106 protein-coding genes, 2 tRNA genes and 3 pseudogenes (1 of these 111 running past the window's edge) are annotated in these 114,029 nt (G+C 60.9%); 54 read left to right on the plus strand and 57 right to left on the minus strand.

Translation table 11 applies throughout. From position 1 onward, the window contains the following. Positions 1 to 138: 138 nt before the first annotated feature. Genes JQ611_RS21115 through JQ611_RS41800 form a run of 3 tightly spaced genes read left to right on the plus strand, consistent with a single transcriptional unit; the run spans position 139 to position 1,679 of the window. Positions 139 to 966 (plus strand): FkbM family methyltransferase, encoded by an 828-nt coding sequence (locus JQ611_RS21115; RefSeq protein WP_212268678.1) that lies wholly within the window; start codon positions 139 to 141, stop codon positions 964 to 966. Between the two features lie 31 nt (positions 967 to 997). Further along, positions 998 to 1,384, plus strand: a complete 387-nt coding sequence (locus JQ611_RS21120) for a VOC family protein (RefSeq protein ID WP_212268677.1) — start codon at positions 998 to 1,000, stop codon at positions 1,382 to 1,384. 58 nt (positions 1,385 to 1,442) lie between these two features. Beyond that, entirely contained in the window at positions 1,443 to 1,679 is a 237-nt protein-coding gene (locus JQ611_RS41800) for a hypothetical protein (RefSeq protein WP_249133334.1), read from the plus strand. A gap of 302 nt (positions 1,680 to 1,981) precedes the next feature. Here JQ611_RS41800 and JQ611_RS43030 read toward each other — a convergent pair whose 3' ends face one another. Beyond that, on the minus strand, positions 1,982 to 2,371 hold the full coding sequence (locus JQ611_RS43030; protein ID WP_409411286.1) for a hypothetical protein: 390 nt from the start codon (positions 2,369 to 2,371) through the stop codon (positions 1,982 to 1,984). A 590-nt stretch (positions 2,372 to 2,961) separates the two neighbouring features. Between JQ611_RS43030 and JQ611_RS43035 the strand changes: the two genes are divergently transcribed. Then, entirely contained in the window at positions 2,962 to 3,942 is a 981-nt protein-coding gene (locus tag JQ611_RS43035; protein ID WP_409411287.1) for an OmpA family protein, read from the plus strand. A gap of 54 nt (positions 3,943 to 3,996) precedes the next feature. Here JQ611_RS43035 and JQ611_RS21130 read toward each other — a convergent pair whose 3' ends face one another. Next, a complete protein-coding gene (locus tag JQ611_RS21130) occupies positions 3,997 to 4,953 on the minus strand; it encodes a homocysteine S-methyltransferase family protein (protein WP_212466477.1) in 957 nt (318 codons plus the stop codon). A gap of 232 nt (positions 4,954 to 5,185) precedes the next feature. On the opposite strand from JQ611_RS21130, the gene JQ611_RS21135 reads away from it, so the two are divergent. Beyond that, positions 5,186 to 5,806 (plus strand): TetR/AcrR family transcriptional regulator, encoded by a 621-nt coding sequence (locus JQ611_RS21135; RefSeq protein WP_212466478.1) that lies wholly within the window; start codon positions 5,186 to 5,188, stop codon positions 5,804 to 5,806. Between the two features lie 16 nt (positions 5,807 to 5,822). Here JQ611_RS21135 and JQ611_RS21140 read toward each other — a convergent pair whose 3' ends face one another. The 7 genes from JQ611_RS21140 to JQ611_RS21170 form a co-directional block, all read right to left on the minus strand. Further along, positions 5,823 to 7,580 (minus strand): alkaline phosphatase, encoded by a 1,758-nt coding sequence (locus tag JQ611_RS21140; protein ID WP_212466479.1) that lies wholly within the window; start codon positions 7,578 to 7,580, stop codon positions 5,823 to 5,825. Positions 7,581 to 7,732: 152 nt separating this feature from the next. Then, positions 7,733 to 9,070, minus strand: a complete 1,338-nt coding sequence (gene argG / locus JQ611_RS21145; RefSeq protein WP_212466480.1) for an argininosuccinate synthase — start codon at positions 9,068 to 9,070, stop codon at positions 7,733 to 7,735. A gap of 118 nt (positions 9,071 to 9,188) precedes the next feature. Next, a complete protein-coding gene (locus JQ611_RS21150) occupies positions 9,189 to 9,944 on the minus strand; it encodes a phosphatase PAP2 family protein (RefSeq protein ID WP_212466481.1) in 756 nt (251 codons plus the stop codon). A 39-nt stretch (positions 9,945 to 9,983) separates the two neighbouring features. Then, a complete protein-coding gene (locus JQ611_RS21155) occupies positions 9,984 to 10,475 on the minus strand; it encodes a hypothetical protein (protein ID WP_212268670.1) in 492 nt (163 codons plus the stop codon). A 193-nt stretch (positions 10,476 to 10,668) separates the two neighbouring features. Then, a complete protein-coding gene (gene rlmN / locus JQ611_RS21160) occupies positions 10,669 to 11,883 on the minus strand; it encodes a 23S rRNA (adenine(2503)-C(2))-methyltransferase RlmN (RefSeq protein WP_212466559.1) in 1,215 nt (404 codons plus the stop codon). 84 nt (positions 11,884 to 11,967) lie between these two features. Continuing rightward, the gene (locus tag JQ611_RS21165; protein WP_312011010.1) at positions 11,968 to 12,606 is read right to left on the minus strand and encodes an invasion associated locus B family protein; all 639 of its coding nucleotides are present in this window, start codon (positions 12,604 to 12,606) and stop codon (positions 11,968 to 11,970) included. A gap of 162 nt (positions 12,607 to 12,768) precedes the next feature. Continuing rightward, entirely contained in the window at positions 12,769 to 13,608 is an 840-nt protein-coding gene (locus JQ611_RS21170) for an SDR family oxidoreductase (protein WP_212268668.1), read from the minus strand. Between the two features lie 214 nt (positions 13,609 to 13,822). On the opposite strand from JQ611_RS21170, the gene JQ611_RS21175 reads away from it, so the two are divergent. The 4 genes from JQ611_RS21175 (at position 13,823) to JQ611_RS21190 (ending at position 17,398) form a co-directional block, all read left to right on the plus strand. Further along, complete coding sequence (locus tag JQ611_RS21175; RefSeq protein ID WP_212268667.1) at positions 13,823 to 14,797, plus strand: NADPH:quinone oxidoreductase family protein; 975 nt, start codon at positions 13,823 to 13,825, stop codon at positions 14,795 to 14,797. Then, complete coding sequence (locus JQ611_RS21180; protein WP_212268666.1) at positions 14,794 to 15,084, plus strand: hypothetical protein; 291 nt, start codon at positions 14,794 to 14,796, stop codon at positions 15,082 to 15,084. The genes JQ611_RS21175 and JQ611_RS21180 overlap by 4 nt, the downstream gene beginning before the upstream one ends. Before the next feature lie 168 nt (positions 15,085 to 15,252). Then, positions 15,253 to 16,134 (plus strand): hypothetical protein, encoded by an 882-nt coding sequence (locus JQ611_RS21185; RefSeq protein WP_212466482.1) that lies wholly within the window; start codon positions 15,253 to 15,255, stop codon positions 16,132 to 16,134. 76 nt (positions 16,135 to 16,210) lie between these two features. Then, a complete protein-coding gene (locus JQ611_RS21190; RefSeq protein ID WP_212268664.1) occupies positions 16,211 to 17,398 on the plus strand; it encodes a TAXI family TRAP transporter solute-binding subunit in 1,188 nt (395 codons plus the stop codon). 62 nt (positions 17,399 to 17,460) lie between these two features. Here the strand turns inward: JQ611_RS21190 and JQ611_RS21195 are convergent, their stop codons facing one another. Next, positions 17,461 to 17,844: a YkvA family protein gene (locus JQ611_RS21195; RefSeq protein ID WP_212268663.1), complete on the minus strand. Its 384-nt coding sequence runs from the start codon at positions 17,842 to 17,844 to the stop codon at positions 17,461 to 17,463. Between the two features lie 298 nt (positions 17,845 to 18,142). Then, positions 18,143 to 18,457: pseudogene (locus JQ611_RS21200) on the minus strand (4a-hydroxytetrahydrobiopterin dehydratase); the annotation flags it as partial. A gap of 209 nt (positions 18,458 to 18,666) precedes the next feature. Here JQ611_RS21200 and JQ611_RS21205 point away from each other — a divergent pair. Both JQ611_RS21205 and JQ611_RS21210 read left to right on the plus strand, forming a co-directional pair. Next, the gene (locus JQ611_RS21205) at positions 18,667 to 20,094 is read left to right on the plus strand and encodes a TAXI family TRAP transporter solute-binding subunit (protein WP_212466483.1); all 1,428 of its coding nucleotides are present in this window, start codon (positions 18,667 to 18,669) and stop codon (positions 20,092 to 20,094) included. Between the two features lie 198 nt (positions 20,095 to 20,292). Then, positions 20,293 to 21,843 carry an alkaline phosphatase gene (locus JQ611_RS21210; protein ID WP_212466484.1) on the plus strand — a complete coding sequence of 517 codons (1,551 nt, stop codon included), beginning with the start codon at positions 20,293 to 20,295 and terminating at the stop codon, positions 21,841 to 21,843. Positions 21,844 to 22,056: 213 nt separating this feature from the next. Here the strand turns inward: JQ611_RS21210 and JQ611_RS21215 are convergent, their stop codons facing one another. Then, entirely contained in the window at positions 22,057 to 22,425 is a 369-nt protein-coding gene (locus JQ611_RS21215; protein ID WP_212437108.1) for a response regulator, read from the minus strand. Positions 22,426 to 22,625: 200 nt separating this feature from the next. On the opposite strand from JQ611_RS21215, the gene JQ611_RS21220 reads away from it, so the two are divergent. Continuing rightward, positions 22,626 to 23,381, plus strand: coding sequence for a Crp/Fnr family transcriptional regulator (locus JQ611_RS21220; protein WP_212466485.1), 756 nt, complete (start codon positions 22,626 to 22,628; stop codon positions 23,379 to 23,381). A gap of 23 nt (positions 23,382 to 23,404) precedes the next feature. Here the strand turns inward: JQ611_RS21220 and JQ611_RS21225 are convergent, their stop codons facing one another. Then, positions 23,405 to 23,629: a hypothetical protein gene (locus JQ611_RS21225; protein WP_192739380.1), complete on the minus strand. Its 225-nt coding sequence runs from the start codon at positions 23,627 to 23,629 to the stop codon at positions 23,405 to 23,407. Between JQ611_RS21225 and typA the strand changes: the two genes are divergently transcribed. Beyond that, on the plus strand, positions 23,628 to 25,454 hold the full coding sequence (gene typA / locus JQ611_RS21230; RefSeq protein ID WP_212466486.1) for a translational GTPase TypA: 1,827 nt from the start codon (positions 23,628 to 23,630) through the stop codon (positions 25,452 to 25,454). The two genes, JQ611_RS21225 and typA, sit on opposite strands and share 2 nt — an antisense overlap. 24 nt (positions 25,455 to 25,478) lie before the next feature. On the opposite strand, the gene JQ611_RS21235 is transcribed toward typA, so the two are convergent. After that, positions 25,479 to 27,374, minus strand: a complete 1,896-nt coding sequence (locus JQ611_RS21235; protein ID WP_212466487.1) for a hypothetical protein — start codon at positions 27,372 to 27,374, stop codon at positions 25,479 to 25,481. A gap of 226 nt (positions 27,375 to 27,600) precedes the next feature. Between JQ611_RS21235 and JQ611_RS21240 the strand changes: the two genes are divergently transcribed. After that, positions 27,601 to 28,860: an NAD(P)/FAD-dependent oxidoreductase gene (locus JQ611_RS21240; protein ID WP_212466488.1), complete on the plus strand. Its 1,260-nt coding sequence runs from the start codon at positions 27,601 to 27,603 to the stop codon at positions 28,858 to 28,860. 153 nt (positions 28,861 to 29,013) lie between these two features. On the opposite strand, the gene JQ611_RS21245 is transcribed toward JQ611_RS21240, so the two are convergent. The 5 genes from JQ611_RS21245 to JQ611_RS21265 are packed head-to-tail and all read right to left on the minus strand — an operon-like array spanning position 29,014 to position 33,294. Further along, complete coding sequence (locus JQ611_RS21245) at positions 29,014 to 30,168, minus strand: serine hydrolase (RefSeq protein ID WP_212466489.1); 1,155 nt, start codon at positions 30,166 to 30,168, stop codon at positions 29,014 to 29,016. A 6-nt stretch (positions 30,169 to 30,174) separates the two neighbouring features. Continuing rightward, positions 30,175 to 30,582, minus strand: coding sequence for a thiol-disulfide oxidoreductase DCC family protein (locus JQ611_RS21250; protein ID WP_212268654.1), 408 nt, complete (start codon positions 30,580 to 30,582; stop codon positions 30,175 to 30,177). Then, positions 30,579 to 31,910 carry an SDR family oxidoreductase gene (locus tag JQ611_RS21255; protein WP_212268653.1) on the minus strand — a complete coding sequence of 444 codons (1,332 nt, stop codon included), beginning with the start codon at positions 31,908 to 31,910 and terminating at the stop codon, positions 30,579 to 30,581. The genes JQ611_RS21250 and JQ611_RS21255 overlap by 4 nt, the downstream gene beginning before the upstream one ends. A gap of 9 nt (positions 31,911 to 31,919) precedes the next feature. Beyond that, positions 31,920 to 32,387: a DUF2269 domain-containing protein gene (locus JQ611_RS21260; protein WP_212268652.1), complete on the minus strand. Its 468-nt coding sequence runs from the start codon at positions 32,385 to 32,387 to the stop codon at positions 31,920 to 31,922. A 7-nt stretch (positions 32,388 to 32,394) separates the two neighbouring features. Then, a complete protein-coding gene (locus tag JQ611_RS21265) occupies positions 32,395 to 33,294 on the minus strand; it encodes a S9 family peptidase (protein WP_212268651.1) in 900 nt (299 codons plus the stop codon). Between the two features lie 288 nt (positions 33,295 to 33,582). Here JQ611_RS21265 and JQ611_RS21270 point away from each other — a divergent pair, with 288 nt between their 5' ends. The 3 genes from JQ611_RS21270 (at position 33,583) to JQ611_RS21280 (ending at position 36,503) form a co-directional block, all read left to right on the plus strand. Then, positions 33,583 to 34,092, plus strand: coding sequence for a GNAT family N-acetyltransferase (locus JQ611_RS21270; protein ID WP_192739389.1), 510 nt, complete (start codon positions 33,583 to 33,585; stop codon positions 34,090 to 34,092). 222 nt (positions 34,093 to 34,314) lie between these two features. Further along, entirely contained in the window at positions 34,315 to 34,848 is a 534-nt protein-coding gene (gene ppa, locus JQ611_RS21275; RefSeq protein ID WP_212466490.1) for an inorganic diphosphatase, read from the plus strand. 173 nt (positions 34,849 to 35,021) lie between these two features. Then, complete coding sequence (locus JQ611_RS21280) at positions 35,022 to 36,503, plus strand: M20 family peptidase (RefSeq protein ID WP_212466491.1); 1,482 nt, start codon at positions 35,022 to 35,024, stop codon at positions 36,501 to 36,503. A 145-nt stretch (positions 36,504 to 36,648) separates the two neighbouring features. Here JQ611_RS21280 and folD read toward each other — a convergent pair whose 3' ends face one another. Genes folD through JQ611_RS21295 form a run of 3 tightly spaced genes read right to left on the minus strand, consistent with a single transcriptional unit; the run spans position 36,649 to position 38,174 of the window. Beyond that, positions 36,649 to 37,533: a bifunctional methylenetetrahydrofolate dehydrogenase/methenyltetrahydrofolate cyclohydrolase FolD gene (gene folD, locus JQ611_RS21285; protein WP_212268648.1), complete on the minus strand. Its 885-nt coding sequence runs from the start codon at positions 37,531 to 37,533 to the stop codon at positions 36,649 to 36,651. 1 nt (position 37,534) lies between these two features. Further along, positions 37,535 to 37,864, minus strand: a complete 330-nt coding sequence (locus tag JQ611_RS21290) for a DUF167 domain-containing protein (protein WP_212268647.1) — start codon at positions 37,862 to 37,864, stop codon at positions 37,535 to 37,537. A 19-nt stretch (positions 37,865 to 37,883) separates the two neighbouring features. Then, positions 37,884 to 38,174 carry a YggT family protein gene (locus tag JQ611_RS21295; protein ID WP_212268646.1) on the minus strand — a complete coding sequence of 97 codons (291 nt, stop codon included), beginning with the start codon at positions 38,172 to 38,174 and terminating at the stop codon, positions 37,884 to 37,886. A 182-nt stretch (positions 38,175 to 38,356) separates the two neighbouring features. Between JQ611_RS21295 and JQ611_RS21300 the strand changes: the two genes are divergently transcribed. Next, positions 38,357 to 38,432 (plus strand) — tRNA-Ala (locus JQ611_RS21300). A 143-nt stretch (positions 38,433 to 38,575) separates the two neighbouring features. Here JQ611_RS21300 and JQ611_RS21305 read toward each other — a convergent pair. From JQ611_RS21305 to JQ611_RS21335, 7 genes are all read right to left on the minus strand, one after another. Next, entirely contained in the window at positions 38,576 to 39,385 is an 810-nt protein-coding gene (locus tag JQ611_RS21305; RefSeq protein ID WP_212389458.1) for an enoyl-CoA hydratase, read from the minus strand. 129 nt (positions 39,386 to 39,514) lie between these two features. Continuing rightward, the gene (locus JQ611_RS21310; RefSeq protein WP_212268644.1) at positions 39,515 to 40,321 is read right to left on the minus strand and encodes a glutamine amidotransferase; all 807 of its coding nucleotides are present in this window, start codon (positions 40,319 to 40,321) and stop codon (positions 39,515 to 39,517) included. A gap of 140 nt (positions 40,322 to 40,461) precedes the next feature. Further along, positions 40,462 to 41,241, minus strand: coding sequence for an SDR family oxidoreductase (locus tag JQ611_RS21315; protein WP_212466492.1), 780 nt, complete (start codon positions 41,239 to 41,241; stop codon positions 40,462 to 40,464). A gap of 216 nt (positions 41,242 to 41,457) precedes the next feature. After that, entirely contained in the window at positions 41,458 to 41,985 is a 528-nt protein-coding gene (locus JQ611_RS21320) for a TerB family tellurite resistance protein (protein ID WP_212268642.1), read from the minus strand. Positions 41,986 to 42,189: 204 nt separating this feature from the next. Continuing rightward, positions 42,190 to 43,602: an adenylate/guanylate cyclase domain-containing protein gene (locus tag JQ611_RS21325; RefSeq protein ID WP_212466493.1), complete on the minus strand. Its 1,413-nt coding sequence runs from the start codon at positions 43,600 to 43,602 to the stop codon at positions 42,190 to 42,192. Between the two features lie 57 nt (positions 43,603 to 43,659). Continuing rightward, a complete protein-coding gene (locus tag JQ611_RS21330; RefSeq protein ID WP_212268639.1) occupies positions 43,660 to 45,063 on the minus strand; it encodes a cytochrome P450 in 1,404 nt (467 codons plus the stop codon). 162 nt (positions 45,064 to 45,225) lie between these two features. Then, the gene (locus tag JQ611_RS21335) at positions 45,226 to 46,590 is read right to left on the minus strand and encodes a hydrolase (protein ID WP_212268637.1); all 1,365 of its coding nucleotides are present in this window, start codon (positions 46,588 to 46,590) and stop codon (positions 45,226 to 45,228) included. A 149-nt stretch (positions 46,591 to 46,739) separates the two neighbouring features. Between JQ611_RS21335 and JQ611_RS21340 the strand changes: the two genes are divergently transcribed. Beyond that, the gene (locus tag JQ611_RS21340; protein ID WP_212268635.1) at positions 46,740 to 48,428 is read left to right on the plus strand and encodes an MFS transporter; all 1,689 of its coding nucleotides are present in this window, start codon (positions 46,740 to 46,742) and stop codon (positions 48,426 to 48,428) included. Positions 48,429 to 48,490: 62 nt separating this feature from the next. Here the strand turns inward: JQ611_RS21340 and JQ611_RS21345 are convergent, their stop codons facing one another. Beyond that, positions 48,491 to 48,706: a hypothetical protein gene (locus JQ611_RS21345; RefSeq protein ID WP_212466494.1), complete on the minus strand. Its 216-nt coding sequence runs from the start codon at positions 48,704 to 48,706 to the stop codon at positions 48,491 to 48,493. A 182-nt stretch (positions 48,707 to 48,888) separates the two neighbouring features. Continuing rightward, positions 48,889 to 49,167 (minus strand): hypothetical protein, encoded by a 279-nt coding sequence (locus tag JQ611_RS21350; protein WP_212466495.1) that lies wholly within the window; start codon positions 49,165 to 49,167, stop codon positions 48,889 to 48,891. Positions 49,168 to 49,379: 212 nt separating this feature from the next. Here JQ611_RS21350 and JQ611_RS21355 point away from each other — a divergent pair, with 212 nt between their 5' ends. Next, positions 49,380 to 50,396, plus strand: a complete 1,017-nt coding sequence (locus tag JQ611_RS21355; RefSeq protein ID WP_212268629.1) for a polysaccharide deacetylase family protein — start codon at positions 49,380 to 49,382, stop codon at positions 50,394 to 50,396. 87 nt (positions 50,397 to 50,483) lie between these two features. On the opposite strand, the gene JQ611_RS21360 is transcribed toward JQ611_RS21355, so the two are convergent. Together JQ611_RS21360 and JQ611_RS21365 are read right to left on the minus strand one after the other, a co-directional pair. Then, complete coding sequence (locus JQ611_RS21360; protein ID WP_212466496.1) at positions 50,484 to 50,945, minus strand: hypothetical protein; 462 nt, start codon at positions 50,943 to 50,945, stop codon at positions 50,484 to 50,486. A gap of 126 nt (positions 50,946 to 51,071) precedes the next feature. After that, on the minus strand, positions 51,072 to 51,812 hold the full coding sequence (locus JQ611_RS21365; RefSeq protein WP_212466497.1) for a hypothetical protein: 741 nt from the start codon (positions 51,810 to 51,812) through the stop codon (positions 51,072 to 51,074). A 466-nt stretch (positions 51,813 to 52,278) separates the two neighbouring features. On the opposite strand from JQ611_RS21365, the gene JQ611_RS21370 reads away from it, so the two are divergent. The 3 genes from JQ611_RS21370 (at position 52,279) to JQ611_RS21380 (ending at position 54,708) form a co-directional block, all read left to right on the plus strand. Continuing rightward, complete coding sequence (locus JQ611_RS21370) at positions 52,279 to 52,446, plus strand: hypothetical protein (protein ID WP_212268623.1); 168 nt, start codon at positions 52,279 to 52,281, stop codon at positions 52,444 to 52,446. Positions 52,447 to 52,929: 483 nt separating this feature from the next. Next, positions 52,930 to 53,859, plus strand: coding sequence for a glycosyltransferase family 2 protein (locus JQ611_RS21375; RefSeq protein ID WP_212268621.1), 930 nt, complete (start codon positions 52,930 to 52,932; stop codon positions 53,857 to 53,859). Between the two features lie 60 nt (positions 53,860 to 53,919). After that, positions 53,920 to 54,708 carry a class I SAM-dependent methyltransferase gene (locus tag JQ611_RS21380; RefSeq protein ID WP_212466498.1) on the plus strand — a complete coding sequence of 263 codons (789 nt, stop codon included), beginning with the start codon at positions 53,920 to 53,922 and terminating at the stop codon, positions 54,706 to 54,708. 6 nt (positions 54,709 to 54,714) lie between these two features. Here JQ611_RS21380 and JQ611_RS21385 read toward each other — a convergent pair whose 3' ends face one another. Next, a complete protein-coding gene (locus JQ611_RS21385) occupies positions 54,715 to 55,644 on the minus strand; it encodes a GNAT family N-acetyltransferase (protein ID WP_212466499.1) in 930 nt (309 codons plus the stop codon). Positions 55,645 to 55,683: 39 nt separating this feature from the next. Here JQ611_RS21385 and galE point away from each other — a divergent pair, with 39 nt between their 5' ends. From galE to JQ611_RS21445, 12 genes are all read left to right on the plus strand, one after another. Next, on the plus strand, positions 55,684 to 56,670 hold the full coding sequence (gene galE, locus JQ611_RS21390) for a UDP-glucose 4-epimerase GalE (RefSeq protein ID WP_212466500.1): 987 nt from the start codon (positions 55,684 to 55,686) through the stop codon (positions 56,668 to 56,670). A 340-nt stretch (positions 56,671 to 57,010) separates the two neighbouring features. Beyond that, complete coding sequence (locus JQ611_RS21395; protein WP_212466501.1) at positions 57,011 to 59,092, plus strand: hypothetical protein; 2,082 nt, start codon at positions 57,011 to 57,013, stop codon at positions 59,090 to 59,092. A gap of 404 nt (positions 59,093 to 59,496) precedes the next feature. Next, positions 59,497 to 60,786, plus strand: coding sequence for a site-specific integrase (locus JQ611_RS21400; RefSeq protein WP_212466502.1), 1,290 nt, complete (start codon positions 59,497 to 59,499; stop codon positions 60,784 to 60,786). Continuing rightward, positions 60,783 to 61,247: a hypothetical protein gene (locus JQ611_RS21405; protein WP_212466503.1), complete on the plus strand. Its 465-nt coding sequence runs from the start codon at positions 60,783 to 60,785 to the stop codon at positions 61,245 to 61,247. The genes JQ611_RS21400 and JQ611_RS21405 overlap by 4 nt, the downstream gene beginning before the upstream one ends. 29 nt (positions 61,248 to 61,276) lie before the next feature. Next, complete coding sequence (locus tag JQ611_RS21410) at positions 61,277 to 61,522, plus strand: hypothetical protein (protein WP_212466504.1); 246 nt, start codon at positions 61,277 to 61,279, stop codon at positions 61,520 to 61,522. Between the two features lie 149 nt (positions 61,523 to 61,671). Then, complete coding sequence (locus JQ611_RS21415) at positions 61,672 to 63,132, plus strand: DEAD/DEAH box helicase (RefSeq protein ID WP_212466505.1); 1,461 nt, start codon at positions 61,672 to 61,674, stop codon at positions 63,130 to 63,132. Positions 63,133 to 63,274: 142 nt separating this feature from the next. After that, positions 63,275 to 64,129: a hypothetical protein gene (locus JQ611_RS21420; protein WP_212466506.1), complete on the plus strand. Its 855-nt coding sequence runs from the start codon at positions 63,275 to 63,277 to the stop codon at positions 64,127 to 64,129. 1,201 nt (positions 64,130 to 65,330) lie between these two features. Continuing rightward, positions 65,331 to 65,693, plus strand: coding sequence for a PRC-barrel domain-containing protein (locus JQ611_RS21425; RefSeq protein WP_212466507.1), 363 nt, complete (start codon positions 65,331 to 65,333; stop codon positions 65,691 to 65,693). 283 nt (positions 65,694 to 65,976) lie between these two features. After that, positions 65,977 to 66,351, plus strand: coding sequence for an integration host factor subunit alpha (locus tag JQ611_RS21430; protein WP_212466508.1), 375 nt, complete (start codon positions 65,977 to 65,979; stop codon positions 66,349 to 66,351). Positions 66,352 to 66,479: 128 nt separating this feature from the next. Further along, positions 66,480 to 68,291: an adenylate/guanylate cyclase domain-containing protein gene (locus JQ611_RS21435; protein ID WP_249133335.1), complete on the plus strand. Its 1,812-nt coding sequence runs from the start codon at positions 66,480 to 66,482 to the stop codon at positions 68,289 to 68,291. A 324-nt stretch (positions 68,292 to 68,615) separates the two neighbouring features. Then, positions 68,616 to 69,587: an ABC transporter substrate-binding protein gene (locus tag JQ611_RS21440; protein ID WP_212466509.1), complete on the plus strand. Its 972-nt coding sequence runs from the start codon at positions 68,616 to 68,618 to the stop codon at positions 69,585 to 69,587. Between the two features lie 188 nt (positions 69,588 to 69,775). Next, positions 69,776 to 70,741 carry an ABC transporter substrate-binding protein gene (locus JQ611_RS21445; protein ID WP_212466510.1) on the plus strand — a complete coding sequence of 322 codons (966 nt, stop codon included), beginning with the start codon at positions 69,776 to 69,778 and terminating at the stop codon, positions 70,739 to 70,741. A 118-nt stretch (positions 70,742 to 70,859) separates the two neighbouring features. On the opposite strand, the gene JQ611_RS21450 is transcribed toward JQ611_RS21445, so the two are convergent. Next, on the minus strand, positions 70,860 to 71,486 hold the full coding sequence (locus JQ611_RS21450) for a phasin family protein (protein WP_212466511.1): 627 nt from the start codon (positions 71,484 to 71,486) through the stop codon (positions 70,860 to 70,862). A gap of 209 nt (positions 71,487 to 71,695) precedes the next feature. On the opposite strand from JQ611_RS21450, the gene JQ611_RS21455 reads away from it, so the two are divergent. Then, a complete protein-coding gene (locus JQ611_RS21455) occupies positions 71,696 to 72,703 on the plus strand; it encodes an alpha/beta fold hydrolase (protein ID WP_212466512.1) in 1,008 nt (335 codons plus the stop codon). A gap of 121 nt (positions 72,704 to 72,824) precedes the next feature. Here the strand turns inward: JQ611_RS21455 and JQ611_RS21460 are convergent, their stop codons facing one another. Together JQ611_RS21460 and JQ611_RS21465 are read right to left on the minus strand one after the other, a co-directional pair. After that, a complete protein-coding gene (locus tag JQ611_RS21460; RefSeq protein ID WP_212466513.1) occupies positions 72,825 to 73,199 on the minus strand; it encodes a response regulator in 375 nt (124 codons plus the stop codon). A 7-nt stretch (positions 73,200 to 73,206) separates the two neighbouring features. Then, entirely contained in the window at positions 73,207 to 73,569 is a 363-nt protein-coding gene (locus JQ611_RS21465) for a response regulator (RefSeq protein ID WP_312012102.1), read from the minus strand. 220 nt (positions 73,570 to 73,789) lie between these two features. Here JQ611_RS21465 and JQ611_RS21470 point away from each other — a divergent pair, with 220 nt between their 5' ends. After that, complete coding sequence (locus tag JQ611_RS21470; protein ID WP_212466515.1) at positions 73,790 to 74,152, plus strand: nuclear transport factor 2 family protein; 363 nt, start codon at positions 73,790 to 73,792, stop codon at positions 74,150 to 74,152. Here the strand turns inward: JQ611_RS21470 and JQ611_RS43040 are convergent. Then, on the minus strand, positions 74,134 to 74,442 hold the full coding sequence (locus tag JQ611_RS43040; protein WP_409411288.1) for a hypothetical protein: 309 nt from the start codon (positions 74,440 to 74,442) through the stop codon (positions 74,134 to 74,136). The two genes, JQ611_RS21470 and JQ611_RS43040, sit on opposite strands and share 19 nt — an antisense overlap. 74 nt (positions 74,443 to 74,516) lie before the next feature. Next, on the minus strand, positions 74,517 to 74,750 hold the full coding sequence (locus JQ611_RS43045; RefSeq protein ID WP_409411289.1) for a Crp/Fnr family transcriptional regulator: 234 nt from the start codon (positions 74,748 to 74,750) through the stop codon (positions 74,517 to 74,519). 743 nt (positions 74,751 to 75,493) lie between these two features. Here JQ611_RS43045 and JQ611_RS21480 point away from each other — a divergent pair. The 4 genes from JQ611_RS21480 to JQ611_RS21495 all read left to right on the plus strand — a co-directional run bounded on the left by JQ611_RS21480 (position 75,494) and on the right by JQ611_RS21495 (position 79,474). After that, a complete protein-coding gene (locus JQ611_RS21480; RefSeq protein ID WP_212466561.1) occupies positions 75,494 to 75,676 on the plus strand; it encodes a helix-turn-helix domain-containing protein in 183 nt (60 codons plus the stop codon). A gap of 1,099 nt (positions 75,677 to 76,775) precedes the next feature. Then, positions 76,776 to 77,375, plus strand: coding sequence for an NYN domain-containing protein (locus JQ611_RS21485; RefSeq protein WP_212466516.1), 600 nt, complete (start codon positions 76,776 to 76,778; stop codon positions 77,373 to 77,375). A gap of 274 nt (positions 77,376 to 77,649) precedes the next feature. Further along, a complete protein-coding gene (locus JQ611_RS21490; protein WP_212466517.1) occupies positions 77,650 to 77,829 on the plus strand; it encodes a hypothetical protein in 180 nt (59 codons plus the stop codon). 751 nt (positions 77,830 to 78,580) lie between these two features. Continuing rightward, the gene (locus tag JQ611_RS21495) at positions 78,581 to 79,474 is read left to right on the plus strand and encodes a LysR family transcriptional regulator (RefSeq protein ID WP_212466518.1); all 894 of its coding nucleotides are present in this window, start codon (positions 78,581 to 78,583) and stop codon (positions 79,472 to 79,474) included. Between the two features lie 19 nt (positions 79,475 to 79,493). Here the strand turns inward: JQ611_RS21495 and JQ611_RS21500 are convergent, their stop codons facing one another. The 5 genes from JQ611_RS21500 to JQ611_RS21520 all read right to left on the minus strand — a co-directional run bounded on the left by JQ611_RS21500 (position 79,494) and on the right by JQ611_RS21520 (position 82,861). Beyond that, positions 79,494 to 79,889, minus strand: a complete 396-nt coding sequence (locus JQ611_RS21500; protein WP_249133338.1) for a putative quinol monooxygenase — start codon at positions 79,887 to 79,889, stop codon at positions 79,494 to 79,496. A 25-nt stretch (positions 79,890 to 79,914) separates the two neighbouring features. Then, entirely contained in the window at positions 79,915 to 80,292 is a 378-nt protein-coding gene (locus JQ611_RS21505) for a cyclophilin-like fold protein (protein ID WP_212466519.1), read from the minus strand. Beyond that, positions 80,289 to 80,687: a DUF1330 domain-containing protein gene (locus JQ611_RS21510; protein WP_212466520.1), complete on the minus strand. Its 399-nt coding sequence runs from the start codon at positions 80,685 to 80,687 to the stop codon at positions 80,289 to 80,291. The genes JQ611_RS21505 and JQ611_RS21510 overlap by 4 nt, the downstream gene beginning before the upstream one ends. 20 nt (positions 80,688 to 80,707) lie before the next feature. Continuing rightward, positions 80,708 to 81,469, minus strand: a complete 762-nt coding sequence (locus tag JQ611_RS21515; RefSeq protein WP_212466521.1) for a carboxymuconolactone decarboxylase family protein — start codon at positions 81,467 to 81,469, stop codon at positions 80,708 to 80,710. Positions 81,470 to 81,796: 327 nt separating this feature from the next. After that, positions 81,797 to 82,861 (minus strand): ABC transporter substrate-binding protein, encoded by a 1,065-nt coding sequence (locus JQ611_RS21520; protein ID WP_212466522.1) that lies wholly within the window; start codon positions 82,859 to 82,861, stop codon positions 81,797 to 81,799. Positions 82,862 to 83,214: 353 nt separating this feature from the next. Here JQ611_RS21520 and JQ611_RS21525 point away from each other — a divergent pair, with 353 nt between their 5' ends. The 4 genes from JQ611_RS21525 (at position 83,215) to JQ611_RS21540 (ending at position 87,032) form a co-directional block, all read left to right on the plus strand. Further along, positions 83,215 to 84,120 carry a c-type cytochrome gene (locus JQ611_RS21525; RefSeq protein WP_249133339.1) on the plus strand — a complete coding sequence of 302 codons (906 nt, stop codon included), beginning with the start codon at positions 83,215 to 83,217 and terminating at the stop codon, positions 84,118 to 84,120. 1,125 nt (positions 84,121 to 85,245) lie between these two features. Continuing rightward, positions 85,246 to 85,500: a phasin family protein gene (locus JQ611_RS21530; RefSeq protein ID WP_212466523.1), complete on the plus strand. Its 255-nt coding sequence runs from the start codon at positions 85,246 to 85,248 to the stop codon at positions 85,498 to 85,500. A gap of 503 nt (positions 85,501 to 86,003) precedes the next feature. Then, positions 86,004 to 86,480 carry a hypothetical protein gene (locus JQ611_RS21535; protein WP_212466524.1) on the plus strand — a complete coding sequence of 159 codons (477 nt, stop codon included), beginning with the start codon at positions 86,004 to 86,006 and terminating at the stop codon, positions 86,478 to 86,480. Positions 86,481 to 86,699: 219 nt separating this feature from the next. Then, the gene (locus JQ611_RS21540; RefSeq protein WP_212466525.1) at positions 86,700 to 87,032 is read left to right on the plus strand and encodes a hypothetical protein; all 333 of its coding nucleotides are present in this window, start codon (positions 86,700 to 86,702) and stop codon (positions 87,030 to 87,032) included. A gap of 256 nt (positions 87,033 to 87,288) precedes the next feature. On the opposite strand, the pseudogene JQ611_RS21545 reads toward JQ611_RS21540, so the two are convergent. Both JQ611_RS21545 and JQ611_RS21550 read right to left on the minus strand, forming a co-directional pair. After that, positions 87,289 to 87,794 (minus strand): annotated as a pseudogene (locus JQ611_RS21545) (hypothetical protein). 320 nt (positions 87,795 to 88,114) lie between these two features. Then, positions 88,115 to 88,621 carry a hypothetical protein gene (locus JQ611_RS21550; protein WP_212466526.1) on the minus strand — a complete coding sequence of 169 codons (507 nt, stop codon included), beginning with the start codon at positions 88,619 to 88,621 and terminating at the stop codon, positions 88,115 to 88,117. A gap of 1,343 nt (positions 88,622 to 89,964) precedes the next feature. On the opposite strand from JQ611_RS21550, the gene JQ611_RS21555 reads away from it, so the two are divergent. Then, positions 89,965 to 91,005 (plus strand): alpha/beta hydrolase, encoded by a 1,041-nt coding sequence (locus tag JQ611_RS21555; RefSeq protein ID WP_212466527.1) that lies wholly within the window; start codon positions 89,965 to 89,967, stop codon positions 91,003 to 91,005. Positions 91,006 to 91,552: 547 nt separating this feature from the next. On the opposite strand, the gene JQ611_RS21560 is transcribed toward JQ611_RS21555, so the two are convergent. The 6 genes from JQ611_RS21560 to JQ611_RS21585 form a co-directional block, all read right to left on the minus strand. Further along, positions 91,553 to 93,259, minus strand: coding sequence for a hypothetical protein (locus tag JQ611_RS21560; protein WP_212466528.1), 1,707 nt, complete (start codon positions 93,257 to 93,259; stop codon positions 91,553 to 91,555). Then, entirely contained in the window at positions 93,256 to 94,377 is a 1,122-nt protein-coding gene (locus tag JQ611_RS21565) for a DUF4297 domain-containing protein (RefSeq protein WP_212466529.1), read from the minus strand. Before JQ611_RS21565 ends, JQ611_RS21560 begins: the two co-directional genes overlap by 4 nt. 428 nt (positions 94,378 to 94,805) lie before the next feature. After that, positions 94,806 to 94,881 (minus strand) — tRNA-Thr (locus JQ611_RS21570). A 95-nt stretch (positions 94,882 to 94,976) separates the two neighbouring features. After that, positions 94,977 to 96,746 carry a heme biosynthesis protein HemY gene (locus JQ611_RS21575; RefSeq protein ID WP_212466530.1) on the minus strand — a complete coding sequence of 590 codons (1,770 nt, stop codon included), beginning with the start codon at positions 96,744 to 96,746 and terminating at the stop codon, positions 94,977 to 94,979. An 8-nt stretch (positions 96,747 to 96,754) separates the two neighbouring features. Beyond that, complete coding sequence (locus JQ611_RS21580) at positions 96,755 to 98,029, minus strand: COG4223 family protein (protein WP_212466531.1); 1,275 nt, start codon at positions 98,027 to 98,029, stop codon at positions 96,755 to 96,757. Between the two features lie 53 nt (positions 98,030 to 98,082). Beyond that, on the minus strand, positions 98,083 to 98,829 hold the full coding sequence (locus JQ611_RS21585; protein WP_212268605.1) for a uroporphyrinogen-III synthase: 747 nt from the start codon (positions 98,827 to 98,829) through the stop codon (positions 98,083 to 98,085). Positions 98,830 to 99,033: 204 nt separating this feature from the next. Here JQ611_RS21585 and tsaD point away from each other — a divergent pair, with 204 nt between their 5' ends. From tsaD to JQ611_RS21605, 4 genes are all read left to right on the plus strand, one after another. Further along, entirely contained in the window at positions 99,034 to 100,107 is a 1,074-nt protein-coding gene (gene tsaD, locus JQ611_RS21590) for a tRNA (adenosine(37)-N6)-threonylcarbamoyltransferase complex transferase subunit TsaD (RefSeq protein ID WP_212268687.1), read from the plus strand. A gap of 2 nt (positions 100,108 to 100,109) precedes the next feature. Further along, positions 100,110 to 101,090 (plus strand): NAD(P)H-dependent glycerol-3-phosphate dehydrogenase, encoded by a 981-nt coding sequence (locus JQ611_RS21595; RefSeq protein ID WP_212389471.1) that lies wholly within the window; start codon positions 100,110 to 100,112, stop codon positions 101,088 to 101,090. Beyond that, positions 101,091 to 101,504, plus strand: coding sequence for an EVE domain-containing protein (locus JQ611_RS21600; RefSeq protein ID WP_212268601.1), 414 nt, complete (start codon positions 101,091 to 101,093; stop codon positions 101,502 to 101,504). Positions 101,505 to 101,750: 246 nt separating this feature from the next. Continuing rightward, positions 101,751 to 103,091: a diguanylate cyclase gene (locus tag JQ611_RS21605; RefSeq protein WP_212466532.1), complete on the plus strand. Its 1,341-nt coding sequence runs from the start codon at positions 101,751 to 101,753 to the stop codon at positions 103,089 to 103,091. A gap of 140 nt (positions 103,092 to 103,231) precedes the next feature. Here JQ611_RS21605 and JQ611_RS21610 read toward each other — a convergent pair whose 3' ends face one another. Further along, positions 103,232 to 104,413, minus strand: a complete 1,182-nt coding sequence (locus tag JQ611_RS21610) for a DNA topoisomerase IB (protein WP_212466533.1) — start codon at positions 104,411 to 104,413, stop codon at positions 103,232 to 103,234. 372 nt (positions 104,414 to 104,785) lie between these two features. Here JQ611_RS21610 and acs point away from each other — a divergent pair, with 372 nt between their 5' ends. After that, positions 104,786 to 106,738: an acetate--CoA ligase gene (acs, locus tag JQ611_RS21615; RefSeq protein ID WP_212466534.1), complete on the plus strand. Its 1,953-nt coding sequence runs from the start codon at positions 104,786 to 104,788 to the stop codon at positions 106,736 to 106,738. A 75-nt stretch (positions 106,739 to 106,813) separates the two neighbouring features. Here acs and JQ611_RS21620 read toward each other — a convergent pair whose 3' ends face one another. Both JQ611_RS21620 and JQ611_RS21625 read right to left on the minus strand, forming a co-directional pair. Then, a complete protein-coding gene (locus JQ611_RS21620) occupies positions 106,814 to 108,349 on the minus strand; it encodes a DUF6600 domain-containing protein (protein ID WP_212466535.1) in 1,536 nt (511 codons plus the stop codon). A gap of 13 nt (positions 108,350 to 108,362) precedes the next feature. Then, positions 108,363 to 109,196: a DUF6600 domain-containing protein gene (locus JQ611_RS21625; protein WP_212466536.1), complete on the minus strand. Its 834-nt coding sequence runs from the start codon at positions 109,194 to 109,196 to the stop codon at positions 108,363 to 108,365. Positions 109,197 to 109,617: 421 nt separating this feature from the next. On the opposite strand from JQ611_RS21625, the gene JQ611_RS21630 reads away from it, so the two are divergent. Then, positions 109,618 to 110,130: a L,D-transpeptidase gene (locus tag JQ611_RS21630; protein ID WP_212466537.1), complete on the plus strand. Its 513-nt coding sequence runs from the start codon at positions 109,618 to 109,620 to the stop codon at positions 110,128 to 110,130. A 54-nt stretch (positions 110,131 to 110,184) separates the two neighbouring features. Here JQ611_RS21630 and JQ611_RS21635 read toward each other — a convergent pair. Together JQ611_RS21635 and JQ611_RS21640 are read right to left on the minus strand one after the other, a co-directional pair. Further along, a pseudogene (locus tag JQ611_RS21635) lies at positions 110,185 to 110,771 on the minus strand (thermonuclease family protein). A gap of 44 nt (positions 110,772 to 110,815) precedes the next feature. Then, on the minus strand, positions 110,816 to 111,040 hold the full coding sequence (locus JQ611_RS21640) for a DUF1674 domain-containing protein (RefSeq protein ID WP_212466538.1): 225 nt from the start codon (positions 111,038 to 111,040) through the stop codon (positions 110,816 to 110,818). Between the two features lie 204 nt (positions 111,041 to 111,244). On the opposite strand from JQ611_RS21640, the gene JQ611_RS21645 reads away from it, so the two are divergent. Both JQ611_RS21645 and JQ611_RS21650 read left to right on the plus strand, forming a co-directional pair. After that, positions 111,245 to 112,591 carry an RsmB/NOP family class I SAM-dependent RNA methyltransferase gene (locus JQ611_RS21645; protein WP_212466539.1) on the plus strand — a complete coding sequence of 449 codons (1,347 nt, stop codon included), beginning with the start codon at positions 111,245 to 111,247 and terminating at the stop codon, positions 112,589 to 112,591. A gap of 116 nt (positions 112,592 to 112,707) precedes the next feature. Then, positions 112,708 to 114,029, plus strand: partial view of a heparinase II/III family protein gene (locus JQ611_RS21650; RefSeq protein WP_212268581.1) — the 5' portion only. It continues 433 nt past the right edge of the window; 1,322 of the gene's 1,755 nt are visible here — the first part of the coding sequence; its start codon is at positions 112,708 to 112,710; the stop codon falls past the right edge of the window.

Genomic DNA, 114,029 nt, shown 5'->3' on the forward strand with positions numbered 1-114,029 from the left:
CATTCGCAAAACTTCTCCCTGTGGTTATGGGTCCCCCGATGCGCAATTGCGCATCTGAGCTCAAGGCCGGGACGACGAGAGTTGGAGTCCTCGCTAAAAGTCGCTATGCATGCGCCGCTTTCCACCGAGGATATCAGTTTGAAGCCCGACAACGACCCCACGCCCGCGCCGTTCGGCGCGTTCGCACCGAATGCTGCGCAGGCCGCGATCATTGCGCTGGCGCACCGCTCGCGGCTGAAGCGCGGCGCGTTCCGGCCGATGCTGTCGCGGCTGGTCAATGTGCTGCGCGCAGGGCCGGTGGACGTGCGCTACCAGGGCGCATCGTTTCGTTTCTATCACCAGGCCAGCGCCACCGAGCGCGGCGCGCTGTTCAATCCGGACTACAACATCGAGGAGCTGGATTTCTTGCGCGCGCATACGCCCTCCGGCGGCGTGTTCGTCGATGTCGGCGCCAATGTCGGCACCTATGCGCTTGCGCTGGCGCGCCATGTCGGCGCAAGCGGCAGGGTGATCGCGATCGAGCCGCATCCGGTCACGCATGCCCGGCTCGCCTTCAACAACGCCGCCTCCGGCTTTGCCCACACCAGACTGGTCGCCGCCGCCGCCGGTCCCGCCGATGGCGAGTTGATGATCGAGACCGATGGCGACAATCTCGGCGCCAGTCATATCGTGTCGGGTCAAGCCTCGAGCAAGGCGATCAAGGTACCGTCGCTGCGGCTGCAGCGCATCCTCAATGAAGCCGGCGTCTCGCATGTCGATGCGCTGAAGATCGACGTCGAAGGCTTTGAAGACCGCGTGTTGACCGGCTTCTTCAAGGAGACACCGCAATCGCTATGGCCACGCGCGGTGGTGATCGAACATCTTTCATCGAATGAATGGCAGAATGACTGCATCGCCGACATGCGCGCCCGCGGCTATGCCGAAACCGGCAAGACCCGCAGCAATACGCTGCTGGTGCGCGACTGAACCGACCATCTTCTAACCACGGGAGAGTTCGATGATCGACCATATCGGTTTTCCGGTTTCGGATTATGAACGCGCCAAGGCGTTCTATGTGAAGGCGCTGGCGCCGCTCGACTATGTGCTGGTCATGGAAGTGACGCAGGAACAGACCGGCCATGATCCCGCCGCCGGCTTTGGCGCCAACGGCAAGCCGGATTTCTGGATCGGCGGCGAAGGCGGATTGAACAAGCCGCTGCATGTCGCGATCCTCGCCAAGGACCGCGCCACCGTCGATGCCTTCTACAACGCCGCCATGGCTGCCGGCGGGCGCGACAACGGCCCGCCTGGAATTCGCGCGCATTATCACCCGAACTATTACGGCGCCTTCGTGCTCGACCCTGATGGGCACAACATCGAGGCGGTCTGCCACACGCCGGGATAATCGGGTTTCCGTGCAGGTTTCTTTGGGGAACCTCCGGGCATTAGTTCCGTTGCCGTAGATGCCAATCGAACCTCCCGAAATCCCGCCGCCTACACCGGGAAAACCAACCGAGCCGCCGCGCGAAGATCCTCCGGGCAATCCCCGTCCGGAGGTTCCGCCACCGATGCGCGAGCCCGGCGCTCCGCCGCCGCCGCAGGAATTGCCGGGCAAGACGCCGGATGAACTGCCGGTGCGCGGACCGAACGGTCCCGCTACGCCCAATCCGGCCACAGATCGGCCACAGGGAGCAATTTGACTTTGATTTGAAAGCGTCGCCTGAATACGCAATGAATAATTGCGCATGTAACCTATTGCGTCCGCGAAATAAAAAGCATCCGCGCTCTCCAGCCCGCCACAATCCGGTCTAACGATTAGCCGTTGATCGACCCGCCCACGCAATCGGCAACAACGATTCCTTCGCTGCCAGAACCTTTCCAGGGACCCAGAACATCATGACAAACCTTCGCATCGTGCTGCTTGCCACGACCGCTCTGACGGTGACGCAGATCGCGACATCCGCCTCGCACGCGCAAAATGCGCCACTGGTCGTCGCACAGGCTAGGGAGGAGCTCGGTCCCGACGGAAAGCCCAAGGCGCCGCCAAAGGGTGCGCCGCCGCCGGCCGCGAAGCCACCGACACCGCCCGCGCCGCCACCCGCCGCGGCTCCGCCTCCACGCCCGGCACCTCCGCCGGCTCCGCCGCCTGCTGCGGCTCCTCCGCCGCGTCCCGCACCGCCGCCGGCACCACCCGCCGCCGCGCCGCCGCCGCGGCCGACACCTCCTCCCGCGCCGCCACCGGCGGCTGCGCCGAAGCCACCAGCTCCGCCCGCCGCTGCGCCGCCTCCGCGTCCAACGCCGCCGCCGGCTGCGGCTCCGCCCGCACGTCCGACACCAACGCCGCCGCCTGCCGCAGCTCCGCCCGCGCGTACGCCGCCTCCGCCAGCGGCAACCACCACGCCTGCGCCGACCGCATCGCCGCCCGCTGCAGGCAGCACAACGACGACACCTCCGGGTGCGCCACCGCGCCCGGGCACGGGCGCGCCTCCGGCTGGCACCAAGCGTGTGCCGGGAGCGCCGGGCGCAGCCCCCACGGCAACGCCAACCGCTACACCATCGCCGACCACGCCTCCGGCCGCTGCAACGCCTTCGACGCCTCCTGCCGGCGCAGCTCCGACGGCGCCCTCGCGTCCAGGCGCAACAACGCCGCCCGCTGCGGGCGGCGCGACGACGACACCTCCGGGTGGTCAGCCGCCACGCCCCGGTCAGCCACCCGGCGCACCGCCGGCCGCCGGAACGACGCCGCCTGCGGGCGCACCCCCGTCAGCCGGAGCGCCGACGCCCGGCCAGCAGGGACGCCCGGTCATTCCGCCCGCACCTCCCGCCGGCGCCCCGGCCCCAAGTACCGTCCCTGGATCGGCAGCCGCAACAGCACCGCCCGGCAGATCGCAAAACGCTCCGCCGACGGTTGCACCGGCCTTCCGGGCCGCACCCACGGTCACAACGCAACTGCCGTCAGCGCCACCGCCGCGGCGGGAAAACATGACGCCACTCGCGATCGGCGCAGGCGTTGTGGCCGGCGCCGTGGTAGGCGCGACCATCGCCAACATGCACAGCCAGCGGCGCGAAACCATCGAAGGCGGTCGCACCATCTACACCGAGCCGGACCGGATCATCATCCGCGACCCGAGCGGCCAGCAATACGTCCGCGGCAACGATCTCTATCGCTTCCGTTATGGTGCGCGTGACATCCAGACCGAGACCGTCGGCGGCGAAACCCGCACCGTCGTGATCCGGCCGGACGGCAGCCGGATCATCACCGTGGTCGGCAACGACGGGCGGCTGCTGCGCCGGATCCGCCGCGACGAACGGGGCCGCGAGGTCATCATCATCGACAACAGCTACCGCGATCCGCGCGCGGTCGGCGGCTTCTATGTCGATCTGCCGCCGCCAGTGGTCAACATGCCCTACGACCGCTACATCGTCAGCGCGGACGAAGCGACCCCCGAAGTGATCTACGACACCATGGTGGCGCCGCCGGTACAACGGATCGACCGGCGCTACTCGCTCGACGAAATCCGCTACAGCCCCAATGTCCGGATGCAGATGCCGAGCATCGACGTCAACTCGATCAACTTCGCAACCGGTTCGTGGGAGATCCCGCCGGACCAGGCGGCGAAGCTGCAGGCGATCGCCGACGGCCTCAACCGCGCGATCCAGGCCAACCCGCGCGAGGTGTTCCTGATCGAAGGGCACACCGACAGGGTGGGCTCCGACATCGACAATCTCTCGCTGTCGGACCGCCGCGCCGAATCCGCCGCAACGCTGCTGACGCAGCAGTTCGGCGTGCCAGCGGAGAACCTGACCTCGCAGGGTTACGGCGAGCAGTATCCGAAGGAGCAGACGGACGGACCGAGCGAGATCAACCGGCGCGTCACGGTCCGCCGCATCACCCCGCTGCTCAATGGCGGCCAGGCCTCGCTGCCGCCGCCCCCGCCCGGCACCGCGCCGCCGCGGCGTTGAGGTCGGTCGGCACAATATGAAAATGGCCGGGAGCAATCCCGGCCATTTTTTGTGTCAGGCGCTGAGCGCCCGCGGCGGCAGACAGGCGTCGCAGATCGCCGCCACGTGACGATGGTCGGTGCCGCAACAACCGCCCAGAATGCGCATCGCCGGAAACGAGCGCCTGAGATTCAGATAGCGCCGGCCGAGATCCTGCGGATCGCCCGCATCGAGCGTTGCAGACTCATCCAGTTCGGCATGGCTCTTGGTCGATGCATTGGCCCTGACGCCATGGATGCGCTTGACCCAGGCCTCGTCGGCCTTCAGCGCATGCTCGAAATGCGTCGGATGCGCGCAATTGACCAGGAAGTATTCGACCGAATCCTGCGCCGCGCGATCCACCGCCTCGATCGCTTCGCGCAACGTCCCGCCATTGACCAGACGGCCGTCGGTTTCCACCGTGAACGAGATCACCGCCGGAATCTGCTGCGCCCTGGCCGCACGCGCGATGCCGATCGCTTCATTGATGTTCGTGAGCGTATAAGCCGTCACCATGTCGGCGCCGCCTTCGACGAAGGCCGCAATCTGCGCGCCATGATAGGCCTCGGCTTCGGCCGCATCCATGTTGCCGGCCTTGTAACCGTCGCCGCGCGGGCCGATGGCGCCGCTGACGACGCAGGGCGTCATCGGCCTTTCCCATTCGGCGCGCAGCTCCTCGAGCAACCCGATCCCGCGAATGTTGATCGTCCTGAGCGCGGCCGCATCGTAACCAAGCATGGCGCCCCAATCGGGATTGGCCCGCCATGTCGGGCTGTCCAGCACAAAGCCAACGCCATGGTCGCGCGCGACCGCCATATAGGCCTGGTAGTATCGCTTCAGCGTGCCCCGGCCTACCTCGCTGTCGAGCAGCACGAAGGCGGCGAAATGGGGCAGATCAATCCCTTCATGGAAGATCAGCGTCGTTTCCATGCCACCATCGGTGAGGAAAATACCGCCGCGGCGCTGCGGCAGGTCGTATCGATATTTTGTCATTGCAATATCTCCGTGATCGGCAAAAGGCGCTGTTGGTAGGTCCAGCGCGGCGCGCCCTGGTCTGGTGGAACTGGTGCCGCATAGTGTCGCGGTTTCCTAGGCGGCTCGTGGTGCGGCTGAATTTCGGGCCGTAAAATGCTAGGAAATCAGATGGTTGCGCGGCGCGTGCAAAATCGCGGCGCCAGTGCACGAGTCAAAACCGTACCGCAAGTACAGTTTCTGGAGACACGCGATGGGAAAAGGCGAAGCGACGCGCGAGCGAATTCTCGAGATCGCGGAAGCGGCCGTGCTCGCGAAGGGATTTGGCGCCACGTCGATCGACGAAGTGATCGCGGAGGCCGGCCTCACCAAGAGCGGCTTCTTTTATCATTTCAAGGACAAGAATGCGCTCGCGCGCGAAATGCTGCGCCGCTACGTCAAGACCAACGACCAGCTGTTCGACGACGTCTTCGCACGCGGCCGGCAGCTCTCGGACGATCCGCTGCAGGCGTTCCTGATTTCGCTGAAGCTGCTCGCCGAAGTGATGGCCGATCTGCCGAACGGGCATCCCGGCTGCCTGATTGCCAGCGTCTGCTATCAGGAGCGGCTGTTCGACCGCGAGGTGCGCGAGCTCACCGCACAGTCGGTGCGCGACTGGAATGCGCGCTTCCGCCACATCCTCGACGGCATCGCCGCCGTCCATCCACTGCGGGAGCCGATCGATCTCGACGATCTCGCCGACATGATGTCGTGCATTGTCGATGGTGCGATCATCATGTCGAAAACGCTGAACGATCCGACCCGGCTGGAACGGCAGATCCTGATCTTTCGAAGCTGCGTGAAGCTGATGTTCTCAGCTCCATCGCTGTCCTGACGCAGGCTTCGACAGTTCATTTCGCAGCGGCAAGCCCCAGCGCGTCGACCATCACGCGGAAGACTTCCGTATTGTCCATCGAACCCTTGACCCGTTCGCTGCCGGGCCCGGTCGCGGTCAGGATGACGTCTTCGCCGGAATGCACGCTGGCGTTCATCATCGCCGGCAGATTGCCGGGCCGCAGCACGGCGCCGGGAACGCCCTTGTACTTTTCGTTGGCCTTGAAGGTTCCGTCATCGTCTCCCTTCATGGTCGGGTCGTTCGGGCCGTCGAGTTTGGGGCGGAAGGTCTCGTAATGGTCGGGCAGGCTGGCCGAGAAGATGGCGAGCCGCCGGCTGACGTCGACACGCGAGGGATAGCCGTCGGCATCGGGCGCCGGGTAATTCGGGAAGCCGGCCTTGTCGTAGACGCCGACGCGCTCGCGCATCGGCGCTTCCGATGTCGTGCTCATGTCGTGATTGATGGTGCCGACCAGTGCGTTGGGGTGGTTATGGTCCGGCGTCACCAGGATCAGGGTGTCGTCGCCGCGCTTGCTCGCCCAGTCGCGGGCGAGGCGCACCGCGTTGTCGAGCATGATGGTGTCGTAGACGGCGCGGTCGAAGTCGAGGGCATGCGCGTATTTGTCGATCAATCCGGATTCCACCATCAAGAAGAAGCCGGCCTCGTTTTTCGACAGCACGTTCAGCGCGGCCTGGAGCTGCTCGGTCAGGTCGGGCTGCTCGGGAAATTTCTTGACGCCGCCACCCTTGAGGAATTTGCGATCCAGCGCCCCGTCCATATTTCCCGTGGCGAACAGACCGAGCAACTGGCGCGTTTCGGGTTTGGCCGCCAACGCATTGAGTTCGCCTGCGGTCGTCGCCAGGGCATAACCGGCCTCGCGGAACCGGGCGATATAATCGATCTCGTCCTTGCGCTTGGATCCGGCCGCCGACTTCGGCAGGAAGTTCGCGCTGCCGCCGCCCAGCAACACGTCGGGCCTCGCCACGAAAAGCTGCTCGACGATCTCGTCATAGGCAGCCCGGCGGCGCGTATGCGCCACCATCGCCGCCGGCGTGGCGTCCTCGACTTCGGTGGTGGTCACGATACCGATGCTCATCTTGAGCCGGCGCTGGGCAAGGCTCGTGATGGTTTCGACCTTGGGATCGTCGAACGCGTCTCTGGTGCGGTCGGCATAGACGCCCATCGCGTTGACCGCGCTCTTGTGGCCGGTGGAATAGGCGCTGGCCGAGTTTGCCGAATCGGTGATGATCGAATCCGAGCCGGCGGTCGCCACCAGCGCCGTATGCGGCATGTCGTCCATCGCAAGCTTGCCGAGGCTCTTGCCCTCCGCAATGCCCTTGGAAAGCAGCCGCGCCCCGACGCGATGGGCGGGCGACATTCCGTCGCCGATGAACAGGATCACGTTCTTCGCCTTGCGCGGCCCGGTGTCGTAGACCATCCACGTCACCTTGCGGCTCTTCGTGCCGTCACTGACCTCGACGACGAACGGGCCGGGCTTTGCCAGCTCGACATCGCGAAGCATCAGCGCGGATTGGTCCTTGCCGTCCTCACGCTCGATAAACGTTGCGGACCGACCGAACACGGCGGCATGGTCCTCGCCGTTGACCGTTACCTTCAATTTCGACTGGTCGACCCGGTCAGGGAATTCGACCTTGAAGTCGAACCGCGCGCCGGAGAGAATTTCGGCACGGTCGATCGGATAAACTGTTTGGGCAACAACCGGCGATGCCGAGAACAGGACGGCGAGGGTGATGACGGTGACTGGCTTGATCAATCTCGGGCTCCGCGCGTGCTTGCCGGCGGGACAGCGACAGCCATTGCTCAGCAAGAAGTGAAGGTGACCAGTTCTATCCACCCCGGATGACAGCTATGTAACGGCGGGCCGCAGCGGTGCAGAGGCGCCAAACAAAGTCCGGCCTCGCAGGTTCAGTCCTTGTCGTTCCCGAGCTTGAAGATCTCGGAACCATCCCCGCTCGATAGCAGGCCCGTGTCCGAATAGAGCTTCAGCTTTGCGCGGGTGTCCGTGATGTCGAGGTTGCGCATGGTCAGCTGGCCGATACGGTCGGCCGGCGTGAACGCCGCGTCTTCCACCTTCTCCATGCTCAGCCGCTCCGGCTGATAGGTCAGGTTCGGGCTTTCGGTGTTGAGCAGCGAGTAGTCGTTGCCACGGCGCAGCTCGAGCGTGACCTCGCCGGTAATGGCGCGCGCCACCCAACGCTGGGCGGTCTCACGCAGCATCAGGGCCTGCGAATCGAACCATCGGCCCTGGTACAGCAACCGGCCGAGGCGCATGCCGCTGATCCGGTATTGCTCGATGGTGTCTTCGTTGTGAATGCCGGTGACCAGGCGCTCATAGGCGATGTGCAGCAGCGCCATGCCGGGCGCCTCATAGATGCCGCGGCTCTTGGCCTCGATGATCCGGTTCTCGATCTGGTCGCTCATGCCAAGACCGTGCCGGCCGCCGATGGCGTTGGCCTCGAGGAACAGCGCCAGCGGATCGGCGAAGGTCTGGCCGTTCAGCGCGACGGGCTGGCCCTCCGCAAAGCGCACGACAACCTTTTCGGCCTTGACGGCACAGTCGTCGCGCCAGAACGGCACGCCCATGATCGGGTTGACGATCTTGATGCCGCTGTCGAGGCTTTCGAGATCCTTGGCCTCGTGGGTCGCGCCCAGGATATTGCTATCGGTCGAGTAAGCCTTTTCGGCGCTCATCTTGTAGGCAAAGCCGTTGGCGGTCATGAACGCTGACATTTCCGCACGGCCGCCGAGCTCGTCGATGAACTGCTGGTCGAGCCAGGGCTTGTAGATCCGCAGGCTCGGATTGGTCAGAAGGCCGTAGCGATAGAACCGCTCGATGTCATTGCCTTTGTAGGTGGAGCCATCGCCCCAGATGTTGACGCCGTCCTCCTTCATGGCCGCGACCAGCATCGTGCCGGTCACCGCGCGACCAAGCGGCGTGGTGTTGAAATAAGTGTTGCCGCCGGTCGAGACGTGGAAGGCGCCGGACTGGATGGCGGCGATGCCTTCGTGCACCAATTGCGTGCGGCAATCCACCAGGCGGGCTTTTTCGGCGCCGAATTCGAGCGCCTTGCGCGGAATCTCCTCGTAGTCGGCCTCGTCAGGCTGGGCAAGGTTGGCGGTATAGGCAAAGACGCGGGCGCCCTTTTGCTTCATCCACACCAGCGCCGCTGACGTGTCGAGGCCGCCCGAAAAAGCGATGCCGACTTTTTCCCCTTTGGGCAGGCTCTTCAGGATCGTGCTCATCGTGCTTCCAATCGGTCGAAATGGTGGATGTCGTTTGCGGCTTTGGGTGCGCGAATATCAAACTTCGCGCTTGTCGGCACGCCTTTAATAGCACGAGGCAGCAGCTGGCCGGGATGGCTCAGCCCGGCTGGCGCGAGCCCTTGGTCAGACGGTTCCAGGGCCGGGCCAGGCGGGCCAATGCGGTCTCGACGGCCGAATCCGAGACCCGGGTCGACGGCCAGCGGTATAGCCAGCCATGGGCCAGCCAGATCACCAGAAAGCTCACCAGGCCGGCGGCCGCCACATCGGTGAAAAAATGCCCGCCAAACGCCATCCGCAGCACAGAGGTGGTGATCCCGAACAGGGTCGCCGCCACATAGGCCAAGGGCCGCCACGTCGGGGGCGTCAGCGCCGCGGGCGCGTAGGCCCAGAATGCGGTGGCGCCCTCGCCGGAGAAGAACGAGCAGTTGCGTCCGCAGGTGCCGCGCGGATCCCAATACGGCACGAACTCCTGCGGCCCATTGAACTGCGTCACCACCACCGGCCGCGGCCGGCCCCAATAGGTCTTGAAGGTGAGGTTGGTGAGAACGACGGCGGATAGCAGGATGGTGCTCAGCAGGAAAACCGCGGTACGCGCGCGAATGAACATCGGCAAATCCGGCCGCACCATCTTCACCACGATGGCCGCGAGCGACGGCAATGCGAGCGCCCACGCGATCCACATCGCGGCGTCGCGGGCGAAGGCGGCGAGCCAACTCTGCTTCAACGGAAACGAATGGGTCGCGGGATCGTAGAACAACGCCGCCAATTTCAGATCGAGTTCAGGGAAAATCCCGAACAGCAGTCCGATAATGAGCGCCAGCCCCAGCGCGATGAAAAGTCCGGTCCGGTTCATGGCGCGGTGTTTAACCGAGGGGATGGGTCTTGAAAAGGCTCACGGATGCGGCCGTGAGTGCGCCGGCAGCGGCGGTGGCGGCCGCAAAGGTCTTGGCGGTTCGCGCCATGCGCCGGCGGAGCGGCCCGCGATCACCCAGTAGACCAGGCCCGCGACGATGCCCGCTCCGGTCATGATTTCGAGATGGCGGCGGACGATGCCGTCAAAGCGCATCGTTTCGGGATCGAACGGGACCAGACCGAGATAGCAGGCGCAGCCTACGAGCGCGCCGCCGATCGCATAGGTCAGCACGCCCCGGACATAAAACGCCTCCGTGATCAGAACCACGATCAGCGCCGGCAACAGCGCAAAGCCCGAGATGAAAATGAAGCCGAACCCGAGCACGACATTGATCGCGCCCTGATCGATCGGCCCTGCGCCGAGATCGCTGAATTCGGGATACAGCACCGCGCCGACCACGATCATCCCCGCCGCCAGACAGGCGAACAGGAATCCGAACAGGATGACGAAGAAGCGGCCGATCAGCGCCATAGCATCAATCCGTCATTGCGTCGCTGCTCGGTCACGAACCTCTCCACCGTCATGCCCGGGCATAGCCGTCTGAAGGACGGCGTCGCTTCCGCTCGCCTATGCCCGGGCATCCACGTCTTGCTTCGCTGAGACCACGTTAAGACGTGGATGGCCGGGTCAAGCCCGGCCATGACGAATAGCTACGTTGATCAAGTCAATCCGTCATCGCCATCGCGCGGAGCGCCTGCCGCTCGCGCGCGGACAATTTTTCGGTTTCCGATTTCAACTGGCCGCAGGCGGCGAGGATGTCGCGGCCGCGCGGCGTGCGCACCGGCGAGGAATAGCCCGCGTTGAAAATATACTCGGAGAATTTTTCGATCTGGTCCCAGTCCGAGCATTCATATTTGGTGCCCGGCCACGGGTTGAACGGAATGAGATTGATCTTGGCCGGAATGCCCTTGAGCATTTTCACCAGCAATTTCGCGTCATCCATGGAATCGTTGACGCCCTTGAGCATCACATATTCGAAGGTGATGCGGCGCGCGTTGGACGAGCCCGGATAATCGCGGCAGGCCTGCAGTAATTCGGCGATCGGGTATTTGCGGTTGAGCGGCACCAATTCGTTGCGCAATTCGTCGCGCACCGCATGCAGCGAGATCGCCAGCATGACACCCATCTCGTCGCCGGCGCGGACGATGTTGGGCACCACGCCCGAGGTCGACAGCGTGATGCGGCGGCGCGAGATGCCGATGCCTTCATTGTCTGACACGATCAGCAGCGCATCGCGCACGGCGTCGAAATTGTACAAGGGCTCGCCCATGCCCATCATCACCACATTGGTGACGAGGCGGCTGCCGGTCGGGGTCTCGCGATCGGCCCAGTCGTTGAGGCGGTCGCGGGCCACCATGATCTGGCCGACGATCTCGCCCGCGGTGAGATTGCGCACCAGCCGCTGCGTGCCGGTGTGGCAGAACGAACAGGTCAGCGTGCAGCCGACCTGCGAGGAAACGCACAACGTGCCGCGATCGGTCTCGGGGATATAGACGCACTCGACTTCATGTGCCTTCTCGAGGGCATTGCCGCTCGGCAGCCGCAGCAGCCATTTGCGGGTGCCGTCGTTGGAGACCTGCTCGGCGACCACTTTGGGACGATCGACGGTAAAATGCTGCACCAGCTGCGCGCGCATTTCCTTGGAGATGCTGGTCATCGCATCAAAGTCTTTGGCGCCGCGGACATACATCCAGTGCCAGAGCTGCTGGGTGCGCATCTTGCGCTGCGCGGGCAGAACGCCGATCTCGCCGAGCCGGTCGGCGATTTCCGCGCGCGAGAGGCCGATCAGCGATGGTTTGGCTGGCGGCACATAGGTTTCGAGCGGAATCTTCTCCAAAGGAGCATTAGCCCCGGAAGTAGCCGCGGTCGCGCTGGTCATGGTGTCGGTCATGAGCCATCAAATAGGCCTTCCAGCGTCCGCTGGAAAGCCACGAAATGCGTTAGGTTCGGGCTAAAAGCTAGGTTAACGCCGGCAATCCTGCGCCAATTTGTCGAGCGCCTGCGACAGCCCCTTCAGCGAGAAGGTGTCGGTGGTCTCGGTGCCCTTGGCCGAGACACCCTTGACGGTGACGTCGGCGGCCTTGCGCATGGCATCGACCATCCGCTCTTCCTCGGCGGCGTTCTTGATCCAGAGGCCGTCGCCCTGCGTGTACATCGCATACGACGCGCCGCCGACCTCGAGCGAGGATTCCGAGCCCGGCTTCAGCGCGTAGCCGATCATGACCGAGACTTCGTTGATGACTTTTTCCGCCGGGCGCGTCGAGACGAAGGCATAGGCCGGATCGCGCGGACGGTTAGGCGGATTGGTCTTCGACGAGGATGGCTTGGCCAGCGCAAAGCACACCTTCTTGCCGTTCGGCGTCGCGGTGTAGGCGCCCCAGGTTCCGAACTGGCCGATCAGGGTCGGCTCCGCGCCACCGGCCGCGGCGGCTGCCGCCGACTCAGGCTTGGCGGCAGACTTAGCAGCGGCCGCGGGCTTTTCCGATGCCGCGGGCTTGGCAGCGTCTTTGGCGCCCTTCGGCGCAGCACTCTGCGCTTGCGCAAGGCTGGAAGCCCCGCACAGCAACGCACTCAGAACAAGGGATGTCAGTATCTGCCGCACGGACAACTGGTTCCCTCATCATTGTGACTGGAAGATGGCCCGGCGACGGGTCGGGCCGTCAACCATGGATAACCGGGAAATGCCTTTTTGGGAAGGCACTTACGAGCTGTCCAGCCGCTGTATCCACGGTCATGTTGGAGGTATCGCGCGCCTCTTGCGGAGTTAGCCTTTGGTACGGCCTTCGCGCTGCTTCTGCCACTGCGCGTCGGTCCATTGCAGCAGGTCCTCGGCGCCGGAACTACGCAAATGCGAGCCGCCATCCTGCACCACCATCTCGCCATTGATGTAGCCGGCATGGTCGGAAATCAGGAAGCTCGCCAAATTGGCGAGCTCGCCATGCTCGCCGGCGCGGCCGAGCGGATTGCGGTGCGCCCAGCTCTCGTCGCGGCCCTCGGGACGAAGCTGGCCCGACGCGCCCGGCGTCGGAAACGCACCGGGCGCGATCGCGACCGTGCGAACGCCCTTCGGCCCCCACTCCACCGCCAGACTCTTCGTCATCGCCAGTATGGCGGACTTCGCCATCGCCGATGGCACCGTGAAGGCGCGGCCGGTGATGGTCGAGGTCGAGAGGATGCTCAGCACCACGCCTCTATGACGGCCCTCGATCCAGCGCTTGCCGGCCGCGAGCGTGCAATACATCGTGCCGTGCAGCGTCGGCCCCAGGATCGCGTCTGCCGCGCGGAACGACAGATGTTCGGTCTGCGCGAGAAAGGTCGCGGCAGCATTGTTGACCAGCACGTCGATCGGCGCCTCGCGCCAGACCTGATCCATCATCGCATCGACCGCCGCGCCGTCGCGGATATCACAGCGCGCCACGGAAACCTTGCCGCCGAATTCACTGCGCATCTGGGTTGCCGTGGCCTCCAGCAATTCGAGCCGGCGGCCACAGATGATGAGTTCCGCCCCGAGCTCGATAAAGCGCCGCCCCATCGCGGCGCCAAGCCCGGAGCCGCCACCGGTGACCAGAATGCGCTTTCCCGCCAGCAGGCCTTTTTCAAACATTGTTTCACTCCCTATCCCCTCATCATTGCGAGGAGCAAAGCGACGAAGCAATCCATTCTTTCTTTTTTTGCGGAGCGATGGATTGCTTCGCTTCGCTCGCAATGACGGCAGATAGCTATGCGCGTCCTAAGCACCGAATCGGATTGTAGCCCGGCGTCAAATCCGGCAAGAAGCATTCAGCCTTTCCTTGTGCGTCCTAACATCAGGTGTGTCCATGAAAGCCATTCTCTGCTCGCAATATTGCCAGCCCGACGACCTCGTGCTGGCCGATGTGCCCGATCCCGTCGCCGGACCGGGCGAGGCTGTGATCGCGATCAAGTCCGCGGCGCTGAATTTCTTCGACATCCTGATGATCCAGGGCAAGTACCAGATCAAGCCGCCGTTCCCGTTCTCGCCGGCCGCCGAAGTCGCGGGCGTGATCGAAAGCGTAGGCAGTGGCGTCACCGATCTGAAGGTCGGCGACCGCGTGGCAGCCTCCTGCGGCCATAATGGCGCGCGCGAAAAGATCGCGCTGCCGGCCAACTCGATCGTGAAGATTCCCGACAATCTGGACTTCGATCGCGCCGCCGGAATTTTTATTATCTACGGCACTGCGCTGCATGCGCTGGAAGATCGCGCCAGCCTCAAGCCCGGCGAAACCATGGCCGTGCTCGGCGCAGCCGGCGGCACTGGCCTCGCCGCCTGCGAGCTCGGCAAACTGATGGGCCTGAAGGTGATCGCCTGCGCCTCCTCGGATGAAAAACTCGAATTTGCGAAACAGCACGGCGCCGAGCTTGGCCTGAACTACAGCAAGGAAGATCTCAAGGAGGGCTTGCGGCGCCTCACCGGCGGCAAGGGCGTCGACATCATCTTCGATCCGGTCGGCGGCACCTACGCCGAGGCCTCGCTGCGCTCGATCGCCTGGGAAGGCCGCTTCCTGGTGATCGGATTCGCCGCCGGCGACATTCCGAAAATGCCGCTCAATCTGGCGCTGCTCAAGGGCTGCGATATCCGCGGCGTGTTCTGGGGCGCCTGGGCCCGGCTCAACCCGGAGAAGAACCGCGCCAATCTGGAGAAGCTCGTGAAGTGGACCGCGGAAGGCAAGATCTCCTCGCATGTCGACCGCACCTTCCCGCTGGCCCAAACCGCCGAAGCGCTGAAAGTGCTCGCCGGCCGCAAGGCGATGGGCAAGGTGATTCTGCATCCATGATGCTGCGCGACAGCGGTCGCGCTTCATTCAACGTCTCTTCTATTTTGAACGATCATCGTTCGGCAAAACACGAACGGGCTGCGCTCAACGTGGCCCGTTTGGTAATTGGCGCGCCTGCGCCTTGCTCGGCGCGCGATGCTGAAAATGCCTTCATCCACGGCGATTGCGCGCTAACGATATACAATCTTAAATTTCTGGATTGCGTCAGCTCGCCGCAATCAGAACAAAATGTCTCCCGATTCGAGCGGGCATGCGTCGTTTTTTCAACCCATTCGGCATGCGAATAGACCGCCCAGTAAACGGGTTTCCGGACACCGATAACAACAAGAAAAAGATGCCGGCCTCCCGTTGTTGCGTTTTGGTAGCGGGGAAGCATCGCCATGGTGGAGAGTACAAGGCAGGTTCAATCAGGAGATCCGTTCGCAAGATTAGGCGAAGCGATCGGTGATCCCGGATTGTATGAGACGCATCAATTTCTGCGGTCAGAAGCACGCAAGCCCGACCCGCTGGTCCGACAAGATCATCTGGCAGACGACCCGGTGCCGCTTTTTCTCGCCAGCCAGCAGGATGCGCGCCACCGACAGGATGAGCGCTATCAACCGGAAGAGCGCTATCAGGATCTGCCCTTCTATCAAGAACCGCCCGAATACTCCTTCGCAGGCGGCAAGAAACGACGAGCGCGCGCATCGCGCATCGTGACCGGTGCGCTTGCGTTGTCCATCGCGGCTGCCGTTCTCGCGCTGCTATCCTTCGATTCGACACGCGCCGTCATCGTCAACGCCAAGGCTTCGTTGGCCAGCGCAGCGCCCGCCCCGTCAGGCGCCGCACAACAGGACGCCGCGCCGCCGACACCGCGCGTCGCGGCCCAGCCTGCGAATCCCGAGGCACCGCCGGCAACGCCGGATGCGGCGACCGCACAGCGTGTCCCGCTCGTTGCACTGGCATCCGCTTCACCGTCACGCGACGAAATCACCGCGGCCTACCAGAGCGCCATCAAGACCAAGGTTGTGGCGATCGAACCGGCGGCCCCCGAACCTGCACCAGCAGCGGCACGGCGCATCGATTCGGATGAACTGGCTGTCCTGTTGAAGCGGGCGAAGGGCCTGCTCGCGATCGGCGATATCACCTCCGCCCGGTTGCTGCTCGAGCGTGCGGCGGACGCGCAGGAGGCCGACGCCGCGCTGATGCTGGCGGGGACCTATGATCCGCAGGTGCTGGGCAAGCAGGACATGCGCAGCATCACGCCCGATCCGGCGATGGCGCGGCTTTGGTACCAGAAGGCCGCCCAGCTCGGCTCCTCCGACGCCAAGCGGCGCCTCAGCCTGATTCAAAACTAGGCATCTTCAGAACCGGATCACCGGCACGCATCGCTTACGACCGCGCATCACGCGACATCACGCAGGGGAACAACAAATGCGACGACTGTTTGGAATGGCCGTATTTGCCATCATGATGGCTTGCGGCCTGACGGCCGAGGCCCAAGCCCAGGCCCAGCAAACCGAATACGATCCGGCCAAGGTCAGCGAGAGTCTGAAGGCTATTTTCCAGTTCGGTTCTGTCGCCACCAAGCAAAGCCTGAACTCGAACACAGTGACGCTGATGTCGGGAACGATCGGCGGCACCTACGTGCAGTTCGGCGCCGACCTCGCTTCCGTGCTCGACGATGGCAACAAGTTGCGCGTACTGCCCATCGTCGGGCGCGGTTCCGTGCAGAGCGTGGCGGACATCCTGTTCCTACAGGGTGTCGATCTCGGCATCGTCCGCTCCGACACGCTCGATTATCTCGAACGCAAGGGCTTTGCGAAGGATATCAAGAAGCAGTTCACCTACGTGACCAAGCTCTACAATGAAGAGATGCACGTGATCGCGTCGAAATCGGTCCGCAGCCTAAGGGACCTCGAAGGCAAGACCGTCAGCGTCGACCTTCCCAATGGCGGCACGTTCGTGACTGCGCTGACCGTGTTCGAACGGCTTGGGATGAAGCCGAAGGTAGTCTATGTCGAGCAACGCATCGCGCTGGAGAAATTGAAGGCCGGCGAAATCGACGCCGTGATCGTTTGCGGCGGCAAACCGTACAAGTCCGTCAGCACGTTCAAGGACGACCGCTTCCATCTGGTGACGGTGAATTACGAGAAGCCGCTGCAGAAGGACTATCTGCCCGCCAGCCTGTCGTCGAAGGACTATCCCAACCTGATTTCGGGCGATGATCGCGTCGACACCATCGCGGTGCCGGCGGTGCTCGCGGCCTATAATTGGGCGCCGAACACCGAGCGCTATCGCAAGCTGTCGCAGTTCGTGGATGCGTTCTTCACCAAATTCCCGACCTTCCAGAATCCGCCCTTCCATCCGAAGTGGAGGGAAGTCTCGCTGTCGGCGCCACTGCCCGACTGGCAGCGGCTGCCGGTCGCCGAGCAATGGCTCAAGACCCACAACGTCGAAGCGGTCGCGCGTACCCGGTTCGATGAATTCCTGAAGCAGAGCCCGACTACCGCGGCGAACATCAAGACCGATGCCGACCGCGAGACGCTGTTCAAGCAGTTTCAGGCCTGGGAAACCGAACGGAACGCGCGCGCGCAAGTTCGCCCCGGATCGCAGAAGTAGGAAACCTCGGACGTCATCGGGATCGCCGCAGGCGATGCCCGGTGGCGGACGTCGATGCGGGACTATTCCGCGTCGTCCTTCCCGACGCCTCGCTTCAGCGCAGCGCGCGCGGCGTCGCGGTGCTCCGACGTGATATAATTGGCAACCAGGCGGATGGCGGTGGCCAGGACAGCGGCGTCGTCGGTGAAGCCGAGCACCGGCAGCACGTCGGAAACGAAATCGAACGGCAGAACGAAATAAGCGATGGCGCCGAGCAGCGCCGCCTGCACATGGCGCGGCGTCTGCTTGTCGAACGCGCAGTAATAGGCCGCGAGCAGGTCCTCGGCGAAGGGAAGCTTCGCCACCACCCGCTTCAGCTTGCTCCAGAAGCGCCGGCGCACGCTTTCGCGGTCCTGCGCCAGCCGATCGGCCGGTTCAAAACCCACGCTGTGTTCGGACGTTGCCATGACGGCGCTCCCTCAAGACAGGCGCGGCGGATCGACGCGGCTGGCTGTCCAAGAATTGGGGATGTCCAGCCGCCGCCGCAAGATCGCTGCTGCAAGATCACTTCAAGGCCGGCGCTCAGGAGACGCCGAAGACGGCGCTCAGGAGACGCCGAAGACGGCGCTCAGGAGACGCCGAAGACGGCGCTCAGGAGACGCCGAAGACGGCGCTCAGGAGACGCCGAAGACGGCGCTCAGGAGACGCCGAAGACGGCGCTCAGGAGACGCCGAAGACGGCGCTCAGGAGACGCCGAAGACAGCTTCAGGAGACGCCGAGCTGTTTGGCGATGGCGTTCATGGCGGCCGCAAGCTCGATGTCCAGCTTGGTGACGCCATTGGCGTCATGGGTGGCCAGCACCACCTCGACCGTTTTGTAGACGTTGCGCCATTCCGGGTGATGGTCGTTCTTTTCGGCCACCAAAGCCGCGCGGGACATGAACCCGAACGCCTCGTTGAAATCCTTAAAGGTAAAAGTTCGCGCGATCGCCTCGCGGCCGGGCGTCTCCGACCAGCCGGAAAGTTCCGCCAGCGCCGATTTCCGCGCTTCTGCCGACAGCCGTTCCGCCATGCTCGCCTCCCGCGTTTGACACCAGCTTTACCCTAACACCGATGGGCCCCCGCGGGATCCCCGCCCAAATTAAGACGGAAAGGCGCGTCCAATGGCCGCTCGGGTGCCGGTAACCATGACGGAGATGTAACCACGGGCCGGCGAGGAATTTGCTAGAATGCCCGGTGTAAGCACGTTGGCAACCGAAGATCGAACCGCAAACGATTGTTCAGGAATTGATGACCGACGGCCCTCATCCCGCCGAAGCAGCACTGCCTCCCCCCTCGCCCCGTTCGGCGCGACGTCGGCTGGCATTCGTGATGCTGGCCGGCGTTCTGGCGATCATCGGCGTGGCGGCGGCCGGCTATCACATTGCGACGCGGCCGGTGACGTTGCGGATCGCGGTCGGCCCGGCCAACAGCGACGACCTCAAGGTGGTTCAGGCACTGACGCAAGCCCTCAACAACCAGCCGCACGGTCCAATTCGGCTGCGTCCGACACAGACCGACAGCGCGCAGGCGAGCGCCAAGCTGCTCGGCGACGGCAAGGCCGATCTCGCCATTATCCGGGGCGACCTCGACGTGCCCAAAAACGCGCAGGCGGTGGCGACGCTGCGCAAGAATGTCGCGGTCCTCTGGGTGCCACCCGCCAGTAAAGCCAAGGCCAAGGGCAAGAAGGCCGCGCCCGCAATCACCAAAATCACGCAGCTCGGCGGACATCGCGTCGGCGTCGTCGGCCGCACCGAGGCCAACGTCAATTTGCTCAAGGTGATCCTGCAGCAATATGGCCTCGATCCGGCCAAGGTCGAGATCGTGCAGTTTCCGGTCACCGAAGCCGTCGAGGCCATCCGCAACCAGAAGGCGGATGTCTATCTCGCGGCGGGCCCGCTCAACAGCAAGATCACGTCCGATGCGATCGCGGCCTCGATGCGCGACGGCGGCACGCCGACCTTCCTGGCGATCGATTCGGCGGAAGCGATCGCGCAAAACCATCCGGCCTACGAGTCTTCCGAGATTCCCGCCGGGACCTTTGGCGGCGCGCCGGCCAAGCCGGAAGAGGAAGTCAAGACCATCAGCTTCTCGCATCACATCGTGGCGCGGAAGGGCGTATCCGACTCCACCATCGCGATCTTTACCCGGCAGCTGTTTGCGATAAGGCAAACGCTGAAGAACGAATTTCCGCTCGCCGCCAAGATCGAGACGCCGGACACCGACAAGGATGCCAATATCCCGGCGCATCCCGGCGCGGCAGCCTTTGTCGATGGCGAGGAAAAAACCTTCTTCGAACGCTACAGCGATTTCATCTGGTGGGGCCTGATGGGGCTCTCGGCGATGGGCTCTGCCGGCGCCTGGTTCGCGGGCTACCTGAAGAAGGACGAGCGTATTGCCAGCAATTCGCAGCGCGACCGGCTGCTCGATTTGCTCACCGCGGCACGCAACTGCGATTCAGGGGAAGAGCTTGATCAGATGCAGACGGAAGCCGACGGCATCCTGCGCCATATGCTGGAGTGTTTCGAACACGGCGCCGTCGAGGAGGGCGCGTTGACCACCTTCAACATCGCGCTCGAACAGTTCCACAACGCGGTCGCCGACCGCAAGGCGCTCTTGATGAGCATGCCGCAGAACCTGCAACGGGCCAGCGCGCAGTTCCGGGCCGCCGGCGCCTGAGCCGGCATTCCTGTAATTCGGCCGTCATGGAATTTTTCTAAAGCCAGCTCACGCGACGAGAGGATTCCGTCATTCCGGGGCGATGCGAAGCATCGACTCCAGATGCGCAGTTGCGCATCTGAGGTCTGGTGCCAGCGCACCATCCCGGAATGACGAAGTCTTCGACACGCGTGCTCTCAGACCCGCAAAGAGGTTCGTATGACCGTTAGAATTTCCCGCCGAAAGTTTCTCTCCTCGACCGCGGCAACGGGCTTTGGCGTCATCGCGATGCCCTATCTCAGCCGCGCCGGCGACCGGCCGGTCATCAGCCATGGCGTGCAATCCGGCGACGTCGGCGCCGATGGCGGCGTGGTCTGGGCGCGCGCCGACCGTCCTTCGCAAATGGTGGTCGAGGTCGCGACCACGGAGTCGTTTGCCAATGCGCGGGCGCTGCCGCCGATCGCAGCGCTGCCCGAGAGCGATTTCACCGCCAAGATGCTGCTGGAAAACCTGCCCGCGGGACAGGAGATCTTCTACCGCGTGCGGTTTCGCGATCTGTCGCATATCGACATCGCGAGCGAGGCCGTTGTCGGCCGCTTCCGCACCGCGCCGGCCGATCGCCGCGATGTCAACTTCGTCTGGGGCGGCGATGTCGCGGGACAGGGCTGGGGCATCAACCCCGACGACGGCGGCATGTTCACCTTCGCCACCATGCGCAAGCACCGCCCGGATTTCCTGCTGCATTCCGGCGACACCGTCTATGCCGACGGCCCGATCAGGTCCGAGGTGAAGCTTCCCGACGGCAAGGTGTGGAAGAACGTCACCATCGAAGAAAAGGCCAAGGTGGCCGAGACGCTCGACGAGTTTCGCGCGGCCCACAAATACAATTTCATGGACGAGCATGTGCGCGCCTTCAACGCCGAGGTGCCGGTCTTCGTGCAATGGGACGACCACGAGGTCACCAATAACTGGTCGCTGTCGAAGCAGTTGCCGGCCTCTTACAAGGAACGCGACATCAGCCTGCTCGCCGCCCGCGCCGGCCGCGCCTTCCACGAAATGTATCCGATGCGAGAAAGCATTGTGGAGCCGGGCCGGCTCTATCGCACGCTTCACTACGGCCCGCATCTCGACGTCTTCATGCTGGACGAGCGCAGCTATCGCGCCGGCAACGGGCCTAACCTGCAAACCAGCTACGGTCCCGAAAGCTATTTCCTCGGACCGGATCAACTCGCCTGGCTGAAGCGCGGGCTGTTGAACTCGCGCGCGACCTGGAAGGTGATCGCCTCCGACATGCCGCTCAGCATCATCGTCTATGACGATGCCACCAACAAAAAAGGCTCCGAGGCGTTCGCGCAAGGGGACGGCCCGCCGCGCGGCCGTGAACTCGAGATTGCTGATATCCTGCGCTTCATCAAGACATCAGGCGTCGTCAACACGGTGTGGCTGACCGCTGATGTGCACTATGCCGCCGCGCATTATTACAACCCGGACAAGGCGCAGTTCCAGGAGTTCGATCCGTTCTGGGAATTCGTCGCCGGCCCGCTGCATGCCGGCACGTTCGGGCCGAACGAACTCGACAACACGTTTGGGCCCGAGGTGAAGTTCATCAAGGCGCCGGGGCCGGACAAGCAGAACCTGCCGCCGTCGGCCGGCATGCAGTTCTTCGGCCACGTCAAGATCGACGGCGCGACCGGACAGATGATCGTGACCTTGCGCGATCGCGCCGACGTCGCACTCTGGTCGACGACGCTCGATCCGAAGCGTACGTAGCGTTTTCGAGCGAAGTGGGAATCGGTTCGCATAGCAATCAAGCTTTGCGCAGATTGCGTAGATTGCGTAGACTTATCTGCGGTAGAAAACGCGTCAAAACAAAAAGCGGGAGCCGGTTCTGATCCAGTCGGAACCGGCTCCCGGGTGAGCCATTCAGGCGGCCCGGAAGCGGACGCATCCGCCGCCGATAGATCAGATGCGCCGGTTGGCGTCTCAACGCCTGACGTTCAGCAACGCGAGCAACGCCTCGGTCGAATAGGGCTTTGCCAGTCGCGGCGTGTTTGCGAAAGCTGCCGGAAGCCTGACTTCGGCGCCATAACCGGTGACGAAGGCATAGGGAATTTTCAGCGCGTCCAGCCGTTCGGCAATCGCAAAGCTCTTTTCACGGACGAGGCTGACGTCGAGCAGCGCAAAATCGGGCGGCCGTTCGGCGATCATGGCGAGCGCTTTGGCCACGCTTTGGGCCGTACGAACCGTTTTCACCCCAAAGCCGAGAATCGTATCCTCGAAATCGAGTGCGATGATCGGGTCGTCCTCGACGATCAGGACGTCATTGGGCATGCCGTCGGCGACGGGTTGCATTGTACGCGTCAGTCCCAGGTTCACTGTTTTTGTCCGGTTGCCCGGGCCGAAGCCCGAAGGAGGCCCGACGACGCCTTGAAGCGCGTCCATCGGTTCCGGAACTGAAACCACCACACCGTAGTTATGCTGTCTGTTCACTAGTGCACATATAAACGCGCACAGCTTCGTTATTGTGCCCCTGGGGAACAGAGGAACCTTGGATGCAGACGCGACGCGAGGAGCCGGCCGGCGTGCGGCCGTTCAACAATTTGCTGCGTCGTCTGAACGCGGCCGATTTCGCCCTCGTCGCGCCGAACCTTGCCGAGGTCGATGCCAATGCCGGCGAAGTGCTGTACAGCCCCGGCGATGATGTCGAGATCGTGCATTTCCCCTGCGGACCGAGCCTCGTCTCTTACCTGGTCCCCAATGAGGATGGCCGCGATGTCGAGACCATCCTGATAGGCCGCGAAGGCGCGGTTGGCGGCATCGTCAGCCAGGGTTTTTTGCCGGCCTATACCCGTATCATGGTCAAGTTCGCCGGGCCGTTCGTGCGGCTGCCCGTCGGCAGGCTCGAGGCCGCCAAGAAGCGATCGGCGACGCTCAGCAACATCTTTGCCCGCTACGCCGACTGCATGCTGGCGCAAATATTCCAGTCCACCGCCTGCAACGCGATCCACTCGATCGAGCAGCGCACGGCGAAATGGATCATTTCGGCGATGGAACGCGCCGACGGCGACGAAGTGGTGCCGCTGACCCATGAGCAGTTGGCGACCTTGCTCGGGGTCGGCCGCAGCTACACCAGCCGGGTGATCCAGACCTTCAAGGCCGAGGGCATTGTGGAGACCCGCCGCGGCTCGATCCTGGTCCGCAACCCCGATGCCCTGCGAATCCGGTCCTGCCTCTGCAATGAGGCGGTGAAGGGCCATTTCGAGGAGGTTTTGCGGGGGGTCTATCCGGACCCCGAAAAGGGCAATTAAGCGGGCAATTGCCCGAAAATCGACTAACCAAATGCCAAACAAATCATTGTTTTTTGGCGTTTTCTGACTATATTGCGCCGCAACGCGTAAGGTGTGCCCGGTCCTTTAGGCCGGGCTTCCTTTTTGGGGCCAAGGTCGAGGCCGTTGCCCCTTTCGCATTTCAGGTTTTGAGCACGATCCGGAAAAGTGGGTCCCGGTTTTCCGGCGAGATCGCGCTCCAGCCATTGCACGACCAGAAGAAGAGCCATGAACCTTCGTAACGTCGCCATCATCGCCCACGTCGACCACGGCAAAACCACGCTGGTTGACAAGCTGCTGCAGCAATCCGGTACCTACCGTGACAACCAGCGCGTGGTCGAACGCGCGATGGATTCCAACGACCTGGAGCGCGAGCGCGGCATCACCATTCTGGCCAAGGCCGCCTCGGTGCAGTGGAAAGACACCCGCATCAACATCGTCGACACCCCCGGCCACGCCGATTTCGGCGGCGAGGTCGAGCGCATCCTGAACATGGTGGACGGCGCGCTGGTGCTGGTCGACGCCGCCGAGGGCCCGCTGCCGCAGACCAAGTTCGTGGTCTCCAAGGCGCTGAAAGTCGGGCTGAAGCCGATCGTCGTCATCAACAAGGTCGACCGTCCCGACGCACGGCCGACCGAAGTCATCAACGAAGTGTTCGACCTGTTCGCCGCACTCGACGCCTCCGAAGAGCAGCTCGATTTTCCGATTCTTTATGGATCAGCCAAGCAGGGCTGGATGGGCGATAGCCCGGAGGCGTCGCACGAAGCCGGGATGCAGCCGCTGTTCGACCTGATCCTGCGCCATGTCGCGCCGCCGACGGTCGAAGAAGGCCCGTTCCGGATGATCGGCACCATCCTCGAAGCCAACCCCTATCTCGGCCGCATCATCACCGGCCGCATCACCTCGGGCTCGATCAAGCCAAACCAGGCCGTGAAGGTGCTCGGCGCCGACGGCAAGCAGATCGAAAGCGGGCGGATCACGAAAATCCTAGCCTTCCGCGGCATCGAGCGGACGCCGCTCGAGGAAGCCGAAGCGGGCGACATCGTCGCCATCGCCGGCCTCACCAAGGGCACCGTCGCCGATACCTTCTGCGATCCGTCCGTTGAAACCCCGCTGGTGGCGCAGCCGATCGATCCGCCGACCGTGTCGATGTCGTTCATCGTCAACAACTCACCGCTCGCCGGCACCGAAGGCGACAAGGTGACCAGCCGCATGATCCGCGACCGCCTGCTGCGCGAAGCCGAAGGCAATGTCGCGCTGCGCGTGGTGGAAGCCACCGACAAGGATGCGATGGAAGTTTCCGGCCGCGGCGAATTGCAGCTCGCGATCCTGATCGAGACCATGCGCCGCGAAGGTTTTGAGCTCTCGGTGTCGCGCCCCCGCGTGGTGCTGAAGAAGGACGAAGTCACCGGCGAATGGCAGGAGCCGATCGAGGAAGTCGTGATCGACGTCGACGAGGAGCATTCCGGCGTCGTCGTGCAGAAGATGAGCGAGCGCAAGTCCGAGATGATCGAGATGCGCCCCTCCGGCGGCAACCGCCTGCGGCTGGTGTTCTACGCGCCGACCCGCGGCCTGATCGGCTACCAGGGCGAACTGCTCACCGATACCCGCGGCACCGCGATCATGAACCGCCTGTTCCATGGCTATGCCAACTACAAGGGCGACATCCAGGGCCGCCGCAACGGCGTCTTGATCTCCAACGACCAGGGCGAAGCGGTGGCTTACGCGATGTTCAAGCTGGAAGACCGCGGCCCGATGATGATCGAGCCGGGCTGGAAGGTCTACAAGGGCATGATCGTCGGCGAACACACCCGCGACAACGACCTCGAGATCAACGTGCTCAAGGGCAAGCAGCTCACCAACATCCGCACCACCTCAAAGGATGAAGCGGTGCGGTTGACCCCGCCGATCCGCATGACGCTGGAAAAGGCGCTGGCCTATATCGAGGACGACGAACTCGTGGAAGTGACCCCGAAGTCGATCCGCCTGCGCAAGAAGTTCCTCGACGCCAACGACCGCAAGCGCGCGGAAAAGGCCAAGGAGGCGGTGGCTTAAGCACCGCCCGCGTAAACGACTGCGTCAATTCCCGTCGTGCGCGCTCGGATCGTCGCCTTCGTCGACCAGGTCGATGGCGGCGCCGGTATCGGCCAGATCGATGGCCTTGCGCAGCGTGACGATATGCGGCGCCTGACAGGTGTCGGGCGCACGACGCACGTCCCAATAGGCAGTGTGGGTGAAGAAGTCGTCACCCCCCGCCTTCCTGGTCGAGACCGCGAGATCGACGATGTGATAGCCGAAGATCGGCGATAGCGCGCCGCCGATGGCGTCTCCCCAGAACAGCTGACGCCGGGGAAAATAGATGTTGCTCCACCGGGTCAATCCGAACAACGCGCCGTTGTGAATTTGCTTCCTGTGCGTCTTCGGATTGGTGAAGGCCAGCAAGCCGTCTCGATCGAGCCGTTTCGGCGGGCAGGTCGGAAACTCTCTTTCCCCGACGCGCCGGGCGAAATCATCCTTCAGGTCCTGCTCGGTATTCAGCCTTCCCTCGGCTTTCAGATCCGCCGCGGTCTTGCCCAGGCACATCAGAAAGTAGGCGTGCGTCAGCGCGCTTCCCAGCGTAACGAAGTCGGTCACCAGCCAGCTCTTGGGGTGCAAGGGATTGGGCTTTTGCTGCTGGGGCGTGAGTTTCGCCGCGGCAGCGGCGATGCTGGCGATCGTGGCCCGCGCCTTGATCCGCAACGCCTTCTTGTCCTCGATCGTTGCCTTGGCGTCTTCCGGCTGCCATTTGGCGCTATCGATGGCGTCAAAATCTGTACCCAGTTCTTCGACAGGCGGCAACTCATTGCAGACCCGGCTGAAATAGGCGCGCAGCATGTCGTAGGCGACGACGGTACCGAGACTGTGCGCGACGACGACGATGCGATCGTACTGGCCGGACGCGTGGAGGTTGGCGAGCCGATCCACGGCCTCCTTCCTGATCGCCCGGCGCACCGCCACGTTGGCCGGCGAATTGCGGAAGTAGCGCGCGGCATCGCCGAGATACGGCTGCAGGAATGCGGCATTGATGATCAAATAGAGCCCGATCACGGCCGACGCCGCCGCGACGCTCCACGGCGAGTTCAGTCCCCATACCCAGGCCTTGACCATGGTTACGGCAAAGGAGGTGTCCGGATGCCAGAACCGGTCGGTGCCGACAAAGATGCCAAACACGACCACTGAAATCACAAGCGCGCGGCAAAAAGCGCGCAATCCCTGACGGCCCATGAGCATAAAGCTCGCCAGCAGCGCAATCAGCGTGGGCAGAGCGACCAGCGTAAAGAGTTCAGCCCCGTCAGGAACGTTGCGATCGCCCGGCGCAAACTTCTCGACGATGAAGTAAGTCGCAATGACGACAATTCCGATGACGCAAAAAAGTGCGAGCAGCTTGATGAGGCGGAAGGCCTTCCATTTCGCCGCGACAACGAGGCCCACGATCAGGCTGGCGAACAGCAGCAGAAACGGCGCGACCAGCATGATTTGCGCAACGTTTCCCGAGAACAGCAGAATGCCCTGCAACACCAGCACCGCGAAGGAGAGATTCATCAAGCACAGGAAAATAGCCGCGGCCCACCAAAGCCCGTTCATGCCGAGCTTCATGATCGGCCCCTTCCGCACCAGCTCGTACAGCCAGAGCAGCACCGCGACGGCCTTGGTCTCACTCATCAGGTGAGCCCAATATAATTCGTGGAAATCGACAAGGCGGCCATCCGCCGTATCCGGCACCGTGTTCGTCGTCATCACCGCCAGGTCGATGTCGGAGCCGTCCCGTTCCGGATGCGTCCAGATCCGCTTGCCTTTGTCGGCCGGGTTGTTCTCGTCCAGCCAGACGCCCCGTATGACACCGCGCACCGTTTCCAGCGCGCGCTGGCTGCCGATGCCGTGAACGACAAGGATCGCGGTTCTCTTCCGCGCGGTAGCGGGATCGAATTCGGCCATGGCTGAAATCCCGATCTGAAATGACGTTAGGGAGAACGATCCATTCAATACAACTACAGGGGGAGAAACAAGCCGCTCTTTTCGCAAAGATGTCGCATCGCCCGCCGGCAATGGCCGAAATCGGCTGATCGATGCGAAAACCGCATCCCTCCCCTGCCTGCCATGGACCGGGAGCCCTCTGCGGACCGGCTTCAGGCCCCCTGGCGAACGTGCTAGAGGCTCGGACATGACGACCCTCCCCTCCGAAGTCGATGTTGCCATCATCGGCGCCGGCGCCGCTGGCCTCGGCGCCGCGCATGCGCTGAAGCAATCCGGCCTCTCCTATGTCGTGCTGGAAGCGCGCGACCGCGTCGGCGGCCGCGCCCATACGATTCAGGCAGCACCAGACGTCACCTTCGACCTCGGCTGCGGCTGGCTGCATTCGGCGGATGAAAATTCATTCGTCGCGATCGCCGAGCAACTGAAGTTCGAAATCGACAGGAACCGCCCGCCCTGGCGCGAGCAGGCCCACAACAAGGCGTTTCCGGTTGAGCAGCGGGCGGAATTCCTGAGGGCGCTCGACGCCTTCTATGACCGCGCCGAGGAAGCCGCGCAGCAGGCCGGGCAGAGCGGCCGCGACAGCGCCGCCGATCTCTGTCTCGAGCCCGGCAATCGCTGGAATCCGATGATCGACGCGATCTCGACCTACGTCAACGGCTGCGAGCTGGATCAGGTCTCGATCCTGGATATGGACGCCTATGAAGACACCGAGATCAACTGGCGCGTCCGCCGCGGCTATGGCGCGCTGGTCGTGGCCTACGGTGCCTCGATGCCGCTCGCGCTCAACTGCGCGGTGACGCTGATCGACCATTCGGGAAAGAGCATTCGCGTCGAGACGTCGCAGGGCACGCTGATATCAGGCAGAGTGATCGTCACCGTTCCAACCAACCTGATCGCGGATGAAGCCCTCCGCTTTCACCCGCCATTGCCGGCAAAGCTCGACGCCGCGCGCGGCCTGCCGCTTGGTCTCGCCGACAAGGTGATGCTGGCCCTTAGCGATGGCGACGCGCTGCCGAAGGATGGCAGCCTGCGCGGCGCCACCATGCGCACCGCGATGGGCACCTATCATCTGCGCCCGTTCGGCCAGCCCTGCATCGAAGGCTTTTTCGGCGGCCGCTTTGCGCGATCGCTGGAAGATGCCGGCCCCGGCGCGCTGGCCGCCGAAAGCATCAACGAGATCGCAGGCTTCCTCGGCAACGACTACCGCCGCAAACTAAAACCGCTCGCGGAATCGCGCTGGGCCCACGACCCCTTCGCCCGCGGCTCGTATTCCCACGCCCTGCCCGGCCACGCCGGCGACCGCGCGGTGCTGGCAGCGCCTGTGGATGGACGTTTGTTCTTTGCAGGAGAGGCAACCTCGCCGGGGTTCTTCTCGACCGCGCATGGGGCAAGGGATTCGGGCGAGCGGGCGGCGGGAGAGGTGATGGCTTCGCTGCCCAAGCAATAGCCCTCAATCCCGTCACTGCCTGCGACAAACGCAAAGCGTTTGCGCAAGGGAGCGATAGCGACGAAGCAATCCATTTTTCCCCGAGCGGTGACGTGGATTGCTTCGCTTCGCTCGCAATGACGGATCAAAGAGCGTCAGAATAAGTCAGTTTAATCACCCGCACTCCGCCAGCACCGCATCCTTGAACAGATGCTGCTCCGCCTTGAGATCGACGCGATAGCTCGCCGCATACGGCGGCTGCGGCTGGCATGACAGGGTGACGATGACGACCCCCGCTTTCCGGTTGACGTAGAGCGCCTGGCCGGCGAAGCCGAGGGCGACCATCGAACCGTCGGGATCGATCCACCAGCTGTAGCCGTATCCGCGCGCGCCGTAGCGATTGGTTTCGGGATCGAGGACGAAGGCGGGTTGGGCGGCGCTTTCGATCCAGTCGGATGGCAGCACGGCCGCGCTGTCGATCACGCCGCCACGCAGGAGAAACACGCCGAAGCGGCCAAAATCCCGCAAAGCTATTCCGGCCCGGCTGCCGCCGATTTCCTGGCCGCCGTCGGACTCCAGCGTATAGAACGCGTCGAACTCCATGCCGAGCGGCGACCAGATCGTCTCCGACATATAGTCGGCCAGCGTTTTCCCTGTCGCGGCCGACAGCAGGCTGCCGAGCAAATAGGTATCGCCGCTGTTGTAGTTGAAGTGACTGCCGGGCCGGTGTTCGGCCTTCAGGCTGCGCATCAGCGCCAGCACGCCGCCGGGGACCTTGTCGCCGAGCGATTTGCTGTAGCGGTTCACGTCGGAATTACGGTCGGTGTAATCCTCGTTCCAGCGCACGCCGGAGGACATCGTGATCAGATGGCGAATGGTGACGGCGTCATAGGCGCAGCCGCGCAATGCCGGGATGTATTTCGAGACAGCATCTTCGAGACTGCCGATGGCGCCCTGCTGCAAGGCGGCGCCGATCAGCGTCGACGTCAGCGACTTGATCATCGACATCGAGGACCAGCGCACGTTCTGCCCCAGTCCGAGCGCGTAGCGCTCTAGAACGATTCGCTCATCCTTGACGACAAGCAATCCTGCGACGTTAGCGCGACCGATATACGCGTCGACTCCATGCGTTTGCCCATCGGCCTGATACTGCGGCGCGATCTCTCCGCTACGATGCAGTGGGAGAACATTTGTCCCCCGGCGGATCGCCCGCGTGACAAACATTTGATCGACACTGCGATAGGCGTAAGCCTGCTCGGTCGGCGACAACAGAAGAAAATCTTCACCCGCTGGGACGTGGTGTTTTGGATGGGCAATAGGGCCAGTCATGCGAATCTACTCCATCACCCGCGCGCGCATATCCGCATCGGGCACAAAACATTGCTCATACTTGCCGAAAATCCGGTAGCGGTTACGCGCGACGAGGCTGTAGACGCCGTCGCGCAACGGCTTCGGCACAGCAAACAGCGCACGCGTCCATCCCCAGCCGGGCAACGCGCCGAGCACCGTCAGCGCCGCGTCGGATTTGAAATATGCGACGCCGCCATGAACGACGGCGTTGGTATCGGGATCATCGGGATTGATGCCGAACGCCTGTGCCAGCCGCGTGCCGTAGCCGGACTGGATCGGCGTGAAGCGAAAGCGGCGTTCAGCGTCTCGCGTGGCGACGAAGCGGACCCAGCGCGAGCAGAAGATGCAGACGCCGTCGTAGAGGATCACGTCATCGTCCGGCCATCTGTTCATCGATTATCCAGCGTCAGTAAGGCGACGAACATCAGCACGATCGCCGGTCCCGTCTTGACCAGAGCGCCGAGCGGCTCGATCCAGAGATCCGGCGTCAGGATCGCAGCGCCCACCATGTAGCCCAGCGCGACGACGATGCCGGCGATCAGTCCGACCGCGGCGGTGCGGCGGAAAGCGATCAACACCCCGATGCTCATATCCATCAGGCTGGTAATCGCCGTCATCGGCGCGACCAGCCATTGCGGGAAACCGTGCGCCCGCAAAATATCGGCAGCGGCGGAAAACGAGATCACCAGCGAGATGAAGCCCGACACGATCCAGAACACCGCAAGGCTCGCGATCACGAGCGCCTTGACCAGGAACAACCGCGCGAACCATTTGTCCTGGATGGTGGCAGCATGCCCGCCCACCGCCTGCGCCAGCGTCTTCGGCACAATGCCGGTCGCCGCCATCCAACTCGCGGAATCGCCGGTGACGCCCCGGCGCAGTTCGGCAATCGCCGTGGAGCGCATCGGCGGCATCCAGCCCAGCCTGTTGGCGAGATCGCCAGATTTGGCGCCGAGATTGAGCAGGAAACCGGGAAGCGTGATCCGCGGCATGTGGGAAGTGCCGAACGACCAGCGGAATTGATCAATGACATTGCCAAGCGTGATCGGCTGCGGCTGCATCAGGTCCCAGGTCACGGCGTTTGCCGCGGGATCGCCGATGTCGCGTGTGGCGAGCCAGGCGATGGTCGCGGAAACATCCTCGACCGCCACCGGCTGGAACGGCGTCGCCGATTCGTCACCGGGCAATTGCAGCGGAAATGCCGCCAGCGCGCGCAGCAGCGCGCTGCCGCCATAGGCCGAAGGTGCCACGACAAATCCCGGACGCAGGATTGCGTAGGGAATACCGGACGCAGCAATCAGCCGCTCGGCCTCGCGCTTGGTGGTGCTGAAGGCGGTGCGGTCCTCATCGGCGGTGCCGGGAATGGAGATATGGACAAAACGCACCGCGCGGCCGCTGTCGCGGAGCGCCGCCAGCAGCCGCTCGACGAAATCGCGATGCACCGCGCGGGTGTCGCTGCCCGGCCCGTCTTGCAGTACGCCGAGGCAATTGACCACGACATCGATCTCACGTTCGCGGATCAACCGCGCCAGCGAGGCTGCGTCCATCGACATGATCGGAAGCTCAACGTCGGAAGCGCCGATCTTTTGTGACGGTTCGAAATGCCGCGCGACCCCGATCGCCTGAAAGCCCTGCAATCGCAGGTCGTCGGTGACGAACCGTCCGATCAGGCCGGAGGCGCCGAGGACGAGAATTTTGCGCGATGAAATTTCCGCGTTCATTTACCCCACCTAAACCGGCTTCGCGATCATCAGCCACAGGATCGCCATGACCGAACCAAAGCCTGGAATACCGAACAGGAACCAGCGCCGGAATAGCGCGAAATAGCGCGGCGGCAGCGCTGCATTCGCAGCCGCGGCGACGCGCGCCAGATCGCGCATCTCGATCTGCATGAAAATCACGGGCACCCAGAACAGCCCCGCCGCCGCATACAGCCCGAGCGAGGCCGAAATCCAGAGTTCGCCAAATCCCGTCGATGACAGCATCATCAAGAGACCGCCGGTGATGGGCTGCAGCAGCACCGCCGTCAGCGTGAACAGCATGTCGGCAATCACCACCGTCGACCCCGTGCGGGCGATGAAGGAAGCATCACCGCTGCGATGTGCCATCAGCATGAAGAACGCGATGCCGCTGCCGGTGCCGAGAATGACGATGGCGCCAAGCACATGCAGGTATTTGATCGCAAAATACAGCGTCATCGTTGCGTCATCGTTTTTTGGCCGGGTTTTGCGGACGCGGCTTCAAGGCGCGATCGAGCTCACTTGCCACGCTTGTTACACCACCTTCGGTTTCCGGCAGCCAGTGCCCCTCGCTGCCATAGGCCCCGAGCACGCGGAAATCGACCTTGCCGCCGGCGTTGCGAAACGCGTCCGCCAGTTGCCGCGACAGAACAGGCGAAAAATAGCTGTCATTGGCCGCCACCAGCCATGTGACGGGCACGCGCGCGGTTTTGCCGAATTCCCGTGCGGCGGCGATCAGCGTGTGCGGCGCGCAGACCCGACCCGGAAAATCATTGGCATGGCCGCCGCGGCCGGGCGCAAAGGCGATGATCGCGGCAACATCCTTCGGATCTTCACTGGCCAGCGCCAGCGCGCCCCAGCCGCCGGCCGAGTGCCCGATCACGATCATTCCATCTGACCGGATGAACGGTTGCTTGCGCACAAAGCCCATTGCCGCCGCGATCACGTCAGCGGTGGCGCGGCCTGACCTGGCGTAGTCAGCCTCGTCGCAGCCGCCCTGATCCTCGAGATATTTGCCGCCCGTGGCGCCATGGCCTGGCCGCTCCGGCACCAGCACGGCAAAGCCGCGCGCCACCAGCCACGCGGCGAGCGCGCGGTATTCGGGCTGCGGCATTTGCGCGCGACGCAACACGTTCTGGGTGGTAGCATGCGCAATCAGCGCGAGCGGAAACGGGCCGGCGCCCGGTGGACGAAACAACACCGCATGCGACGGGGGACCGAAGTCAGGCGACGGCACCAGCCATTGCTGCAGGCGATTAGGTTCGCCCTCGGTGCCTTGCGCGCCGAGGTTTTGCTGGGCCCCACCGGGCTTCACACCGAGCGCGGCAAGCACAACCACTGCGATTAACACTTTAGCCGGATGCATGAATTGGCCTGACGCAGCCGAAGGATGGGGAATCCGAATTCGACAACAGAATACCGGCGGCGAATCAAATCCAGCGCATTTTTCCGTGCCAGAATTCCTGGAGACGTTCCCGGATATCATTCTGAGCATGGTTTAGCCCGGCCGAGGATCAACGAAATGCCGGTAAAGTCAGCCTCTTGTCCTTTTTCGGTACAACCGGACCGGAAACTGATGCAGAAAATCCACAGGTTAACCGATAATTAACGATGGACCTTGAAGACAACGCGCTGACTTGCTTTGATTGGGGTCATGAGCACAACCCTGATCGAGGTTCGACCGGCCAAAGCTGCGGATGCAGCCGCGGTGGCGTCCACCCATGACGAAGCCTGGCGCTCGGCCTATCAGGGCATCATTCCCGGCGCCGAACTTGAAAAGCTGATCAACCGTCGCGGTCCGCAATGGTGGGACAGCGCGATCCGCAAGGGCAGCCGCGTCAGCGTGCTGGTGTTCGGCGACAAGGTCGCGGGCTATGCCAATTACGGCCGCAACCGCGCCCGCAGCCTGCATTTCGAAGGCGAAATCTACGAGCTCTATCTGCGTCCGGAATTCCAGGGTCTCGGCTTCGGCCGCCGCCTCTTCACCTCCGCCCGCCGCGATCTCTTGCAGAGCGGCCTCAAGAGCATGGTGATCTGGGCGCTGTCCGACAACGATCCCGCGACGGAGTTTTATCGCGCGCTCGGCGGCCGCATGGTCGCCCGCTCGTCGGAGAAGTTCGGGCCCAAATCGCTCGACAAGGTCGCCTTCGCCTGGACCAACTGAGCCAGCCTGAAACGCCCATTTTCGACCTGATCGTCATATCAGACGAAAGCGCGACTCGCGCCTTCAGTATGGCTTGACCTAGCCTCCCATCATTTCTAATAGCCGCCTGCATGCGATGGATACGCCGGGGATCCAGCGCGGAACACGCGCCTGGCGCATTTGCCAGGCATGACCATTCAGCCAGTCGAAACACGACTGCGCCAAGCAACCACGGAGCCCTCCATGCGCATTGACGCCATTTCAACCGGTAAGAATCCGCCGCATGACGTCAACGTCATCATCGAAGTGCCTGTCGGCGGCGAGCCGATCAAATATGAAATGGACAAGGAGGCCGGCACGCTGGTCGTCGACCGCTTCCTCTATACGGCGATGCGCTATCCCGGCAATTACGGCTTCATCCCGCATACGCTGTCGGGCGACGGCGATCCCTGCGACGTGCTGGTCGCCAATACCCGCGCGATCGTGCCGGGCGCCGTCATGAGCGCGCGGCCGGTCGGCGTGCTCTTGATGGAAGACGAGGCCGGCGGCGACGAGAAGATCATCGCGGTACCGACGTCGAAACTGACGCAGCGCTATGACAAGGTGAAGAACTACAACGACCTTCCCGACATCACGCTGCAGCAGATCCAGCACTTCTTCGAGCACTACAAGGATCTCGAACCCGGCAAATGGGTCAAGGTGCTGCGCTGGGGCGATGCCAACGACGCCCAAAGGCTGATCCTCGAAGGCATCGAACGGGCGCAGGGGAAGAAGTAGGCGGTTAGCGCCACGGGACCAATTCTTTGTGATAGATCGTCGTGCCCGGCCTTGTGCCGGGCATCCACGTCTTTAGTCACGCGCAGAAAGAAGGACGTGGATGGCCGGGACATAGGCGAGCGGAAGCGACGCCGTCCTTCAGACGGCTATGCCCGGCCATGACGGAGAGACCCATGCGCCGGCTGGTCAGAATTATCCGCAATCTCGCGCTGCTCCTGATCGCTGTTATCGTGATCCTCGCCGGCGTGCTGGCGTTCAACGTCGTCAGCCATGGTTCGCGGCAAATTCAGGTGGCGGCCATCCCGCGCGTGGCGGTTGACGCGCAGGCCGTTGCGGCGCGCCTCAGCGAGGCGATCCGCTTCCGCACCATTTCGAGCCACGAAAACCCCGACCAGCACGCCGAGGCCTTGCGCGGCATGCAGGCGCATATCGAGAAGAGCTTTCCGGCGTTCCACGCCGCGGCGAAGCGCGAGATCGTCGGCCAGTACAGCCTGCTCTACACTTGGGAAGGCTCCGACTCCAAAGCGCCGCCGATCGCGCTGCTCGCGCATCAGGACGTGGTGCCGGTGGCGCCTGGCACCGAGAAGGACTGGCAGCAACCACCTTTTGACGGCGTCGTTGCCGATGGTTTCATCTGGGGCCGCGGCTCCTGGGATGACAAGGGCAACCTCTATTCGATGCTGGAGGCCGCCGAGACGATGACCAAGGGCGGCTTCCGGCCGAAGCGAACGGTCTACTTTGCCTTTGGCCATGACGAGGAAACTGCCGGCACCGCGGGTGCCAAGGCCATCGCGGCGTTGCTGGCCTCGCGCGGCGTCCGCCTCGATTTCGTCGTCGACGAGGGCCTCCTGATCACCGAAGGCATGATCAAGGGCCTCGACAAATCAGCGGCGCTGATCGGCGTTGCCGAAAAGGGCTACGCCACGCTGGTCCTGAACGCGCAGGCAACGCCCGGTCATTCCTCAATGCCGCCGCGCGACACCGCGATCGGCATGCTGAGCGCGGCGCTGGCGCGGCTCGAAGACCATCGCCTGCCGATGCATATCCGCGGCACGGTCGCCGAAATGTTCGACACGCTGGCGCCGGAGATGAACGGCTTCAACCGCGTGGTGCTGTCGAGCCTGTGGCTGTTCAAGCCGCTGTTGCTCCGCGAGTTCGAGAAGAACGGCCCGAGCGAGGCGACAATCCGCACCACCACGGCGCTGACGATTTTCAATGCCGGCGACAAGGATAACGTGCTGCCCGGCAACGCCGAAGCCACCGTCAACTTCCGCATGATCCCAGGCGACACCCAGGCCAGTGTCACCGACCATGTGCGCAGCACGATCCGCAACGACCGCATTTCGATCAAACCGTTCCCCGGTAACACCGATCCGCCACCCGTGACGGGCACCGCGAGCCCATCGTTCCAGATGTTCAACCGTACCATCCGCGAGGTTTTTCCTGACGTCATCGTGGCGCCCGGACTGATGGTGGGCGCAACCGATTCGCGCCACTTTGCCGGGATCACCGACAAGATTTTCCGCTTCTCGCCGGTGCGCGCCAATTCCGACGATCTGAAGCGCTTCCACGGCACCAACGAACGCCTCAGCCTTGAGGGCTATGCCGACATGATCCGGTTTTATCGGCGGCTGATCGAGAACGCTGCGGGGTGAAACTTTCCTTCGTCATTGCGAGCGAGTCCAAGCAATCCAGCCCTCCATGCGGGGAAAGAATAGATTGCTTCGTCGCTGCGCTCCCGTGCGCAAACGCTTCGCGTTTGTCGCAGGCAATGACGAGGTGAGATTCGCGTGTGAGACCCTAAACAGCCGGCTTCGGCAACCCATGAATCGCACACGCCGCGCGCAGCGTGTTCACCAGCAGGCACGCCACCGTCATTTGCCCGACGCCGCCCGGCACCGGCGTGATCGCACCGGCGACGTTGAGCGCTTCGGCATAGGCGACGTCGCCGACCAGGCGCGTCTTGCCGTCGGCGGCCGGCAGGCGGTTGATGCCGACGTCGATCACGGTAGCGCCCGGCTTGATCCAGTCGCCGCGCACCATTTCCGGCTTGCCGACGGCCGCATAGACCAGATCGGCGCGGGCGCATAATTGCGCCAGATCGCGCGAGCGCGAATGTGCGATCGTCACCGTCGCGTTTTCATTGAGCAGCAACTGCACCAGGGGACGGCCGACCAGGTTGGAGCGGCCGATCACGATGGCGTTCATGCCCTCGAGCGAGGCATGCACGCTCTTGGTGAGAATAATGCAGCCGAGCGGCGTGCACGGCGACAGCGCGGCAAAGCCACCGGCGAGGCGCCCGGCATTGTTCGGATGCAGCCCGTCGACATCCTTGGCGGGATCGATCGCATTGATGACGGTCTCGGTATGCAGCGATTTCGGCAGCGGCAGTTGCACGAGAATGCCATGCACCGCGGGATCGCGATTGAGTTGCGCGATCAACGCCAGCAAGTCCGTCTGCGCGACGTCTTCGGGCAGCACGTGCTCGAACGACGCCATGCCGGCTTCCTGGGTCTGCTTGTGCTTGCTGCGGACATAGACCTGGCTCGCCGGGTCGCTGCCGACCAGCACCACCGCGAGCCCCGGAATTATCTGATGCGCGGCCTTGATCCGTGCGACCTCGCCGGCAACGCGGCCGCGGAGCTCTGCTGCAATGATCTTTCCATCGATGATGCGGGCGGTCATCTCAATCCTTCGTATCCGGTTTGACTGCGGTCAGCCTGCGCAAGGTATCGCCGAGCGATTTGGGATCGCCGTCGACGGCAACCTGCTTGAGACGCGATGTCACGCCCGACAGGATTTTCACCCTGGCCTTGGGCACGCCGAGCGCCTTTGCCATCAGTTCCATGACCGCGCGATTGGCCTCGCCGCCCTCGGCGATGGCGCGAACCCGCACCTTGACCACGGAACGCCCGTTGGCGAGCGTTTCAATCCCGTCGATGTCGTCGCGGCCGCCGCGCGGCGTGACCCGCAGCGCCACACTGATGCCCTCGGTGGAATAACGCCAAGGATCCATCAATTCGCGGCGCCCTCGATCAGATGACGTTGGGATAGATGTAGTAGGCGATCACCCGCTGGATGAACATGATGATCAGGATCAGGACAATCGGCGAGATGTCGAGCCCGCCCAGACTGGGCAGCATCCGGCGTATCGGCGCCAGCACCGGCTCGGTGATCCGGTAGAGGAATTCGGCCACCGCCGCGACGAACTGGTTGCGCGTATTCACGACATTGAAGGCTATCAGCCAGGACAGGATGGCGGAGGCGATCAAGAGCCAGATATAGAGGTCGAGGACGATGGAGATGATGTCGAGGACAGCGCGCATGATGGAGGGGGCTCGCAGGTGGGGTAACCTGCTAGATATCGGTTCATCCCCCCGCAAACAAGGGAAGTTCCCATCAAAAAGACCCCGGAATCGGCGCTTTAACCGTTCTTGACTTGACCTTGGGCCGGACTGTAAATGGCGCCGATTGTCGGTCGCCTGTTCTCAGTTTGGGCGGCCGCGACGGGGCCATAGCTCAGCTGGGAGAGCGCGTCGTTCGCAATGACGAGGTCGGCGGTTCGATCCCGCCTGGCTCCACCACGCTTCACGCTTCGCCCTTCGGGCTATGCGTGGCGCCCGGCATAGCCCGAAGGGCGACGACGGGCTGGTTCAACACACAGAGTACGTAGCGGGGTCTGCCGGAAAGTCCCGGATATCGCTTCGCTCATCCGGGCTACTCCCCCTCACTTCCCCGTAAACCTTGGCGGCCGCTTCTCCATGAAGCTCGCTACGCCCTCTTTGAAATCGCTGCCCTTGAGCGCGATCTGCATTTCCCGGTTGGCGTCGATGGTGGCCTCGGCGAGCGTCTGGAACGGCACGTCGTAGAGCTGGCGCTTGATCACCGAGATCGCGCTGGGCGAGACGAAATCGGCGAGGTCGCGGGCATAGGCGTAGGTTTGCTCGCGCAATTGATCCGGCGCATAGAGCCGGTTGACGAGGCCGATGCGCAGCGCTTCCTCGCTGGAAACGCGGCGCGAGGACATCAGCAGATCGAGCGCGTTGGCGTGGCCGACGATTCGCGGCAGCATCCAGCTGATGCCATGCTCGGCGATCAGCCCGCGGCGCGAGAACGCGGTCGTGAACACGGTGTTGTCGGCGGCAAAGCGCAGATCGCAATACAGCGCATGCACGAGGCCGATGCCGGCGGTGGCGCCGTTCAGCATGCCGATCACGGGTTTTGGAATCGCCGGGTAATAAGCGTAACGCGTCTGCCAGTCGGCACGCCGGTTCATGTCGAACGGCGTGTTCTCGCCGCGCCTGATTTCGTTGGGATCGATCCCCTTCAACCCTTCCATATCGGCGCCGGCGCAGAACGCGCGACCCGCGCCTGTCAGCACGATGACGCGCACATTGTCGTCGGCGGCCGCCGTTTCCATCGCATGGCGCACGTCGCGCTCCATGATCGCGGTCCACGCGTTCATGCGGTCCGGCCGGTTGAGCGTAATGGTCGCGACCTTCTCGCTGACCTCATAAAGAATATGCTGATAGTCCACGGCGATCTCCCTCTTGTTTTCTTTTATTGAGTTTCGCGCGCGAGCCTTTCGGCCACGCCTTGCGGACAGATTAGCACATCTGATGATTTTGAAAGGCGCGTGGAGGCGCGGGGAAATTCCGCGTGGCGGCTATTCGGCAGCTTCCGACATGATCGACATCGGCATGCGCTTGAGCCAGCCGGCGATGAATTGCTGCAGCCACTCGCGCTCAGCGACGTCGTGCACCGCGCGATCGGCGAAGTGCGAATGCGGCGCCCGCGCACCCGGCAAATCCATTGTCTCGCAGCGCGTGGTCCAGCGATGCATCATCGCGTAGGTCACGTCGGGGTGAAACTGGAAGCCGAAGGCATGGCCAGACTGGAACGCCTGCACCGGAAAGTCGTCGCCCTCCGCCAGCAATTCGGCGCCGACCGGCAGTTCGAACCCCTCGCGGTGCCAGTGGTAAACCTGATCCGGCCAGTTCGGGCAAACCGCGTGGCCGGCTTTCGTCGGGCGGATCGGGTAATAGCCGATCTGGGTACGGCCTTGCGGATGGGGTGCTACCGGCGCGCCCAATTGTTTGGCGAGCATCTGGGCGCCGAGGCAGACGCCGAGGAACGGCCGCTGCTCGCGCAGGGCAATTTCGATCCAGTCGATCTCCCGGCGCACATATTCGTCGCCGTCATTGGCGCTCATCGGGCCGCCGAAGATCACCGCGCCGGCATGCAGATCCAGCGTTTCCGGCAGGGGGTCGCCAAACCTCGGGCGGCGAATGTCGAGGGTATGCCCCAGCGCACGCAGCGCGTTGCCGACCCGGCCCGGCGTCGAGCTCTCCTGGTGCAGGACGATCAGGACCGGCAGCAGAGGTAGGGTTTCTTGGGTCGGTGCGGCAGCCAGCGCCCTCCGCCCCGGAAAGGGCAGGACGTTTTCGCCATTTTTTCGCGACCGGAACGACATCGATGCTCAGGGCCTCAAACCAAAACCATACCTAAGTGAGTCTTAATTTCAGGTGAGTTCATGCGGGGCCTGCAGATATTTGCAAATATCTGTAAGCAAATCGCGGGCCAGAGCGTCTGTGAGGCGTATCACGCCGCTTTTCAGCGCTTGCGCAGCTGGAAACGGCCGACCGCCGCCAGAATGAACGAGCGCGGGAAGAACCTGAGCAGGATCGGCACGATCTTGATGCCAAGACCGGGCAACACCGCGCGCTTGTTGGCCATCAGCCCGTCATAGGCCTGTCTGGCGACATCGGCGGGCAGGACGTTGAGGATCACCGAATCGAATCCGGGCGCAAAGCCGGCGCGGGCCTGGAACTCCGACGGCACCGGGCCCGGACACACCACGGTGACGCGGACGCCACGCGGCGCCAGTTCCGCCCGCATCGCTTCGGTGAACGACAATACATAGGCCTTCGACGCGTAATAGACCGCCATCCCCGGGCCGGGCAGAAAACCCGCGACCGAGCCCAGATTGAGCAGGCCGCCGCGATGGCGGATCAGCTGATCGGCAAACCGCAGTGACAGATCCGTCAGTGCACGGATGTTGACCGTGATCATGTCGAGCTGATCGGCGCGATCGCGCTGGATCGCTTTGCCGAACACGCCGAAGCCGGCATTGTTGACGACATATTCCACTTCGACGCCGGCCGCCGTCAGTGCGTCGGCAATCTGGTCGGTCGCCCCCGTTTGGGTGAGATCGCAGGGAATCACGATCGGCGCAGCACCGCCGGCCGCCGTGATTTCAGCCGCCAACGCCGTCAACCGGTCCGCGCGCCGCGCCACCAGCGCCACGCGATGGCCCCTGGAAGCAAACACGCGCGCCAGTTCGGTGCCGATGCCCGCCGATGCACCGGTAATCAGCGCCACACGCTCAGTCACGATCGAATGCTCTTAAAATGAATTACGGAAATGCCGCCCAACGGGAGAACGAGAGCATAGGCTTGTGGTGCGACGCAAGCCACCCCGCAAGCATATCGCCATGCAAAGGCACGCGTTTGCTGGATCGAAGTCCAGTATTTTCAGGGTCTATCGCGCGTCGGGATCGCGGGCCGCGCTCCACATTAAAGTTTCGTCATCTGCGGCTAGGCACAGCGCTTACGTCGTCGCGTCGGCCGCCTTCGTCGCGCCCGCGAGGGGCTTGCCTTGAGACTTGCCTTCGGAATTTCCTTGCCGCTCCGCGACACGGTGCTTGAGATCGATACGGTCGCGCGACGAGACGCCCAGGAGATCTGCGGCACGCCAGAGCACGTTATCCTCGAACTCGGTGACGTCACCGTCGGCATAGACCATTTCCCACATCATCTCGACGATGCGGAGCCTGCCCTCCTCATTCACGCTGCGCATGATGACGCTGGTGAAATGATAGAGATCGACCGCGTCGCCTTCGACCCGCGTCGCCGAGGCAATCAATCGGTCCGCGGTGCCGGGATCGAGCTCAAAGCGGCTTTCGATCAGGCTGTGCAATTTGCGCTTCTCCAGCGCCGTCGGCTCGCCGTCGAGCGAGACGACGTGAACCAGCAGCGCCGTCGCCGCCAGAAGATACCCGGTATCGTCGAACGCCCGATCCTGATTCGCATCGGGGGAGACAATGTCGGCGATGAATTGGCGAAGTCCGTCGAGCATCGACACCTCTATGGAACGAAGATTGATAGCGGTTATATGGCGTGGAAAATCAGGCCGCGCAATGCGCGGGGGCTGCTGGAGAAGCATTACGTTTACGCAATCTGGATCACGTCGTCATTCCGGGATGGTGCGTTAGCACCAGACCCGGAATCTCGAGATTCCGGGTTCGATGCTTCGCATCGCCCCGGAATGACGGACCCATCTCTACGGTATTTCGTACACCACGATCTTGTCGGCGATGCCGCGCAGCGCCGCCTGTTTCTGGATCGGCTTGATCGCTTCTCTCTCGAGGATGCCAGCAACCGCAGGCGACTCGATCACCGGACCGGTGATGTGCATTTCCTGCGAGGTCGACAGGCTCTGCACGCGCGCGGCGATATTCACGGTCTGGCCGAAATAGTCCTGGCGGTCGTTGAGCATGACCGCAAGACACGGGCCTTCGTGAATGCCGATCTTGACGACGAGGTCCTCGGTGCCGCGCGCAGCATTGAGGGCGTCCATCGCGGAGCGCATGCGCAAGCCTGCAACGATCGCGTGTTCAGGTTTGATGAACGTCGCCATCACGGCATCGCCAATCGTTTTGACGACGGCGCCCTTTTCCGACGAGATGATTTCCAGCAGCGCGTGGAAATGTGCGCGCACCAGATCGAACGCGGCGAGATCGCCGACCCGCTCGTACAAGGCGGTCGATCCTTTCAGATCGGTGAACAGGAAGGTCAGCGACGTGATCTTGAGGCGTTGATCGACGCTGAGATTGTCGGCCTTGAACACGTCGCGGAAGGTCTGGTTCGACAGCATCCGCTTGGCCGTGAGAAACGGTTTCCGCTTGCCGATCAGGTGATGCATCACATCACCCGCGATAAAGACCGTAGGCAACGTCCGCACATCGGCCTGATTGTCGAGCGACAATCGCAGCGGTCCTGGACGCAGGGTCCTGGTTCCGCCCGTCGGCGTCGCGGTCTTGTTGTAGACCAGCGACAGCTGCTGGCGTTCCTTGGTCGGCTCGCCCTGAACGTCGATGAACTCCGCCGAATGCGTCACCGGTTCGAACACGATGATGAATTCTTTCGGCAATTGCAGGGACAGCACCGCCTTCTCGCCCGCCGGCAGTTCGAGCGTATCCAGCGTCACTTCGTCGGCCAGCGTCGCGATATCAGCCGCGTCGAAATCGACGCCCGAACTCCAGAACATCTGTTTGTAGTATTCCCAGACCGGCAGCGTATTGGGATCATGCGCGGCGATACGCCTGACCCGCGGGCTGACGGTAAAGGCCACCTCGACCTGCTCGTCGACCGAGGCCTCGTAACCGCAGGCGCAAAGGCCGCAATGGTAGTCGTCCGGACTGAGCGATTTCAGCGTGCTGTGGGCGCCGAGCACACCGCCGCAACCGGGGCACAACACGTTCCAGGTCAGGTCGAACAATCCAAGCCGCGACGCGTGCAGAAAGCCCGAAATCACCCGCTCTTCGTCCAGCCCGCTGCGTTTCGCAAAATCCAGCACGTTGATGCGGTTGAGCTCATGGTCCTGGCCGTTCTCGACCGCAAGCCGGATCGCATCGGCCACCGCGGGATCGGCGGTCTGATTGAGCATGGAAAATTGCGCTTTTACGTCACTCATGATCGCAGCCTAGAGCAGTTTGAGCGGGCCTCCAAGCCAGGCAATGCGCCATGCGCATTACCGCGGCTCGATGGCAAACAGCGGTGAGCGGTCCGGCTGGGTCGTCACCACGCCGACCGGCATCACCGGCGCCTTGTCGACCATGCTGATACGGAACGCGCCGATCATCTTGGCCAGCGCCAGCACCGCCTCCACCAGCGCGAAATGCGCGCCGATGCAGACGCGCGCGCCGACGCCGAACGGCAGATAGGCGAAGCGATCGGGCGGCGTCCCCGTCATGAAGCGCGAGGGCACGAACGCGTTCGGATCACGCCAGAGCTTTTCGTGCCGGTGCAGCAGCCACGGCGCGATCAGCACGACGTCGTTTTTCTTCACCGGCATGCCGCCGATCGTATCCGGCCCGGCCGCCGCGCGTATGATCAGGAAAGCGGGCGGGTAAAGCCGCATGGTCTCGTCGACCACCGCGCGGGTGAATTTCAACCGCTCGATGTCAACCGCCCCGTTTACGGTGGCGAGCTCGCCATTGACGCTCGCGCCCTGCACCTCGGCCGCAACCTGTTCCTGGGTCGTGGGGTCGAGTGCCAGAAGATAGAGCGACCAGAACAGCGCGGTGGCAGTCGTCTCGTGGCCTGCGAGAATCATGGTCGCGACTTCATCGCCGAGTTGTTCGTCGGTGAAGGCATCGCCGGTTTCGGGATCGCGCGCCGCGCCCATCAGGTCGAACAGATCGCGCGGCGGGGCGCCTTCAGTCTTGCCGGCGGCGCGGCGCTCTTCCATCAGCATGCCGACAAAGGCCGTCCAGCGCTTGCGGAAGCGGGCGCGCGCGAAATCCTGCGGGCTTGGCCAGCGCGGCGGCAGCAGCATGTCGAGAAAATGCGGCGACGCCAGCCGCTCGCCATACTCCGTCACGAAATTGCGCAAGGCGGCGCCATGGCGGTCCATACCGAACGAAAACATCGTGCGTCCGGCAATCTCCAGCGTCATCCGCTGCATCGCTTCGCGCAAATCGACCGGCGCATTGCTGGCGGCCCTGAGCTTGGCGATGGTCTGGTCGGTAGCGGCCAGCATGTGCGGAACCAGCGTCGTCACCGCGCGCGGCGTGAAGGCCGGCGACAGCGTTCGGCGCTGATGTTTCCAGGCGCGTCCCTCGGCGGTCAACAATCCGTCGCCGACCAGCGGCCGTAGCACCCGGAAGCTGGCCGGCGTGCGCGTATAATTCTCGTAATTGTCGACCAGGACATGCCGGATGGCGTCCGGCGTGTTGAGAATGAAGGTGCTGCGCCGGAAAAAACGGCCGCGGACGATGTCCTCTTCATAGGCCCGCTGGCCCCAGCTGCCGATCACGTTCTCGCGGATCGCCTTGATCCGCCGCAGCATCGTCATGTCGTCAGGCGCACGCGGCGGGCTCGGTGGCACCAGCGGCTGCGCGACCGGCATGTCGTAGGCTTCGGCAATGCTCATGGGCGCCACTTTCGTAGCCCGGATGAGCGAAGCGATATCCGGGATGGTGCCAAAGCCCCGCATATCGCTGCGCTCATGCGGGCCAAAATCTATCCAATATCTATCTATGTCTCCGATCCCGGCATGACAAAGGCGTCGGCACCGGGAATGGTCGAGAAACAGCTAATAAGTCAGCTCAGCTACCGCAATCCGGTTTTCCGCTGCCGGCCAGGCCCGCGCCACGATTCGCTCCTGGTTGAACAGCGCCACCACGGCGCGGCCCGCCTCCTCGGCCGGAAGCCGCAAGGTGGTGACCGAATCGGTCGGCACGCCCGGTTTCACGTCCTTGGGCTCCTTGCCGTCGAACAGCACCACGTCGCGCGGCAGACCGAAATAGCCCCGCGGCCGCGACATCAGCACGACAGCGCCGGCCCCGGAATCGGCAGACCCGAGCGGCCGGGCGGCCCGCAAATGCAGGATGTCGGAGGAGCGCGGGAATGGCGAACGGTAAAAATGCGTCGTGGTCGCGTGCGGCGAGGTCAGCACGATTTCGAGGTACCAGCTGGGATCGACCTGCGCCGGACCCCAGCGGCCATCGGCGCCGGTCTGCGAAGAATGAATCGGCCCGCCATTGCGTTCGCCGGTCTCGGCGGAGACGCGATAGACGTCGACCGTTGCGCCGGAAACCGGACGGTTGGTCTGAACGCCGGTCGGCGTGCCCGTCACCAGCCCGCTCAGCCTGACCTGCGCTTCCGGCACGATATCGAGACGCGACGGTTCGCGGCCGGCAATGAATTTGTAGATCTCGCGGAACGCGCGCGGATGGTACGCGGTCTCGCGATGATCGATTGCCCCAAGCGCCAGATTGGTTGCTCCCTTCAGCGCCGGACCTTCTGCGGTCACGCCGGTTGGCGTGCCCGGCTTGCCGACGAAGCGGCCGTCGGCTTGCGCGAATTTGTCGATGCCATCGCTGCGCAGCGTCAGAAATGCCGTGCCCGCCGTAACCTCGTTTTCGCCCTCGTTGAGGCCGCGCAGAAAAGGCCCGCGGCCGTTGAACTCGCCGCCGAGGCCGTCGTCCCAGTCATAGACGCCGTGGTTGGGAACGCCGCACAGCACGGCATGGCCGACATCGCCGCCGCCGCCGTTCTTGACGTAGTTGCGTATCGAATTGCCGCCGCGCGAATTGCCGACCAGCGCGACGCGCGGCGCACCGGTGCGGCGCTTCAGTTCCTTGATCGCTTCCGCGAGTTCGCGGCGCTGGTCTTCGGTCGACGAACGGTTCGGCTGCTCCATCTTGTCGTCGCTGCGCGCCAGGGGATCGGTGAAGTTGATCGCGAACATCCGATCGTGCGGCACGCCGTTCGACTCCATCCGCCACAGCGTGGTGATCCAGAGAGCGGCATGATCGCCATTGCCGTGCACGAACAGGATCGGCGGAATCTCGGCGGCCGCAGGCACAGCCTGTGCCAACGCCCCGAATCCGAAGGGGCCGCCCAGCAAAGATAGCGCGCCGGCGCTTTTCAGGATCGATCGCCGCGATAGACTCATTATGTGACCTTCCGTTACTTTTCAGTACTTTAGCTGTGTCCTAGCACCACCGAGAGCGGTGTAACTACTGGACAGGGCGGGGTTTTCGCAGGCATCACTTTAAAATCAAATGGAATCAAACCAGTGACAGGGGACAGGCGGAACGGACCATGACCGACCAGCCGAAGCGCTCGCGTTTTGCCGCCGACAGCATCGCAGCGCCGCTACGGCACGCGGTGTTCCGCCGGATATGGCTCGCCAGCCTGGTGTCCAATCTCGGCCTGTTGATCCAGGGCGTCGGCGCGGCCTGGGCGATGACGCAGATGACGTCCTCGGCCGACAAGGTCGCATTGGTGCAAACCGCGCTGATGCTCCCCATCATGCTGATCTCGATGCCGGCCGGCGCCATCGCCGACATGCACGACCGGCGCGTCGTGGCGCTGGTCTCGCTGTCGATCGCACTGGTCGGCGCCACCGCGCTGACCGTGCTGGCGTGGCTTGACCTCGTCACCCCGAATGTGCTGCTGGCGCTGTGCTTCATCGTCGGCTGCGGCATGGCGTTGTTCGGGCCGGCCTGGCAGGCCTCGGTCAGCGAGCAGGTGCCGGCGGAAACATTGCCGCAGGCCGTCGCGCTCAACGGCATCAGCTATAACATCGCGCGAAGCTTTGGACCGGCGGTCGGCGGCATCGTGGTCGCGACCGCGGGTGCGGTCGCGGCGTTCGCGGTCAACGCGGTGCTCTATCTGCCGCTGATGGTCGTGCTGTTCCTGTGGAACCGCACCCATGAGCCGTCGCGCCTGCCGCGCGAGCGCCTCAACCGCGCGATGGTCTCCGGCGTGCGCTATATCGCCAACTCGCCGTCGATCCGCATCGTGCTGATACGAACATTGGTCACCGGCCTGATCGGCGGTTCGGTCTCTGCGCTGATGCCGCTGGTGGCGCGCGATCTCTTGCATGGCGGCGCGCAAACCTACGGCATCATGTTGGGCGCCTTCGGCATGGGCGCCGTTATCGGCGCGCTCAATATCACGGAAGTGCGCAAGCGGCTGAGCGGCGAAGCCGCGGTGCGCGCCTGCGCGATATCGATGGCCGGCGCGATTGCCGCGGTGGCGTTCAGCAAGAACGCGGCGCTGACCGCAGCGGCCCTCGTGCTCGCCGGCGGCGTGTGGATGCTGGCGGTCGCGCTGTTCAACATCGGCGTGCAGCTCTCGGCGCCGCGCTGGGTCGCGGGCCGCTCGCTGGCAGCCTTCCAGGCCGCGATCGCCGGCGGCATCGCGGTCGGAAGCTGGGGCTGGGGCCATCTTACGGACTACGCCGGCGTCGAGGCGGCATTGCTGGTCTCCGCAGGCCTGATGCTGGTTTCGCCTGTTCTCGGCATTTGGCTTCGCATGCCGCCGGTCGGCGCGCGCAACGAGGCTGCCACCGAAGTGCTGGCCGATCCCGAAGTGCGGCTGTCGCTGACCGGACGCAGCGGACCGCTGGTGGTCGAGATCGAATATCGCGTGGCGCAGGACAACGCCCGGCTGTTCCACAACGTGATGCAGGAAGTGCAGCTGAGCCGCCAGCGCAACGGCGCCTATGGCTGGTCGATCGCGCGCGACATCGCCGATCCCGAATTGTGGACCGAACGCTATCACTGCCCGACCTGGCTGGATTATCTGCGCCAGCGCAACCGCGCGACGCAATCCGAACGCGCGTTGCATCAGCGCGCGATCGACTTCCACCTCGGACCCGAGCCGATCCGCGTGCGCCGCATGCTGGAGCGGCCGTTCGGATCGGTGCGCTGGAAGGAAGATACGCCCGACCGCGCCGCCAACGAGGTGTTGCCGGTCGCGACCGTGGCGGGGAGCAGTACGTAGATATCTCACCATCGTTATTCCGGGGCGCGACGTAGTCGCGAGCCCGGAATGACGGGAGTGCGTTACCGCCCGTGGCTCGCCAGCGTTTGCTGACAGCCCTTGCTGATACGGGCGCGGTTCTGCTGCAGGCACGCCAGCACGACCATGTCGCCGTCATTCATCTGGGCGCGGCAAAACCGCGAGACGTCGCGGGCGCAGGCGTCATGGCCCGGCTGCTGCTGCGCCGAAGCCATTGAGGTCATCAGAACCAAGGGAATAACGAAAAGAAATCTGGTCATCTTAGTTGCCTTCACACACAGCAATAAACGATCCCCGCCTTCTATCGCGTTTTCAGGCGAAAGCCAGCCCGGACCTGATCCGGCAAAAGACGGTTTGGTGCAGGAAGTCAGCGGCCGGGAAACGAAAAAACGCCTGCGTCGCATCGACGCAAGCGCTTTTCGAGAGCCGAAGCGGAATGGGATTATTGCGCGGCGACCTTGCTGGACTTCTGCGCGGCGAAATCGCGGTCCATCACCGCGCGGCAACCGCTGGAGAGATTGCCGCGATTCTTGACCATGCAGGCGGTGATCTTCGGAATGTTCGGGATTTCGGAGCTGCAGAGGCGGAAGGCATCGCCCGTGCACTGCGAGCGGGCTTCTTCGCTGAAGGCGTAGCCCGCGGTCGAGGTAACAGCGGAAAGCGAAGCGGCAACGGCCAGCACGACACTGACGTTGCGAACGGTGGTGAAGAAAGCGGTCATTTTCGGCTCCCATTGGCGCCGCGGATGCGGGGCCCCTTGTTGATGACCGCACCATGCACCGGGGTTCCCACACCCCGCTGTGACGTTCATCACACAGAGATAAGCCCCTAATTTTCCTGAACTCCCGGCGCCGTGTTGGGGAGGCGTTAAGACCTTATTGGCATTAATGGCCCGTTGCGTTGTGTCCCTTGCGTTATGTGGAAAGTGTAGCGATGCGTAATGCGTTAGGCCTGATGCTGGCCACTGTTGTTTCGGCGGCTGTGATCGCCGGTGTTTGGTTCTGGACCTCCTCGCCGCGTGCTGATGCGGCCCCTCAAACTGTCGCCGCCCGCAAGGCCGAGCCGTTGCCGGCCGCCGCCAAGCCAAAGGATGACGTCGAGGTAACGGCTTCGCTCACGAAGCCGGCCCCGCCGCCGGCACCTGCTGCGCCGGTGGTCGCAAAATCCGTTTGCGCCAATCCCGATGCGCTCGGCGTCAGCCGCACCGTCATTATCGACACCACGGGCGGACCGGGTTTCGGTTTCCTGCAATACAAGCAATTCGACTTCCTGACCGAGAAAGAGGTCGTGCTGACCTTCGACGACGGTCCGTGGCCGACCACGCCTGCGGTGCTGAAGGCGCTGGCGGACGAATGCACCAAGGCGGTGTTCTTCCCGGTCGGCAAGCACACCACCTATCACCCGGAAATCCTCCGCCAGGTTTTCGTAGCCGGCCACACCGTCGGCTCGCACACCTGGTCGCACGCGCATCTCGACAGCAAGAAGATGACGGAAGCGCAGGCCAAGGAAGAGATCGAGAAGGGCTTCAGCGCCGTGAAGATGGCGATCGGCGCTGCACCCGCGCCGTTCTTCCGCTTCCCCGGGCTCGGACACACCCAACCCACGCTGGCCTATCTCGGCACGCGAAACATCTCGATGTTCTCGGTCGACGTCGATTCCAACGACTTCAAATCGAGCGGTCCCGACCAGGTCATCCAGAACGTCATGACCAAGCTCGACAAGCAGGGCAAAGGCGTCATCCTGATGCACGATCTGCAGAAGCACACGGCAACCGCCTTGCCGACGCTGCTGCGCCGCCTCAAGGCCGGTGGCTACAAGGTCGTGCTGATGAAGGCCAAGGTGCAGCTTGAGACCTTGGCCGAGTATGATGCGATGCTGGTCAAGGACCTCAAGGTCCCGACCGTTGCCAGCCGCCCGATCGCCAGCGTGGTGCAGACGGCTCAGGACTAAGGCGATCGCGGCAGCGCCGCCAACGCAATCATCCCAAGCAGCAACGCGCCCCCGGATTGATCCGGGGGCGCATCTTGTTTTCTCGGATTACCAGTAGATGCCGTGCCGACGCAGTTCGTTGATGATGCGCGCTTCGTTCCAGTAACGCTTCTTCCGGGGCTTATCGTAGCGCGGACCATCGTCATACGGCCGACGCGAGTCCGAGTATCGGGGGTCGTCCTTGTATTTCGGCTCATCCCGATATCGCGGTTCTTCCTTGTATCGCGGCTCGTCCCTGTAGCGTTCGGGCTTGGGTTCGACGATCGCCGGCCGCTCGACATACTTCGGAGCCTCGGTCTTCGGCGCGTCCGCCTTTGGCGCTTCGGCTGCTTGCGGGAGTTCCGCAACGCGCGGAGCTTCGGCGGTCTGCGAAATGGTGTTTGCCTTGGGGGCGGGTGCCGGGGCGGTCGTCTGCAGGCCGCTTCCGGCCAGCGAGAGGCTCCGGTTATCCCCTCCTTGCGCGGTGGCAGACGCCAAAACGAACCCTGCGATCAGAATGAGTTTGCGCATGATGTGTCTCCCGTTTTTGGTGGCGGGAAAACTAGGCGAGGACCGCGGATCGTTATGTGAGATAGGTCACGTAAGGGCGTGTACGATGGGCGGGGTGCCGGCATTCGAACCCGTGGGCGCACAACACTAGCGGGGCCGTGCTGCGCCGTCGGCCAGTTCCAGGGGATCTTGAGCGGCCTCAAAACGGGGAATGATGTCGGCGGGAAGTGCAACCAGCTTTGCTGCACGGTTGATGGACGATCCAAATACGGTGGCTGCCGCGACGTGCTTTGCCAGTTGCGTGTAGTCGTTCCAAATCAAATAGAACATCAGTGGTGGCTGCTCTCCATTATCAAGCAATTGGCTGGCGCGTTCGCCGGCTCCCTCGGTGAGCCACCATTGGTGCGCCAACGTGACAATCCTTCGAAAATTACGAATCGTGCCGGACTGCTTGCCGGGGTGAACGCCGGACAATTGAGCGCAATGTGTCAGCCAATTGAGGCCAGCCAAAATAGCGATCGCAAAATCGGTCGTCGCAGTTCCGGTGAAATCGATCACGGTCTCGTCGTGAGGGCGCTGAAACAGATAAGCGTTCATCATCTCGATCTGGCGGTCCGCACCGGTCAGCAACTCGAATTGCGGGCTTGGCACCATCGTCACATATCGCATCGCTTCGAGCCGGGTGTGATCCCAAACCGAGCTGATATCGCCATCCAGATCCGAAAGCGCCCGCTTGCAGGCCGGATAGATCAGTTTGCCGTTATCGGCATCATCGAGGTATCGCGGAACGCGGCTGCGTATTTCTTCAAGGATCGCGTGCGGTCCGCCAACGCGCCCCGTGTCGGCGGACTTCGTCGAAGGCTTTTTCGATTTCCACCAGTCAAACACTGCCTTGCCCTCTGGCCAGGCTAAGAAATCAGGAGCAAAGCCAGATAATAGCGACTGCCATTGGCAAGCCCAAGACCAGGGCAACGGCAATTGTCGATGTGAATGCGGAAAGCAAATTTACCCCCAGTTGCACCTTGCCCGGTTCAGACATGGCTCTACTCCACGGTTCGGAAAGGCAAAAAGCCGGTCACCGGGACAGCGGAGACGGCTTCTCGCCGCACACTCGTTTCCAGAAGGGACGACGCAGGGTGCGCCGACATGGTTAATGGAGGGTTAACGGCGCGGGATGGGCACGGAAAATGCCGGCACGGCCACCTCGGGGCTGAGAACAGCGGGCACCATCGCTGGAACGTAGTCGGCTACAGAACCAGCTGTTACCTGGGGAACAGCGCGCCGATTCACCTTCAAGCATTCTCCCAATCACAGGACGCGAACGGTCGCGCCCGACCCAACAGGAGCGAGAGCCATGAACACGCAAACCCAGCAGATTGCCGCCCCTGACGTGCTGACCGATGAAGCGCTTGCAGCCGTGTACGGCGGCGCGAAGCAGCAAGTTACGAAAGCGGAATATGAGCGCATCCTTGCCAAGATGATCGCTGACAGTAAGCCCAAAACTTTTTTTGGATTGTTCTAGATAGATCTCGAGCCCTGAGGTTGGCGGAATGATCTCGGTACTCCGCAAGACGCCTCGGATCCGTCGGAAAGCTGGTGCCGCAAACAGGACTCGAACCTGTTACCCCGTCATTGCTTGGGATGGTGCAGCAGTTCGTCTAAGGCCCGTCAAACCGCAAAAGCTGGTGCCACAGGGTCCCCTCGGCCAGTTAGCTAATAGTATCTTGGCGGGTCTTCGCCGGTCCCCGCGTCCCCGCGACAAGTCGCGTACCGGGCCTGGCTTTGATTCTCCATTCGTAATCTGGCCGCATGAAGCGCGGCTTATTACAGAACGATTTGTGCCTGCACGAGTGAGAGAATCTAGGGACGGCGCCCATCAGGGAAACCCTAAGCGTCGAGATTTGACACTCTCTTCAATTGCGGTTCCAATCAAAACAATGATCTGGGCAAACTGTCGGAAGCAGTCCCAGAAGTACGTAAATCCCGCCAATAGTGGTCGACACGAATGCAAATTTCCGTAGTAGTCCCGGCTCATAACGAGCAAGAGAACTTGCCGGTATTGCTTGATCAGATTCTCAACGCTATTCCGACGGGGTTGCATGAAATAATTGTCGTGGATGATGGAAGCACCGACGACTCTCTTGCCCTTGTCAAGGCGGCGTCTCACTCAGATCAACGGATAAAATATATCGGGTTCTCGCGAAATTTCGGGCACCAGACTGCTCTCCGCGCCGGATTGAGGGCCGCGACTGGCGACTGCGTCATCACCATGGATGCCGACCTTCAACATCCTCCGCGCCTGCTTCCTGACTTGGTGTCGAAGTGGCGTGAAGGTTTCAAGATTGTTTTGACCATACGAAAGGATGTCGAAAATCTTTCTGGCTTTAAGCGTCTAACTTCCTCCCTCTTTTATAAGCTCATGAATTCTGTCTCGGACGTTTCAATCGATCCAGGGAGTGCTGATTTCCGTTTGCTCGATCGCAAAGTAGTGGACGTTATCAACAACCTTTCCGAACATGATTTTTTCCTTCGAGGCATCATTCCCTGGGTCGGATTTCCCGTTACGAAAATTGATTATACACCGGATCAGAGGCTATACGGTTCGACCAAGTATTCCCTGCGAAAGATGATCTCGTTCGCGATCACCGGTGTTATTGCAAATAGCGTTCAGCCCCTGAGGCTGGCTACAATTCTAGCTCTCATTATCGCAAGTCTTAGTGCTCTCTACGCGATGTACGCGATGATGATATTCCTGACTTATGGCCGAGTCGTTCCCGGCTGGACATCAGTTGCATTGGTGGTCTCGGTCATCGGGGCACTCCAGCTGTTTGTGCTCGGAGTGGTGGGAGAGTATGTGGGAAGAATTCTTCGGGAGACCCGGAACCGACCTGGATATGTGATTTCGCAATCAAACATTGATCGAGCAGGAGAATGATGGCGGTCTTTCGACACGAGGATGTCTATACCATCCATACAGACCTCGGAGGTCGCGCACATGGACGATAAGAAAGTGCAGCTGCTGGAACGGCAACGAGAGCATTTCAATTCGATTGCCGATCGTTACCATGAAGGACGGCAAGCCTCCAATCATCGCTTCCTAAAAGATCTGATGTGGAGTGATATCTTCTCCAGTTTTCAGAATCTAAAGGGCTCGCATCTCGATGTTCTCGAGCCGATGTGTGGATTTTGCGACGGGTATGATATCGTCCGAAATCACCTTTCAGCAGATATCAGCTACCAGGGATTCGATTATAGCGACGCGGTTGTTGAGTCGATCAAGAAGACCAATCCCGGAATTCAAGTATGGCAAGCCGATGCAACCAAGTATTTGCCCGCAGTCGATAGTTATGACCTGATCATCTTGATTGGTGGCCTCCATCACACCCCCCTGGACGCACAAGACATTGTTAGAAACCTCACAACAGGTTTACGAACTGGCGGTCTGTTTGTCAGCTATGAGCCGACGCACGGCAACCCGCTTTTTCGAATGGTGCGCGAAGGCATCTATAAGAACAACTCTTTGTTCGATGAACAAACCGAACGTGCGTTTCCTGTAAGTGAGCTCTGCAAATTGTTTGTTGACGCTGGATTAAGGCGAGAGCTCATCCGATATCCAGGCCTGCTTTCCTACATTCTCTACTACAATCCCGACGCATTTCCTGCCCTGAACATTGGTGGGAAATCGTTTGTGAGTTTGTTGTACTCGTTCGATAAGCTCTTTTATAAAAATGCAATGGGACGGGCGCTCTCGTTTGCAACGCTTTCAGTTTGGCAAAAACCATAGGGGCATTTAGAGCCCATCCCAATCGCCGATCTGGACGTTCCAATCAGCTGGAACTTGCTCGGCGCCGGGTGCCCGAAAATAGAGCGACTGACGTTTTGGCAGTAGAACTTGCGGAAGTCGCAGATATCTTCTTCTTAAGCTGGGGTACAACGGCGGGCTGGTCATAATGAAATTCGCTTGCATGCCCTTGCCCGCACCGACGCTTTCTGATTCCTTTATCAGATCAGCAAGTGCCCTTTCGCTGCGAGCTGCGACTTCCATGACTATGCCGACCTTGCGTCCAAAGATATTGAACGATCTTTGCACGCAATACCCTTCTTCTCTCTGAATGATGTCGTATCGACAAGCCGGATTTTTCTTGTATCTCCATTCAAGATATTCTCGGTTTCTGAAGAACGAGTAACTGCCATCGCGATCAACTGGATTGAAATCTCCAAAGGTGATCCGACTATTTCCAGGATCATCAAGCCTCGATCTTGTCGCAAAGGGATTTAGAGGTCTTACAAACGTCAGCACATCAGCGGCGAGCCCGAAGCCTTGGCTCTCGATCCCCCGCCTCGAGTTTTCGTTGGGGAAACAGACAAGGAGTTGGCTCCCTAGTTTTTCAACCAATGCGCTCAGGCATGTGCGATAATGGCCCTTACTTCGTTGTGAAGGGAGCGTTGCGATGTCCCCTACTTGCCATCCGTTTTTTACACCAGAGGGCGTGCGGAATAACGTTGGAATCGCAGAGACGCTGGAAACGATCGTTCCCTTGTCCCGAACTCTGGAAATTACGGTCTCGCCAACGGGCGAGAAATACTTCCAGAGATAGAACTCCCGAGTTAGTGTCGCCCCGATTTGGTTCGCCCAAGTAGACCGTTCGAATGCCTCGCGTAGCAATCGAATGTGACGATCAATATCCAGTTCGCGGGCGTTGACGACTGTGACTTGCATTTTCGTGCTCGACTCGGTCAATCGAAAAGAGGGCCAACAATGGCAATATTGGTGACTGGTGGCGCCGGCTATATCGGCGCTCACACAGTTTTGGCGCTGCTAGAACGAGGGCTTTGCCCAATCGTCATAGACGATCTTTCCGCCGGATTCGGTGACTTTGTGCCAAAGAATGTTGAACTCGTCGTCGGAGATATCGGTAATAGGGATCTGGTAATCGACGTCATTCAGAAGAATAAAATAGATACCATTATTCATTTTGCGGGAAAGGTGGATGTTGCGGAGTCGATCGCGAATCCAATGGAATACTATCTAACCAATACGATCAAGGCTCAATCGATCATCAAAGCCGCTGCGGATAGCGGAGTCAAAACGTTCATTTTTTCCTCGACTGCAGCTGTGTACGGGCGATCGGAATCCTCTTTAGTACATGAGGCGTCCCCGCTAGCTCCGATCTCCCCCTACGGTCGGTCAAAGCTGATGACAGAGCAAATCCTTGGCGATGCCCACGCTGCTCACGGCTTAAACTATGCGATCCTTAGGTATTTTAATGTGGCGGGCGCTGATCCTGGCGGGCGATGTGGACAGGTTACACGAAACGCTACTCATCTTATCAAGACGGCTTTGTCGGTCATAATCGGGCGCAGGCCGTTTATCGAGATTTACGGCGATGATTATTCGACGCGAGATGGCACCTGCATCCGTGATTTCATCCATGTTTCGGACGTTGCCAGCGCACATATCTTCGCGCTCGAACATCTACAAACTGCGGGGGAAAGCATCACCTTGAATTGCGGCTACGGCAGAGGCTATTCCGTAAAGGAGGTCTTGAAGGCGGTAGAGACCGTGACGGGTAAAACAATTCCAAAGCGTATCGCCAGCAGGAGGATCGGTGATCCAGTGTCACTCGTCTCAGATAGTTCACGCTTACGCGGTCTAGGATGGAAGCCAAAGTTCGACAATTTGTCCACGATCATCGAACACGCTTACAGTTGGGAAATGACTTTGGCTAATTACGACCCGGAGTAATCTCGTTCGATGGGGGTCAGTTCATTTTCGTTGGAATCGCTGCCGCTTACGATAGCGAGTTAGTTGGCCATCGGCGTGACCCATCGGGTCATGGACGATATCAAAGCCATCCGAACCGCGACCCTCGCTCAGCCCACTTCAGTGATGGCAAGATAGGGCGGCACTGTGGTAGCAACTGAATCGATGTCGACCCCCGCCCCTCTCGCTTCTTGCCGTTTAAACGTATGACTTTATCGGACGATACCTTATGAGCTCCCAATATTATGCGACTGCGATAAGCCTTTTTAGACGCAGTTGGCATGCAACGCGACGAGTGCGGCTATTTTTACAGCAGCATTATGTGGAAATACTCGCGTTTATCTGGCCAGTCATCTTCTTGCATCGCTATTTGATCGGGAGCGTCGGCGGCCGCTATTCCCTGACGATCAGCAACGATTTCCTATTATACTACGTGTACAAGCCTTATTTGCTGGATTTCTATGCGCAACTTCGCATGCCGATTTGGTCGCCGACTGAGGCAGCCGGCTTTTCCCTGATTGGAAGTGCGCTCGCCCAACCATTCTATCCGCCGACTATCCTTCTCATTGCTTTCTACCGCGTGGTCGGTGGGTTCAGCAGCTTTGACTATCATTGGTACACCATACTCCATGTCTGCCTCTTCAGTTTGGGAATCGTAATTTGGCTACGCCGCCAACTGGGCCTTTCAGCACGAGCCGCGTTGTTTGCTGCGCTCATTATCGCAGTCAGCTTCAAGATGACCGACATTCTGCGGTTCCCAAACGCAGTGTTCAGCGTAGCCTGGTATCCGTGGATACTCATTGGATTGACGTTATGCACGCGTAAGGGCTTCGGGTTGGTCGGATGGCTTGTCACGATTGCCTCGACCTTGAATCTTTGCACCGCTGGCTATCCATACTTCATAATCTACGCCCTATTTCTAATCGGACCCTACTTGTTGATCGTGAGCTACGGCCCGACGCGAGGTGTCATCTCCTTGAACGAAGGAGTTCCAGGAGGGGGATTTCTCAAAAATCTGGTGGTGGGTACCTCCGCCCTGACAATTGGAGGTCTGGCAAGCTTGCCTTGGCTGTTGGAAGTGCGCCAGATCTTGAGCTTTACCGCCGCGCGCTCAACTGCTGACTATGAGTTCGCCACCAGATACTCTTACTCGCCACTTCAGACTCTCGGTGCCTACGTCTTCCCGCCCGTGGGAAATCCAGAGGGGTGGGTCTATTTCGGTACGCTCAGCCTCTTCATCATTTCATTCTTCGTGGTGATTGTGCTGCACAGGCCCAAGACGCGAAGCGCGGACTTTTGGCTCATTGTACTCAGCGCATGCTGGATCGCGACCGTAACTGGCATGACACTCGGGCGGTATTCATATTTGTTTGACATGGTCTGGAGCACATTTCCTTTTCTGCAAGGTCTGCGAATTTGGGGCCGCCTGAATATCGTATTGCTTCCGGTCTTCGCGCTCCTTCTTGCTCGCGCTTGGCAAGTCTTCGAAACACAGCTGATTTCGCCAAGCGATCTATCTCGGTCGTGTAAGTTCGCTCTGTATTCATTCATGGCACTCGTGGTCGCAGTTCAACTCGGCCTTTTGTTCGGTGCAACGTTTGATTACTACTGGCTCCATTATGCCGTAGCTCAGCTTGGGCCCGCTTGGTGGTACCCGCTCATGGGCGTCGTTTCTGCGCTGACGATGGCATTCTTCATGTCTACAGCCGTTCGCCGCAAAATCTCCATACCGCCAGCGGCATTTTTGATTGTTTGCGTCGGCGTTATCACCGTTGATATTTGGCCGGAGTCCAGCACGCAGTGGGCAGCTCGTTATCCCGACCGATACAGCACCCGCGTAACGCACCCTATCGCGGATCAGGTCTCCGCCGGATTTACCGCTCCACGTCGGAGTGTTTATGGAGCAATTTGGCCGGAGTTTCTCCCATCGTTTAACCTCGGAGTCGTCTCCGCTTGGTACAGTGAGGGTTATGTCCGCTTTTATAATCGTTACTTCAATGGGGATGCTAGCGTACGGCCGGACCTGCCGGCGGAGGAACGCGCGGCGCTAGAAACTTTCCTCGGCATCCGTGATGGCTCCAGGCTGTTCTTGACCCGAACTCTCGACCACCCCACTATCGCCAGCTTCCTGGCTGATGCGCGTGAAGTGGAGCAGAGCAGCCGCATAACTGTTGAGCGCTATGATGGGACCGAACTCCGCGTCCGCATCACCGCAGGCGAGCCGCTGATCTTAAGCTTTGTTGACAATTGGCTCCCTGGCTGGAACGCGACTGTGAACGACAAGCGAAGGACTATCGAACTGTTGTTCGGAACCTTCAAAGCCTTACGTGTCGATCCAGGGGAAAATGAAGTTCGGTTCACATATCGTCCGGAGATGTTGAAGTATTTCTCGGCGACCCCTTAGCTTCGTTTTCATCTATCTCGGCAACACAGTGCCCGAATTGCTTGTCTGTCAGTCATAGCTTCTTCGCGAAAGTCGCTTTCGGGGTAGGAGACTTACTCGTCGGATATTTTGACCGGAATCCGCAGTGGTCTTCCCGTTACTCCGAAATACGCTCGGGTCCGCTTTCGCCCATTAGGCGAAGTGGTGCCGCAAACAGGACTCGAACCTGTGACCCCGTCATTACGAATGACATCTTCAGACGCATCAACCTCAGTCAAATCTGATCAAATGGAACGGCGCGCAATATAATTACGTAACATTATCAGTTAGTTACAGCCTAAACTCCCTTTTTCTCTGATCAAATCGCGACATCTCGTTATCCAACTGTTACATTGGTTATTGCATTGGTTAATAGGATCCGCAGGATGCCGGCCGCGAAGATCACTGACGCATGGGTTCGCAACCTCACCTGGGCTAAGGCCGTCAACCAATATCGCAAAGGTGACAAGCCCGACCCGAAACAGATCACGTTCATCGATACGATGGATCGCGGCCTTGCACTCGTGCTGGTCTTGGGCGCGGGCGGAACCAAAGCCTTTCGGGTAATGACCTACGTCCGGAGCAAGGCGCAAAGCACGAAAATCGGCACCTATCCCAACCTGTCGGTCAAGGATGCCCGCAACAAGGCTCGCGAGTTCCATAGAAACCCCGACAGGTTCAAGGAACAGGCCGCTGCGGCGGAAAATACCTTCAAGGCGGTCGCGGAAGAATATCTCCGACGCGAGTGCGGCATGCTGCGTGATGCTGACGGAAAAGCAACATTCAAAGGTGGAAAGTTGCGCAGCGGTGCATGGCGGCGCGGCGTGTTGGAACGCCTCGTCTACAATGCCATTGGGGACCGTCCAATCGGTGACATCAGGCGCTCAGAAATCGTCGGGTTTCTCGACAAGATTGAGGCCGGCGAGTTGACCAACGACAAACGCGGCCCGATCAGAGGCGGTCCGGTGATGGCCGATCAGACCCTCGCCATCATTCGTAAAATCATGAATTGGTGGGCCGCGCGGTCCGACGACTTCCGGTCGCCGATCGTTCGCGGTATGGCCCGCACCAAGCCCAAGGACAGGGCGCGTGAGCGTATCCTGACCGATGACGAGCTGCGCACTGTTTGGAAAACAGCCGAGGACAGCAAGGGCCCGTTTGAACGCTTCTTGCAATTCCTGCTGCTAACTGCTGCACGCCGCACGGAAGCTGCGGGTTTGACCTCCGCTGAATTATCGAATGACAATTGGACCCTTCCCTCGGCTAGAAACAAGACCAAGGTCGACCTCGTTCGTCCGCTAAGCGATGAGGCAATGCGCGTCCTGTCACGGTTGCCAAGAATTGTCGGGTGCGATTTCGTTTTCAGTACGGACGGCAAATCGCCAATTAGCGGCTTCAGCAAGTTCAAAAAGGCGTTCGACGCAGAATGCGGGATCACGGGTTGGACGCTACATGACCTACGGCGCACTGCGCGATCGCTCATGAGCAGGGCGGGTGTTCCGAGCGACCACGCCGAAATCTGTCTCGGTCACGTGATTGCTGGTGTTAGAGGTACTTACGACCGTTACAAGTATCACGCGGAGAAAAAGGCGGCGTTCACAGCGCTGGCGGCGCAAATTGATCGCATTGTTTATCCCAGGGAAAATGTCGTGGAGATCGGGTCGTCGCGGTCATGAGCAAGCGCACCTTCAGTTATGACAGCGAGGCTCGCCGACGCGCCACGAAGCGCAGGGTGGCGGTATACACGTTGGATGAGTGCCTTCTCAAAGCCAAACGGGGGGATAAGGCCCCCCTGGCAAGGCACCTGCGAGAGGGCTGTACAATCGTTGAACAACGACACCTCGATGCACTCGCCGACTTGATTTCGGCTCCGAAGAGAGGAAAGGGCCGCCCTCGCGGTCATGATCCATCGGAAAGGGCTCAAGCACTTCGAATTATTGTTGGGATGGTCCGACGACTTGAACGCGATTGGCTCGCGAAAAATCCGAACAAGGCATTCCGAGGACGCCGGAAGAAAATTGCGGAGGCACTTGCCATGATCGGAGACGACGATTTTTCGTTTGCCGATCCCATTACCGAAGCGGAAATTTACGCCGCATTGAACAGCGGCGGCTCTTCCCAGAAAAATCGGAATTAATTCGATAAAACTTCGCGAGTTTTTGCCGCATGCTCGATATCCAATTCGAGGTGCACGACATGACTAAGCATGACCATCAGCCCGTGACTACTATCATCGACGACCATCTTTATCCTCGCGACCAGGCAATCCGTTTTTTGGGCGGCGTAAGCACCCCAACTCTCCGTCGGATGGAAAAGGAAGGCGTTCTGAAGCCGATCCGGCTGAACAAACGATCGGCGACTGCGCAAGTCTATTACAAAGGTAAGAACATTCGCGAAGCGCAGGACGAATGAGGCCGACCGCGCCTCCGCAAGATGTGACATCCGCAATCTAAAGCGCGCGTGCCCCGACGCTCAGTCTGGGCCAGCAAGCCATAACTGCAGCCAAAAAATGGGTTCTGCGCCAACGCGCAGGCCTACTGAACATCAGCAAAGGTGAGGACATGCCCAACGACCGCACCGGCTATCTCGGCCGCAAGCACAATCTTGAGCTGCAACAAAATAGGCCGCAATTGCGCCGATATCAACTTGATGACCTTGCAGCGATAAACAACGCCTTCGAGGAAGATCGTTGCGTTCTTTATCAAGGGCCAACCGGCAGCGGCAAAACCGTGCTGGCTACTGAGTTCATTCGACGTCGGTGCGATAGACGCATCCTCGTTGTTACCCATCGCGACGAAATCATGCGGCAGTTTTCGCGCGCGTTCGAGCGCTTAGATCTTGAACACGGCATTATCGCACCCGGCTATCCTGAAACCAAGCGCAGGGTGCAATTGGCTTTGGTGATGACCCTGTCGCGCCGCTTGGGCCGGATGGACCAAACACCTACTTTGATCATCATCGACGAAGCGCACCACGCGGCGGCCAAGACTTTGCGCAAGATCATCCGGGCATTTCCGCATGCAGACATTTTAGGCCTGACCGCAACACCTAGAAGACTTGACGGCAAGCCGCTCGATGACATCTTCGACAAGATGGTGACCGGACCTTCGGTTGCGAAGCTGATCGATGAAGGCTGGCTCGCCCCGGTAACGGTGTTTGTACCTCCACGCATTCCCGATTTAGCCAGAGTGAAGATCCGGGCTGGAGATTATAATCTTGGTCAACTTGGTCCAGAAATGTACAAGGGGATTATCGTTGACGGCGCAATTGCGGAATATGAACGGCGTTGCCCGAAGGCGCCGGCGATCGTGTTCTGCGTCGATATTCACCATTCGAAGCTCGTGGCCGAGGCTTTCCGCGGTCGGGGTTACCGCTGCAAACACGTTGACGGCGGCACACCACGCAAGCAACGGCGCGCGCTAATACGGGCGTTGGGCAACGGTCGCATCGATGTCTTGACGAACTGCGGTCTTATAGCCGAGGGGCTCGACGTGCCGGGCGTTGAATGTGTCATCTGCCTGCGGCCCACGCAATCGCTCGCATTGTATTTGCAGATGGTTGGCCGTGCCCTGCGGCCCGGCAAGGAGAGGGCAATCATTCTCGATCACGCCGGCAACGTGTATAGGCATGGGTTGCCAACTGCGGGACGCCGGTGGTCATTGCACGGCAGTCTGCTCGACGATTGCGGCGATGGCCTGCGCCGGTGCCGAGTTTGCGGTGCCGTTAATCCACAGGGTGCCGTCGAATGCACCAACTGCGGTGAACAGCTCTCGCAAGGCCCGCGAAAGGCGCCGATGATCATCCCCGGGCAGAGATTGGCCGAAGCAATCGCAACGCCGGTCACTGATGGCGATATTGCGGGTATGACGTACCAAGAATGCTTGAAGTGGGCTCGGGCAGACGGAGGCAAATTTAGCGGCGATCGTCTCAAGCGTATCGCGAGGGTACGCGGCTTTAAACCTGGATGGGTTTATTACGCGCGGCGTGAGGGGAAGAGGGCGGGGTCCGACCGTGCGGCGTAGACGCATCATCGAGACCTCCTTGGAGATGAACAATTCAGCCGACGGAGCGAATCCGCGGTACGCGAGAACACGCCTAGCGCGGTGTCTCTCATACCCGTAGGGAGCGGGTTAGCGTAATTCGGCAAACCTTACGGGTGCAGCATTGGAAATTGAGCCCAGCGATATTCAAAGACGAGCCGCGTATTTCGATAAGCTCGCATTTCGCCTCCCCTCCGAGCCATCCGAAGCGTTTCTAGGTGAGTTGTGGCGGCATGCCCGACATCTCGACCTCGGTGCTGGGCATCCGATTCTCGGATCAGATCAGCACTTGCTCCTAACAGTTTTCGGGGCACGCCCGACGGGATTGGAGATGTTGGCCACGCTGCAGCACCTTTCGATCAATCGAGTTGAAGTCGCGTTAGACGTCATCCTCAATGATCAAGCGGCCAAACGGCGGCTGCATCAACTATTCAATACGAATTTCGTGCAGCCTTGGCACAAAGGGAAACAAACCTTCGAATATCCAGATGGCACTTACAGAGAGATAAGGCGCTTACCTGGTCGGAATTACAAGTGGTACTGCGACAAGCCGGATAGGATATGGAATAATCCGCACTGCTTTCATTTGGAGGGGTGCCATCAAGGGATACGAGCCGTTCGACGCCTTGGATTACAGAATTGCACCGATCTTCTCTCTTTTGATTTCGCAAGTTACTGGCGCGATCACCTGCGGCTTTTCGAAGTCGACCTGGATCGCCTTGGTCGTTTTCACAACAACCGCCTAACAGGACAGCGGCGTCGTTCGGCTTGGCAGAAAATCTGCTGCACCTTTTGCTACAATGCAGATCGCGCGCGGGGTTCTGTATTGTTTCGAAGCCGAGCGGCTCACTCGATGCAGGAAGTCAGGTCCGTTCAGCAATTTGTAGATTGTTACGGAAGGGGCCCATTCCTGGTCCCGTTGGATGTATCGATTTTCATCCCGGAACCATTCGAGGTGTTACCCCACATTTACGCATGAAGGATCACGACACATATATTGTTTATGTTGCACAAACGATCATAACCTAGTTATCCCATTGATATCTGATGACAATGCAGCAAAAAACTAACTCCTGCGACAATCAGTCATTCCTTGACGTAGGTTTTGCGACACAGGAGGAAAAGAGTTGAATGTCATTCGACGTATGCAGTGCTCTTTGCGTGGTCACCAAAACGATAGTGTTTGAACTCGCAGACGGACGACGCCTTGCCTCAAAATCCTCCCGGCCTGCAAAATACCCAGCTTCTTGTTTCTCTGACCGATGGTCAAAGCGCTAGCCTCCATCTGTCCTATTTCGATATTGGCCATGCCCACATTGAGAGACCCTCGCGCAGGCACAAGATAACGCCCGTTTGCGAGGACACCGCCGGCGGCATCTACAAGGGAAAGGCTTGGATGGTTGATCCGAGGGAGTTTCGCCTCCGCTTGGCCTGGGAAAACCGCGAACGGCGCTCTCGTCTGCCAGTCCTTCGGTCGGAAGCATCGTAACCGACGCCAGGGTCCTCTGCGCCGGTCGTACAGGGCGATTTGGGGGTTGGGCCGTGTCTTGCGGCGGAGAATGCAGATAACTAATCAGAGGGCGGCGCAAACGGTCCTGGAGGGGTCCGGGCTTGAGTATTCCGTTAGCGTAGCGCAGAGGCGAGAATGCACCAAAGGGTATATCGGGCGGTCGACCTGGGGGTGCATCCCGCATCCAAATTCAATCTGCTTTGGTAAAGAGCCGCCGACGCCGCGCGCATTTCATTCCCTAAGTCGGTCTTGCGATGTCCACGCCGGAGCAATGTAATCCCATCAATCAACAACCTTGAATTTTTGTCCCTCGGATTTGCATACCATAAAAAGGACGCCCTGAAGGCCATGGAGCCGCTGATGAAATCGACACTCGGTTTAGGCGCTGGCTTCAACGAGTCTGCGCGTCATGGTTGTTTCGACCTCTAGATGGTCAAAATCGTACCTCACCTCGTTGCGCGTCGGCCGGGAGTGAGCAACGTGGCTGGTTCACGTTGAGCACCCCGCAAATCGCCAATCAGCCCCGTCACTGACAGCGCCCTTCGAACCCCGCCTGGACACTCAGCGCAGAACTCCTGGGAGGGTTGGGGTCCTGGTTATCGTTTCGATATGCGCCGCCAGGGAACCTTCGTCTAAAGCTGCGGTTAGGCCTTTTTCAAGGGAGGAACTGATGGCAACGGAAGAAAGAGAAACAGTTAGTTTGATCGGCAGCGATAAGGTTGAAGGTACTGCGGTATACGGAGCGGACGAAACGCAGATCGGTTCGATCGAGCGCGTCATGATCGACAAGCGATCCGGTAAAGTCTCTTACGCGGTCCTGAGTTTTGGAGGCTTTCTCGGTATTGGAGACGATCACTACCCTTTGCCGTGGCAGTCACTGAAGTATGACACCAACCTTGGTGGCTATCGGACCGGTATCACCGAAAAGCAACTGCAAGCTGCGCCAAAATATAGCAGCGACAACGACTGGAGTTGGGAAGATCGAACCCGTACTCGGGGCGTGGACGATTACTACGGCGTCATCCCGACCTAGGTGACTGCCCGACAACTGACGGCGCCTTTTAAACCCGTCTGGATGCTCGGCGCAGAAATCCTGGAAGGGGAAACGTGCTCGATTTTGCGACCAGGGCAAACGACTGGTTGTTTTTAAGGTGGGCGGTCTCGTCAAACTCACCGTTGGTTGTTCGGTGTGAAAGGGCCAAATCAACCGACAAGCCACAGGTCGACGCGCCAGCGGGTTTTGGGTCGCGTAGATGACAGACACTGCGAGCCGGTCGTGATACAAGACTTGAAATCCATGTGCGGATGGGGACCCAATGACAGGAAAGAACGTCACGCGCATAGATCTCTGCGAAGCCGTTTACCAGACCGTGGGCCTGCCCCGAGCCGAGTGTTTGGCCATGGTTGAATTGGTGCTCAACGAGATTACCGACACTTTGGTGAAGGGCGAAACCGTTAAGCTCTCCTCGTTCGGCTCGTTCATTGTGCGCAAGAAGAAACAGCGCGTCGGCCGCAATCCAAAGACTGGAACTGAGGCGACAATTTCGCCGCGTAGGGTCGTGGTATTCAAACCATCGGCGATCCTGAAACAGCAGATCAACGGCAAACCGTCTGGAACAACCGCAGCTACGATCGCGAAGTCTGGCTCTTCAGTACTGCTGCGACCGCGCTCAGCCGATGTCCGCTCTTGACGCCCTAGCAGACGTTGAGCATGGGCAATTTGAGGTCCGTTTTTGGACCCCCAAAGCGGACGTCAGGTCGATGCTATTGAGCCAATTTCGGGCAACCATCTCACTACCCAAGACGCAACGGTCCCTATATGCTGCCGCGCTGGAGAGAACGCGATCCAATGGGGCAGTCTTCGCATCCGCCGCCTGTCGTCCGCCGCCTTGCTGCCATTGTGGCCGCTGACGTGGCTGGCTACAGCCGGCTGATGGGCCTCGACGAGGCCGGGACCGCGCAGGCGATGCGTGGACATCTCGCCGCGGTCGATCCGATTGTCGGCCGCTACGGCGGCAGGACCGTCAAGAACACCGGCGACGGCGTTTTACTGGAATTCCCGTCGATTGTCGCGGCGGTCGAATGCGCGGTGTCCGTGCAGGCCGCCATGGTCGAGCGCAACGCGCACGTGCCGGAAGACGGGCGCATGCTATTCCGTATTGGGATCAATCTCGGGGATGTGTTGATCCAGGACGAAGACATTCTGGGCGACGGAGTAAACGTTGCCGCCCGTCTGGAAGGCATAGCCGAGCCCGGCGGCATTTGCGTTTCAAACCACGTTTACCAGCAGGTCTTGGGGAAGCTCCACGTTTCGTTTGAAGACATCGGACCCCAGACCCTGAAGAATATCGCGCAACCGGTCCGCGCCTATCGTGCCAGGCTCGACGGCGCTGTCCCGATCCTGGCTGCGCCGCAGTTGTCCTTCGACCGTCCCTCAATCGCCGTCCTGCCCTTCACCAACATGAGCGGCGATGCCGAACAGGACTACTTCGCCGATGGAATGGTAGAAGACATCACCACCGCGTTGTCGCGTTTCAAGTCGATATTCGTGATCGCACGAAATTCGAGCTTTACCTACAAAGGCAAAGCGGTCGACGTAAAGCAGGTCGGCCGTGAGCTAGGCGTGCGATACGTGCTCGAAGGCAGCGTTCGCAAGTCGGGAGATCGCCTGCGCATCACCGCTCAACTCATCGAGACGACCACAGGCGCGCATCTGTGGGCCGATCACTTCGACGGCGCGCTGTCGAGCGTTTTCGACCTCCAGGACGAAGTGACGGAGCGCGCCATCTCAGCGATCGCGCCGACGCTGGAGCGGGAAGAGATCGCGCGAGCGCGCAGAAGGCCGACGAACAGCGTGGATGCCATCACGGCGTGCTACGTTGGCCTTCCGGCGATGTACAGACCATCGACCAGCGAGAACAATGACGAGGCGTTGCGGCATTTCAAGTTGGCAACGGTAATCGACCCCAGCTTCGCCACTCCCTACGGTTATGCCGCGATGTGCCTCGTCGTGCGGCGACACTACCAATGGCCAGGGGATGAAGCCCATGACGACGCTGAGGTCAGGCGCCTCGCGCAGTGCGTCAGAGACCTCGGTACCGACGACGCTACCGCGCTCACCGCAGTAGGCTATGCTCTGGCTACCAATCTTGGCGATCTGGATGGCGGCGACGAATTGATCCAGAAGGCGAGACGCGCAAATCCGAACCTCGCGCACGGCCACTTCACAAGTGGAATCATAAAAGCGTGGCGCGGAGAAACAGATACCGCCATCAGCGATCTCACGCTGGGGATGCGGCTCAGCCCGCGCGACCTCTACGGATACGCCGCAATGAGTTCGGTAGGCCTCGCGCACTTCAATGCAGATCGTTACGCTGAAGCCATTCTCTGGTATGAAAAGGGGCTGCGCGAACTAGTCTGGCCTTCGGGACTAAAGGGAGTTATCGCCAGTTACTTCTGGGCGGGACGGACCGAAGACGCCTGCAGGTCGATGACTGATTTACGCCGCATGGTACCCGGATTGCGCGTGTCGAATTACCTCGGCCCCGAGAGCAGCGGCGTTCTCTACCGGCGCGAGGTCACTGTCCAGAAATTCCTTGAAGCCGCGCGGTTTGCAGGTCTGCCGGAGTAACGACGTCCGGTCTTTGCGAGGGCAGCCGGTCATTGCAACGGATCTTCGCCTAGCCGTCTTCGGCTGGATCGTTCAATCGAGACGCGTATGCAAAAGCAGACCGCAGTACAGTCAATCAGACGGTAGCTACTTCCGCTATTGGCACGAAACGGACCAGCGGAGCCAATAGGTTGATGTCCGTTGTCTGGGGTAGACCGGACGTCACCAGTTGATGGCAAAACCGACGCGAATGACCCGGAACGGACATGGGGGCCTGACGTCCTAAAGGGCCTCGTAGAAGCACGCCGAAGCCGGTATTATTCCCGATCCAGCATCGAGGTGGTCATGCACCGTCGTGAATTTCTGGCAGCTCTTGTCGCAACGTCAGTAGCGCCACAACGCGCGGCACAGGCACAGCCGACCCGCCGGACTTACCGTATAGGAGTGGTCGAGCCGACATCGGCGCAGCTCAACACGACCAACCTCGCTGCCTTGCGGCGCGGTTTGGAAGAACTTGGATACGCCGAGGGGCGCAATCTTGTCTTGGACTATCGGTCTGCAGACGGCAATGCCGCGCTCTACCCCAGCCTTGTTGCCGAAGTGATCGGCCGTAGTCCCGACCTGATCATCGCCCGCGGCACACCAGCCGCGCTTGCGGTCAAGCGGGCGACACGCACCATTCCTACGGTCATGATCGTCGGAGAGCCGCTGCTCGTGGTCGACAGCCTCGCGCGACCAGGCGGCAACATCACGGGCTTCAGTGGGGTGCAGCCCGAGCTTGAAACCAAGCGCATGGAATTGCTCAAGGAGATCGCGCCTTCGACCACTGGCCTCGCTGCGCTCCTGAACATGGGTAATCCCGTCTCCGCGCCACAATTGGAGGAACTCCAGAAGGGCGCGCAGTCCCGGGGCTGGCGCTTCAGATTGTTCGACGTTCGCAAGCGCGAGGACATCGAGCAAGCCTTTGCTGCGCTCGACCAGAGTTCCGACGCGATCATAGTAGGACTGGAGGCTCTGACCCAGGCGCACCGCGGTCTGATCGCAGATCTAGCCGCAAAGAGTCGCCTGCCGGCAATCTACGGCGGCCGGGAGTTTATGGAAGCAGGCGGGCTAATCTTTTATGGGCCAAGTTTCCCCGACGTCTATCGTCGGGTAGCGACGTATGTTGACAAGATCCTGAAAGGGGCAAAGCCCGCCGATTTGCCCGTCGAGCAGCCAACCAAGTTCGAGATGATGATAAATCTCAAGGCCGCAAGGGCGATTGGTCTCGAAGTGCCGCTCTTTCTCCAGCAACTCGCCGACGAAGTGATCGACTGATCTCAAGCGGCGTCTGCATCTGGCGGCACGAACCAGACCAACGGGACCGGTCTGTCGATGTCCGTTCTTGAAGGCAAAGCCGACTTCCCGATGGCCCACCCGTACTTCTCAGTTTGACCCAACTCGGACATCTGCCCCTATCTTCCATTTCTGCGGCGCGATACCATTTACGCACCTAAGGGGGATGCATGAAGAGGCGGGCATTTATTCTAGGTATCGCGTTGCTCACCAACATCGACCGAGCCAGTGCGCAAGGCCGCGTGCGACGTGTCGGGGCCCTTATTGCGGAGCACACGCAGGCTGGCTTTCTCGAAGCGCCGCTCAAAGAAAAGGGCTGGATACTCGGGCGAGACCTCCAAATCGACTATCGAATTACACGTGGCGATACCAATCTCTCACAGAGATATGCCCGGGAGTTGCTCGCATTGCAGCCTGATGTTCTCTTTGCCGTGACCAACACATCCATGGCCGCACTGCATGCCGAACATTCTGATGTTCCGACCGTTTTCGCGATGGTCAGCGATCCAGTCGGAATGCGTTACGTCGAGAGCTTCCCGAAGCCTGGCGGCAGAGTGACTGGCTTTACGCCATTTGAGCCTTCTCTCGGCGGCAAATGGGTGTCGCTCATCAAGGAAGTCGCGCCAAACCTCGAGCACATCGGCATCGTATATAACCCCGAACCGGGCAACAATTCCTCGGCATTTCGCCAGTCAATTGATGGTGTCGCGAGCAAGACGGGCATTATCTCAATTGAGGCGCCGAGGGGCGATAGTTCCGACATTGATCGTCTTATTCAATCCCTCAAGGAAAAGCCGAATAGCGGTCTCATTTTTTTGCCGGACGGGATCACCTTCGTCCGGCGCGTCCAGATTGCTGCGCTGGTTGCGGAGTGCAGGCTACCAGCGATCTATCCGCTTCGTGCCTTCTGCGAGGCGGGCGGCCTTTTGTCGTACGGGGTGAAGATCGAGAGGATCATTGCGGGCGCAGCATCGTATGTTGACCGGATTTTACGTGGTGCCAATCCTGCCGACCTACCTGTCCAAGCACCAACCGAATTTGAGTTGGTCGTCAACCAGAAGGCTGCCAGGCAATTCGACCTGCAACTTCCGCCCGCATTGCTCGCTCGCGCCGACGAGGTGATCGAACGACGTTAGCCACTTCCGGGCTTGGCACTCTTGCGACATGCCCGGCAGCCACGGCCGCGGTCAGTGGGGCGGGCCCCCACGCGTCGCATGGTGCTAGCGACTAACTGCGCCCTTCTTAAGACCATACCTAAGCAGCGCGCCTACTCTCTTCCATATTCTTTTTGATCTGCTTTCCGGTTTCGTCAGCCATTTTGAGCGACATGTCGGCTATGCGACGGCTGCTCTCCAGAGCGGTTTCGATGATCTCCCGCACCACGTCGGTTTGTACGGCTGCAAAGTCCTGGGGAGTTCGACAGGTCCACAACTGGTTCATACGGTCCATACTTTTCTCGACTTGATGCCGAACCATCTGAAAGTATTCTCGAGAAACCCCATCCATAGCTCTGGCTGCGGCGGTACCTGTGTAGAGTATTGTTTGCGCGTTGCGGGTGGAACGTTCCGTTGCCTCTTCCATCCCTTCTCCTGATAAGCCGAGAGTGCGACCAAATTGCTCGGTGGACCGTCCCATGACCGAGGTCGCCGCTTCCAGGCCAAAGCGCAACGCATTCTGTAAGGTCTCGGCGTTTTGCTTGAGCAGGTTCGCACTTGCCCGAGCCACATCCTCCCCGGCATCAGCCGCCGCTTGCCCAACGCGCGCCGTTTGATCGGCGGCTGCTTGTCCAATGCGGCTGGTCTGCTCAGCAGCCCGCTCGCCGACGCGGTGGACCGCATCTTCCATGCCCTGCCTAGGTTTGTCCTCGCGTGGGTTTGCCATCATTGTTCTCCGATGATTGCAGGTTGACGATTTGCCCCAGCTTCGTGTCGAGCAACGCGATCTGCGTGCGACCGTTCCAGGCCGGCCGGTTTTTTCCATGAATGCGCGATGCCCCTTAGGAACGACGGCTATATGTCCCGGTTATGCCGCAGGCTGGCTTTTCGCTTGGCTCACATGGGTTGCCTATTCACGTCGGGAGGCATAGCAAAATGCTCTCTATTGAACTTGGCTTCGTCGTTATTGTCGGCATGCTTCTTGTTCTGGTGATCGGGAATGTTGCGTTCTCGTTCGTGGCGGAACGACGGAACCCACCCCTCGGTAATTTCATCGACTGCGACGGCGTGCGCCTCCATTACCTGGAGCGTGGTGATAGGACGGCGCCGCCCGTCGTGCTGTTTCATGGCAACGGCTCGCTGCTTCAGGATCTCATCATCAGCGGCTTGGTGGACATGCTTGCTCGCCGCAACCGCGTTCTATGCTTTGATCGGCCGGGGTTCGGTTACAGTCAACGACCCCGCTCGCGCGTCTGGACTGCGACATCGCAAGCGGCGCTGTTCGTGAAGGCTCTGCATCAACTCGGCGTGCGCGAACCTGTCGTGCTGGGCCATTCATGGGGCGCGCTGGTCGCTATCGCCGTCGGATTGCAGGACACCTACCCCGTCCGGGGTCTCGTGCTTGTGTCCGGCTACTACTTTCCAACGGCGCGCTGGGACTTCTGGATGATGTCCGGTCCCGCGGTGCCGGTGTTGGGTGATATCATGCGCTACACGGTAGCGCCGGTTATCTCATGGGCCATTTTGCCTGAGCTACTTCGCAAGATATTTGCGCCTTGCTCCGTTCCTGGCAAATTCAAGGATAACTTCCCAGCCGCCCTGACGCTCCGGCCGAAGCAACTGAGGGCGGCCGCCGAGGAAAGCGCATTCCTCATCCCGGAAGCCGCGCGACTTCAGTCTCGCTATTCAAGCATTCGGTGCCCAATTCATATTTTTCACGGCGCAGAGGATCACCTCATCGAGCCCGAACAGGCGCGACGTCTACACAAGGAACTCCGTCGGTCCAACCTGCACCTTGTGAATGATGCAGGTCACATGGTGACTTATGCCGACGGTGACGGCATTGTGCAGGCCGTCGATGGCCTGGGGGTGGAGCAGCCGATCATCATCTCGTCGCCGCATGAAGACGCCAGATCCACTGCGCCTACAATACATTCAGCCTGAGCAATCCAGAGAAACTTCCCAGCCGGGGCCTCGAGACGTGTAACAGCGACACTCTCAGACGCGAACCATGGCGCACCGCAGTGCACGTGGGTGTGTCGCCGCAGGATCCGCTCATCGGCCTTCATCTCGCCGGCCTAGCTGCTTTGACAGCCATGGCCGCATCGATCATGGCAGCGAAGTCTTCAAGCAAGAATGGCTTTCGGAGCACCGGCCTGTCGCTGAACAAGGTTGGCCGCCCCTCCGGACCATAGCCGCTGACGAATACGAATGGCAGACCCCGCGCCGCCACGATCTCAGCAATGGGACTGATGTTAAAGCCGGCGACATTGATGTCGAAAATCGCTAAATCAAATACGGAAGTGCGGGCCAGGGGTTCTGCCTCGTGGATGCTTCCCGCCTCGGCGACAACGCGGTGCCCAAGCTCCTCAAGCATTTCGACGAGCATCATGCGGATCAGGGCTTCGTCCTCGACCAAAAATATCGACAACCGCTGCATATGGTCCTTAGCTGGTCGGAGTGCCTGCGTTTAAAAGATTGGACACTGCTGTGACGAGTTGGGCGGGCGCGAAAGGCTTCACGAGCAAGATGCTGTTCGGCACACCGTGCGAGGTCCAATCGTCAGCAGCAGCACCCGTCATGTATACGATGGGGAAGTCCGGTTCGATCTGCCGCGCCTGTTTGGCGACTTCCCATCCGTTCATGCGCCCCTTCAAATTGATATCCGTGACCAGCGCCCGGTAGGTCATCACCTTGCCCTTGAGCAGGGTCACGGCTTCTTCGGCCGAAGGTGCAATTGCCGTTTCAAAGCCTGCTTCTTTCAAAGCATCTTCGACGATCACTTGAATTTCAGGGTCGTCCTCGACGATGAGAACGACCGGTGTTCTATGTTTGCCACTTTTTCCCGCCCTATAAAAGTTCCATGCATAAACGTCGCAAGGGTCAGGTGGTTCCGCATGAAAGCACAAAAGTGAACATAGCTGGGCTGCGTTACTCTCCGTATTCCTACGGACGCTTTATTCAACCCACATTCACGATGAAACACATATCTGCTTGCGGCGGGGGGCATCAGGAACAGGATGCGCACCGATGCTGATATCACCGCACGAGTTCGATCCTCTCGCCATTGTCGTAGACTGGCTCGATGCCTGTCGGCTCGGCGATCTCCACGCTTTGGTCGATATGTACGACGAGCGAGCGACGGTTGAATGCGGCTGCGATGGCGTGACCTTAATTGGCCGGGCGTCAATCGCTGCTTACTGGGGACCCCAACTTGCGATGGCGTGTCCGACCGCATTCGCAATGGATGACCTGACGCTTACAGCTGACGGCGTTTGCCTTGACTATCGAAATTATGAAGGCGACCCAGTGCGTGTGTTGTTCCGGTTCACGCCTTCTGGCGAGATACACCACACCGAGTGTGTGGCGATCAGTCAACGCAGTGCCGCCTGATCCTCCAAGCATCCGTCGCGCGCATTAAACGGGAGGAAGACGCTGCGAAACACCATCTTCTTCGAATCCGCAGGTGCGACGTTCACGGCACTAATGCAGGAGATCGGCTCGAACCATTCCAGCCGGCGGCACCGCGCCACCTCGCGGCGCAACCGAAGTCGTGCGAGCCGCTTCTCGCTGGAATTGAATAACTGGTCGATCAAATCCTCTTCAATGCGATTGCTACGCGTCAACAGGTAAGCCACGAAAAGTTCTGAAAACTCGGGTTCTTTGCGGAGCGTCGCCAACATCGCCTTTCGCGTTATCGAGGTTATAACGCACTCCTCCATTGCCGTCGCCGTCGCGACGCGGACAATCTGACCGTTCAGGCATCTTCACCAAAAAATTGCGCAGAAACCAAAATGCCTACGACGGCTTCCTTGCCGTGCTCGGAAACAACGGTCACCTTGACCTTGCCCGACTGTACGTAAAAAACCCTATCGGCCTCGTCGCCTTGGGCGTAGATAATCTGACCCTTTCGATACTGCGATATCGTTTTACCAAGCCCGACTTTGGCTAGGAACGCTTGAGGATCGAATTGTCGCTTTGCGGACTTCACAAACCCCTCCCTTGGACCAGCACTGGGTGATCGATTGACCCAGCGGTTAGCATCCTGATGGGGCGCCCGCCTAGTTTAAGTCCAGTAGCCAAATCTGAAAAGAAAGATTTTGCGAGCTTCTTTCCGAGGTGATCGGGGGTGGCCGGCATGCCAAGCTATCGTCGGCGCAGAACTCTTGACAGTCGCGTTACGGACGGTGAACGGGTTGCACCGACCGAACAGTGACACGGCGGCTTAACCTATCTGGGCTGCGCTTGGTCGTCTGATCGGCGGAGGCGTTCGATTAGCGTTTTGAGGTGCGCGGGCAACTCTCGCTCCACTGTGAATGAATCCCGCAGTCTCTCGCCAATTTCTCGAACGATCTCGCGGCTATGCCGGGAGTCAATATCAATGGAGTTTTGCATTGCGGTATTCTCCGTACCTGCGCAAAAATTCCAACGACACCTAGGGCAGCCCGCGCAAGAAGACGATCATAAGTCCCATTGCGACCACGCTGTATAAGCCCGTCACTGTAATGCCGAGGCGCATACTGCTCATGATGCCCTCGGAAGGGAGCTTGATCGGTCTGCTGGGCATTGCACGTCCTCGTGCCGTTTGCCCTACCCGAATAGATCACGTCGAGACCGGAAAATCGTTCCGCCGTGGTGTATAAAATTGAACACTGGGTTCCATTGAGAAGTTCCGCATCCACGACCGAGAACCGGCGCGAGCATGGGTACCGGCGCGATGGCTGATCGGCGCCCATAAGCGTTGTCGAGGGGGACCTGATCTTGGAGACCCTCGCGCATACTCACGGGAATAGAACCGTGACGGTGCAACTGCTTGGGGTTTCAGTGCGGTCGCTTCGGAACAAGATCTCTGAATATTCCGCAAAGGGTTTCACATCCCTCGTCACGAAAGGCGCGGTAAGAGCGCCGAAACAATAGTCGCCACGAACACGCTTTCGAAAGATAAGGCAGCGGCCATGCCGGTTGCGCTCGCGTTCATGTGTCGGGTCGCCGCGTCAGATTGCGGCTCTTAGTTCGTTCGCGGGTTGCGTCGGTGGTGTTGCTGATGTCGTAAGATCGCCCTGACTTGTTCCGTTACTCTCACCAGGGTCGGCGGTGTCACGGGCCAGCATAATCATGCTGGCGCCGCGCATCTCTTTGGCGGCGATCATTTCTTCGCGCAGACGGGCAGTGACGGGGGTGGTCGCCCGTCGGCCGACGGTTCGGCTGCTTTTCTGGATTTCCGATATTACCAGACATGTTTTAGGGAGTACACGAAAAGCAAGCTGGGGAGCTCACCGCGGAGGTACTCCAAAGGAGCTCCGAACGATCAACCGAGTTGCGGTAATCTAAACCGCCGTGGTCGCTTTTCGCGGTGCCCGGGGCTGGAATAAGCGGCTCCAGCGCAGCCTCCCAGCCGCTGCTGGTTCCGAAAGGAGTGCGTTGCCCAAGCCGGAGAAACCATCCCAGCATTGAGGTGAGCCCTTGCCAACCAGAACGTTTTCGCAAGATAGGTCTAAATGTTGGAGCGGGAGCCCTCCGAATAGGAGTGCCGCATTGCAACTTTACCATCGCGCGGCTGGACATCGGAGGAAGGAGCGCACAGCAACATCAGGAAGATGGCTCTATTGGCATTGTAGCTGGCGGCAATTCGGCGGCTTTCAGAGCCCTCCATTACTACCCGCCCATCGGCGGTACAGACACTCCACTTCCATCGACGACCACGCCTTTTTAGGCGCGCTTCAAACACAGGCAGGTGAGGCAGCATTGCGATCATTTAGGTCCCTGGACATGGGTCGGTCGGTTCTCTCTGCAGGTTCAAGTCCTTACAACATATTTATATTTCGAAAATCCGCCAATTGTTCATTGTCCGTCTTGAAAGGATCACAAAATAATATTTGAACCCTAAAGTTATTGGGTATAACTTACTGATCGACTAAACCGTCTGCCTCACAGCGGCGCTTTAGAATTTCAGGCAGAGCGCGCGGCGGGATTTCGCTTTCGCAGCTGTTGGCAACCGAGTGCTGGTCAAAATCAGATGCCGATCCAATCTAACCGCATCGCGCTCTTTATTGATGGCGCAAACTTGCATTCGACGGCGAGGACGCTCGGCTTCGACATCGACTACAAGCGCCTCCTCAAGGAATTTGATAGACGCGGTATTTTACTACGTGCGTTCTACTACACGGCAATAATCGAAGATCAGGAATATTCCTCAATCCGCCCGTTGACAGACTGGCTTAGCTACAACGGTTTCACCGTCGTCACCAAGGCGACCAAGGAATTTGTTGACGCGAGTGGTCGTCGCAAGGTGAAGGGAAACATGGACATCGAGCTTGCCGTCGATGCGATGGAGCTTGCCAGGCAAGTTGACGAGATGTTCTTGTTCTCCGGTGACGGGGACTTCCGCTCGCTCGTGAAAGCGGTCCAGCGTCGCGGCGTCCGGGTTACTGTCATTTCGACTTTAGCGAGCCAGCCGCCAATGATCGCCGACGAATTGCGGCGCCAGGCTGACGTCTTTATAGACCTTGTAGAGTTGCAGCCCAAGCTCAGCCGTGACCGTCCCGAGCCCCCTGTCCTCGCTCCAACAAGTGCCACAATCCAGAGCGCCTCGCGAAATTCCCCCGCCCGACGATAACAATAGCAAGGTGAACGGCTCGTAACGGCGCCTGGGCCACAACGGGTCTCAGCCGAGTATTCGCGCATTCACGAAGACGTGTGTGCACGTGAGTGACGCGCGGCGCAAGCTGCCGGGACGGTTAGCCTTCAGCCAGTCGAAGACAGTTCTCTGCGTTCTCTCTGTAGATGTCTGATTGCTTCATAGCTACCACGTGGAGAGTAGTGGCCTCCTTCAAATTCAGGTCTCCCTGATGCCTTAATGGAACTTCTCGCCCGACCAAACGTTGACGATCATGGATTACGAGACCCAAGAAAAACGACCGGCTACCAAGGAAGAGCGTTCGGCGAAGAAGGAGAAGGCTCGGCAGGAAGCCGAGAAGGTCCTCGCCGAGCTCAAGAAAGAAGACGACGCTTTCCGAGCCAACTTTGAGAGGCTGAAGGCGGAGCGCCTGGCACGAGAAACCAAATCATAGCGCAGCAATGCGCCCGAGTGGTGTCACAAGGGCGCATGTATCCCGTGATGCAGACCGTGGAAGACATGATGCGCAAGGGTGTGCGGCATCGGCGTTACTGTCGAACGGCGCGATTACGGTTTGTGAGGCCTATAGACGGGATCGAAAGAAGGATGTGGCGGCCTGAACCTCCAAGCATGGCCGTTATCAGGGCGCGCGGGATGCCTGCGATCTTAGGAGCAGGGACCGCACGTTCCTGTAAGAAACATGAACTTCTGACTGTCCGAGTTGCCTGCGAATAGGCTTCGTCTGCGAGAACCATCCTCCCAAGGCCTGGTCGAAACATGGCTGCCAGTGTGGATGGGGAATGCATTGTCAATGCGTGCGCACGCCGCCATAAAACAACCTACAGCGCAACCACGTGCAGATGCAGACCCAGTAGGATCAGAACGCTGACGACGATTGGCATACTGCTTCCTGCTTATGCGGAAGCCAATATGCTTGCGCACCGTTTTTATCTCGGACGGCACACTTCTTGACGTCATCCGGACGCGCGCACCAGACCTTTGAGAAGCTAAAGGCCCGCTTTTGGGGGAAGACCGGAAGCGGCTGGACGAAGGTCCAACCTGACGTGAATGACCCGAAGCGGGATCCATCGCTCATCCTCGCTCTGCCAGCCGAATACACGCGTCGTTTCATCGAGCGATATAGGGCGTGCGCGTCTTTCGACTAGCCGCTATAATCTGAAAGGACTTATGACGGAGAGCGATAAATGCACCGCGGGTACCTCGATGACATTCTCGCCTTCTCGGTCGTTGGTAGGGAACGCAGCTTCACGAGGGCCGCCGCGCAGTTGGGCGTGTCGCAATCCTCCCTCAGCCACACCATTCGCGAGCTTGAGGCGCGCCTTGGCGTGCGGCTTCTTACTCGCACCACCCGAAGTGTAGCTCCGACAGAGGCAGGTGAGCGACTGCTGAAAAACATTGGTCCCCGCCTCGAAGAGATCGACGCTGAGCTCTCGGCGGTGCGTGAGTTGCGTGAAAAGCCGGCTGGTACCGTCCGAATCACCGCGACCGAATATGCCGCCGACGCGATCCTGTTGCCAAAACTCGCTACGCTTTTACCGAAGTATCCCGATATCAAAATCGAGATCGTTGTTGACTACGGCCTAAGCAATATAGTTGCCGATGGTTACGATGCTGGCGTACGAAGCGGCGAGCAGGTTGCCAAGGACATGATCGCGGTGCGCATCGGTCCTGATTTGCGCATGGCGGTCGTTGGATCGCCGTCTTACTTCCGCAAACGGCCCGAGCTGAAGAAACCGCAGGATCTCATCAGCCACAATTGCATCAATCTGCGTCTTCCTTCACATGGCGGATTGTACGCATGGGAGTTTGAAAAAGGCGACCGGGAGCTGAAGGTGCGCGTGGACGGCCAAATGACCTGCAACGGCGCGATCCAAATGCTGAATGCCGCTCTGGCGGGGCATGGCCTGGCCTACATTCCTGAAGAGATGGCGAAGCCGCATATGGCGAAGCGCCGCTTGAAGCGCGTCCTTAGCGATTGGTGCTCACCTTATTCGGGTTATCACCTGTTCTATCCAAGCCGCCGGCAGTCTTCCGCAGCCTTCAACCTTGTGGTGGATGCGCTACGGCACCGAAGCTGAGACCGCAAACCAGCGCTTCTTACTTCGCTTGGCTGCCGAGGACGACCGGGTCCACCGGGATCAACTTCAGCGATTTGACCATCTTCTCGACGGCCGCCTTATACTTCAGGAAGTGAGGTGCTTGCAGGTGAGCGAGGTAAGCTTCGCGGTCCCGGTAAATCTCGAACACCGTGATCTGGCTGGGATTTTCCTTATTGGAAACCGAGTAGAGAGTGAGCACGCCCGGCTCCAGCCGAATGGCGGCTTCGATCTGTTCGGCCACGGCAGATTTGTAGCTATCGAGCTGAGCCGGATCGACGACGATTTCCGCGATCTGGATATGTTGCTTTGATTTTTCCTCACTCATGGCGGGCGCTCCCGACAGCAGCAACAGCAGGGCCGTCACACCAAAGATCATGGCTTGCTTGACGCTCATTGTTCACCTCTCCCACGCGCTTCACTCATGACCGTTTGATGGTGGCACTTATCGCGCCTCGCACAGAGAGAGCTTCCACTCCCGCCTTGACCTTGCCAATAACGATCAGGCCGGGTGCCGGAATGCGCTCTCCATCATGGCGATAGAAGATCGCCACGTCCGGCCCGGGAGGCCAATAGCCGATAGTCCCCACCGCGTAATCATGTGTGCGCTTGCCTCGTTCGGAAATCGCCCTTGGCAACGCTGCAAACTTCTCGCGCCGAAAAAGATCGTTCATGAAAAGCGTGAGCGGCAACAGGGATGCGAAATCCCGCGCCGCGTCGCTGTCGGCCAGAATTGCCTCAATCGACGTGTCGCCAATGATGATGCGCACGCGTGCTTCTGCGCCTGGATCTTTGCTCATCGAACCTCCGGTGCACCCTCAACGATGTAGACACGCGATTTCGCCGATTGAAGACGGATCGGCCTGATCGCACGATAGGTCGGCGAATCATACCAGGCTTGTGCCTGAGCCATGCTGTCGAAAGCGATTATGACAATGCGTTTGGGCTGATCGCCTTCCAGGGTCGCGGTTTGTCCGCCGCGCACGACATAGCGGCCAGTGAACGGCGCAAACGTCGCCTCTACTTGCTGACTGTAGGGTTTGATGCCTTCGGGATCGCTGACCTCGAATTCGGAAATGTAAAAGGCAGGTCGCTTGGACTGGCTTTGCGTCTGAGCAAAGATCACGTCCGTTCCGAATGCTCCGGTGGCTACGGCACCAACGACTGCAAGCAGCACAATAGTTCTCGTGTTCATTTTATTTCTCCCCCGGCGCTTCAGCGCGCGCGCTTTTCAAAGACTTCCTTGACCACCGGCATCGCAGAGAAAACGTTCGGCCAACCTGCATAGAAGGCGAGATGCGTTAGGGCTTCGGAGATCTCGGCTTGGGTCAGCCCGTTGTTCATCCCGATGGTGACGTGACCGGTGAGCTGAGCGACCTGTCCCGAGGCGACCAGCGAACTGATCGTGACAAGGCTGCGGTCGCGCGGCGCAAGAGCCGACCGCAGCCAAAGGTCACGGAAAAGAACATCGGTCGTGTACTGCGTCACGCCAGGGAACACAGCGCCATAAAGGTCCCCTACACGCTTTACCCGATCGGCTTCGGCGGCTTCGTTGAGGGCCAGCAGCTTAGGCATGGCCGGGGAAAGCTGGTCTGTTGCGATCTTCCGGGCGACGAACACTTCTCTGGTGACCGCGACCGCCTGCATCGCGTTGCCCCAGCCCGCGTAGAATGCGAGATGGGTCACGATTTCGGAGATTTCGGACGGCTTGACGCCGTTATCGAGCGCGAAGTTGAGATATTCTGGCATCTCAGCGATTTGATTGCGGGTAATCAACGTGGCCAGCGTTGCAATACTGCGATCGCGAACGCTAAGGCCGGGACGCTTCCACAAATCGCCGAAAATTGTTTCCTGCTTGTACTTTTCCAGCGCGGGCGCGACCGAAGGCACGTCAGGTCGGCTTTTGGTCGGATCGGCGAGCACTATCGAAGAAGCGAACAATGATAGCGATGCAAGGGACATGACGAGGAATTTCATGATCGGCTCCTATCTGGCTTGGGAGTGGTTGCGCCCACCAGACCGGCTGCGCAACGTTCCTTTCCGGCAGGTCTGCCAGCGCTTCGACGGCTGGGTTCTCAAGCATGGACCTAGTCTAGGTCGTTGCGCGCCTTTCGATTAGGTAACAAAATGCGTATGGACTTATCGGCTGAGGGCAATAATCGGCCAACGCAAGCGTGGGCCTCCCATGTCGCCTTCTGGCACTTTTTGGACCTCACGCGATGTCCGACTTGAGTCCGCTTTCCGGCGCAAAGCGGAAGTTGAGGCAGCTTTTGACGACCCAGAACGGACATCCAGCCGCAGCAATTATTCGATCACATCGTCGGCAAGTGCGAGCAGCGTCGGGGGAACGTTCAGCCCAAGACCCTTCGCCGTCTTTGAATTGATTACCAAGTCGAACTTGGTCGGCTGTTCGACCGGCAGTTCGGCGGGTTTAGCGCCTTTCAGGATCTTATCGACATGGCCCGCGGCACGGCGATAGAGGTCGGAAAGACTTGGCCCATAGCAGATCAGTCCGGCGACTTCGGCAAACTCCCGCGTTGGGTAGACGGCCGGCATCCGCCGATCCGTTGCAAATCCGGTGATGGCGCGGCGGTTGGAGAAATTCCAGGGGTTGCGCGCGACGAACAGCCCGTGCACCTGCTCCCGGACTATCAACCCGAATGCTTCATCGTAACTCGTCGGCGTGTGCTCGGCGTGGAGCAAAGTAATGCCCAACCTCTCCGCAGCGCTACGCACGCCGATCGCGGCCGGACTTTCCCAATCGAGCTTCAGCCCCAGATAGGCCACTCGGGTCGTATTCGGTGCGACTTCCGTCAACATCTGCAGTCTCTTGGCCTCGAAGTCAGGTCCCGTATTGCCTGAAAAGCCGGTGATGTTGCCACCGGGACGGGCGAGACTGGCTACTAGCCCCTGCGCAGCAGGGTCGGAGCTGTTGGCCATGACAACCGGCACGGCTCGCGTTGCGCGCTGGAAGGCGTGTGCGACTTCGTTGGCGCCGCCACCTCCCGCCAGGATCACATCGGGTGAAGTCCCGAGCACCCGTGCCGCGATTTCATCGAGTTGTCCGAATTTTCCCTCGGCGGAATAAAACTCAAACTTCATGTTCCTACCGTCGACGTAGCCAAGCTCCTGCATGCCCTGGAGGAAGGCAATCACGAGGCCTTTCCACGCATCGCCCTCTTTGGCGTCGACGAACTGGCCGGTCGGAACGACAAACGCAATACGATGAACCTTATCGGCCGATCGCGCCCGCTGCGGCCACAGCGCGGACAAAAACCCGCAACCGATCAGGGTGATGACAACGCGCCGTTTCATGCGACCTTTCCACAATCTGGCAAATACTTCGTCTCGTGTTCGCTGGATTTCCAATCCTTAACAGTTGAGTATCCGATGAAAAAGGAGTGCAGTAAGGCCAGACATCATCGACGATGTCGGTTCCTGGCACTTCTGAGACATGCCGACCGGCCCTGACGATGTCCGCTTCCGGAGTAAAACCGGAAATAGTCTCCCGACGATCAAAGTGACGCGATTGACATACAGGCTGATTGCAGGCTGTCGGTTGGCCCGGCCCATTTCGGAAGTACTTCAAAAGAGCCAATTGCTCCAGCGCGGATTTGCGCTAATTTGCTTGTCCTCCGCTAGCCAAAAGCCCGGGGGCAAGCATGGCACGATTAGGACCGGCCGCTCAGGCGGCAGTGGCAATCACCATAATTTTCGTATGTATGGCGGGCGCGCACGCGCAGATCACCGACAAGCCGCCGTTCTGGGCCTACACTTACAACCCGCCCGACTTCAAGCCGCCGCCCGATGACGGCCAACCTCGCCACGTTCCCGACAGCACCGCGAGCTATACAGTCCCACAAACGCGTGATCGCTTCCTGGCACCGGATTGGCACCCAGGCGACCATCCGGCGATGCCGGCAGTGGTGGCGAGCGGCCGCCAGCCTGACGTCTACGCCTGCGGCTTCTGCCATCGTGCTTCTGGCACGGGAGGTCCGGAGAACGCTGACATCGCCGGCCTGCCGGTCGCCTATTTTGTTCAGCAGATGCAGGACTACAGGAGCGGCAAACGCTCGACAGCACTGCCCGACCGCATTCCGCAAGCGTGGATGATCTCGGCCGCGAAGGCAGCGAACGACGACGAGATCAAGGCGGCGGCTGAATATTTTGCCGCCATTAAGCCAAAGAAGTTGGTCGACGTGGTGGAGACTGAGACCGTGCCGAAACCGACCGTCGCCGGCTGGTTCTTCGTCACTAAAAGCGATGAACGCGAGCCGCTTGGCATGCGCATCATCGAGACACCGGCGGACGTCGGCCGCTTCGTCAACCGCGACGCGCGCGTCCGCTTCACCGCCTACGTGCCGCCCGGCAGCGTCGCTACCGGCCACGGGCTGGCCGCGAAGCCAGAGATCGCCTGCGCCGCCTGCCACGGCGAGAAGCTGACCGGCACCGACGTCGTGCCGGGCATCGCCGGGCGCTCGCCGACCTACATCTTCCGCCAGCTCTACGAATATCGGCACGGCTTCCGCGCTGGGCCGGAAAGCAAGCCGATGATCGACATGGTCAAAGCGCTCAACGAGGCAGACTTTTTGGCACTTGCCGCCTATCTCGCCACGCTGGAGCGGTGACGCGGCCGACGGTCACCCGCTGAACTTGTTATGCGCGTCATTTCACCGACCACGATCAGTTCGACCGGTGGCTAAAACCACGCGCACAATGCTTTCCCGTACCCCGTCGAATACAGGCAAAATGCCGACCCCTCGACCCTACTGAAAACACTGATATTTTTACAGACCACCTCTTAATGCCTCCAGGATGCTTCCCTGAGGGTGTTTGTCCCATGCCGATGAAATGACGGAGGCTCCCTCAAACTACCGCCTCACTGACCGGGTCAGAGGAACTGGGCGCGATGTCAGTCAACGCATCTGGCTCGCAATTGGGCAGAAGGGGTCATGTCTGACCTCCGCCGCCATGGCTGCGACCTCAGGCCCGAACCGTCATCAAGAGTGCGCACGGCGGGACAGTCGCGAGACCTGCGTTTGAGCCTCGACCACGCGATCCTCAATGAGGTCAGAAAGAAAAGCCCTGACAATTGCCCGGGCTTCAGACTTCGGTCAGAGAGGGACAGGGGTCGAAGAACGGCTAAATCGCTTCCCACCGCTCAACCGGAAGCGTGCCTTTGTAATTTGACATCATATCAGTCGGATTGATTGACCCAGTGACGCCTGCTTGGGAAGGCGTGACCACAGTGTGCGACCAAGCAAATGCGACCATGACAGCAATCGCGAGGGCTCCGAGTGACGAGACTAGTTTGCGCATCGTTGGCTCCTTGGCTGGCGAATTCGATGCGGTAAGGATGCACGCATCGTGTTTCAGGAGTTTGCCGTTGCAGGCCAAGAATGGTGTCGTCGCAGGATTTTTCGGCTTCGTCGGGGCCGTAGGAAGAAACGTCTTCACGCATTCGCGAGGAAAACGTCGGTTGATCAGACAGAGTACGGCCGCCCACCAAATGTTATTTTGCCCGCCCAACCGATTCATTCGTAAACGCCGGCATGCGCAAGGACCCCGGGCGCTGGTCGGGCAGGGCTAGTTGGATCAAGCGTTTGATAAGATTGAACTATTGGATCCAGCCACAAGTCTAGATCCTACATGCTGCGTCGCAACAATTTTGTTGCCGCGTGCCATATACTAAAGTATATAGATCGAGATCATTTATCGAGGATGGGCCTCGGATGATTTAGCAAGGGAATTGAATGACCGATTTTGCTCCCGTTCAAGAAAAGCTCACTGCCATCATGACCGCTCACACTGATTATGCGAAGGCCTCCTTTGAGGCGAACAAGGGATACTTCGAGAAGCTCGCCACTTTGAAGGCTCCAAATGAAGCCATGCAACTTACAACTGATCACATGAAATCGGCCTATGAAACGTTCGTTGCCGAGGCCAAAAAAATCGGCGAAATGTACAAAACTTTCTTCGCAACGGCTTTCAAGCCAACGGCCCGCTGACGTCTTTTAGACTATGTGACGAACAAGCTCGCCCCTTTGCGGGTTTCAACCCTGCCGAGACAGGGCGTCCCCATCTAGACCTGACCGCCTTCGGGCGGTCTTTTGTTTGAGGCGGCTCACCCGCGCCTTCTCAGGTCAATCCTACCGCCCCAAATGGCCTCGCGGGATTTCGTACGAGAGTGTGAGACGTCGAGTTTGATCACTTGCCTCGGGCGGGTTCACTGATCTCTACGCTCCGGTACGTTTCCGCGTGTGATTGAATAAGAATTGCCACGCCCGGAATTGGCCAATCGAGCATCAATTCTTGAAGTCCCCTTGCACCTTGCAGCACTTCACAATCATGCGGCACCAAGGTTAGCTCATTTCGTCAACTTTTTGTTTACCAATAATTGCCACCCTGATCGTCGCCTTACCGGGCTTGTAGTTGCGTAGTTGGAAAAGCCGTCCCCCGATCGTCCCGGAGGCGGCTTTTTGTTTTTTATCCGGGACGCGCGAGACTTCACGTGAGTTTTCAGATCACGGTTTTGAAGGTGCTGGCCGGTCAAGTTGACGGGCGAGCAACGGTCGCCGAACTCACGCGACAGGTTTCTATTCTCATTTCCAGTGGTCCCGATTGGACCGATCGAACCAAGCGGCTAGCTGCGCTTGCGCCCGGCCTAAGCATCTTCGGTTCGCATTTTGTGACTGTCGATGTTGACGGTTGGCAGATTACCGACGCGGGCCGGGCGTTTCTGTCGTCACTCGAAACTCCAGCCTCGGCGGCGATGTCCGAAACACCCTGCATTCCTGCGGACGTTGCGTCGCCACCCATTACAGCACGCCTCGAACCCACGCCCGAGGCTACGCCGCCGTCTGAAGGTCAACACGTGCCCGAAGTTGCTGCACCACAGCCCATCTCTCAGCGATCCACTATGATGCGCCTAATCGGCATCCAGCGACAAGTCAAACCTAATGCGGGACGAAAGCGGCGCACACGATAGATCTCGACAAAGAAGCGCGAGCCTGTCCCGGGGGTCGATCAACTCCAGCTTGCGGCTCATTTTGCTGTCGGCGGCTTCGCACTTCAGGGGTTATGAACAATCGATGGCTTGAACCAGAAGACGGTGGCCTCTAGCGCACTTTAAGGCGATGCAAATAGCGACTTGCTCTCAAACGGCGGTTGCGCTTCGATGCTTCCGGGTCCAGGAAGCTAAAGCGAGATGCGTAAATTGGGAATTGTCGCGTTGGGCGTGGCTCTTACTGGCTGCGCCGGCAGGATGCCCGCACCGACGGTGGTATTCCAGCCGGACCAATTTACCAACTGCACGGCTATTTTGGCGGCGATCAACGCCAACAAAGAGCGAGTAAAGCTGATCGCTGCCGATAAGGCCCTGAAAAGTGCGCAAAACGGGAACGCAAACATTGCGGGCATGTTCGTACCCGTTTTGTGGTTCACGGATTTCCAAGACACCGCAGACACTGAAATTGCCGCGCTGCAAACTCGCCAGCGGCATCTATTAGCGATGGCCGATCAGAAGCGCTGCAGAGCCTGATCTCAAGCCACTTAACTTGCGATTAGTTGTTGCCGTTGTTGCCGAAGACGCCCAAGCCGAGATTTGCACGATAAAGATACGTTGACTGACGAAGTTTATTTTTCGGCAGACGACGCCACATAAAAACTAATCGTGTTCCAGGCACGGGCCAGTGGTCTTATCAACGGCACCGTGGAGCAGGTTTTCGACGCGACCAAATCTATCCTTGAGGACTGAAGAGAGGCGGACCTTTCCGGGACCGCCGCACCCGTTGTCTTCAAGACTGGCGCAACGCCACCGCAGCGGATTTCTTCATCTCGTTTAGATACCGACGGGTCGCCTTGCTTATTGCGCGAATGGTTCGCCAGGCCTCGGTGTTTTTCAGCCATGCCTTGGCTTCGAGGAATTTTGTATAGGCCCAAGCGAAAGCGGGAATTTTCATGAGTTTGTCAGTTTGTCCCGCGTGAGGCTGAAGAGGCGTTCGATCAGTACCAGCTTTAGCAGCTCGCCGACGACAAATGTCACGACACTGCTCACCACATGACCCGTTGCAGCCAGATAAGCCGCCACGGGTTTCACCGGTTCAAGTAAGATCACCGGTATCAAAAACATCGCCAATGACGGATAGGGCCGGAGCGATCTTATCCAGGTCCGCAATCGCCTAAGCACCAAATGCCTGGCAAACCAGTCCGATATCGGCTTGGCGATTGCCATGAAGGCCGCGTCCACCAGGAAATACAGGGCGGCTAGGGCATACGTGACAGGTTTCAGAATTCGCTTCACTGCATCAATGCCAAAATCGTGGACTAGCGACTAAACCCCGAGATTTGAAATGGTTTCGCCCGTGGGACCCTGTCGTTTCAATTAGCAGGGGGGCAGCTCTTGTCTCTGATGTGATGATAAACCCACCTCTCAGGCTCTCTCCGCGCGGCGCACGTGGGTTTTTTGGAGACCGGGCATGACGCACAGCGGAGAACCCCGGGACCGCCCCAGGAGGCATTTGGGAGGCACTGCGAAGGTATCTGACAAAATAGTAGGTTGGGCTTGTTTTGGATTTTCCCACGCGGGGGCTGATATGACGGCTTCCCCGTTAACACACGTAATTACGTCTTCGCGTTTTCCCTGTCGGTGATAGGTACTGCCCTTAGCGCCGGCGATTTCGCTTTCGGGCTTGGGGCGTCAACAACCAAGCTGTCAAATTCCATCTCAGGCGTTGCTTTTATAACCGCTTCTTTTGGCAAGCTATCAGACGGCTCGTACCACGGTGGCTTTTCAATCGCACCTCCCTCAAGCGCTTGCGCCATCAACAGCCCAATCTCTACGCCGGTCAAAGGAACGAGCGCTCCGCCCTCGTTTTTGTAAAGCTGAGGGCAGAAATACAGCGCGTGTATTCGCGGATCATATCCATCGACAACAAGAAAGTGCTCCGTTTTGCCGAACAACTTTCGCCTTTTTACGAGCTTCCGCTCCTGCGTAGTCAATGCAACTCGGAGCTTGTCGCGTTCGTGGCCTACAATGGTCGACGCTTCTAACAAGACGAGCCAATCCCGCGTCTTGGTATTATCGGCATGAATTGGGACGAGATTACCCTGCGTATTGAAGATGCTCATAAGCTAAACCTCCAAGCCCACTGCGTCAGCAAACGGTTCCTGATAATTTAAGTCAGCATCCAGCATCGCTGGGTCCAAATCGTGCGAGCATTCCTAGTAGCGGGACCGCGTACCTCTCAATGCTACTGAATTGCAGTTTGCCGACGCTGATTTCGATGGCCGAAAAATAGGCCTGGTCTGCCTCTCGCTTCGCTCGTCCCTGTTCGCCGGGGCTGATTGCAGTCCGTCCGACACGAAGGTCCTGAATTGCTCGACCCTGTATAACAACACCATACGTTACCCCAATCTCCTAAAATTTCCTCATGATTTCAATGACAGTTACATCCCTCTCGATTGCACCTTTAACTTGGCATGGTCATAGGTCCATCACATTCCATGCAGGTTAAGGTTTTGTTTTTGTGAATGTTTGATTTCCTCTTGGTTATGTTCCCCGCGTTGATCTCATGCCCGTACTGGACATGGTCACAGTTTGATATCCTGGGATGCAGAGATCCCCTGCAATAACGCCATCAATTTCATCTGCAGGCGTAGATTTTCCAAACCTGCGGTCGTGACGTGGGTCCAACGATTTAAACGGGGCTGGGGTGGGGGTTCGCTGTTATGGTGATCGCTCCTACGATCCATGCGCACGAAATCGATTTTAGCGCATGACATGGTGTAGATGCTGTAGCTAATTCAAATCCCCTTGGTAAAATTCAGGACGGCGATGCGCTTCATTCCCTAAAACAGGATCAACAGCATCAATTTTCCCCCGCGGAATTGCACACCATAAAAGGGACGGCTCAAAAGAGCCCTGATCGAAGCCGCGGCTGAAAATCGAATTCGGTTTGGCTCGACTTGGCGGACATGGTTGTTTCGACCGCTAAACGTAATCGGTCAAAATCGTGCCCCACCGGAAGTGTCCGTTCACCAACCCACAGCAGTTCGACCGGTTGAATAATCAACTAACTTGCAACGCTTGCCTTCCCGCACATGAAGACCAATGGTTTACACGGCAAATTGCCGACAACTTCGACCCCACTGAAAATACTATGTTTTTCTAGACTTCCTCTCAATGCCTCCTAAATGCTCCGTGAGGGTGTCCAGCCCCGCCCCGATGACTGACAGCGGGTCCGTCAAACTACCGCCTCCCAGAGCGGGTCAGAGGGACTGGGCGGCATGTGTCGGTCAACGAGCCAATCTGATCTCCGCCGTTATGACCGCAGACTAAGGAGAAGACCGGAAGCGACACTCGGCTGATGGCGCCCGGGCTGGTTTGCCTGCTTCCGCTGGTTCTAGAAGTGTGATTTCGTTCGGCTGGAACTCTGATTTTAAGAGCTGGGCTAAACCATGGGAGAAGAAAAATGCGCATTTCATCCGTACTGCTTGTAGCCCTCTCAGCGATGATCGCACCACCTGCTGCCATTGCCCAGACGCCGAAGATCGTAATGGAAGAAATGATGGTTCCGTCGGGTGATGCCGGGATCGAAATCTTCGTGCGCAACAAGCGCCCTGCTGACATGGTGTCATTTCGACCGGAGCGCACCCTCCTATATGTGCACGGTGCCACGTACCCCTCATCAACCGCATTCGATCTTCAGCTAGGCGGCATGTCGTGGATGGATTACATCGCTGCACGCGGGTACGACGTCTACTTACTTGATCTACGCGGCTACGGCAGATCCACACGGCCGAAAGAGATGAGCGACAAGCCCCACGCAAATGCACCGATCGTTCGTGGCGACACCGCGGTGAAGGACATTTCCACGGTTGTCGATTTCATCCTCAAACGTCGCAACATCGCTCGGTTGGATTTACTCGGCTGGTCGTGGGGCACGACCCTTATGGCGACCTACACGTCGCAGAACGCGGCCAAAGTAGAACGCCTGGTTCTGTATGCGCCGGCATGGATCCGCACCACGCCATCACTGGTTCAGGCCGGGCCCGGCCCAATTCCCGCCTATCGCATGGTCCGAAAGGATCAGGCGCTGGGGCGATGGCTCACGGGCGTAGCCGAAAACAAGAAGGCCAGCCTTATTCCCCCGGGCTGGTTTGATGCATGGGCCGACGCCACGTGGGCGACCGACCCTGAAGGTGGCAATATGGATCCTCCGGTACTGCGTGCCCCTAATGGCGTGGTACAGGACGGCGTAGAGTTCTTTGGTGCCGGTAAGGCGTATTATGATCCGGCGAAAATCACCGTACCAACGCTGCTGATTAACGCGGAATGGGACCAGGACACGCCATCCTACATGGCGCAAACGCTGTTCCCGTTGCTGGTTAACTCGCCGGGCAAACGCTACGTCCAACTCGCCGAAGGGACTCATACCATCATCATGGAAAAGAATCGGCTTGAGCTATTCAAGGCGGTGCAGGCGTTCCTTGATGAGGCGGCCGGTTTGTAAGCTGGTGTAGTTAGGTCGGAGCGAACAAGCCAACCAAGGACACGGGAAAGGGCACGGGCTTGGTATTAACCCAAGTTAGAACGGCTAAATCGCCTCCCACCGCTCAATCGCAAGCGCTCCTTTGTAATTCGACATCATATCGGTCGGATTGATTGACCCAGCGACGCCTGCTTGCGAAGGCGTGAGCACAGTTTGCGACCAGGCAAATGCGACCATGAAGCAATCGCAAGGGCTCCGATTGAACAGACTAGTTTGCGCATCCTTGGCTCCTTGGTTGGCGAATTCGATGCAGTAAGGATGCACGCATCGTGTTTCAGGAGTTTGCCATCGCAGGCCGAGAATGGGTCGTCGCAGGATTTTTCGGTTTCGTCGGCGAGCCGTAGGAAGAAACGTCTTGGGGCCTATTTCGGGTTCCCTGATCGCCGCAAACGGAGCTGGACGAGCCGCACTGAAGATCGTCCACCGTGCTCTGCGGCCCCGACGGGATCGCATGTCAGTCAGTTCAATTTTTCTGGCGTCATCGGACCGGAATAGAGTGCGTGTCGGCTCACGGAGACGCTTGAGGCCGGATCAGCACTTCATAGTACGGCTTCATAATGGCCGACACCTCATCGTAAGCGTCCGCCCGAAGCAAGCTGCGCTTGCCATCGATCTCGATTTTGAAGCCATCGTAAGCTGCACCGTGTAGGCTTACTGACCCAAGAATTAGTTGCATGTCATCTGGGACGCGATCAAGAGCGAACTGGATCATCCTCGTTGCGTTGGCGGGGTCTTGATCCTGCTGAACGGGACTATCAACGATGAGGGGACAAACCACCGACGTTGACGAGCCTCGCATTGTGTTCACAAACGCATAATAGTACGCGAGCAATGCCCTCGGAAGATCGCTACCGGTCTCATTTATTACGCAGTCAATTTGCTTGTAGCTTTTCTCAGCGAGACCCGGCACCTGCAACTCGGAAATGAACCGCTTCATGTATTGAAAATATCGATCCTTGATCGTCTTTTGAAATTTCTTGTCTTCGAACGACTTCATCGTTGCCGCCGCTTCATCTGAACGAGCGTCATGCTCACCTATCTTGGTGTTGATGTCAGACTGCTCGGCAGCTATCGCGTCATCGACCATGCGTTCGCTTTCGCCCTTGACGAGGTCCCGCAATTTCAGCTCACCGCGTTGCTCATTAAGGATTGCGTTTATCCGGTCGATATTCTCGCCCAGATTTTCGAACTTGGCACGCTCCAGCGAAATAGCCCCATCCACCTTGGCAATCTCTTGTCGCACCTCCAGCAAAAAGCCTCGGCAAGTTTCCGCATCGGAAATCAAACCGAACTTATTAGCAAAATCGTTGAGGTGCGTAGTACCACACGTTGGGCAGATGATTTCAGTATCGACCGCCTTGCGAATGAACTCATAATCTGCGTCAAGCTCTGCAAGAGCGTTGCCAGCAATGGCGCCCTGCTCGATAAGAGCCGCACGCTTGGAGTGAAGTTCAGCAAGACCTCGCTGTACGTGGCCCTGCTTGTCCTGCAGCACTTGGCATTCGCCGAGCAGAGCATCGATCCGGTCAGCAAAATTCTCGGGTACCAAGTCGAATTTGATCGGCCTGCGACCCGCCTGCAGACGTTCTGCCGCACGGCTGAGCGCTCGGCGGTCTACTTTCAAATCATCGATGATGTGATCTGCATCAATCTTTGTTGCTTTTGCGACATAATATTCGTTCGGACGCAGACCAGCGTGGAAATATGCAACATCGCGCTTTGGGTTTTCAAACTGACCGAGCCCGGAAAACGAAGCCCATGAACGCAGCCAGCCGATGTCCTGGTCCACATAGAACGGCAAGAAGCAAAACGCAGGCGGCGGCACGACCTGATTGCCCTGACGGTCAGAAAGCGTGAGCTTGAACTCTAGCAGTTGCGCTATCTGAGGACCGATACCCGAACCGACACCGGAGCCGCTCCAAAGGGCTTGCCCAAGCCCATCGAACAGAGCGAAGAAACTGCCGGAGCGCATGACACGGTACGGCACGTCGTTCACCGTGAATTCAACAAGGAGGTTTGTTTTGAGAGCGTCCCAATTGTCGTTGGTCTTATAGGCATCCGCGCCGAAGGCGGCGTAAATCGACTTGATAAGGCAGGACTTCCCAGTGTCATTCTCGCCGAAGATTACCGTCTTGCGCTCGTTGAACTGAACGATCCTCGCCGACTTCTCGAGATCGGAGGCGATGAGCAACCTTTGTAATTTCAAGCTTTTCATGATTGCGCTTCCGAAGGCTCCGGATCAATCGTTTGAACTTCTCCTGTCGTCTCATGACTAAACACCTCGTAGAGTATCATGACCTTTAATCGAGCATTGCTGAACGGCGTGACGCTCACCTGCGCCAGGTCTTTGACTTCCAGATAAATTTCATCGACCAATTCGTTTACGCCGTGGGAACCCCCTGCGCGTTTCTGCAACTCGGACCGGATCCTGTCTCTAAGGACATTGATCGCCTCATTGCCGGCGTCAAGCGCGACGGCCCGGTACCGCTGCCACTCGCGAGTTAGATTGGCCAGCTCAAGCGCGCCGACGGACAACTGCTGACTGATGGTGGCCCAATCGGGCAAGGCCTGACGCGTGCGAACGAGATCGAGCCATCCCTCGACCTGCGACCGCGTAATCGATTTCTTTTGGATCAGGTCGGAGAAGCTAGAGATGATCCCTGTGTACTTGGAGCGCGTCCTGCATTCTTCCACGATCGCTTTGTAGAGGGTGTCAGGATTGAATTCGACCGAACCAATCTGCTCGAAGATAAACTCGTTGAGCTTTCCTTTGATGTGCGCCGAACTGTCATGCAGGCTCAAATCTGCTTGAACGTAATGCATGAGACTGACCGCGGCGTGAGTGGCTCCGGGGTGCTCCTCCGCGAGCTTGCTGATGAACTTTGTCAGCGTGTCCGGGTCACACGTGACGAGTTGGCACGCACCCGATGCTGACGGCAGAAATGCGCACGGCACGTTGGAAACGAAGTTCAACTGCTCAGTCTCGTCAGGGAACAAGACGTAGTTCGAAAAAAGCTTCCCCATAAACGAGGGCAGCTTTGCGCCAGCGGGGTCGTCCTTCTTGGGCTTGCGCCGATAGAGATCGGTCAGCGTCCAGTGCCCTTTGTCTCTGGTCTTGACCTGATAAAACCGGGCGCGCGTAGGGGTCTGTTCGCTATCCAGCAACACAATGTCATCATGGAACTCAAACGCGATGGCATAGTCCTCGGACGAGCCATGATGCGCGAAGATCAGCGCTAGGCCCCAGAGGGCCTGATAGTCGAAACGCTCGTATCCCGTTTCGCCAGATTTTTCTCTTTGTGGCTCAGAGATGAGCCGTTCGGCAAATGACACGAAGTCCCCCGCTCCCGCCTTATACTCTAGCGAGCTTCGCCCACCTTACAACCGGGAGGGTTGTCCCGGAATTAGACCTTGAGGGCATCTGTGCTCGCTTGCGCGTCGGAAACGAGCAGCGAGAAGGTGCGAACATGAGCACGCATTAGCGCTAGCTTAGAGATTTGGAGGATGAACCGATTTTGAGCTAAGCTATTGATTATAATGGTATAGTTTGGTGGGCTCGAACCACCGACCTCCTGTTCCACAGAAACGAGCGAGTTTTTAGCTGAAGCCAAAAAAGAAGCTCGCCCTTGAACGGCGTAAGGTACCATCGCGCAAGGATACCGCAGCAATTACCGATCCGGCGATCTGCCGTAGGATTGATTATTGCATTGATTATCCACGCGAGGCGTCATTCAAAAATTGAACTAACCTACTGAAAGTGCTGGTGCCGCAAACAGGACTCGAACCTGTGACCCCGTCATTACGAATGACGTGCTCTACCAACTGAGCTATTGCGGCGGACCAGACGCAGCGTTCGATAACTGGGCCGAAAACGCGTGCCACCTGATATCGGGCAGCGCCCGCCTTGGCAAGAAAAACGCAAGCCCCCGGGCCTACTCCCCGCCCCAGCGTGACAAAAATCCCCGCCAGCCGCCGGCCTGGGCCTTGGGCGGGCCGATTTGCTGGGCGAATTCGTCCGGAGGGCCGTCTTCGTCGATTCCCGGGTCATCCGGCGCCCGGACAATGGGGATCACGGCCGGAATCGGCGTTGGAACCGCCTTCGGAATGTCCTGCCGGGCGCGAAACAGCGGCGCGGCGACGGCTGGCGCCGGTTGTTGGGCAGGCGGCGGCGTCGGTGACGGCTCAGGCTCCGCGGCAGGCGCCGGTTCCGGTTCGACGCTGGCAGCCGGCGGCGCGTTGTCCTGGGCGGCCGCAGCTGCGGGCGCGACAGCAGGCTCCGGCACGACGGGTGCTGCCGGTTCCGCCGGCTCGCTTTCGACCGGGGCTGGAGCCGGCCGCTCGAGCACGACCGCGCGGCGCGGCGTCGCCAGCATCGCCTCTTCGAACGGCGAGGATTCGATGGCGGGGCCCTTGTCGGACGGCAAGGCCGCGACCGGGGTCTGCCACTGGAAGGCGTCGAGGCGGCCGGTGACCGGCGAGACCGGGCGCCAGCGATCGCTGACATAGCCATCCGCGGTCCAGGCCGGATCGTGCAGCGCGCGCACCGCGCGCAAGGTCCACGCCCGCGCCCGGCCGCTGTCGCCATGTTCGGTGCGCTCGATCTCCGCCATCAGCAGCGCCACCCGCTGCGTCGGCGCGGCGATGAACGGCGCCAGCGCTTCGCGCGCCTTGGCAAATTCGGAGGCGTCGATCGCGGCGCGCGCGATCGCGAGCGCGCCCTCGATATGGCCGGGCGCTTTCGCCGCCAGCGTTTCGACGCGCACCAGCCGCTGGCGCGCGGAATCGCCGAGCTTCACATGGGCATAGGCATCGGCGAGATCAGGATGCGGCTGCGCCAGCCACGCGGTTTCGACCAGACGCATCGAACGCCGCACCTGATGCGCCTCGCTTTCAAACTTGCTCGCGAGCACCGCGGCCGGCACCAGCGTCGGCGCCAGCTTGACCGCCTCCATCACGCTCTGACGCGCGAGATCGCGATCGACCTTCTCGAGCTCGAGCGCGCGTGCCGTCAGCAGCACGCCGCGGTGACGGCGATAGGTCGCCTTGTCGATCAGCCCCGAGGATTGATTGTTGTCGAGAATGCGGAGCGCGCCGGTCCAGTCGCTCTTGGCGCAGCAGAACCCGAGCACGGCATGCGACGCCCATGACGAAGACGGCGACAGTTTCAGCGCTTCCTCGGCGACCATCACGGCCGCGACGGGATCATCGGCGCGCTGCGCCTCGATGAACAGGCCGCGCAGGCCCAATAGCCGCGTATCCTCGCGCTCGGCCATGGCGTGGAAGGCGCGCTGCGCGCCTTCGCGATCGCCATCGAGCTGCGCCGATTGCGCTTCCAGCAGCAGCGCCAGCGGATCCTCTGCCGCATGGCGGCGCGCGACGTCTGCATGCGCGCGGGCGGCGGTGGAATCGCCGTGACCGATCGCGAGTAATCCTTGCGTGATCGCATGGCGGCCGCGGGCGTGGCGCTTCTCGCGCCGATTACGACGCAGACGCGCCGGCGTGCGCCACAATCCGCACAGGATCGCCCAGATCAACATGGCCGCGACGATGACAATGCCGAGCCCCAGCACGAATACCGGCAGCGTGGTCGCGATCTTCAGATTGCCCGACGACAGCACGACCTCGCCGGTCTGTTCGGCAACCCAGGCCGCGCCGGCTGCACCAAGCGCGATCAACAGCAGAAACAGAATGATCCGGACCATCGGATTCCTTATTGCGCTGGTTTGGCGAGCACGGCCATGGCGTCGGCCGCAAATTGACGGGAGGCGGCCAGCGCGGCATCACGCGCGTCGGCCTTGTCGAGCCAGGCTTGCGCCGGGGCGCGATCGGCCGGCGCCAACGTTTTCAATTCGCGCCGCGCTTCATTGGCATCGTTGCGCAACGCCGCCGCGGTCGCCCGCGCCACCACTGCGCCGCGGTCATTGCCTGCGGTATCGGTGCGTTCGATGCGGACCAGTTTGGCGGCGCCGGCCTGCAACCGCTCGACGATGCCCGAACCAGTCGTGGCGGTGTCCTGCGGCACCGCCGGCGACAATTTCGGCACCAGCGTCAGCAATTCGCCCGAGAGCTTGCCGGCGTTCGGCACGCCCGTTGCCGCGAACGGCTCGAGCGCCTTCAGCGCGTCGGCGTTGGGCGCCAGCGCCTTCGCGGTGGTCAGCGCCGCCGGATAGGGATCGCCGGTTCGAACGAGAACATCGAGCAAAGCCGCCGCCACCACGCGGCGCAGCGGCAGATCGTCGGCAGGTTTCGTATCGACCGGCTTATCGGCGATCTTGCTGCCTTGCTGCGCGATCTCCGCGGCCTGCGCCTGCATGGCGGTTTCGATCTTCGCGATTTGTTCGTTGATCCCGGAGAGATCGGGTGCAGGTGCGGGTGCGCCGTCGGCGCGCGGCGCGGATTTCACCTCGTTAAGCGCGGAGGCAAGTTTTTCGTTCTGCGTGCGCGCGGTTGTGAGTTCGCCGCGCAGCGCGGCGAGTGATTTTTCCAGCGTATCAATCCGCGCCAGGGAAGCGGGATCGGCGACCGGCGCGGCGGGCTTGCTCGTTTTGGTTTCGAGTCCCGCGACGCGGGCGGTAAGGCCGTCGATCGCAGCAGCACTAGGCTGCGGCGCGGGAGGCGCTGCCGCCGGCTGAACGGCGGGCCAGCCCAGCATCCAGCCGACGCCGATCACGAGCGCGGCCGCCACCGCGCCGGAGACGGGTGCAACGATCCAGGGGGAAACCGGCGCCGGCGCAGGCGCCGGTTGCGGCGCCGGTTCCGCCGCAGCCGCCTCGGTTGCAGTCTCGGTCTCGGCCGCCGCGTCCTCAGAAGCCACGGTCTCAGACGCAGCAATCTCGGGTGCTGTGGTATCCGACCTCGTTGTATCGCCTGCTTTCGCGGTCTCGCTGGTCACTTCGGTGGCATCGAGATCGATCGTCGGCGGCTCGCGCTTGGGCCGCTCCGATTCGGGCACTGATCCCTGATTTTCGGGCCTGTCGTCGACCATCGCAGCGGTTCCCTTAGCGTGAGTGACCCTGAACCTAGCAGAATCGGGCGGGGTTAGGCCAATCGGGTCCGCAAAGCACGGCTCAAAGCCTCGAACAAGGCATTTTCGTCGGCCTGGGCGGCCGCCGTGACCTGCGTCGCGCCGGCATCGCGCAGGACGGCGGCAACGGCAGCGGAAATGCAGCATTGTGGCAGCGCCAGCGCCGATATTTCGACGCCGCCCGACCGCGCCGCGTTCAGAAAGGCGCGCGCGCTGCGGCGTGAATAATGCAGCACCGCCTCGACCTGGTTCGCCACGAAAGCGTCACATACTTCCTGCGGCAGGCTGGACGCCGGAATCATCCGGTAGGTCGTGTGCGTCACGACGGTAAATCCCTTCTCGCCCAATTCGCCCGCAAGATCGCGCGCGAGATCGGCGCCGGCCAGATAGAGCAGCGTGCTGGCTTTCTTGAGTTGCTTCGATTTCACAGCTCCCAGCACCAGATCGCGCAACGCACCGGCGTCGCCCCTGGCCGCGATCACCTGGCTGAAACCAGCGTCCCGAGCAGCCGAGGCGGTGTGTTCGCCGACCGCGAAGAGCGGCAATTTCAACAGCCGGCTATCGGCCAGATGCGGCGCGATGGCGCGTAGCGCGTTGGCGCTGGTGACGATGATGGCACCGTAACGGGCATCGGCGTCGTCATGGAACGGCACCGCCTCAAATCGCAGCATCGGCGCCCGAAGCACTTCAAAACCCCTGGCGCGAAGGGCTGTGGCGGTGGCCTCATCGTCCGGATGCGGGCGCGTGACGAGAACGGCCATGCCTCAGACCTCCAAAAATGTCTTGCCGCAACCCTTGGCACAACCCTTGGCGCAAGAAAAAGCCTTGGCGTAAGAAAAAGCCTTGGCGCAAAATATTTCGGCTTTAACCGGCGATTGCACCTAGCGACCTCGTAATGCTACCGGGTTACGGAAGCGTTGTTTTGACCTGATACGCAAGGGATCAAATTGGATAACGACACGCCGATGCTGGTGCTGGGTATCGAGACCACCTGCGACGAGACCGCGGCGGCGGTGATCGAGCGGGCGAGCGACGGCAGCGGCCGGATCCTGTCCAATATCGTACGCTCGCAGACCGACGAGCACGCTCGCTTCGGCGGCGTGGTGCCGGAGATCGCGGCGCGCGCCCATGTCGATCTGCTCGACGGCATTGTCGATAGCGCGATGAAAGAGGCCGGAGTCGGCTTCGCGCAATTGTCGGCGGTCGCGGCCGCCGCGGGTCCCGGCCTGATCGGCGGGGTAATCGTCGGCCTCACCACCGCAAAGGCGATCGCGATGGTGCACGACACGCCGCTGATCGCGGTCAACCATCTCGAGGCCCACGCGCTGACGCCGCGGCTTACTTGCGCGCTGGCGTTTCCCTATTGCCTGTTCCTTGCCTCGGGTGGTCACACCCAGATCGTCGCGGTGGTCGGCGTCGGCAAATATGTCCGGCTCGGCACCACCGTCGACGACGCCATGGGCGAAGCCTTCGACAAGGTCGCAAAGATGCTGTCGCTGCCTTATCCAGGCGGACCGGAGGTCGAGCGCGCGGCCACCGGCGGCGATCCAAAGCGATTTGCGTTTCCGCGCCCGATGCTCGGGCGGCCGGATGCGAATTTCTCGCTGTCGGGACTGAAGACCGCCGTACGCAACGAGGCCAGCCGGATGATGCCGTTGGAGCCGCAGGATGTCAGCGATCTCTGCGCCAGTTTCCAGGCCGCGGTGCTGGAATCCACCGCCGATCGATTGAGCGTCGGCCTGCGGCTGTTCCACGAGCAGTTCGGTCCGCCCCGCGCGCTGGTCGCGGCCGGCGGCGTCGCCGCCAATCACGCGATCCGCGACGCCCTGCAGGATGTGGCGGCGAAAGCGCAGACCACGCTGATCATTCCGCCGCCGGCGCTCTGCACGGATAATGGCGCGATGATCGCCTGGGCCGGCGCCGAGCGGATGGCGCTCGGGCTGACCGATACGATGGATGCGCCGCCCCGCGCGCGCTGGCTGCTCGATGCCAATGCCGCGGCGCCGGCGGGCTACGCCAACACCAGGGCGGGATTTTAGCGATGCCGTCTGAGAACACCGTGGCGGTGATCGGCGCCGGCGCCTGGGGCACCGCGCTCGCGGCCGTCGCGGCGCGCGCGGGCCGCGATGTCATCCTCTATGCACGCAACGCCGAAAACGCCGCGCAAATGAAGATGGCGCATGCCAATCCGCGGCTGCCGGGCATGCGCCTCGACCAGCGCATCGAAATCACCAACCGCATCGCGGCCGCGGCCGGCGCCCACATCATCCTGATCGCAACGCCCGCGCAGAATTTGCGTGAAGCGGCCCTGGCGCTGGCCCCGCATCTGAAGAAGGCGACGCCGGTTATCGCCACCGCCAAGGGCATCGAGCGCGGCACACATAAATTCATGACCGAAGTGATCGCGGAAGCCGCCCCCGACGCGATACCTGCGATCCTGTCGGGACCGAGCTTCGCCGACGATGTCGCGCGCGGACTTCCGACCGCCGTGACGCTGGCGGCAAAGGACGAGGCGCTGGCAAGCGCGCTGGTGCAGGCGCTCGGCTCATCCACCTTCCGGCCCTATCACACCACGGATATCCGCGGCGTCGAGATCGGCGGGGCGGCGAAGAACGTGCTGGCGATCGCGGCCGGCATCGTTGAAGGACGCAAGCTCGGCGCCTCGGCGCTGGCTGCCTTGACCACGCGCGGCTTCAGCGAGCTGGCACGGCTCGGTCGCGCCTGCGGCGCGCGCGCGGAAACGCTTGCGGGGCTTTCCGGACTGGGCGATCTGATCCTGAGCTGCTCCAGCCTGCAATCGCGCAATTTCGCGCTCGGCATCGCGCTCGGGCGCGGCGAGCAACCGGCGCGCGACAAGCTTGCGGAGGGCGCATTCACCGCGCCCGTGCTGATCGAGCTGGCGGCTTCGCAAAATGTCGACATGCCGGTATCAAATGCGGTCGCGGCGATCCTGGCCGGCAAGGTGACGATCGATGCCGCGATCGAAGGCTTGCTGACGCGGCCGTTCAAGGCGGAGGAATAGATGGCGTACTGGCTGGTGAAGTCCGAGCCCTCGGTGTGGTCGTGGGATATGCAGGTCGCGAAGGGCGCCAAGGGCGAAGCCTGGACCGGCGTGCGCAATTTCACCGCGCGGCAGAATCTCGTGGCGATGAAGAAGGGCGACCTCGCCTTCTTCTACCACTCCAACGAGGGCAAGGAGATCGTCGGCATCGCGGAGATCATCAAGGAGGCCTATCCCGATCCGACCGACAAGACGGGTAAGTTCGTCTGCGTCGACATCAAGGCCGACAAGCCGCTGAAGACCCCGGTGACGATGGCCGCGATCAAGGCCGACAAGAAGCTCGCCGCGATGGCGCTGGTGAAATATTCGCGGCTGTCGGTCCAGCCGGTCACCTCGGACGAATGGAAGATGGTCTGCAAGATGGGCGGATCATAGGGCATCGTGGAGGCATCGCAGCGCCGACGCGCTGTGGGTGGAACCTGGCGGGCCAGACACAAAATCGCGAAAACAACCCCATGCAAAGTATCAGGATCCCTACTGGAAGGTAATAAAGCACCGCGCCCTGGGCCCTTAACCATTCCTTATCCCGTAATACTCCCCGATCCCTTTTGCAGGAGAAATTTAGCATTTCGGGCGCTAACTCCGGACGTGCGGCAAGCACGCCAGCGGGAGAGATACGCCTTGAGATCGGGTGCCAGCAGCCTGAACGCGACGCCGCTCGACGACGCGGCGGACGTGCTCGTGACGCCTGCGCTCGAAGCCGAGACCGAGCGGCTGCTGTCACAGCGCACGCGCGACATCCAGTTCTCTCCCGAAATGATCCGCGCCTACCGCAAGAAGGACTGGCCGCAACGCAGCAAGATTGCTCGCGCCTGGATGGTCTGGGTCGCCGCCATCAGCGTGGCCTTTGTGCCGCTCAGCTACCTTCTCGCTCCCGATTTCCTCACCCTCACCACCGCCATCAGCGGATTGCTGGTTCCGGCGCTGCACGCCTGCGCCTATCTGGTCTGGCGCAAGCCCCGCAGCGCCACGGTCGAAGGCCTGTCGCTGCTGCTCTTGATGACCAGCGTCATGATGGCGTACGGCGTCATCGCCGTCGCGGCCGGTGGCAGCAATTATGAGCGCTTCCTGATCTGCATCATGTACGTGAACACGATCGCGATCGTGGTGTTCAGCGTCGACTATATCTGGACGCTGGCCCTGATGATCTGCTCCACCGCGATCTTCTTTGGCTTTGAGATCTTCAATCCCGCGATCGAACTCCAGGAAGCGGTCGGGACGTCGATCTTTTATGCGATGGGAATCTTTGCGGCGACGATCGTGCGGAAGACCCAGTCGATCCTCGGTCAAAAAGCCTTCCTGCTGTCCTTGCGCAACCAGTATCGCAGCGACGCCCTGAGGCGCGCCAACCATCAATTGGAAATACTGGCGACGCGCGATCCGCTCACCGGCCTCGGCAACCGCCGTTCGGCGACCGATCTGATCGACCGGCTCTGGCGCGACCCGACAGTTCCGAAAGCCAGTATCGCGTTCATCATGGCCGATATCGACTTGTTCAAGCACTTGAACGATACCGCCGGCCACGCCGCTGGCGACGCCTGCATCAGGCGGGTAGCGGATACGATCGAGGACTCGGTCCGGTTGGGCCTGGATGCGGTGTTCCGCTATGGCGACGAGGAATTCCTCGTCGTTCTCGCGCATGCCACCCCCGATCTGGCCTGGACGATCGCGCAACGCATCCGCAGCGCGGTGGAGGCGCTCGGCATCGTCAATCCCGGAATCCATCCCGCAAATGATTCTGCCAGCGTGGTGACGATCAGCCTCGGCGTCGCGTTCGCGCAGGAGAACGCCGCGCCGGAGATGGTCGCCAAATGGGCTGACGACGCTCTCTACGACGCCAAGCGCGGCGGCAGGAATATTGTGTTTTTGTCGAATGCGCATGCGGCGGCGGAGGATGTGCGGGACGCACAGCCTGTCGGCACCGATGAACGGAAGATGTCATCAAGGGTGGGCGGGCAGTAGCGCTCGCAATCTGTCATTGCCGGGCATAGCCGTCCGAAGGACGGCGTCGCTTCCGCTCGCCTATGACCCGGCAATCCATCACTCAAAAATTCACTTTGTAGATGGATGCGCGGGTCAAGCCCGCGCATGACAAGCGGAAATTACGCCGCCGCGGCAGCCGTCACCACTTGCGCCAGCAGCGCTTCGCGCTTCGACTGCGAGCGATAGCCCTTCATCGTCGCGGCGAAGCGCTCGAGGATGCCGTCCTCGAAGGCGGTGACGATGGTGTCGTGGACGTAGCTCTTGCGGCAGATCGCCGGCGTGTTCGACAGCTCGTCGGCAGCGGCCCGAACCGCCTCCAGCACCTGCTTCTTGCGGCCACGGGCGCTGGCCGCCGGGGAAATCCGCGACAGCGATTCCAGCACCACGGCCGAGGCCATCAGGGTGCGGAAATCCTTCAGCGAAATCTTGATGCCGGCGATCTCGCGCAGGAAGCCGTTCACGGTCGTCGTCGAGACGGTACGCACGGTGCCGGAATTGTCGCGATACTGGAACATGCGCTTGCCCGGCACGCTACGCAGGATGCCGATCGCGCGCACGAGCTTGGCCGCGTCGCATTCCTTGCGCACGGCCTTGCCGCCCTTGGCCTTGAAGGTCAGGACCAGATTGTCGTCTTCCAGCGTGACGTTTGACTTCAGCAGCGTGGTGGCGCCGCGGGTGCCGTTCAACCGCGCGTAGGATTCGTTGCCCGGCCGGATCGCGGTGCGCGCGATCAGTTCGATCACCGCCGAGAGCGCGAACTCGCGCGTCGGCTCGTCGCCGGACAGATGCATCGAGACGTTGCGGCGGATCTTCGGCAAGGCCGCGACCAGGCGCGCAAGGCGATGGGCCTTGCGCTGCTCGCGGACCTTTTCCCAATCGGCGTGGTAGCGGTATTGCAGCCGGCCGGCGGCGTCGACGCCGACCGCCTGCAGGTGCGAGGTCGGATCGGGCGAATAACGCACCTGCTGATAGGCCGGCGGCACCGCCATCGAGTTCAGGCGCCGGATGGTACCGGCGTGGCGTATCGCCGTGCCGTTGGCGCGAACAAATGAATAGTTCTTGCCACGCTTGATGCGGCGGATCGTCAGCTCGTTCTGGTCGCCGAGCTTGAGGCCGAGTTCCTGCGCCAGCGACTCGACCGTAATCTTCGGCTCATGCTTGGCGAGCTTTTCCTTCGGCGAGGGGATTTTGGCGGGCGCCTTCAGCGGCGCTTTCGGCAATTGGCCAAGCGCTTCTGCCAAAGCGACGGCAGGATCAGCGGAATTGGGCCGCGTAGCCTCGAAATTCACCTGATCCATCATGACCGTCGTTGTCCTGCTCCGCCTGTTCTTCCGGTAATGCCGCTTGCTACGGCTTGGTTCCGGCGGGGCCCTGTCACCCCGGAAACGCCATTTAGGGGGTAACGAACCCCTTTGCGAGTCCCGATTCCGCGATTATCGGTTATTAGATACCGGTCATGGGAGCCATTCGCGCGATAACGTTGATTTTGGGTCGCATCAAAACGCGAAAGTGATGGCCGGACCGGGCCGGCCGGGCCGTCCGGAAGCGCGGGAACCGACCAAGGTCGCAGATGTTTCCGCCTTGTCCGGGCCCCCTGCGACGCCTAATCATCGTAATAATCAAGACGGCTTGCGACCGCTTAGGGGTAGGGCTCGCAATCAGCGGAGGGGAAGATGTCCGAGAAGATTTACGACGTGTCGGCAGACTGGTCGAAGCGCGCTTTGATCGACGACGCCAAGTATCGCGAGATGTACGCAAGATCGGTCGCCGACCCCAATGCCTTCTGGGCCGAACAGGGCAAGCGGATCGGCTGGATCAAGCCGTTCCACAAGGTCGAGAACGCCTCCTTCGCTCCCGGCAATATTTCGATCAAATGGTTCGAGGACGGTGTCCTGAACGTCGCCTGGAACTGCATCGACCGCCATCTCGACAAGCGCGGCGACCAGACCGCGATCATCTGGGAGGGCGACGATCCCAATGAGTCCAAACACATCACCTACCGCCAGCTGCACGACGAAGTCTGCAAGATGGCCAACATCCTGCGCACCAGGAACGTCAAGAAGGGCGACCGCGTCACCATCTACCTGCCGATGATCCCGGAAGCGGCGTATGCGATGCTGGCCTGCGCGCGGATCGGCGCCATTCATTCGGTGGTGTTCGGCGGTTTCTCGCCTGACAGCCTCGCCCAGCGCATCACCGATTGCCAGTCCAAGGTCGTCATCACCGCCGACGAAGGCCTGCGCGGCGGCAAGAAGGTGCCGCTGAAGGCCAATGTCGATGCCGCGATTGCCAAGAGCGGCGGCGTCGACTGGGTCGTCGTCGTCAAGCGCACCGGCGGCGCCGTCGACATGAACCCGACCCGCGACTTCTGGTATCACGACGCCGCCAAGATGGTGACGACGGAATGCCCGTGCGAGCCGATGCACGCCGAAGATCCGCTGTTCATCCTCTATACGTCCGGCTCCACCGGCCAGCCCAAGGGCGTGCTGCACACTTCGGGCGGCTATCTCGTCTTCGCGTCGATGACGCATCAATACGTGTTCGACTATCACGACGGCGACATCTACTGGTGCACCGCCGACGTCGGCTGGGTTACCGGCCACAGCTACATCCTCTATGGCCCGCTGGCGAACGGCGCGACCACGTTGATGTTCGAAGGTGTGCCGAACTATCCGGACAATTCGCGGTTCTGGAACGTAATCGACAAGCACAAGGTCAACATCTTCTACACCGCGCCGACCGCGATCCGCGCGCTGATGCAGGGCGGCGACGAGCCGGTGAAGAAAACCTCGCGCAAGAGCCTGCGTCTGCTCGGCTCGGTCGGCGAGCCGATCAATCCGGAAGCCTGGGAATGGTATCACCGCGTGGTCGGCGACGAGCGTTGCCCGATCGTCGACACCTGGTGGCAGACCGAGACCGGCGGCATTTTGATCACGCCGCTGCCGGGCGCGACAAAACTCAAGCCGGGTTCGGCGACGCGGCCGTTCTTCGGCGTGGTGCCCGAGATCGTCGATGCCGACGGCAAGGTGCTGGACGGCGAAACTAGCGGCAATCTCTGCATCGCCAAATCCTGGCCGGGCCAGATGCGCACGGTCTATGGCGACCACGCCCGCTTCGAGCAGACCTATTTCTCGACCTACAAGAACAAGTACTTCACCGGCGACGGCTGCCGCCGCGACGCCGACGGCTATTACTGGATCACCGGCCGGGTCGACGACGTCATCAACGTATCAGGCCATCGCATGGGCACCGCCGAAGTCGAAAGCTCGCTGGTGGCGCATGAGGCGGTCTCGGAAGCCGCCGTGGTCGGCTATCCCCACGACATCAAGGGCCAGGGCATCTATGCCTACGTGACGCTGATGACCGGCAAGGAGCCGACCGAAGCGCTGCGCAAGGAACTGGTGGCGTGGGTGCGCAAGGACATCGGCCCGATCGCCTCGCCTGATTTGATCCAGTTCGCCCCGGGCCTGCCGAAGACGCGCTCCGGCAAGATCATGCGCCGCATCCTGCGCAAGATCGCCGAGGACGAACCGTCAAGCCTCGGCGACACCTCGACGCTGGCCGATCCCGCCGTGGTCGACGATCTCGTGCACAATCGGCAGAACAAGAAGGGCGCGGGGGCTTAGCGTGCAATAGGGTTGCCATCACTGCAAAGGGCTCCGAGATAACCGGAGCCCTTTTTGTTTCGCCTCAACCGCCGCTCACCGCGTGAGTGTCTTCCTCTCCGGCACGGTCACCGGCAGCGGCCGGGCCGCGGTCGGCGGTGCAGCGCCGACCGTCGTCTTGTTGAGGCCGCCGCCGCTCGGTGCCATGACCACCGGACTGGGATTCGGCCGCATCGGCGCTGAGATCGGCGGCGGCGGACGGTTCAGCAACTGCACCGGCTCCTTGATCCGCACATTGTCACCCGAGCCGTTGGGACGGATCACGTTCGGAATCCGCACATCGGGTTTGCCTGCCCCGGATGCCCCGCCAACCGGGTTGTGCCCGGTATGGCCGCCGTTCGACGACGGTGGATTGCCGACCGGCCGGCCGTCGCCGGTACCTGTAACCGGACCCGTCACCGGCGGTTTGTCGTCGCCGCCATGTGGCCGGTGCGCGTGGAGGCAGCGCCGCAGCGCAATGCCACTGAGCCCGGCGCAGGGATTTTCGGTCACCGGCGGCTTCGGCAACGGATCGGGCCTCGTCGGGAATACGCACAGATTGCCCACCCGCACCATTCCCGGGCGGCAGTCCGGCAAGCGGCATACGCCATGGTCCATGAAAGTGCCGCGCGGACACACTGGCGGGACCACGACGACGACCGGCGGACCATTGTCGATCGGTTGATCAAGACGCGGCGGCAGCGGCGACACGGGGTTGTGGACCGGCAACGGTTTGTATCCACCGCCCTGCTTCGGGCTCACCGGCGGACAGTCCTGAGGAGCCACCGCACTCATGACGGCGAGGTTGTTCCAGATGAAATTCCAGTCGATCAAATTCTGCGCCAGGAACCAGGCCGGCCACGGCGAGAAGAAGATGTCGATGTCGATCCACGGGCCGACCACGTATCCCGGCAACACGATCACAGTGATTCCATACACGAGCTTGATGTCGGTAACGTAGGTCGTCTGCGTCAGCAGCACCGGGATCTGCTGCGGCGGCGCCGCGCCGTTGCAGCCTTGCGCGAACTTCTGCGTCTCGACAAAGATCCAGTAAGCGGCACTGTTGAAGTCGGCGGTGGAAACCGTCTGAACATCTTGGTCGGGCAGCATCGGCGCCCAGCCGACCCATTCCGGCGACGTGCGCCAGACAACCCAACCCGGGCTGAACTCCGCACCTGGCGTCCATATCCATCCCATCTGTGCGTCAGACACCCAGCGGCCGTAGTGATGGACGATCGCGCCCCACGGCGTCTTGTCGTCGTAGTACCAGCCATATTTTGGGGTGTTGACCCAGTTGCAGGGCGGATACGGACGCCATCCCTGCGGCGTCACCGTGGGAATCCACACCTCTCCGTATTTGGCGTGCTGGACAAAGCGGCCGTACTGCGTGAGCACGCCGCGGAATTCGTCCCTTAGCTTCGCAGCGCCTTGCTGCGGCACGGCGTTCGCAGAGTTTTGGGCAGATTCTTGCGCAGGCGCTTGCGCGAAAGCTGACGGCGTTGATGCTGACAGCACGAGGACGGCAAGCGCTGCGGCGAACATCGCCGTGAGCATCGTCCTGGTCTTGATCAAGATGTTCCGGGCAAGGGTCATGATGATTGCTCCCTCACTTCGCGTTCGACGGCGTGCAGACATTCGGGACGTTGAAGTTCAACGTCTTCTGCCACACGAAATTGGAATTCTTCATCATCTGGACCATGAACCACGCCGGCCACGGACCGAATCCGATCTGCACATGGACGAACGGCCCGATCAGGTAGGGCGGCAGCACGATGACGACGATGCCGTCGACGAATTCGTACGCCGTGATCCATTTGGTCTGGCGTAGAATTACCGGAATGCGTTCGACCGGAGCCGACTTCGTCGCGTCGCAACCATTGTCGAACTTCGCGGTCTCGACGAATATCCACTGATCGCTGTTGTTGAACTGATCGGACGACATGCTGGGGAACGCCTGGTCCGGCGGCATCGGCGCCCAGCCCGTCCATTCGGGGCTGGACCGCCACACCACCCATCCGGGGCTGAACTCCGAACCGGGATCCCAGGCCCAGCCGATCTGCTGATCCCAGAACCAGCGGCCATAGTGGTGCACGATCTGGCCCCACGGCGTCTTGTCGTCGTAGTACCAGCCATATTGTTTGGTCTTGACCCACTGGCACGGCGGATAGGGATGCCAGCCTTGCGGCGTCACCGTCGGCACCCACACCTCGCCGAAGCGGGCGTGCTGGACGAAACGTCCATACTGCGACAGCACCGCGCGGGCTTCGGCCTGCACCGGTTCGTCGCGAACCTCCTCCCTGACATCGTAGGAGGGTTGCGCCACGGCGGTTGCCGAAAGCGCTGATAGCCCCAGCAGCAATGCGGCCAGTATTGCTGTGAGGCGGCCGCCGCCGGCGCGGACGGCTCGGCGCAGCAAAACAATCTCAACCAATGCTCGCATGAGACGAACTCCTGCGCCCCGGAATTGGGCCGCAGCCAGCAGCCGCGTCGTCACGACGCCGAGTTCGGGGCTTCCGGTTTAATTTTTCGTCATGTTCGGGGCCTGGTACCGCCCGGCGCCCTTGCTGCCGCTCCTTTGGGCGAGGCCCCCGCCGCCTGGACCTGACGGCCTCACGCAATCGTCAGGGCGGCGACCGCTGCCCGGGACGTTTCCGGACGAGTGTTGTTTTCAAGTCATTTACTTTAATTCGAACATTTCCTTTTGTTCCGCCATCGAAACGGGTCTCACGGCCGGCTTGGAAACCATCCGGTTAAGACACGCGGTTAAAAATGCGTGGGTGAGACGGCAAACCACTATTTCTGATAGGTTTGCGCAGGCATTTGAGGACCCCCTGACGGGGGCGAGTGGGCAGGAGAAATTGATGTCGACGAGGATTGCGGTGGCGCTGGCGGCCACCATCGGGGTGAGCGTTTTGATGTCGTCGGCGGCAGAAGCGCGGCCGGAGATAGTTGGCGTCCGCGGCGATTACACGCCGGGTACGATCGTCGTGAAGACCAACGAGCGCCGCCTCTATCTCATTCTCGAACAAGGCCGCGCCGTGCGCTATCCGGTCGGCGTCGGCCGCGCCGGCAAGCAGTGGGAAGGCACCACCCGCATCGATGGCAAGTATCAGAACCCGGCCTGGTCGCCGCCCGCCGAAGTGAAGCGCGACAAGCCGAACATGCCCAACGTCATTCCCGGCGGCTCGCCGAGCAACCCGATGGGCGTCGCGGCAATGACGCTCGCCGGCGGCGAATACGCCATCCACGGCACCAATGCGCCGGGCTCGGTCGGCGGTTTTGTCTCCTATGGCTGCATCCGCATGCTCAACGCCGATATCACCGATTTGTACCAGCGCGTTTCGGTCGGCACGCAAGTGACGGTGACGCGCTGATCGGCCTTCTCTGTTTTGAAATTTGAGAGAGCCGCGCATCGAGCGCGGCTTTTTCTATTTCCCGGCGTTCGCGCACCAGCCGTTGCGATGACCGCCGCTGTACCTGCGCCCATGGCCACCGGCAAGCAACGCAGCCGAGACGCTGGTGGTCTTCCTCGTCGCCACGTCGGCCACCACCCGGCCGGCATACTTGTCCGGCCCGATATTCGAGATCGTGACCGCGCCTTCGCGGAGCAGGCCGCGCAGCGCGTCGCTCGCGGCTTCCGCCATCTGCAATTCCTGCGGACAGGCCGCCTTCAATTCCGGCGTGTCGATTCCGCGCAGGCGGACCCGCGTGTTCAGCGCAAGGCCGTCAGGCAAATGCACCCGCGCCTCGAACGTATCGCCGTCGACGGTCCGGATCACCTCGACGGCGTGACGCACATCGGGACTGCCGGCGCTCTTCCAGATCGTCTCGGCGTCGCGCGCAGCCTGCTGTCGGCCGTATGCGGAAACGGCCAATGCACCCAATGCCGCAGCGGCACCATCGACGCCGCGGCGATGGCGAACACGAATACCCAGGGCAAAGCCGCCGAGAATCGGCGCCGCCAGCCACTTCGATGCTGCGTCCGATAAGTATTTATTCTTTTATATGGGGACATATTCCCAATATGGTGGGCTGAGTCGGCTATTCCGGCAATTCGCCTCAAAAATCCGAGGCGATGCCTTTGCGCTCCCAGTCGCCGTAACGGGTCGGCTCGGGCCCCTTCGGACCCTGAAATTCCTTTTGTGCCGGTTGAGCGGCGTTGGCCTCGGCGGCTTTCCGGCGCGCTTCGGCCTCGGCGAGTGCACGCTGGGCGGCTGGCGTCAGCAACTTGCCGGGGGCGGCGCCGGGAAGAGTTGCAGACGGTGATCGGGGATCGTCGGTCATGGCAAAATTTCCGGCAAAACTTTCCTGCGGCCGATCTCGTAGCACAGCGACGAACGCATCGCCGGCATCACAATCATGAAATCGCCGGTGCGATTCTTACATTTGGCATATTCGCATGCCAAATGAGTTTTTCATTTCCAAGTTCTTCACTTCGATGGCATGCGCCGAAACCCTGTTCAGCACCTTCCGAGATATTCCTTCTCCATGCCCCCTTCAAGATTCGCAGTTCCTGCCGAAGTTCCCGGTCTCGCGGCGCGGCGTATAGCGGCCGACATTCTCGACGGCGTGCTGCACAAGCACCGCACCCTCGACGAGCAGCTCGACGGCGCCGGCGCCCATCCCGGATTGAAATCGCTCGCCGATCGCGACCGCGCGCTGATGCGGCGGCTGGTTGCAACGATTCTGCGGCGGCTCGGCACCCTCGGTCATTTGTTGTCGCGCCTGCTCGACCGCGGCGTTCCGACCGACGCGCCGCGCGCGCAAAGCGCGCTGTTGATCGGCGCTGCGCAGATTCTCTGGATGGACGTGCCCGATCATGCCGCCGTCGACCTGTCGGTGCGGCTGGTGCAATCGGACCGACGCGCCGCGAAATATGCCGGGCTCGTCAATGCCGTGCTGCGGCGTTGTGCGCGCGAAGGCCAGCCGCTGATCGACGAAGTCAAGGCGCAGACGCTGGACATTCCGCCGTGGCTGCTGGCGCGCTGGATCGCGGCCTATGGCGAGACCACCGCGCGTGAGATGGCAATTGCGATCGGCCATGAACCGTCGCTCGACATCACCGTGAAGTCGGACGCGCCGCAATGGGCGACCCGCCTGCACGGCGAAACGCTGCCGACCGGGACGGTGCGCACCCTGTTGCAGGGTTCCGTGACGATGCTGCCCGGTTTCACCGAAGGTCAGTGGTGGGTACAGGACGCCGCCGCCGCACTGCCGGCGCGGCTGTTCGGCGACCTCAACGGCAAGAGCATCGTCGATCTCTGCGCCGCGCCCGGCGGCAAGACCGCCCAGCTCGCGCAAGCCGGCGCACGCGTCACCGCGGTCGATCGTTCGGCGCCGCGGATGACGCGGCTGCGTGACAATCTTTCGCGGCTGTCGCTGCAGGCCAATGACGTCGTGGCCGATGGCGCCGAATGGCCGGGCGGTGACGCCACGTTCGACGGCGTCCTGGTCGACGCGCCCTGCACCTCGACCGGCACCATCCGGCGCCACCCTGATGTGGCCTGGTTGCGCCAGGAAACCGACATCGCGGCGCTGAGCGCGCTGCAGCTCCGCTTGATGAAAAAGGCGGTCGCCCTGCTCAAGCCGGGTGGGACGCTGGTCTATTGCACCTGCTCGCTGGAACCGGAAGAAGGCGAACAGGCGGTGGCGGCGCTGCTCGCGACCGAATCAGGCGTGCGCCGCGCGCCGGTGGACGCCGGCGAAGTCGCAGGCCTTGCCGAGATCGTAACAGCGGACGGCGATTTGCGTACCCTGCCCTGCCATCTGCCCCACGACGACCCGCGGCTTGGCGGGCTGGATGGATTTTACGCCGCGCGGCTGGTTAAATCCTGATTTTGCACCTGTTTTTCGCGACCTTCGGGTGATTCGCGCACTTTCAAGATGGTGTCTTGGGCGCGTTTCCGGATTAAAAGGATTCGCCACAAGATCTCCTCCCATCAAGGTTAGGCGTGTCGGTCGCTCAACGCAGACGCATTACGACGCTGGTCGCGAGCCGCTTTGCGCGGGGCGTGATGGCGCGCGCCAGCGGCGGTACCGTCGGGCTGTCGCGGCTGTGGCCGGGCCGCGCCGACCGGCTGATCATCGCGCCGCATGATCTGCGCACCGCCGACGCCACCCGCGCCGCCGAAATCTACGCCGGCCGTTTCGTGTTCGCCGGCAAGATCGTGACCTGCCACGGCCGCTCGATCTTCGATCTCGAACCGCCGTCGGAAGATTGGGAAGTGGCGCTGCTCGGTTTCGGCTGGCTGCGCCATCTGCGCGCGGCCGATACCGCGCTGACCCGCGCCAACGCCCGTTCGCTGGTCGACGACTGGATTTCGAATCCCGGCCGCAAGCGGCCGCTCGAGCGCCGCGCCGATGTGCTGGCGCGCCGCGTCATCTCGCTGTTGTCGCAGGCCCCGCTGGTGCTCGGCGATACCGACGGCAAGTTCTATCGCAAATATCTGCGCGGGCTGACCCGCGAGATCCGCTATCTGCGCTACACCATGCTCGACATCGCCGACGGCGTGCCGCGGGTGCAGGTGCTGATCGCGCTTTGCTACGCCTCGCTGTGCCTCGCCAACCAGGCAAAACATATCCGCTCCGCGAGCCGGCGGCTGTCCGACGAATTGCAGCGGCAGATCCTGCCCGACGGCGGGCACATCTCGCGCAATCCCGGCGCGCTGGTCGAACTGCTCAGCGATATGCTGCCGCTGCGCCAGACCTTTGCCGCGCGCAATATCGCGCCACCTCCGGCGCTGCTCAACGCGATCGACCGCATGATGCCGATGCTGCGCTTCTTCCGCCATGGCGACGGCGCCTTTGCGCTGTTCAACGGCATGAGCAACGCGCCGAACGATCTGGTGGCGACGCTGCTGGCCTATGACGACACCCACGGCGTGCCGATGGCGCACATGCCGCATACCGGCTTTCAGCGCCTCGATGCCGGCACCACCACCGTCATCATGGACACCGGCCCGCCGCCGCCGCCGAATATCAGCCAGGACGCGCATGCCGGCTGCCTTGCGTTCGAATTGTCCTCCGGGCCGAGCCGGATCGTCGTCAATTGCGGCATGCCCTCGACCGGCCGCGACAATTGGCGCGCCTTTGCGCGCAGCACCGCGGCGCATTCGACCCTGACCTATCACGAGACGTCGTCGTGCCAGTTCGTCGAGATATCGGCGATGAAGCGGCTGTTGCAGGGGGCGCCGGTGACCAGCGGCCCGGCCAATGTGGAAAGCTATCGCGAAGCGGTGGAGAGCGGCGATCTTCTGACCACATCGCATGACGG

Origin of the sequence: Bradyrhizobium sp. AUGA SZCCT0182 (genome assembly GCF_018130185.1) — a bacterium.
Lineage (GTDB): Bacteria > Pseudomonadota > Alphaproteobacteria > Rhizobiales > Xanthobacteraceae > Bradyrhizobium.

Excerpts from the sequence above, each read along its gene's own strand:
- JQ611_RS21120 (WP_212268677.1), top strand. The coding sequence starts at position 998 with ATGATCGACCATATCGGTTTTCCGGTTTCGGATTATGAACGCGCCAAG.
- JQ611_RS41800 (WP_249133334.1), top strand. The coding sequence starts at position 1,443 with ATGCCAATCGAACCTCCCGAAATCCCGCCGCCTACACCGGGAAAACCA.
- JQ611_RS43035 (WP_409411287.1), top strand. The coding sequence starts at position 2,962 with ATGACGCCACTCGCGATCGGCGCAGGCGTTGTGGCCGGCGCCGTGGTA.
- JQ611_RS21130 (WP_212466477.1), bottom strand. The coding sequence starts at position 4,953 with ATGACAAAATATCGATACGACCTGCCGCAGCGCCGCGGCGGTATTTTC.
- JQ611_RS21135 (WP_212466478.1), top strand. The coding sequence starts at position 5,186 with ATGGGAAAAGGCGAAGCGACGCGCGAGCGAATTCTCGAGATCGCGGAA.
- argG (WP_212466480.1), bottom strand. The coding sequence starts at position 9,070 with ATGAGCACGATCCTGAAGAGCCTGCCCAAAGGGGAAAAAGTCGGCATC.
- JQ611_RS21150 (WP_212466481.1), bottom strand. The coding sequence starts at position 9,944 with ATGAACCGGACCGGACTTTTCATCGCGCTGGGGCTGGCGCTCATTATC.
- JQ611_RS21155 (WP_212268670.1), bottom strand. The coding sequence starts at position 10,475 with ATGGCGCTGATCGGCCGCTTCTTCGTCATCCTGTTCGGATTCCTGTTC.
- rlmN (WP_212466559.1), bottom strand. The coding sequence starts at position 11,883 with ATGACCAGCGCGACCGCGGCTACTTCCGGGGCTAATGCTCCTTTGGAG.
- JQ611_RS21170 (WP_212268668.1), bottom strand. The coding sequence starts at position 13,608 with ATGTTTGAAAAAGGCCTGCTGGCGGGAAAGCGCATTCTGGTCACCGGT.
- JQ611_RS21175 (WP_212268667.1), top strand. The coding sequence starts at position 13,823 with ATGAAAGCCATTCTCTGCTCGCAATATTGCCAGCCCGACGACCTCGTG.
- JQ611_RS21180 (WP_212268666.1), top strand. The coding sequence starts at position 14,794 with ATGATGCTGCGCGACAGCGGTCGCGCTTCATTCAACGTCTCTTCTATT.
- JQ611_RS21190 (WP_212268664.1), top strand. The coding sequence starts at position 16,211 with ATGCGACGACTGTTTGGAATGGCCGTATTTGCCATCATGATGGCTTGC.
- JQ611_RS21195 (WP_212268663.1), bottom strand. The coding sequence starts at position 17,844 with ATGGCAACGTCCGAACACAGCGTGGGTTTTGAACCGGCCGATCGGCTG.
- JQ611_RS21205 (WP_212466483.1), top strand. The coding sequence starts at position 18,667 with ATGACCGACGGCCCTCATCCCGCCGAAGCAGCACTGCCTCCCCCCTCG.
- JQ611_RS21210 (WP_212466484.1), top strand. The coding sequence starts at position 20,293 with ATGACCGTTAGAATTTCCCGCCGAAAGTTTCTCTCCTCGACCGCGGCA.
- JQ611_RS21215 (WP_212437108.1), bottom strand. The coding sequence starts at position 22,425 with ATGCAACCCGTCGCCGACGGCATGCCCAATGACGTCCTGATCGTCGAG.
- JQ611_RS21220 (WP_212466485.1), top strand. The coding sequence starts at position 22,626 with ATGCAGACGCGACGCGAGGAGCCGGCCGGCGTGCGGCCGTTCAACAAT.
- typA (WP_212466486.1), top strand. The coding sequence starts at position 23,628 with ATGAACCTTCGTAACGTCGCCATCATCGCCCACGTCGACCACGGCAAA.
- JQ611_RS21225 (WP_192739380.1), bottom strand. The coding sequence starts at position 23,629 with ATGGCTCTTCTTCTGGTCGTGCAATGGCTGGAGCGCGATCTCGCCGGA.
- JQ611_RS21235 (WP_212466487.1), bottom strand. The coding sequence starts at position 27,374 with ATGGCCGAATTCGATCCCGCTACCGCGCGGAAGAGAACCGCGATCCTT.
- JQ611_RS21240 (WP_212466488.1), top strand. The coding sequence starts at position 27,601 with ATGACGACCCTCCCCTCCGAAGTCGATGTTGCCATCATCGGCGCCGGC.
- JQ611_RS21245 (WP_212466489.1), bottom strand. The coding sequence starts at position 30,168 with ATGACTGGCCCTATTGCCCATCCAAAACACCACGTCCCAGCGGGTGAA.
- JQ611_RS21250 (WP_212268654.1), bottom strand. The coding sequence starts at position 30,582 with ATGAACAGATGGCCGGACGATGACGTGATCCTCTACGACGGCGTCTGC.
- JQ611_RS21255 (WP_212268653.1), bottom strand. The coding sequence starts at position 31,910 with ATGAACGCGGAAATTTCATCGCGCAAAATTCTCGTCCTCGGCGCCTCC.
- JQ611_RS21260 (WP_212268652.1), bottom strand. The coding sequence starts at position 32,387 with ATGACGCTGTATTTTGCGATCAAATACCTGCATGTGCTTGGCGCCATC.
- JQ611_RS21265 (WP_212268651.1), bottom strand. The coding sequence starts at position 33,294 with ATGCATCCGGCTAAAGTGTTAATCGCAGTGGTTGTGCTTGCCGCGCTC.
- JQ611_RS21270 (WP_192739389.1), top strand. The coding sequence starts at position 33,583 with ATGAGCACAACCCTGATCGAGGTTCGACCGGCCAAAGCTGCGGATGCA.
- ppa (WP_212466490.1), top strand. The coding sequence starts at position 34,315 with ATGCGCATTGACGCCATTTCAACCGGTAAGAATCCGCCGCATGACGTC.
- JQ611_RS21280 (WP_212466491.1), top strand. The coding sequence starts at position 35,022 with ATGCGCCGGCTGGTCAGAATTATCCGCAATCTCGCGCTGCTCCTGATC.
- folD (WP_212268648.1), bottom strand. The coding sequence starts at position 37,533 with ATGACCGCCCGCATCATCGATGGAAAGATCATTGCAGCAGAGCTCCGC.
- JQ611_RS21290 (WP_212268647.1), bottom strand. The coding sequence starts at position 37,864 with ATGGATCCTTGGCGTTATTCCACCGAGGGCATCAGTGTGGCGCTGCGG.
- JQ611_RS21295 (WP_212268646.1), bottom strand. The coding sequence starts at position 38,174 with ATGCGCGCTGTCCTCGACATCATCTCCATCGTCCTCGACCTCTATATC.
- JQ611_RS21310 (WP_212268644.1), bottom strand. The coding sequence starts at position 40,321 with ATGTCGTTCCGGTCGCGAAAAAATGGCGAAAACGTCCTGCCCTTTCCG.
- JQ611_RS21320 (WP_212268642.1), bottom strand. The coding sequence starts at position 41,985 with ATGCTCGACGGACTTCGCCAATTCATCGCCGACATTGTCTCCCCCGAT.
- JQ611_RS21325 (WP_212466493.1), bottom strand. The coding sequence starts at position 43,602 with ATGAGTGACGTAAAAGCGCAATTTTCCATGCTCAATCAGACCGCCGAT.
- JQ611_RS21330 (WP_212268639.1), bottom strand. The coding sequence starts at position 45,063 with ATGAGCATTGCCGAAGCCTACGACATGCCGGTCGCGCAGCCGCTGGTG.
- JQ611_RS21335 (WP_212268637.1), bottom strand. The coding sequence starts at position 46,590 with ATGAGTCTATCGCGGCGATCGATCCTGAAAAGCGCCGGCGCGCTATCT.
- JQ611_RS21340 (WP_212268635.1), top strand. The coding sequence starts at position 46,740 with ATGACCGACCAGCCGAAGCGCTCGCGTTTTGCCGCCGACAGCATCGCA.
- JQ611_RS21345 (WP_212466494.1), bottom strand. The coding sequence starts at position 48,706 with ATGACCAGATTTCTTTTCGTTATTCCCTTGGTTCTGATGACCTCAATG.
- JQ611_RS21350 (WP_212466495.1), bottom strand. The coding sequence starts at position 49,167 with ATGACCGCTTTCTTCACCACCGTTCGCAACGTCAGTGTCGTGCTGGCC.
- JQ611_RS21355 (WP_212268629.1), top strand. The coding sequence starts at position 49,380 with ATGCGTAATGCGTTAGGCCTGATGCTGGCCACTGTTGTTTCGGCGGCT.
- JQ611_RS21360 (WP_212466496.1), bottom strand. The coding sequence starts at position 50,945 with ATGCGCAAACTCATTCTGATCGCAGGGTTCGTTTTGGCGTCTGCCACC.
- JQ611_RS21370 (WP_212268623.1), top strand. The coding sequence starts at position 52,279 with ATGAACACGCAAACCCAGCAGATTGCCGCCCCTGACGTGCTGACCGAT.
- JQ611_RS21375 (WP_212268621.1), top strand. The coding sequence starts at position 52,930 with ATGCAAATTTCCGTAGTAGTCCCGGCTCATAACGAGCAAGAGAACTTG.
- JQ611_RS21380 (WP_212466498.1), top strand. The coding sequence starts at position 53,920 with ATGGACGATAAGAAAGTGCAGCTGCTGGAACGGCAACGAGAGCATTTC.
- JQ611_RS21385 (WP_212466499.1), bottom strand. The coding sequence starts at position 55,644 with ATGCAAGTCACAGTCGTCAACGCCCGCGAACTGGATATTGATCGTCAC.
- galE (WP_212466500.1), top strand. The coding sequence starts at position 55,684 with ATGGCAATATTGGTGACTGGTGGCGCCGGCTATATCGGCGCTCACACA.
- JQ611_RS21400 (WP_212466502.1), top strand. The coding sequence starts at position 59,497 with ATGCCGGCCGCGAAGATCACTGACGCATGGGTTCGCAACCTCACCTGG.
- JQ611_RS21405 (WP_212466503.1), top strand. The coding sequence starts at position 60,783 with ATGAGCAAGCGCACCTTCAGTTATGACAGCGAGGCTCGCCGACGCGCC.
- JQ611_RS21410 (WP_212466504.1), top strand. The coding sequence starts at position 61,277 with ATGCTCGATATCCAATTCGAGGTGCACGACATGACTAAGCATGACCAT.
- JQ611_RS21415 (WP_212466505.1), top strand. The coding sequence starts at position 61,672 with ATGCCCAACGACCGCACCGGCTATCTCGGCCGCAAGCACAATCTTGAG.
- JQ611_RS21425 (WP_212466507.1), top strand. The coding sequence starts at position 65,331 with ATGGCAACGGAAGAAAGAGAAACAGTTAGTTTGATCGGCAGCGATAAG.
- JQ611_RS21430 (WP_212466508.1), top strand. The coding sequence starts at position 65,977 with ATGACAGGAAAGAACGTCACGCGCATAGATCTCTGCGAAGCCGTTTAC.
- JQ611_RS21435 (WP_249133335.1), top strand. The coding sequence starts at position 66,480 with ATGCTGCCGCGCTGGAGAGAACGCGATCCAATGGGGCAGTCTTCGCAT.
- JQ611_RS21440 (WP_212466509.1), top strand. The coding sequence starts at position 68,616 with ATGCACCGTCGTGAATTTCTGGCAGCTCTTGTCGCAACGTCAGTAGCG.
- JQ611_RS21445 (WP_212466510.1), top strand. The coding sequence starts at position 69,776 with ATGAAGAGGCGGGCATTTATTCTAGGTATCGCGTTGCTCACCAACATC.
- JQ611_RS21450 (WP_212466511.1), bottom strand. The coding sequence starts at position 71,486 with ATGGCAAACCCACGCGAGGACAAACCTAGGCAGGGCATGGAAGATGCG.
- JQ611_RS21455 (WP_212466512.1), top strand. The coding sequence starts at position 71,696 with ATGCTCTCTATTGAACTTGGCTTCGTCGTTATTGTCGGCATGCTTCTT.
- JQ611_RS21460 (WP_212466513.1), bottom strand. The coding sequence starts at position 73,199 with ATGCAGCGGTTGTCGATATTTTTGGTCGAGGACGAAGCCCTGATCCGC.
- JQ611_RS21470 (WP_212466515.1), top strand. The coding sequence starts at position 73,790 with ATGCTGATATCACCGCACGAGTTCGATCCTCTCGCCATTGTCGTAGAC.
- JQ611_RS43040 (WP_409411288.1), bottom strand. The coding sequence starts at position 74,442 with ATGTTGGCGACGCTCCGCAAAGAACCCGAGTTTTCAGAACTTTTCGTG.
- JQ611_RS21485 (WP_212466516.1), top strand. The coding sequence starts at position 76,776 with ATGCCGATCCAATCTAACCGCATCGCGCTCTTTATTGATGGCGCAAAC.
- JQ611_RS21490 (WP_212466517.1), top strand. The coding sequence starts at position 77,650 with ATGGATTACGAGACCCAAGAAAAACGACCGGCTACCAAGGAAGAGCGT.
- JQ611_RS21495 (WP_212466518.1), top strand. The coding sequence starts at position 78,581 with ATGCACCGCGGGTACCTCGATGACATTCTCGCCTTCTCGGTCGTTGGT.
- JQ611_RS21500 (WP_249133338.1), bottom strand. The coding sequence starts at position 79,889 with ATGAGCGTCAAGCAAGCCATGATCTTTGGTGTGACGGCCCTGCTGTTG.
- JQ611_RS21505 (WP_212466519.1), bottom strand. The coding sequence starts at position 80,292 with ATGAGCAAAGATCCAGGCGCAGAAGCACGCGTGCGCATCATCATTGGC.
- JQ611_RS21510 (WP_212466520.1), bottom strand. The coding sequence starts at position 80,687 with ATGAACACGAGAACTATTGTGCTGCTTGCAGTCGTTGGTGCCGTAGCC.
- JQ611_RS21515 (WP_212466521.1), bottom strand. The coding sequence starts at position 81,469 with ATGAAATTCCTCGTCATGTCCCTTGCATCGCTATCATTGTTCGCTTCT.
- JQ611_RS21525 (WP_249133339.1), top strand. The coding sequence starts at position 83,215 with ATGGCGGGCGCGCACGCGCAGATCACCGACAAGCCGCCGTTCTGGGCC.
- JQ611_RS21530 (WP_212466523.1), top strand. The coding sequence starts at position 85,246 with ATGACCGATTTTGCTCCCGTTCAAGAAAAGCTCACTGCCATCATGACC.
- JQ611_RS21540 (WP_212466525.1), top strand. The coding sequence starts at position 86,700 with ATGCGTAAATTGGGAATTGTCGCGTTGGGCGTGGCTCTTACTGGCTGC.
- JQ611_RS21550 (WP_212466526.1), bottom strand. The coding sequence starts at position 88,621 with ATGAGCATCTTCAATACGCAGGGTAATCTCGTCCCAATTCATGCCGAT.
- JQ611_RS21555 (WP_212466527.1), top strand. The coding sequence starts at position 89,965 with ATGCGCATTTCATCCGTACTGCTTGTAGCCCTCTCAGCGATGATCGCA.
- JQ611_RS21560 (WP_212466528.1), bottom strand. The coding sequence starts at position 93,259 with ATGAAAAGCTTGAAATTACAAAGGTTGCTCATCGCCTCCGATCTCGAG.
- JQ611_RS21575 (WP_212466530.1), bottom strand. The coding sequence starts at position 96,746 with ATGGTCCGGATCATTCTGTTTCTGCTGTTGATCGCGCTTGGTGCAGCC.
- JQ611_RS21580 (WP_212466531.1), bottom strand. The coding sequence starts at position 98,029 with ATGGTCGACGACAGGCCCGAAAATCAGGGATCAGTGCCCGAATCGGAG.
- JQ611_RS21585 (WP_212268605.1), bottom strand. The coding sequence starts at position 98,829 with ATGGCCGTTCTCGTCACGCGCCCGCATCCGGACGATGAGGCCACCGCC.
- tsaD (WP_212268687.1), top strand. The coding sequence starts at position 99,034 with ATGCTGGTGCTGGGTATCGAGACCACCTGCGACGAGACCGCGGCGGCG.
- JQ611_RS21595 (WP_212389471.1), top strand. The coding sequence starts at position 100,110 with ATGCCGTCTGAGAACACCGTGGCGGTGATCGGCGCCGGCGCCTGGGGC.
- JQ611_RS21600 (WP_212268601.1), top strand. The coding sequence starts at position 101,091 with ATGGCGTACTGGCTGGTGAAGTCCGAGCCCTCGGTGTGGTCGTGGGAT.
- JQ611_RS21610 (WP_212466533.1), bottom strand. The coding sequence starts at position 104,413 with ATGATGGATCAGGTGAATTTCGAGGCTACGCGGCCCAATTCCGCTGAT.
- acs (WP_212466534.1), top strand. The coding sequence starts at position 104,786 with ATGTCCGAGAAGATTTACGACGTGTCGGCAGACTGGTCGAAGCGCGCT.
- JQ611_RS21620 (WP_212466535.1), bottom strand. The coding sequence starts at position 108,349 with ATGACCCTTGCCCGGAACATCTTGATCAAGACCAGGACGATGCTCACG.
- JQ611_RS21625 (WP_212466536.1), bottom strand. The coding sequence starts at position 109,196 with ATGCGAGCATTGGTTGAGATTGTTTTGCTGCGCCGAGCCGTCCGCGCC.
- JQ611_RS21630 (WP_212466537.1), top strand. The coding sequence starts at position 109,618 with ATGTCGACGAGGATTGCGGTGGCGCTGGCGGCCACCATCGGGGTGAGC.
- JQ611_RS21640 (WP_212466538.1), bottom strand. The coding sequence starts at position 111,040 with ATGACCGACGATCCCCGATCACCGTCTGCAACTCTTCCCGGCGCCGCC.
- JQ611_RS21645 (WP_212466539.1), top strand. The coding sequence starts at position 111,245 with ATGCCCCCTTCAAGATTCGCAGTTCCTGCCGAAGTTCCCGGTCTCGCG.